We start from the raw sequence: 115,343 nt of genomic DNA on the forward strand, positions 1-115,343 counted from the left end.
TGCTGCCGGGCCGGCGGGACCAGCGCTCGGCCAGGCTGCTCCAGCGCGCGCCGTACTCGTCGGCGAGCCGCCGGGCGGTGTCAGCGCTCATAGCCACGGTTCGCCGCCATCTGCCGGGCGACCCGGGTCTCGTGGTCGGGTGCGGTGCGCCGGTCGACGATGCGGGCGGCCTTCCAGCTGACGAAGGCACCCGTGCTGACGATCGGGTCGAGGCCGTCGCTGAGCTCGGCCGTCACCGGCACGCCGAGGGCCTCGGCGGCCCGCTCGCGGACCTGTTCGGCGACCCCGGCCGGATCCTCGGCGAGGTCCTTGAGCAGTTCGAGGCGGACGGTGAGCCGGTCGCGCCCGTCGTCGTCCCGCTCGATGACGACCTGGTACCCGGCGGAGCCGGTCACGCCGCTCAGCACGGCCGTCTCGACCTGCCCCGCGGTGAACAGCCGGCCGCCCAGCTCCAGCCGGTCCAGGGTGCGGCCGACGATGCGTACGACGTCACCGGGCATCTCGCAGTCGCAGTCGGAGGGTTCGACGACGACGGCGTCACCGGTGCGGTAGCGCACCAGCGGCTTGACCCCGTCCACCAGCATGGTGACGGTCAGTTCGCCGCTGCCGTGCGGGCCGTGGGAGTCGCCGGTCTCGGGGTCCACGACCTCGACGAGGTAGTTCGTCTGGGACAGGTGCATCCGCTTGTTCCGGCAGGCCGTCGCGATGACGAACGCCTCCTGGGAGCCGTAGAGGATGTTGTAGACGTCGGCGCCCCACACGGACTCCAGGTTGCGGGCCAGCGCGGGCGTGCACATCTCGCCGGTCACGAAGAGCAGCTCGACCGCGAAGTCGCGGCGCAGGTCGTAGCCGTAGTGCTCGGCGGCCTTGGCCAGCGTCAGCGCCACCCCGGGCGTGCAGCAGACGACCTCCAGCTGGAGGTCCTTCATCAGCTGGAGGGCCTTGGGGAAGCCGATCACGGGGGAGTACGGCCATATCTTGGCGTTCATCGAGCCGGTGTTGCGGGCGACGTCGCCGAGGGTGTCGCCGAAGGAGTGGACCTCGGTGGGGCCCATCAGCCCGATGCGCGGCCGGTGGTCGCCGAAGTGGTGCCGGAAGATCGATGCCCAGGACTCGGTGACGTGGGCGTTGCTGGCGACGACCTCGCGGCCGTCGCGGGGGCAGGGGGTGGCGGGCCCGGTGGTGCCGGTGGTCTCGTAGAAGAAGACCGCGTCGGCCAGCGGGCGGCTGAGCATGTCGAGCATCTCGCTGCGCAGGTGCGCCTTGGTGGTGAACGGCAGGCGGGCCAGGGTCGCCGGGGTCACGGCGTCCAGGTCCACTCCGCTCAGGTGCCGGGCGTAGAAGGGCGATCCGGCACGGACCTGGTCCAGTACCGTGCGCAGCTGGCGGGAGCGCCAGTCGTCGAGTTCCTGCCGGGTGAGGGTGCGGGCGTAGAAGGCCTGGTGGAGGGCGAGGTAGCGAGTGGTGAACTCGGCTGCGGGGCCCTGAGTGGGCAGCCACATGGGCATGGGTCCTCTCTGTCGCTGTGCGCGCGTGCCGTGGAGGCGGGTGGCCGGGGCGGGTGCGGGGCCGCGCGACGGCGGCCCGTGGCCGCGTGCGTGCCCTGCTCCGTCGGAGGGCGTCCCGGCGGACGGCTCGACGCGATCGGTGGTGGCTCGGTGGGATGCCGGGCGCGGGCGCGCCGGACGGGTGGTGCGGGCGGTGCGGGTGGGCGCGAGGGCGTGAGGGCGCACGGAGCGCCGCGGTCGGGGACCGCGGGCCCTGCGCCGTGCGCTCAGCGGTGAGCGCTCAGCGCAGCCCGCCGTTGACGTCCAGGACGCTCGCGGTGATGTAGTCGGCGCCCGCTCCGGTCAGATAGCGGATCGCGGAGGCCACCTCGCCGGCCGCGCCGAATCTGCCCAGTGGGATGCGTTCGCGGTACTCCGCGGCGCGCCGCCCGGGGATGCGGGCGGCCATCGGGGTGTCGATCAGCCCGGGCGCCACGGCGTTGACGCGGATGCCGTGGGGCGCCAGCGACCGGCCGAGGCTCAGCGTCAGCGCGATCACGGCGCCCTTGGACGCTCCGTACGCGGTGTCGGGGCTGCCGGACTGGCCGCTGATGGAGGCGACGTTGACCACGCTGCCGGGACGGCCGGCCGCGATCAGCGCGCGGGCCAGCGCCTGCGTGGCGAAGAAGGCGGCGCCCACGTTGACGTCGAGGACGCGCCGGTAGTCCTGCGGCGTGTAGTCCAGGAAGTCCCTGGCCTCGTAGACACCGGCGTTGTTCACCAGCGTCCCGGGCAGGCCGTGCTCCTCCTCGATCCGCCGGAACAGCGCGGTGACCGCCCCGGGGTCACCGAGGTCGGCGACGAGCGCCGCATGGGCCGTCGGGTCGGCCCCGGCGGTCCGGTCCACGGACACCACCCGGTGACCCGCGTCGGCCAGCGCGGCCGTGACCGCGCGTCCTATCCCTCCCGCACCGCCGGTGACGACTGCCACCGACGGTGGTGTTCCTCTGGTCGCGCTCACTTTCGTGTCCCCCCGTGGATACTGCGGTGTGCCGTGCGGGCGGTCAGTGGACCGCCGTGGTGCGTGCCCCTTCCAGGAAGTTGGCGAAGAGCCGGAGCCCGTCCTCGGTCATCACGCTCTCGGGATGGAACTGCACCCCTTCGACCGGCAGGGTGCGGTGCCGCAGCCCCATGACGTAGCCGTCGTCGAGCGAGGTCGCCGAGACCCGCAGGTCGGCGGGCGGCGGGTCGGTGACGATCAGCGAGTGGTAGCGGGTCACGGTCAGCGGTGCCGCCACCCCGGTGAAGACCCCTTCCCCGTCGTGCGTCACTGGGCTGGTCTTGCCGTGCATCAGGTGCTGCGCGACGGCGATCCTCCCGCCGTAGGCCAGGCCGATCGCCTGGTGGCCCAGGCACACACCGAGCAGGGGCACCCGGCCCGCGAAGGCGTGCACCAGCTCCACGTGCCCGGAGTCGGCCGGATGGCCGGGGCCCGGGCCGAGCACCACGGCGTCGGGTCCGGCCGCCCGGAGCTCCTCGACCGAGCGGGTCCGTGAACGGACCACCTCGGTCCGCGCGCCGAGCATCAGCAGATACTGGTCGATGATGTGGCTGAAGCTGTCGTAGGCGTCGACGAGCAGGACTTTCACGGCAGCAGTTCCTCACCGGTCAACGCCCAGTAGGTGGCGCTCATCTTGGCCAGGGTCTCCCGCCACTCACCGGCGGGCGTGGAGTCGGCGACGACACCGGCCGACGCCTGGGTGGAGTAGCGCCGGCCGTCGTGCACGGCCGTACGGATGCACAGGGCGAGCATCGTGAAGCCGCGCACGTCGACGACGCCGAGCGCTCCGGCGTAGATGCCCCGGGAGTCGTCCTCGATCTCGTTGATGATCTCCATGGCGCGCAGCTTGGGCGCGCCGGTCATGGTGCCCGCGGGGAAGGTGGCGCAGACGGCCGACCAGACGTCCGTGGCACCGGTGATCCGCCCGGTCACGGTCGACACCAGGTGATGGACGTAGGCGAACGGCTCGACCTCCATCATCGAGGTGACGTCGAGCGTGCCGGGCACGCAGACCCGTCCGATGTCGTTGCGGCACAGGTCGACGAGCATGACGTGCTCGGCCTGCTCCTTGACGCTGGCGCGCAGTCCGGCGACACGCCGGGCGTCCTCGGCCGGGTCGGCGGCGCGCGGCGCCGTTCCCGCGATCGGGCGCATGGAGAGGGTGTCGTCCTCGATCCGGATGAACAGCTCGGGGCTCGCCCCGATCACGGTGCGGCCGGCCCACGGCACCAGGTACATGTACGGGGAGGGGTTGCGGTGGCGCAGCCGGCGGTAGACCTGGTCGGGTGTCAGCTCGGTCTCGACGTCGATGCGGTGACCGATCTGGATCTGGTAGCTGTCGCCGACCCGGATGTGACGCAGGCAGCGGTCGACCCGCTTGGCGAAGGTCTCCTCGTCCACGGAGTCGCGCACGGACCGCGGTGCCGGTGCCGCCGGTACGTCCGCGTCGTCGGCGGGGGCGGTCGCGGCCTCGGCGAGGACGTCCGCCAGGGGCCGGCCGGTGTCCTGCGGCCAGGCGGCGGCCCGCGCGGTGAGGTGCCGTACCGTGCCGGCGGGCACGTCGTACCAGAGGGTCTCCCGGAACAGGGCGAGGGTGCAGCGCGGCAGGCCGGCCTCGTCCTGGCTCTGCGGCAACCGCTCCATGGTCCACGCGGCCTCGTAGGACAGCGTGGTGAGGAAACCGAAGGCGAAGGTGTCGGCGGGTACGTCGGTGTCCACGTCGAAGGCGCCCTGCATCCGGCGCAGGAGCTGCCAGACCTCATCCGGTCCGGCCACGTCCCACACCCGGGCACCGGACCCGTCGGCCGCCGGGCGGCCCGGGCCGGCCGCCAGGGCGTCGGCGAGGGCGTCGGCGAGGTCCGGACCGGCGGTGAGCTCCACGCGGTCGGCGTGGACGCGCAGTTCGGCCAGCAGGCCCCAGCCGACGGCGGCCGAGAGCCGGTCCTGTGCCGGCCCGTCCAGGCTCTCCAGCAGGTACACGTCGCCCTGCGGGCGGGTGCGGGACAGTGCCTCGTAGACGCGCAGGGGGTTGCTGGGACCGTGGTCCGCCGACTCCACCCGGACCCGGAGGCGCCCGGCGCGCCGGGGTTCCCCCCGCCCGGTCGTACTCGGTACTGACAACAAGGACACCGAATGAGCCTTTCCCCCTGCGTCCGCCGTGACTGCGGCGGGCGACATTTCCTACGAGGGACTTCACCAAACCGGACACGTCACGGTCCATACCACTTGGGTGGCTGGGGAGGGGACCATTCTTGACATATGAGGATGAAGTAAAAGATCCGTAAAAAGCGGAGGGATCGCCGTAAGAGAGGCGTCAATAGTGGTCGATCTCGGTCACGGAGGTGTTCTCCTCGAACCCACCCGTTTCCACCGCACCGCGTCCCAGGAGCTCACGATGGCCGACCTGGCCTTCGTCGCACCGCGGTCCTCGCGGTGGTGGCTCTCGTCGCCGTCAGGGCCGGCCGGCCCGGCGCGACCGACGCCGAGGTGCGCCCGGCCGCCTGACCGGCGCGGGGCGATGGGAGCGCACCGCGGCTCCCGGCCGGCCGGTCCGTGCCGGAGTGGGTGGCGTGGCGCTGTCCGGCGGTGAGCGGCGGCGGATCCGGGTGGGCGCGACGGCACCCGCGGGCGCCGGGCCGTGCGCGCCGCCCCCGGGCCACCCCGGTGCGGCGCCGGGAGTGCCGCTCAGGCCCGACTCGGTGGTGCCGGCTCCTCCACCGGCTCCGCCAGCACCACCCGCGTACCGCGCTCGGTGAACGCCGCCACCTCGGCGTCCGTCGCCGAGGTGTCCGTGACCAGCGTCCAGCCGGGCGGCAGCGTCGCCCACGCGTGGAAGGGGGCCCGGCCCAGTTTCGCCGCGTGGGCCAGGACGTAGACGTGGGCGGCCCGGCGGGCCATCAGCTCCTTGAGGCGGGTCTGGCGCAGATCCGCCTCGCAGATCCCGCCGTCCGCCGTCACCCCGTCCGCGGACAGGAAGACCCGGTCGAACGTCATCCGTTCCAGCGCCGCCTCCGTCAGCGGGCCGACGAAGGCCTGGCTGAGCGGGCGCAACGTCCCGCCGAGGCACTCCACATGCACGGCTTCGACGTCCGCCAGCTCGTGCAGCGCGGTCAGCCCCGTCGTGGCGACCGTGAGGTCCTGCGCCGTGCGCAGCTCGTGCGCCAGCGCCCCGACCGTCGACCCGGCGTCCAGCAGCACGGTCTCGCCCGGCTGGACCTGCGCCGCCGCCCACCGGGCGATCGCCCGCTTGTGCGCGTACGCCTCCGTGGTGCGCTGACGCAGCGACGCCTCCGGGTGCGCGGTCAGCGCCATCGCCCCGCCGTAGGTGCGGGCGAGCCGGCCGTCGGCGGTGAGCCGGGCGAGGTCGCGGCGGATGGTGGAGGCTGTCACGCCGAAGTGCCGTGACAGCTCCTCGACACTGGCCAGGCCGGTGGTGGTGGCGAGTCTCAGGATCTCCTCGCGCCGAGCCTGGGATCCGTTGGGCGGCATCAAGTGTCCTTCGCGGTACGTCGGTTCAGCGGGCGGTGGACATCTCGGCGGCCTGCCGCAGCGCCTCGATCATGCTACCGGCCTCGGCCTTGCCGGTACCGGCGATGTCGAAAGCGGTGCCGTGGTCGACGGAGGTGCGGATCACGGGGAGGCCGACGGTGAGGTTGACGCCCGCCTCGATGCCGAGCACCTTGACGGGGCCGTGGCCCTGGTCGTGGTACATCGCCACGATGAGGTCGTAGTCGCCCCGGGAGGCCAGGAAGAAGGCCGTGTCGGCGGGGAGCGGGCCGCGGGCGTCGATGCCGTCGCGGCGCACCCTCTCCAGCGCCGGGACGATCTTCTCCTCCTCCTCGCCGTACCCGAACAGGCCGTTCTCGCCCGCGTGCGGGTTGATGCCGCAGACGCCGATGACCGGTTCGGCCACCCCCGCCCGGACCATGGCCTCGTGGCCGCGGCGCACGGTCCGCTCGACCAGGCCGGGCTCGATCCGGTTGACGGCGTCGATGAGACCGATGTGCGTGGTCACGTGGATGACCTTCACCTTCTCGGTGGACAGCATCATCGACACCTCCTCGACCCCGGTGAAGTGGGCGAGCAGTTCGGTGTGGCCGGGGAAGACATGTCCGGCGGCGTGCAGCGCCTCCTTGTTGAGGGGCGCGGTGCAGATGCCGTCGATCTCGCCGGCGAGGGCCAGTCGGGCGGCCAGCTTGATGTACTCGTAGGCGGCGTTGCCGGCTTCGGCGGACAGCACACCCCAGGGCAGGCCGTCGGGCAGCAGTCCGAGGTCGATGACGTTGATCCGGCCCGGTACGGACTCGGCCGCCGCCGGGGCCGGCACGGTCACGATCTCGCAGTCGGTCCCGAGGATCCGGGCCGCTTCCCGCAGCCGTGCGGCGTCACCGATCACCACCGGCCGGCAGCGGCCGAGGGTCGCGGCGTCCAGCATCGCGGGAACGATCACCTCGGGCCCGATACCGGCGCCGTCGCCCATGGTGACACCGATGAGGGGGAGGGGCTGCTGCGCGTTCACTGGGTGACTCCTTGCTGAGAGGGTGCCGTGGCGGCGGAGGCCGGCGGCAGGGGCGAGGACGATGACAGAAGGCGGGGGCGGAGTGCCGCCGCGATGCGAAGGAACGAGTCCGGGCCGCCGAAGCTCCCGGGGCGGGTGACGACCGACCGGCCGTCCGCGGTCCGGCTGTGGACGGCACCGTGGTGGATCTCGCCGACCGGCCACAGCGTGGTGACGCCGAGCGCGTCGAGCACCCGGCGGGCCGTCTCACCCCCGGTCAGGACGAGATCCGGACGCCCGGGGAGCGCCGCGACGGTGCGCGCCAGTCCCGCCACGATCCGGCGCGCGGAACCGGGCCGCACGCCGTCGGACCCGTCGACGGACAGCACGGTGACCGTGCCGGGGGCGAGCCCGGGCGGCACGACGGGGTCCGGCCCGGCCAACGGCCCGGGCGCCAACGGCACATGCCGAGCCCCGGCCGCCACCAACCGCGCCACCTGCTGTGCCACCCCGGGTTCCGCGCTCCCCGCCACGACGAGCAGCGGCGGCTCGGATCCCCCGGCCGCCGTCGTCCCGGCCGCCGTCGTCCCGGCTCCCGCCGGTGCCGACGACGCCTGCCGGGATCCCGGCGCGGGCAAGCCGAGCCGGCGGCCGAGGGCGGAGGCCAGACCGCCGCTGCCCAGCAGCCGGGTGCCCGGCCCGAGCAGGGCCGCGGCGGCGGTGATCACCGTCAGGTCGGCGTCGCTCTCGGCGTCGCACACGGGGTGCCGCCCGCGCGCCGCCACCTCCCGGAACAGGCCGGCGAGCGCGAGGGGACCCTGACGCACGGCCTCGACCGGTACGTCCGTGGTGGGCAGCGGTGCCAGGGCCTCGGCGACGGACCGGGGCGCGGCGCGCTCCTCGGCACGCCAGGCCGCGCACTCGTGCAGCGGCACCCCGTCGACCAGGACCACACCGCCGCGCACCACGCGCCGTGCGGCGGGCAGGGCGGTCGCGACCACGAGGAGCTCGGCCCCCTCCGCGAAGGCCGCGGCCTCCGCGCCCACCGGTCCGCGCAGCAGCGAGTCGCACTTCTTGTACCAGAGCGTCCGGCCGTGCATTGGCGGGAAGTTGACTGCGCGAAACGCGCGACTCCCGTCGTCGTACGGGCCGGAATGCGGACGTGCGGCCCCGGGCCGCCGCGGCCCGCCCGCCCGTGCGCCGGATCCGGTGTCGTCGCCGTCCGCGGTCGTCCCGGCCGCCGCGCCCGCCCCGGCCAGCGCGGCCCGTACGGCATCGGCCGCGGCGTCGTCGTCCAGGTACCGCGAATCCAGGTCGACCACCGCACACTCACCGGCGGCGACGGGTACGGCCAGGTCGGCGGGGTACAGCAGAAGACGTGAGGGCAGCCGGAGCAGCGCGGCCACTTCCGCGGCCCCCGACAGGTCATCGGCGAGCGCAACGACCGAGGTGTCGTCCCGACGGCACACGCGAACCTCCTCCACAGAACCCGGCACCGGTGTGCACGGGCCGCGCGGCATCCCCTGACCGGGGCGCCCGCAGTGCTCCGATGATGACATAGTTTGCGCGATTCGCGCGAGACGCTTGCGCGTAACGCGCAGTTCGTGCGAGCGTTCCTCCACCGCACCCGTACCGGAAGGAACCGCTCGTGAGCACCGGCACCCGCCCCGGCCCGCACGAAACCCCGCAGGGAAGCCCTCAGGGGATCGAGCTCCCGCTCGTCCCCGTACCGCTCTCCCGCCTGGTACTGGGCACCATGACGTTCGGCGACACCGTCGACCGCGCGGGCGCCGCCGCCATGCTGGACACCGCGCTGGACGCCGGGCTCACCGGCGTGGACACGGCCAACGGGTACGCGGGCGGCGAGAGCGAGCGGATCCTCGCCGGACTGCTGCCCGGGCGCCGGGACCGGATCGTGCTCGCCACCAAGGCCGGCATCCCGCACCCCGACCAGGGCGAGCACGCCCCGCTCTCCCCGGCCGGCCTGCGGGCCGCCCTCGACGGCAGCCTCAAGCGGCTCGGCACCGACCACGTGGACCTCTTCTACCTGCACCAGCCGGACCGGCGCACCCCGCTCGCCGAGACCCTCGCGGCCGTGGCGGAGTTTGTGGCGGAGGGGAAGATCCGCGCCCTCGGCGTGTCCAACTACGCCGCCTGGCAGATCGCCGAGCTGACCCGCATCGCCGACGAGGTCGGCGCCCCGCGCCCCGTCGTCGCGCAGCAGCTCCACAACCTGCTCGCCCGCCGGATCGAGGAGGAGTACGTCGAGTACGCGGCGGTCAGCGGTCTGCGCACCATGGTCTACAACCCCCTCGGCGGCGGCCTCCTCACCGGCCGGCACCGCTTCGAGGCCGACCCCGCCACCGGCCGCTTCGGCGACTCCAAGCTCGCCGCGATGTACCGGCAGCGCTACTGGAACGAAGACCTCTTCGCCGCCGTCGCCGAGCTCACCGCCATCGCCGACGGAGCGGGCCTGCCGCTCACCGAACTCGCCCTGCGCTGGCTGCTGGACCGCCCCTCCACCGACGCGCTCCTGCTCGGCGGCTCCCGGCCGGAACACCTGCGGGCCAACATCGCCGCCGCGCAGGCCGGCCCGCTGCCCGCGGACGTGACCGCCGCCTGCGACGCCGTCGGCACCGCGCTGCGCGGCCCGATGCCCGCCTACAACCGCTGACCCAGCCGACCCGGTCGACCCCGCCGACCCCAGCAGTCCGGAGACTCCCCATGACCACCGCCGCGCACTTCACCGCCGCACTGCGCGACCGCCAGCGCCTCATCGGCTACTGGTCCCTGCTCGACTCGCCCGTCGCCGCCGAACGCCTCGCCCGGCTCGGCTACGACTACCTGGCCTTCGACGCCCAGCACGGCCTCTTCGGCTACCAGGGCCTGCTGCACAACCTCATCGCCACCGACACCCGCGGCTCCACCGCCGCCGGCATGGTCCGCGTCGAGGCCAACGACCCGACGTACATCGGCCGCGCGCTCGACGCGGGCGCCGCCGCCGTCATCGTGCCCCTCGTCGACACCGCCCAGGACGCGGCCGACGCGGTCGCCGCCGTGCGGTACCCACCGCACGGCCGCCGCTCCTACGGTCCGATGCGGGCCCAGCTGCGCATCGGACCGAACCCGGCCGACACCCATGAGCAGACCGCGGTCCTCGCCATGATCGAGACCGCCGACGGCCTCGCGAACGTCGAGGAGATCTGCGCCACCCCGGGTCTCGACGGCATCTACGTCGGCCCGTCCGACCTGCGTCTGGCCATCGGCGGCAAGACCTCCACCGACCCGGACGTGGCCGACGACTTCGAGCGGGCGCTGACCCGGATCCGCGAGGCCGCCGAGGCCGCCGGCATCGCCGCCGGGATCCACAACGGCGACGGCGCGAGCGCCGCCCGCCGGCTCGCCGAGGGCTTCACCTTCGCGTCCGTCGCCGCCGACGTGGTCCACCTCCAGCAGGTCGCCGCCGCACACCTCGACGCCGCGCGCGAGGGAGGCCGTTCATGAGCACGCCGAGCCACAGCACCCTCATCACCACCCCCACCTTCGCCCGGCACTCGCCCGACCCCTGGACCCTGCTCGCCGACGGCGGGGCGGGACCGGTCCGCCCGTACGACGACCGCGCCCTGCCCCACGACGAACTGCTGGACCGCGTCACCGGCGCCGACGCGCTCATCGCCGGCATGGACCCGATCACCGCCGAGGTCATGGACGCCGCCCCGCGCCTGAAGGTCATCGCCAAGCACGGCGTCGGCACCGACACCATCGACGTCCCCGCCGCCCGCGACCGCGGCATCCCCGTCGTCTTCGCGCCCGGCTCCAACTCCCGGGCCGTCGCCGAGTTCACCTTCGGGCTCGTGCTCGACGCCGCCCGCCGGATCAGCGCCTCGCACACGGCCGTCACCGAAGGCGCCTGGCCCAAGCTCTTCGGTCCCGAGCTCCACGGCAGGACGATCGGCGTCGTCGGCTTCGGCCGGATCGGCCGGCTCGTCGCCGGCTACGCGCGGGCCTTCGGGATGCGGGTACTCGCCCACGACCCCTACGTCCCCGACGACGCGGTGACCGCGGCGGACGCCGAACCCGTCCCGCTGGACGCGCTCCTCGCCCGCGCCGACGTCGTCACCCTGCACCTCCCGCCCGCCGGGGAACCGCTGCTGGACGCCGCCCGGCTGGACGCCATGAAACCCGGCGCGATCCTCGTCAACGCCGCCCGCGGCGGCCTCGTCGACGACACCGCGCTCGCCGCCGCCCTGCACTCCGGGCACCTGGCCGCCGCCGCACTCGACGCCTTCGCCGTCGAACCCCTCCCCGACGGCCACGTCCTGCGCACGGCCCCCCGGCTGACCCTCACCTCGCACATGGCCGCCTGCACCCCCGAGGCCAACCGCGCGATGGGCCTGATGGTCGCCGAGGACGTCCTGCGCGTCCTCGCCGGCGAACCCCCGCACCACGCGGCCGGCTGACCCCGGCCCCCACCCACGTCACCCCCCATTGCCTTTCCCTGCCCGCATTGCCTTCCGCTCCGGCGACGGCGCCGGAACAAGCAAAGGAACACCGCCATGTCGACCACCGCCACCGCCCCAGCGGCGGAGCACGCGCAGGCCGATCCGTACGCCCTGCGCCCCGAGGACGCCCGCCCGGCACCCACGGTCTTCCGCGACCGGATCCGCCATCTCGGCCCGGGCTTCGTGCTGTCGGCCGCCGTCGTCGGCTCCGGAGAGCTGATCACCACCACCGCGCTCGGCGCCCAGGCCGGCTTCGCGCTGCTGTGGCTGGTGATCGTCTCCACCGCGGTCAAGGTCTGGGTCCAGATGGAACTGGCCCGGTGGACCATCCTCAACGGGCGCACCGCACTCGAGGGCTACCGCGAGGTCGGCCCCCGCATCGGCCGGCTGAGCTGGATCAACTGGCTCTGGATCGGCATGGACTTCGCCAAGATGTTCCAGCGCGGAGGCATCATCGGCGGTACGGCGGCGGCGTGTTCGGTGCTGTGGCCGGTCATCGGCGAACCCCTCGGCTGGGGCTCCCTGGCGCTGTGGGCCGTGGTGGTCACCCTCGCCGCGATCCTGCTGCTGCAGTCCGGCAAGTACAGCCTCGTGGAACGCGCCTGTCTGGTCTCCGTGGTCGTCTTCACCCTGGTCACCGTCAGCCTCGCGGTCGGCCTGCCCGGCACCGGGTTCGGCTACGGCGCGAGTGAACTGGGCAGCGGCTTCGGCTTCGAGATCCCGGCCGGCACCGTCGGTATCGCGCTGGCCGTCTTCGGCATCACCGGTGTCGGCGCCGACGAGATGACGACGTACACCTACTGGTGCCTGGAGAAGGGCTACGCCCGCTGGACCGGCCCCGACGACGGCACCGAGGAGCGGGCCCGCCGCGCCGAGGGCTGGATCAAGGTGATGCGCCTGGACGCCCTGACCGGCCTGGCCGTCTGCGTGCTGTGCACCCTGTCCTTCTACGTCATCGGCGCGGCCGTCCTCCACCCGCAGGGCCTGGTGCCCGAGGGCAACGAGATGATCACCACGCTGTCGCGGATCTACACGGACACCATGGGCCCCTGGGCCGAGTACCTGTTCCTCGTCGGTGCCTTCGCCGTCCTCTTCTCCACCCTCATCGGCTCCACGGCCTCCGTTCCCCGGCTGTGGACCAACACGCTCGGCCTGCTCGGCGTCATCGACTGGACCGACGTCCGCGCCCGCACCCGCACCATCCGCATCCTCACCTGGTGCCTGCCGCTGCTGTGGACCGCCTTCTTCCTCTGGATGCAGTCGCCCGTACTGATGGTGCAGATCGGCGGCATCGGCGGCGGCATCTTCCTGCTCGCCGTGGTCGTCGCCGTCTGGCGGCTGCGCTACACCGGAGTGCCGCGGCGCTTCCGCGCCAACCCGTGGCTGACCGGGGCGCTCGTCCTCAGCAGCGTCGCCATCCTGTGCGTCGGCGTGTACGGAGTGCTGAAGACGCTGGGCGCGGTGCCGGAGTAGCCGCGGGCCACCGGGAACGCCGACGGGGCGGCGTACGCCGACGCGATGTCGGAGTACGCCGCCCTGCACCGGCTCCCGGTTCCCCCTGGACCGGCTCCCGGCCCCTACTTCGGGTCGCGGTCGAACAGTGACCGGGACCAGACGTAGCCCAGGACCGCCAGCCCCACGCACCAGGCCACGGCCAGCCATCCGTTGTGGCCGATCTCGGTGCCGAGGAGCAGGCCGCGCAGGGTCTCGATGGCCGGGGTGAACGGCTGGTACTCGGCGATCGGCCGGAACCAGCCCGGCATCGCGTCGACCGGCACGAAGGCGCTGGAGAGGAGCGGCAGGACCATCAGCGGCATCGCGCTGTTACTTGCCGCCTCGGCGTTCGGGCTGGACAGGCCCATCCCGACCGCGATCCAGGTGAGCGCCAGGGAGACGAGTGTGAGCAGCCCGACCGCCAGGATCCACTCCAGGACGGTGGCATCGGTGGACCGGAACCCGATGGCCACGGCGACCGCGCCGACGAGCACCACGCTCATCACGCACTGCAGGACGCTGCCGACGACATGCCCGATGAGCACGGACCCGCGGTGGATCGCCATGGTGCGGAAGCGGGCGATGATGCCCTCGGTCATGTCGGTGGCGACGGACACCGCACTGCCGATCGTGGTGCCGCCGATGGTCAGCAGCAGGATGCCCGGAACGATATAGGCGAGGTACTCGGACCGGTCGGCAGCGCCGCCCCCGATACCGGCGCTCATGGTGTCGCCGAAGACGTAGACGAAGAGCAGCAGCAGCATGACCGGCGTGAGCAGCAGGTTCAGCGTCAGGGACGGGTAGCGCCGGGCGTGCAGCAGGTTGCGGCGCAGCATCGTGGACGAGTCGCGGACGGCGAGGGAGAGGGAGCTCATCGGACGGTCTCCTCGGGCTGGTTCGGCTGGTGGGGGATGTCGGTGCCGCCGGTGAGGGCGAAGAAGACGTCGTCGAGGTCGGGGGTGTGCACGGTCAGTTCGTCGGCCTCGATGCCGGCGGAGTCGAGCCGGTCGAGGACGGAGCGCAGTGCGCGCTGGCTGCCGTCGCTGGGGAGCTGGAGGGCGAGCGCGTCGTCGTCCCGGGTGGCCCCGTGCAGGGCGGAGGCGGCGGACCGGTAGGCGGCGGGGTCGGTGAAGCGGAGCCGGACGTGCCCGCCGGGGACGATCCGCTTGAGTTCTTCGGCGCTCCCCTCCGCGGCGATCCGGCCGTCGTGGAGTACGGCGATGCGGTCGGCGAGTTCGTCGGCCTCCTCCAGGTACTGGGTGGTGAGGAAGACGGTGACGCCGCCGGTGACCAGCTCCCGGATGATGCCCCACATGCTGTGCCGGGAGCGCGGGTCGAGACCGGTGGTCGGCTCGTCGAGGAAGATGATCCGCGGGCTGCCGACCAGCGTCATCGCGATGTCGAGGCGGCGCCTCATGCCGCCGGAGTAGGTGGCGGCGGGCTTCTTCGCGGCCTCGGTGAGGTCGAAGCGCTCCAGCAGTTCGGCGGCGACGCGCCGCCCCTCCCGCTTGGACAGGTGGTGCAGGTCCGCCATGAGGAGCATGTTCTCCTCGCCGGTGATCAGCCCGTCGACGGCGGAGAACTGTCCGGTGACGCCGATCGCGGCGCGCACGGCCTGTGCGTCGGCGGCGAGGTCGTGGCCCGCCACCTCGGCCCGGCCGCCGTCGGCGGTGATGAGGGTGGAGAGGATCTTGACGGCGGTGGTCTTGCCCGCGCCGTTCGGCCCGAGTAAGGCGAACACGGACCCGGCGGGGATGTTCAGGTCGATGCCGTCGAGGACGGTCTTGTCGCCGTAGGACTTGCGCAGACCGGTGGCGGCAAGGGCGGTGGGTGACTGCCGACCGTCCCCCAGTTTGGACATGGGCATGACAGAAGAAGGCATGGGGTCCTCCGTTGGAAGGCTGAAGTGGGTGGGTGGAGGGGCTGGCCGGGGATGCCCGCTCAGGCCTTGGCGCGGCGGATGTCGATGTTGCCGTGCCGCGTGCGGGCGCGGACCTCGACGGTGTCCTCGGTCTGCTCCGGGGTGTCGGACGCGGTGAGGGTGTTGCGCACCTGCCCCGAGCCCGAGGTGACGTCGAGCCAGGCGGCCGTGCCCTCACGGACGCCGACCTCGATGGCGCCGTGGTTGGTCTCCAGCTGGACGGTGCCGCGGGCCACTTCGCCCACACGCAGGGTGCCGTGGGCGGTGGTGGCGGTGACCGAGTCCTCGGCGCGCCGGATCTCGATGTCGCCGTTGGCGCCGCTCACCCGCAGCTCGCCGGTCGCGGCGTCGACGGTCGTGGTGCCGTGCGAGTTCTTCAGGACGGCGGGGCCGTCGACGAGGCCGACGCGCAGGCTGCCGGAGCTGGTGGTGATCTCGGCCGTGCCCTCGACCCGGTCCACGGTGATCGAGCCGTGCGAAGCGGTCAGCTTCAGCGGGCCCGTCGTGTCGAGGCGGACGTCGCCGGACGAGGTCTTCACACGCACCTCGCCGAGCCGGCCCTCGCCGAGCATCTGGGTCCAGGCGCCGGTCATGTCGACGCGCGAGCCCGTGGGCAGTTCGACCGTCACGTCGACGACACCGGTACGGCCGAACAGATTGGGCTTGGGCGTCCTGACGGTCAGTGCGCCGCCGGCGTACGTGACCTCGGTCTGGTCGGCCGTCCGCACGTCCAGATCCTTCTTCGGGTCGCGGGGCCGCACCTCGACGACGGTGTCGGGGCGGTCGCCCGCGGTGAACTGGAGGGAACCGGCCTCCACGTGCGCCGTGGCCGTGATCGGTTCGGGGGTGTCGAAAGAAGGCATGGCTGTCCCGTCCTCATGGGTCTTCCGGGCGTCCCCGCTGGTGGGACGTGGTGTGGGTGAGGTGGTGCGGGCGGAGGCGCGGTCAGCGCACCCAGCCCGTGAAGCTCTGTCCGACCGTCCGGGTCTTCTCCGTCGTCCGCGGCCGGGTGTCGCCGTCGACCGCGGCCGACACGGCGCGCACCAGCCACGCGTTGACCGACAGGCCCTCGCGGCCGGCGGCCTCCTCGGCCCGGGTCTTGAGATGGGCCGGCAGACGGAGGTTGACGCGGGCGGTGCCGCCTTCGTCGCCGTCGGCCGGGGCCCTGAACGGTTCGACGGGCGCGGCCGGCTGCGCGGTGACACCGCCGTCGGTGGGCGGCGGTGTCACCACGAAGTCGGGGTCGAGTCCGCGCAGCCGTACGTCGACCGAGCCGGGGGCGAGTTCGCGGGTGATCTCGTCCACCGCGGCGGAGAGCACGTGGAGCATGGTCAGCCGGGCCGCCGACTCCAGGGGAGCGGTGAGCCTCTCGGCCAGCTCACGGGCGTCGTCGCCGCCGGCCTCGGCGGCCACCGCGAGTTCGCGGCGGAGGGTGTCGACATACGGGGTGAGGTCCATGACGTCATCATGGCACCGTTATGGCACCACACGCAAGCCCGAGTGGTGCCTCGCGTGGCACGGGTGCGGGTGTGGCGTCTGTGACCTGCGGAAACAGGGAGCGACGGGCTCGGATCGATGTGGTGTCAGGTGTCCGCAGGGGCACCCGAAGGCGCGGAATGGTGCCAGGTGGTACCGCGATGGCACTGGGTGGCGCCACGTGGCACCAGCACCGTGCGGGGTGCGGGCTGGGGCGGCCCGGCGTACGAGCCGCCGAGCGGTCGCCTGGTCGTCGATCGAGCAGGTCCACGACCACAGGGGCGACGTCGGCCGGCGCTCCACCCCCTGCGCGGCGACGGCCCGCTGCCGCTCGCCCCGTGACGGCGTAACCGCGCCCGACCGGAGAAGGCCCCCGCACGGACGCCGTGTACGGGGGCTGCCGGCGTGACCGCGTGCCCGGTCCACGCCCGCTGCGGGCCACGCCCATGACACACCCCTCGCGCGTTCCCTCCGCCGGAGACGCCGGCCCGCGACGCGCCGGCGTCCTGACCCGCGGGCAGTCACGCTCTCCACGGGCCGTGGCGACCGCTCGGGCCTGTACGACGGTGCCACGGCGAACCGCGTGGAAGAGGGCTACCGCTCGGCCGGCCGAGGCAGGCGGAACACGGCCGGCGTCAGCTCCCCGAAGGGACGCCGGCCTCGCTCACCTGCTCCTTCCAGCTGATCCACCGCGCGCACACCGCCACCAGCACGGCGGACGCCGCGACCACCGCCATGCCGACCGTCAGGTCCGTGTAGCCGGCGACGAAGCCGATGAGCGCCGGGCCCGCGAGGAGGCCGGTGGTGCCCATGGCGGCGACCAGGGAGAGGGCGTTCGGGCCCTGAGCGGCGGCGGCGACATAGAGGCAGGGGGTCACCGTGGCCATGCCCAGGCCGACGCAGGCGAAGCCGATGAGCGCGGGCCAGGTGCCCCCCGTCAGCAGGGCGAGGGCGAGACCCGTACCGGCCACCGCGCTGCCCACCCGCACCATGCGCGCGTCGCCCCAGCGCCCCCGCCAGCCGTCGCCCACCAGGCGGGCCAGCACCATCATCACCGAGACGACGGCGATGCCCAGCGGCGCCAGCTGCCCCGAGGCACCCGTCTCCTCCGTCAGGTAGAGCGCCGACCAGTCGTTCATGGCGCCCTCGGTGACCGTGCCGAACACCATGGCGCAGCCCAGCACCAGAGCCGTGCGTGAGGCGCCGGTCAGGACCCCCGAGCGCTTCTTCCCCTCCGCGGCCTTCCGCTCCCCGGGCCCGGGAGCCGGGTCGTCGGCCGGCAGCCGGATCCGCGCACCGGCGAGCAGCAGCACCGACAGCACCGCCGCCACCGTGAAGTGCGCGGTCAGGGAGTGCGTCACCGCGTTCATCCCGGAGGCCAGCAGCGCGCCCCCGAGCGACCCACCGCTGAACGACGCGTGCAACTGGGCCATCGCGGCCCGCCCGTGGCGGGACTCCAGAGCGGCACCCTGCGCGTTCATGGCGACGTTCAGACAGCCGACGGCCACACCGTCGACGAAGATCACCAGCAGGACGAGCGGGTAACCGCCGGCCGCCGACAACGCCGGCAGCACGGCCACCAGGCCCAGGGCGGACCAGAGAGCCAGCCGCCGTGAGCCCAGCCGCCGCATCAGATGCGCGATCAGCGGGAAGGCCACCGCGGCCCCGACCCCGCAGATCATCAGCAGCAGACCCAGCTGTGTCTCATCCAGGTCGAAACGGGACTTGAGGGCGGGCAGCCGGGAGGCCCAGGTGGCGTACTGGAAGCCGAGGAAGAAGAACAGGGCGGCGGTCGCCAGTTGGTCACGGCGGAAGTCGCCGAGGGTGGGCAGCATGAGTGTCAGGACCCCTCTTCCGGGCCGCCGTGGCGGTGGTACTGGACCGGGCAGGACATGTAGACGGCGCCGTCGCCGTACCCCCCGGAGAGCTCGGCCCCCTGGTCGGGCCGGTAACCGTGCCCGGCCCAGAAGCTCTCCGTCCCGCCCACGGCGATCAGGGAGATCCGCTCGTAGGACGACCGTCCCGCGGTCACCGTGAGGTGCTCCAGGAGTCGGCTGCCCAGCCCCCGGCCGCGCAGATCGTCCGCGATCACCAGATCGTGCAGATGCAGATTGCGCGAGTAGAAGGCCCGCTCCTCCGGGCGGGTCAGGTCCGGGTAACGGAACCGCGGGTACGGCAGCGCCAGGACGTATCCGGCGATGCGGCCGCCGGTCTCCAGGACGAAGCAGGTCGACGGGGAGGCCCGCCCCCGGGAGCGCAGCGCCTCGACGCCCTCGGACAGCGAGGCCGGCGCGTACACCTCGGCCTCCAGGGCGGCGATGCGCGGCCAGTCGTCCTCGGTGACGGCGCGTATGCGTACGTCCGGGGCGTCACCGCGGACGCAGACGTGGGGGAGCGGGTCGAAGCCGTTGAACCCCTCGGTCGTATAGCTGGCGGCGTAGGCGCCGGCGGACAGCACCCAGACCGGGTCGCCCGACGCGACGCCCTTCGGCACCAGCACGCGGTGGTGCTCGTGGGCGTAGGCGTCGTCGCTGTCGCAGGTGGGGCCCGCGACGACGGCGGGGACCAGGTCGGCGCCGGCGGCGTCCGGGTGGGACGGGAAGACGAGCGGGTACTGCACCTCGTCCATCTCGTACAGGCCGTTGAACTTGCCGCAGCTCAGATACAGCCAGTGCTCGCGCTCCCCGTCCGGCTGGCGGCGTGACGTCAGCCGGGAGACGTGCGCCCTGACCGCGCCGTGGTCGGCGACCAGATGACGTCCCGGTTCCAGGAGGAAGTCCAGGGGCCGGGGGGAGAGGCCCGCCAGCCGCTCCATGCCCTCGCGCAGCACGGCGAAGGTCTTGTCCAGCGGGGGCTCCAGCCGCTTGCCCCGGCGGTCGACGTAGCCGAGCGCCGGCAACCCGCCCCCGAGGTTGACGTGGTCCGGCACGATCCCGCGGCCGTGCAGTGCCGTGAGGGCGGCGGCCAGGGTCGCGAAGGCCTGCTGCCATGCCTCGGTGGTCATCTGCTGCGATCCGACGTGCACCGACAGCCCCGCGGGGACCAGCCCCGCGTCCCGGGCGGCCTCCAGCACCCGTACGGCGTCGTCCACCGAGCACCCGAACTTACGGCTCAGTCCCCACAGCGCCCCCTCGCCGCTGGTCGCGAGGCGGCAGAACACCCGTGCCCCCGGGGCGTGTTCGGCGAGCGCGGCCACGTCCTCCACGCTGTCGGTGGCGAAGTCGCGGACGCCGAGCCGGTACGCGTGCGCGATGTTCCGGTCCGACTTGACGGTGTTGCCGTAGTGGATCCGCCGCGCGGGCACCCCCGTCGCCAGCGCCCGGGCGACCTCCCGGGGGCTCGCCGCGTCGAAGCCGGAGCCCCGGCCCGCCAGACAGGCCAGGACCTCCTGAACGGGACACGCCTTCATGGCGAACCGCACGTCGACGCCCGGCAGTTCCCCGGCCAGCGCGTCGTAGCGGTCGGCGATCCCGTCGAGGTCGTAGACGAGCGCGTCCTCGGCGGAGGCCGCGAGCGCGGCGCGCAGGGCCGCCCTCACCGGGAAGCGCTCCGCACCCCGGCGTCCCGGCTCGCGCGCACCAGGGCCTCCCAGGACTCGACCAGCAGCACGAAGTCCTCGATGTCGCGGCCGGCCTCGTCCAGCAGACGCTGCCGGTCCGCCGCCAACCCGCGTGCGAACTCGGCGTACTTCCCGCCCAGTCGCCCGTACGCCGCCTCGACCGTGTCCAGCCGGCGCTCGTTCTCCGTACGGTCCAGCCCCACGCTCTCGGCGAGGAACGCGGCGAACGGCGCCGGGTCCAGCCGCCCGCCTTCGTCCAGCAGACCGGCCCCCGCCTCGGCCATCCGGTCGTAGACGAAGTGGAAGTACAGCATCGACAGCAGGAACTTCACGAACCGCGTCTGGTACGCCAGGAAGCCGGCGTGGGTGCGGCGTTCCCCGGTGTAGTAGTTCTCGATGTGCCGGTTGTGCAGGACGCCGGGCAGCGCGGCGTCGTACACGGCGTGGATGAGGAAGTAGTCGCTGCCGATGGTCGCGGTGGCGGGCGGCAGCGGCAGCCGCTCGTACACGTCCCCGAGGAACGCGATGTTGCACATGTCGACGCGCATCGGGTCGACCAGCGCCAGCGTCGAGTGGTCGCCCGTGAAGGGCAGCATCCCGGCGCCCTTGAAGGACTCCTCGGCCAGGTTCCGCCTCTCCTGATCCGACCAGTGGGCGGGCGCCCACAGGCCGACGACCTCGTCGTAGACCTCCTTGTCGAGTTCCTGGATGCCGCCGATGTCGACGGAGAGCTCCCCGACGAAGGAGGCGCCCACCATCGACACGGGGCGATGGGCGATCGCGGGGTCGAGGGTCACCTCCGACACTCCGGCACCGGCGTCCGAGGCGCGCTTGCCCAGGGAGGTCAGCTCGTGGTGGATCGGGAAGACCGGTTCGCCGCCGAAGAGCTGGTACCGGCCGTCGGAGTCCCGGCGGTGCACCGAGCGGCAGCCCAGCGCCGCCGCGATCAGGAACGCGCGGTTGGTGCAGGCGCCGTACGAGACCGCGTCCGGGAGCATCAGGTCGAGCACCCGGTCCGGATCGGGGAGCGCGGCCCGTTCGATCGCGGCGCGCAGGAAGTCCCGCTGGGCGGGCTCGTCGAGGTGGTGCACCACGACGTGCGGCACCTCGGGCAGCGCGGCGACCGTCCGGGCGTGGGCCGTGCGGGTCGCCTCGTCGGAGGAGTCGAGGATCAGCAGGTGCACTTCGACGCCGAAGTGCCGGGCGGCATGGGCGGCTTCGGCGCCCACGGCCGTGATGGTCGCCGAGCACTCCCTGTTGGTGGGGAGCGTCAGGCATATCCGGTGCACGTCGGTACCCCGTCTCATCGTGTCCGCTCGTGCCCGCGCCAGGACTTAAGACCGAGCAGCCTGCGGCCCAGACCGTCGAGTTCGGCGGTGCCGTACCTCAGGGACTCGTGCCGGATCGCGTCGCCGAGCAGCGTCGCGTTCCACTGCGGGGTGCTGAGCGTGCGCCAGGACTCCACCCGGGACCGGCGCAGCTCCTCGTGCTCCTCCAGCGCGGGCATCATCGACAGGTACTGCACCGCCCGCACCCCGTCGGCCGAGGTGTTGGGGGCCACGCCGTGCGCCAGCATCCCGTTGAAGATCAGCAGGTCACCGGCCTTGAGCTGGGGCCGGACCACGGGGAACTCCGCACGGTCGGTCCCGGGCCGGATCGGGTCCCGGTCGGCGGGCTGCGCGACCTTCCACTCCTCGAACCGGCGGAACAGTTCCGGAGAGCACTGGAAGCCGCCCTGGTCCGGTTCCGTGTCGGTGAGCGCGATGATGCCCTGCACCCGCTGCGGCGGCACACTGGCCTTGGTGTCCACGTCCCAGTGCAGCTCGATGTCGAACCCCTCGTCCGTGGGGTCGATGATCGAGCGCGAGCGGTTCTTCACGTTGGGCGGATTGAGGTTGAGGCGGTCCAGGGTGACCCAGAGCTCCTCGCAGTCCCATACGTCCACGAAGGCGTCGTAGACCCGGCGGCTCTGCCGGCTGTCCCAGATCAGCTGGTGGTGGTACGCCTCGACGAAGCCGTAGACGAACAGGTCCCGGTCGAGGTCCGAGCGGAAGGTGCGCTCCGGGTACCAGGTGTCGGGGCGCTGCGGGTCGAGGCCCTGGAACTCCCAGGCGAACTCCAGCAGCAGCTTGGCCGCGTCGGGGGAGATCGCCTCGGGGACCACCACGTAGCCGTGGCTCTGCCAGGACGCGAACTGCTCCTCGGAGAGCACCCGCAGGGGCAGGTCCTTGCGCAGATGCCGCAGCTGCGTCTCGGCGAGGTAGGTCTCACCGTCGGCGCTGAAGTAGGGCCGCTCGGAGGCGGCGCGGTGTAAGAAGCGGTGGTGCGTCGTCATGCGGTACTCCGAAAGATCGGGATCACTCACGGCATGCGGACAGAAGGAAAGAGGAAGGAATCGGTGACGGGCCGGCGCTACGACGACCCGGTGCGGCCCACCAGGACCTCGGCCGCGGCGATGCCCGACACGCGCGTGGCGCCGTGCGTGGCCAGGTACACCGCCCCGGGGCGCGCACCCGCCGGGACGCCCATCTCGACGACGAGGGCGTCGGGACGCCGGCGGACCAGGCCGGCCAGCGCGCGGGTCATCCAGCCGTAGCGGGCGGCGTCCCGGACCACCACGACCAGGGGACGGCCCCGCGCCGGGCGGAGCGCCAGCCGGTCCAGCACCTCGTCGCCGTCCTGGAGCTGGCGTTCGCCGAGCCGGACGGACGTGGTGCCCGGGCGCAGCGTCTTCAGCGGTTCCGCCACGCCCCACGGGGTTCCGGGGTCGATGGCGATGGTGGTGGCCGGGGACAGTTCCACCACGTGGGGGGAGCCCACGAGCGGGAACTCGGTGCCACGGCCCGGCCCGTGATGGATGTGGACGGCCCGCCGGGCCGCCGATAGACCGATGCCCGGGGTGTCACGGGGCTCGGGCGCCGAGCGGCGCAGCGTGCCCGCCCACTCGGCGAACTCCCTGACCCGCCCGGCCGCTTCGGCGAGCCGCTGCTCCGGCAGCCGCCCGTCCAGTACGGCGCTCACCAGGGCGTCGGCCAGCCGGGCGGTGGTCGCCTCGTCGGCGTGCTGGCCGCCGACGCAGACCGCGTCCGCACCGGCGGCGACGGCCCGGACGGCGGCGCCCGTCACGCCGTAGCGGTCGGCCACGGCGCCCATCTCGACGGCGTCGGTCACGACCAGGCCGGTGAAGCCGAGTTCGCCGCGCAGCAGGTCGCCGACGACGGGGCGGCTCAGGGTCGCGGGCCACCTGCTGTCGTAGGCCGGGACCAGCAGGTGCGCGGTCATCACGGCCCGCACGCCCGCGTCCATCGCGGCGATGAACGGCGGCAGCGCGGTCAGCGCCAGGGTGCCGGCGTCCACCGAGACCTGCGGCAGCCCGTCGTGGGAGTCGACGACGGTGTCGCCGTGTCCCGGGAAGTGCTTGGCGCACGCGGCGACGCCCGCCGACTGCATGCCCCGCACCCACGCGGCGGCGTGCCGGGAGACGACGTCGGTGCGGGCGCCGAAGGAGCGCACGCCGATGACCGGGTTCAGCGGGTTGGTGTTGACGTCGGCGCTCGGCGCGTAGTTCAGGGTGATGCCGAGGCCGTGCAGTTCCCGTCCGACGTCCCGGGCGACCTGCTCGGTGATATCGATGTCGTCGAGGGCGCCGAGTGCCAGGTTGCCCGGGCGGGACGCCCCGGTGCGGGCCTCGAGACGGGTGACGTCGCCCGCCTCCTCGTCGATGGCGACGACGAGGCCGGGGTTCTCCGCGTACAGGGTGGTGGTGAGCCCCGCCACCTGTTCGGGACCGTGGAGGTTGCGGGAGAACAGGACGACGGAGGCGAGCCCGTCGGAGATCCGGCGGCGCACCCAGTCCGGCACCGTCGTCCCCTCGAAGCCCGGCTGGAGCACGGAGTGCGCCCACCGCAGAAGACGCGGGTGGCTGCTCTCGGCCATGCGGGACCTCCGTGCGGAATCGTGCACGCTGCGGGTGCGGGAAGAATGCGCCACGAGTGGTTCAGACCACTGGGATGTTGGACTGGACCAATGGGATCTGTCAAGGAACGTCCCTTTGAACACCCGTTGAAACGCCTCGCGTTGAACGCGAAGGGCCCGGTCAGGGCGTCGGACGCCGCAGGGTCGCCGTGAACTTGTAGCGCGAGCCGCGGTACACCGAGCGGACCCATTCGACCGGCGTTCCGGTCTCGTCCCGTGAATGGCGGGACAGCAGCAGCATCGGCAGGCCCACGTCCGTGCCGAGCAGCCCCGCCTCCCGCGGTGTCGCCGGGGAGGTCTCGATGGTCTCGTCGGCCTCCGCCGGCCGCACGCCGTACACCTCGGCGAGCGTGGTGTAGAGCGAGGTGTAGCGGGTCAGGTTGCGGCGCAGTGCGGGGAAGCGCCGGGCGGACAGATGGGTCGTCTCGATGGCCATGGGCTCGCCGCCGGCCAGTCGCAGCCGTTCGATGCGCAGCACCCTGCCTCCCGGCTCCATCTCGAGCAGGGCCGCCAGGTCCTCGTCGGCGGAAATGTAGCCGATGTCCAGCATCTGCGAGGCGGGGTTGAGCCCCTGGGCCCGCATGTCCTCGGTGTAGGAGGTCAGCTGGAGCGTCCGGAAGACCTTGGGCCGGGCGACGAACGTGCCCTTGCCCTGGATGCGGTCGAGGCGGCCCTCGCCGACGAGTTCTTGCAGGGCCTTGCGGATGGTGGTGCGGGAGGTGCGGAACTCGACGGCGAGCAGGCGCTCGGCCGGCATCGGCGAGCCCGGTGTGCGCTCGTCGGTCATCTGCAGTAACCGCTGCTTGATGCGGTAGTACTTCGGAACGCGACCGGTACGGCCCGGCGCCCCCGTGTCTGCCTGGGCGCTGCTGACGTCCGTGCTCATGACCTGCCTTCCGGCTGCGGTGTCCGGCGCGGACAGCAGGGGCCGGCCGCGGTGCACGTCGGCGGACGGCCGGGTTCGGCGCCGCACGCTCTGCTGTCCCGTTATAACGGTGCGTCCTCGTTCTGGTCTAGTCCAACCCTCGACCCGTCCCTGTTTATGCGCAGTTCTACGGCCTCGCCAGGGGCCTCGGAGGCGTTATGGGCCCGTGTTCACACGGCCCTTGACAGGGCCATAGGTCTAGGCCAAGCTCCCCTTGCTGGTCTAAACCATTTAGAGGAAGCCGGGTCCCAGCCCGCCGAGCTGTTGCGCCGTTGTGAGGGTCACCGCCGAGGGCGTGGGTGTGCAAGGCATTCCTGAGGAGGGGTGGCGCGTGAAGCGCAAGCTGATAGCCGCGATCGGGGTCGCGGGCATGTTGTTCTCCGTCGCGGCGTGCGGTGACGACGGCGGTGACAGCGGCAAGAGCGCGGGGCCGGACAGCTTCAAGGGGCAGACCCTCGTCGTCTGGACGATGGACGGCTCCGCGCCGGCCGACTGGACCAAGGACGTGCAGGCCGCCTTCGAGAAGAAGACCGGCGCCAAGGTCGAGTTCGAGACCCAGAAGTGGGACGGCATCCAGCAGAAGGTCACCACCGCCCTCTCCGAGACCAACCCGCCGGACGTCATCGAGATCGGCAACACCCAGACCCCGGCGTACGCGGCCACCGGCGGACTCGCCGAGCTGGAGGACCTGAAGAAGGAGATCGGCGCCGAGTGGACGGACTCGGTCAACCAGTCCTCCATCTTCGAGGGCAAGCAGTACGCCGCTCCCTGGTACTTCGCCAACCGCGTCGTCATCTACAACAAGAAGATCTGGGCCGAGGCCGGCATCAAGGGCACGCCCAAGACGCGCGACGAGTTCTTCGAGGCCCTCGAGACCATCGACAAGAAGACCGACGCCGAGCCGATCTACATGCCCGGCCAGAACTGGTACTTCTTCGACGGCCTGATCATCGGCCAGGGCGCCGACCTGGTGAAGAAGGACGGCGACACGTACGTCTCCAACCTCGCCGACCCCAAGGTCACCGCGGCCATGGAGATCTACCGGAAGTACGCCTCCTTCTCCACGGCCCCCAAGGACAAGGACGAGGCCACCCCGCAGCAGGCCGAGGTCTTCGCCAAGGGCAAGACCGGCGCGTTCATCGGCATGGGCTGGGAGGCGGCGACCGCCGTCGCGGCCAACAAGGCCATCGAGAAGGACCTCGGCTACTTCACCATCCCCGGTGAGACCGCCGACAAGCCCGAGGGCGTCTTCCTCGGCGGTTCCAACCTGGCCGTCGCCGCGGGCAGCGAGAAGCAGGAACTGGCCAAGGAGTTCCTGAAGATCACCCTGTCCGACGAGTTCGAGGGCGCCCTCGCCAAGGCCAACGGCGTCATCCCGAACAAGAAGTCCCTGGAGTCCAACCTGGCGGGCAACGCGGTCGCCGAGGCCGCCGCCCCGGCCGCCGCGGTGGGCGGCACCACCCCGCTGATCGCGCAGTGGGCCGCGGTGGAGAACACGCCCAACCCGATCAAGGCGTACATGACCGCCGTACTGAAGGGCAAGGCCCCGGCCGACGCCGCCAAGGACATCGAGTCCGAGATCAACGAGCGCCTCGCGCAGGAGAACTGACGACGCGTGCCGGGGGCTGCCGCGCGGCGCCCCCGGCCTCAGCTGTGTAGCTCGTACGGCCACGGAAGAGACGGCAAGTCATGCCAGTGCACACCCAAGGCACGGACACGGCCGGGGAGCCCGCTGTCCGCAAGGCCGAGGCCCCTTCGGGCCCGCGTGGGACGACACGCGCGGCCACGGCCTCACGCGGCCGGCGTGCCGCCGCTGCCCCCTATCTGCTCCTGCTGCCCGCACTCCTCGCCACGCTGATCCTGCTCGGCTGGCCCCTGGTGAAGAACGGCATGCTGTCGTTCCAGAACCTCAACGCGCGGCAGCTCATCCAGCACCTGACCGAATGGAACGGCGCCGAGAACTACCAGGAGGCACTGGGCAGTTCGGAGTTCTGGGCGGTCGTCCAGCGCACCGTCTACTTCACCGCGGCCAACGTGGTGCTGATCATGCTGCTGGGCACCCTCATCGGCCTGCTGCTCGCCCGGCTCGGCCGCAGGATGCGGCTGCTGCTCCTGCTGGGCCTGGTCCTCGCCTGGGCCATGCCCGTCATCGCCGCCACCACCGTCTACCAGTGGCTGTTCGCCCAGCGCTTCGGCGTCGTCAACTGGGTGCTGGACAAGGCCGGCTGGCACTCCATGGCGGACTACAACTGGCTCGGCACCCAGTTCTCCACGTTCTCCGTGGTCACTCTGCTGATCGTGTGGCAGTCGGTCCCGTTCGTGGCGATCAACCTCTACGCCGCCACCACCACCGTCCCCAAGGAGCTGTACGAGGCCGCGTCCCTGGACGGCGCCAACTCCTGGACGAGCTTCACCTCGGTGACCTTCCCCTTCCTGCGGCCCTTCCTGTACGCCACGACGTTCCTGGAGGTCATCTGGGTCTTCAAGGCGTTCCCGCAGATCTTCGCCATCAACGAGGGCGGCCCGGACCGGCTCACCGAGACCCTGCCGATCTACGCCTTCGTCGAGGGCGTGGGCAACCAGCACTACGGCATGGGCGCGGCCATCTCGTTCCTGACCATCCTGGTGCTGATCGTCATCACCTCGTACTACCTGCGCGCGGTGATCAAGCAAGAGGAGGACGAGCTGTGAAGCGCTCACCCTTCGGCCGTATCTGGCCCAACGCGACCGCGGTCCTGCTCTTCGTGGTGTTCGCCTTCCCGGTGTACTGGATGTTCGCCACGGCCTTCAAACCGCAGGGCGACATCATCTCCGAGGACCCGGTGTGGTTCCCGACGGACGTCACCCTCGCCCACTTCGACAAGGCCGTGCACGCGGACCACTTCTGGACGCTGGTCCGCAACTCCGTCACCGTCACCGTCGTCGCGGTGCTGCTGTCGCTGGTCATCGCCCTGCTCGCGTCGTTCGCCCTGGCCCGGATGCGTTTCAAGGGGCGGCGGGGCTTCATCGTGACCTTCATGCTGGCGCAGATGGCGCCCTGGGAGGTCATGGTCATCGCCATCTACATGCTCGTGCGCGACAGCGACATGCTCGACAGCCTGGTCCCGCTGACCGCCTTCTACATGATGATGGTGCTCCCCCTCACCCTTCTGACCCTGCGCGGCTATGTGGCCGCCGTACCGAAGGAACTCGAGGAGTCGGCGATGGTCGACGGCTGCACCCGTACCCAGGCCTTCGTCAAGGTCATCTTCCCGCTGCTGGCGCCCGGCCTCATGGCCACCTCGCTCTTCGGCTTCATCACCGCCTGGAACGAGTTCCCGCTGGTCCTCATCCTCAACAAGGGCATCGAGCACCAGACGCTCCCGCTGTGGCTGTCGCAGTTCCGCACCGCGTTCGGCGACGACTGGGGAGCCACGATGGCCGCTTCCTCCCTGTTCGCGCTCCCCATCCTGATCCTCTTCATCTTCCTGCAGCGCAAGGCCGTCAGCGGCCTCACCGACGGCGCCGTGAAGGGATGACGCTTCGATGACGACATTCACCACCGGCACCGACACCCTCACCCGGGACGCGCTCGCCGTACTGCAGCCGGGCTTCGCCGGCACCACCGTGCCCGACTGGGTGCGCCGCCGGCTCGGCGAGGGCCTCGCCTCCGTCGCCCTCTTCGGCCGCAACGTCACCACCGCCGAGCAGGTCACCGCCCTCACCGCGCAGTTGCGGGCCGAGCGGGACGACCTGCTGGTGGCCATCGACGAGGAGAGCGGCGACGTCACCCGGCTCGAGGTCCGCACCGGCTCCTCCTTCCCCGGCAACCACGCGCTCGGCGCCGTCGACGACCCCGACCTGACCCGGGGCGTCGCCCGCGAACTCGGCCGCCGGCTCGCCGAGTGCGGCGTCAACTTCAACTGGGCGCCGTCGGCCGACGTCAACGCCAACCCCGACAACCCGGTGATCGGCGTGCGCTCCTTCGGCGGGGACACCGCCCTGGTCGCCCGGCACACCGCCGCCTACGTCGAGGGCCTGCAGTCCACCGGCGTGGCCGCCTGCACCAAGCACTTCCCCGGGCACGGCGACACCGGCGTCGACTCGCACCACGCGATCCCGCACATCGACCTCGACGCCACGACCCTGCACGAGCGCGAACTGCAGCCGTTCCGGGCGGCGATCGCGGCCGGCACCCGCGCCGTGATGAGCGCCCACATCCGGGTGCCGGTCCTCGACCCGGACCACCCGGCCACGCTCTCCCGGCGCATCCTCACCGACCTGCTGCGCGGCGAACTCGGCTACCAGGGCCTGATCGTCACCGACGGCATGGAGATGCGCGCCATCTCCGGCGCCTACGGTCTCGAACACGGCGTCGTCCTCGCCATCGCCGCCGGCGCCGACGCCATCTGCGTGGGCGGCGGGCTGTGTGACGAGGGCACCGTGCAGAGCCTGCGGGACGCGCTGGTGGGCGCCGTCCGCTCCGGTGAACTGTCCGAGGAGCGGCTGGCCGACGCCGCCGCCCGGGTGCGCGCCCTCGCCGCGTGGACCGCCGACGTACGGCGCTCCACGGCCGCGACGGTCCGGCCCGAGCCGGAGATCGGCCTCACGGCGGCCCGCCGCGCGATGACCGTCACCCGCGCCCGGTCCTCCGCCCCGGTGACCGGACCGGTGTACGTGGCCACCTTCAACCCGGAGGCGAACATCGCCGTGGGCGACGAGACCCCGTGGGGCGTCGGCGCCGAACTGGAGCGACTGCTGCCGGGCACCTCCACCGGCTGCTTCACCGGCCCGGGCGCCGGTGACGAGGCACTGAAGGCGGCGGCCGGCCGGCGCGTCGTCGCCGTGGTCCGCGACGAGCACCGGCACGCGTGGATGCGCACGGCCCTGGACACCCTGCTCGCCGCCGACCAGGACACCGTGGTCGTGGAGATGGGCGTGCCCCAGTCCGCTCCGCGCGGCGCCCTGCACATCGCCACCTACGGCGCGGCCCGTGTCTGCGGCGTGGCCGCCGCGGAGGCGGTCGTGGCGGGCTGACCCGGCGACGCGGCTCCGGCGGCCCGTATCCGTCACGCCGCCAGTCCGTCAGGGGTAGATCTTCTCCCCCTCGGCGAGCATGGCGACGAACTTCTCGATACGGGCCGCCCGGGTCTGCGGCCGCTTGGCCTCCTCGACCCGGTGCAGGATCGCGTACCGGTTGCGGCTGTCGAGAGAGCCGAAGAAGTCACGGGCCGCGGGCGCCGCGTCCAGCGCGGCCCGCAGGTCGTCCGGGACGGTCGCCGTGCTCTGGCTCGCGTACGCGGCCTCCCAGCGGCCGTCCGCCCGCGCCCGCTCCACCTCCCGCAGACCGGACGGCCGCATACGCCCCTGCGCGATGAGGTCGAGCGCCTTCTGCCGGTTGACGGCCGACCACCTGCTGCGCGGCCGCCGCGGAGTGAAGCGCTGGAGCCAGTGCGTGTCGTCCAGCCCCTTCTTGTGCCCGTCGATCCAGCCGAAGCACAGGGCGGACTCCAGCGCGGTGGCGTAATCGACACCGGCGAGCCCCGAGCCCTTCCTCGGGATCCTCAGCCAGACCCCCGCGACATCCTCGTGGTGCTCCTCCAGCCACCTCTCCCAGGCGGCCCGCGTTTCGAAGCCGAGCACGGCATCATCCATTCCACCAGCCATGCGCCCATGAAATCCGTCCCTCCGCGGCCCGGTCAACAAGGGCACCCGGGGCACACGGTGGGGGTGCCCTGCGATGGCGGAGCGTGTCGTTATTGGGCCGAACGGGTGACCATGAGTAAGAATTGCCTGATGCAGACAGTCAGTGCGACAGGGGACGGAGCATGCCGGTGAGCAGCCACGATGTCACCGACGAACAGTGGGAGGGGCTCGCCCAGGTCGTTCCGCTGCGGGGCCGCGACGCCTGGCCGTCCGCGGTGGGCCACCGAGCCCTCCCCGAGGCGGAGACGGAAGCGCGACGTCGCTTCGTCGTCCTGCGCGTGAACGTGTTCGCGGACGCCCGCGACGTCGCCGAGACACTGATGTCCGGCATACCGGTGCTGCTGGACCTGACCGGCGCGGAGACCGAGGTCGCCAAACGCGTCCTGGACTTCAGCACGGGCGTCGTCTTCGGCCTGGCCAGCGGCATGCACCGGGTCGACCGCAACGTCTTCCTCCTGACCCCGGCCGGCACGGAGGTCACGGGGCTGATGGAGGGGGTCGGGACGTGAGCGGTCGCGGACGTCGCGTCGCCCGATCGTAGGAAGCCCGCCCAAGCGGAACGGTTCGCCCCGCAGCGAGCCCCTAGCGTCCCGCGTATGACCTCACCACCTCTTCCCCGCCCGGTCACGACCCCGACCCCCGCGGCAGCCCGGAGCGGGCGCCCCGGGCTGCCGCGGGTCACCGAGTTGCGGTTGTCCGCGTTCGCCGGGCACCGGGGGACCGGGCTTCCCCTCGGGGCGCTCACGCTGATCGCCGGGCCCAGCGGGAGCGGCAAGACCAGCGCGCTGCGGGCGTACGAGGCGCTCGCCCGGCTCGGTGGTGGGGCCGAGCTGGGGGAGGCCTTCCCGGAGCCCGGCGCCTGTGTGCCGGAGCGGGCCCGCGCCGACGCGCAGGCCCGCCGCGGCTTCCGTATCGGCTGTACGGCCGACGGCCCCGAGGGACCGGTCCGGCTGGAGGTCGCCGTCCAGGCCGAACCCGAGCTGCGCATCGTGGGGGAGCGGCTGACGGCGGACGGGCAGGTCCTCCTGGAGACCGCGCTGCGCGATCCCCGGCGCCGGGCCGTGCAGGCCGCCTGGCACACGGCCGGGGCCACCCCGGTGACCCGGGCCCCGCTGCCGGACGACCGGCTCGGCACCGCACTGCTCCCGCTGCGCGTCGCCGGCAAGACCCCGGGACAGCGCAAGGTGCTCGCCGCCGCCGAGCAGATGGTGGTCGCCCTGCGCTCCGTCTTCCCCTGCGACCCCCGCCCGGAGCGGATGCGGGAGCCCGTACCGACCGGCTCCGGCAGGCTGCTCGGCGGCTGCGACAACCTCGCCGACGTGCTGTGGCGCACCCGCTCCGAGTGCGGACGCCGGCACGCGCTCCTCGTGGACGCGGTGCGCGCCGGATGCGCCGGGCCGGTCACCGACCTGCTCGCCGAGCCGTACGCCACCGGACTGGTCCGCGCCGTGCTCGACCGGGGCGACGGCGCCCGCACCGAGCTGCGGCGCCTCGGCGACGGCGAACTGCGGTACGCCGCCCTCGCCCTGGTGCTGCTCACCGGCCCCGGCGTGCTGGAGACCGACGTGCCCGGCGAGGTCCCCGCCGCGCTGCGGACCCTCACGGTCCTCGCCGACGGCCTGGACCGCGCCCTTGACCCGGCACAGCGCACCCAGCTGCTGCGTCTGGCGGCGCGCATGTGCGAGCGCGGGCACATCCGCCTGGTCGGCGCGGTGAGCGACGCCTCCTGGGCCGCGGAAGTGACCGGAGTGACGGTGGTACACCTGAACCGTGACTGAGCCGTACGCCGACCCGGACCCGCGCGACCGCCTCGACCTGGCGGACCTCCAGCGCCGCCTCGCCGACTTCGCCGCCGCGCGGAACTGGCAGCCGTACCACACGCCGAAGAACCTCGTCGCCGCGCTCAGCGTGGAGGCCTCCGAACTCCTCGAGATCTTCCAGTGGGCGACGCCCGAGGAGTCCGTCCGCGTCATGGACGACCCGGACACCGCGCACCGGGTCACCGACGAGGTCGCCGACGTCCTCGCCTATCTCCTCCAGGTCTGCGAGGTCCTCGGCATCGATCCGCTGGCCGCCCTGGCCGCCAAGATCGACCGCAACGAACGCAGGTTCCCGGTCGAGGAGCCGCCCCACGGCTGAGGACTCACCGACTCCGATATCACTCTCCGTATCCAACGAGTGGGCCGTACTTGAATTGTTGTCCGCAGATTTCCGTCTTCCTCTGGCTTTTTGTCTCACACACCCTCACTCTGGGTAGTGGACAACGGAGTTCAACGGATGCGGACGCGTGGGCAGCGCGTCGGACGGACGGGGGCAGCGCATGGACGCTGTGCGGCTCATCGTGACGAGCAGGCGGGCCCTGGCCGCGAGCGGCGGCGGACCGGAGCTGCTGACCGAGGTGTGGCAGGCGCAGGCCCTGGCACAGGCGATAGGCAGCCGCCTCGCGGTCACCGGCCCACCCGAACTGCGCGGTGAGGCACTGGGGTTGACCGAGCTGGCGGGCCGCGGCTGCGGAGTCCTGGACACCCCGGAACTCGGGCCGGGAGAACTGCGCGCGGCCCAGCTCACCGAGCTGGGCGAGGCCCGCCAGTTCCTGATGTACCTCGGCGGTCTGCTGGGCGAGGTCGGTATCGCCCTGGTCGGCATCGCCTCCGCCGCGGACGACGAGGCGACGTACTGGCAGTGCATGGAGGCCATCGACGCGGCGGACGAGTCCCGGGACCGTGTCCTGGAGATGCTCCGCAAACTGGCCGACCGCGACGAGGACTTACCGGCGCGGGAGGCCGGATGAGCACCCGGCCTCCCGCGCCGACCGATCGCACCGCCGCCTCAGCGGCCCTCGCGCGCGTCCCCGGCGCCGACGGCCCCGACCTCGACGGTGCCGACCGCCGCGGCGGTCCCGGCCCCGACGGCCCCGACGCTCCCGGTGGCCCCGGCACCACCGTCCCGTCCCGGTCCCGCCGCCCGCAGATCCGCGTCCAGCGCCGACAGGTCCGCGTTCAGCGCGGCCATCAGCTCCTCCATCCGCTGCAACAGCCCCGTGGGCGGCCCGCCGGCCGCCCCGCCCCGCCGCGGCACGCTCTCTTCGGACATGACGGCCTCCTCGGCCCGTGGCCCCCGGGGAGGCCGACACGGTGACACCCCGGCGCACACCGGCCGGCGCGGGCGCCGGGCACTCCGGCTCCGCCGAGCCAACGATCATCGCCGGAACCGGTCACTGGCCCGTGCGCACCGCACCGCCGCTCACCGCCCGATTTCACCCGACCGTGGACCGGGGCGCGCCGCACGGCCGGGCGAAACCGCCCGCCCCGGAGCGTGCAGGATGGAGGCATGGATCTTCGCATCTTCACCGAGCCCCAGCAGGGGGCCACCTACGACACCTTGCTCGCCGTCGCCAAGGCCACCGAGGACCTGGGCTTCGACGCCTTCTTCCGCTCCGACCACTACCTCGCGATGGGCTCGGGGGACGGCCTGCCCGGCCCCACCGACGCCTGGATCACCCTCGCCGGCCTCGCCCGCGAGACCAAGCGCATCCGGCTCGGCACCCTGATGACCGCCGGCACCTTCCGCCTCCCCGGCGTGCTCGCCATCCAGGTCGCCCAGGTCGACCAGATGTCCGGCGGCCGGATCGAACTGGGCCTGGGCGCGGGCTGGTTCGAGGAGGAGCACAAGGCGTACGGCATCCCCTTCCCGAAGGAGAAGTTCGCCCGCCTCGAAGAGCAGCTGGAGATCGTCACCGGGCTGTGGGCCACCGAGCCCGGCAAGACCTTCGACCACCACGGCACCCACTACGACCTCACCAAGTCGCCCGCACTCCCCAAGCCGGCCCAGACCAAGGTGCCGGTGCTCATCGGCGGCCACGGAGCGATCCGCACCCCGCGCCTGGCGGCCCGGTTCGCCGACGAGTTCAACATGCCCTTCGCCTCCGTCGAGGACACCGCCCGGCAGTTCGGCCGGGTCCGCGCCGCCGCCCAGGAGGCCGGCCGCGACCCGGGCGACCTCGTCTACTCCAACGCCCTCGTCGTCTGCGTCGGCAAGGACGACCAGGAGGTCGCCCGCCGCGCCGCCGCCATCGGCCGCGAGGTGGCGGAACTCAAGGCCAACGGCCTGGCGGGCTCCCCGGCCGAGGTCGTCGACAAGATCGGCCGCTACGCCGAGACCGGCTCCCGGCGCCTCTACCTCCAGGTCCTCGACCTGCACGACCTCGACCACCTGGAGCTGATCTCCGCCCAGGTCCAGTCCCAGCTGCGGTAACGCGAACACCGCGCCCGGTGCGCACGCGCACGCCATGCGCACCCCCCGTGCGCCCGTGCGCACCCCGAGCGGGACCGTCTCCCACCAGGACGGTCCCGCTCGCTGCGCCGCCGCCCGATAATTCCGACAAACGTGCGACGCCTTCCCTGTACCTTGACCTGACGCACCGGAGTCCCGGTGTGTACCCGCAGTTCAGAAGGTGTTTCGAGGTGTAACCACCGTGTTCCTGACGATCAGTACCACCGGCTCCGCCGAACGCCCGGCGACCGACCTCGGTTTCCTGCTGCACAAGCATCCCGACAAGGCGCAGGCGTTCTCCACCTCCTACGGCACGGCACACGTCCTCTACCCCGAGGCGGACGCCGAGCGCTGCACGGCGGCGCTGCTGCTGGAGGTGGACGCGGTGGCACTGGTCCGGCGCGGCAAGGGCAAGGGCCGCGGCGGCGCCCCCGACGCGGCACTCGCGCAGTACGTCAACGACCGCCCGTACGCGGCGTCCTCCCTGCTCGCCGTCGCGCTCAGCGGTGTCTTCTCCAGCGCCATGCGCGGCCTGTGCAACGCCCGCCCGGAACTCCCGGCGCAGCCGCGCCCCTTGCGCATCGAGGTGCCCGCGCTGCCCGCCCGCGGCGGCCCCGAACTCGTCCGCGGGCTCTTCGAGCCGCTCGGCTGGACGGTCACCGCCGAGCCGGTGCCGCTCGACACCGAGTTCCCCCAGTGGGGTAACTCGCGGTACATACGCCTGGTCCTGGCCGCGGACACGCTCACCCTCGCCCAGGCCCTGCGCCACCTCTACGTGCTGCTCCCCGTCCTCGACGACGCGAAGCACTACTGGGTCGCCTCCGACGAGGTCGACAAACTGCTGCGCGCCGGTGAGGGATGGCTGCCCGGACACCCCGAGCAGAAGCTGATCACCAGCCGCTATCTGTCCCGCCGCTGGTCGCTGACCCGGCAGGCCATGGAGCGGCTGGAACTGGTCCGGCTGGCCGAGGCGGACGACAGCGACGTCGAGGACATCGACAACGCCGTGGAAGCGGAGACGGAGTCCGAGGCGAAGCCGACCCCGCTCGCCGTGCGGCGACGGGACGCGATCGTCACCGCGCTCCGCGCCTCCGGCGCCGCCCGGGTGCTCGACCTCGGCTGCGGCCAGGGGCAACTGGTACAGGAACTGCTCAAGGACCCGTCCTTCACCGAGATCGTCGGCGTCGACGTGTCGATGCGGGCGCTCACCATCGCCTCCCGGCGGCTGAAACTGGACCGCATGGGGGAGCGGCAGTCGGCGCGCGTGAAGCTCTTCCAGAGCTCGCTGGCGTACACCGACAAGCGGCTGAGGGGATACGACGCCGCCGTGCTCAGCGAGGTGATCGAACACCTCGACCTGCCCCGGCTGCCCGCCCTGGAGTACGCGGTGTTCGGCGCGGCCCGCCCCCGTACGGTCCTCGTGACCACCCCCAACGTCGAGTACAACGTGCGCTGGGAGAGCCTGCCGGCCGGCCATGTCCGGCACGGCGACCACCGCTTCGAGTGGACCCGCGAGGAGTTCCGCGCCTGGGCGCGTCACGTGGGCGAACGGCACGGCTACACCGTGGAGTTCGTACCTGTCGGACCGGACGACCCCGAGGTCGGGCCGCCCACCCAGATGGCCGTGTTCGTGACCGAGACCGTGAAGGAGGCGAAGGCCGCATGACCACCGGAACCCCGCACCGCACCCCGAAGCCGCAGGGCCGCACCCTGTCCGTCACCGACCTCTCCCTCGTGGTGCTCGTCGGCGCCTCCGGCTCGGGCAAGTCCACCTTCGCCCGCCGCCACTTCAAGCCCACCGAGGTCATCTCCTCGGACTTCTGCCGCGGCCTGGTCGCCGACGACGAGAACGACCAGAGCGCGAGCCGCGACGCCTTCGACGTGCTGCACTACATCGCCGGCAAGCGCCTGGCCGCCGGCCGCCGCACCGTCGTCGACGCCACCAGCGTCCAGCAGGACGCCCGACGCCAGCTGATCGACCTGGCCAGGCAGCACGACGTCCTGCCCATAGCCATCGTGCTCGACGTGCCCGAGGAGGTGTGCGCCGAGCGCAACGCCACCCGCACCGACCGCGCCGACATGCCCCGCCGGGTCATCCAGCGCCACACCCGCGAACTCCGCCGCTCCCTGCGCCACCTGGAGCGCGAGGGCTTCCGCAAGGTGCACGTCCTGCGCGGCGTCGAGGAGATCGAGCACGCCACCGTCGTCACCGAGAAGCGGTTCAACGACCTCACCCACCTCACCGGGCCCTTCGACATCATCGGCGACATCCACGGCTGCTCCGCCGAACTGGAATCCCTGCTCGGCAAGCTCGGCTACGTCGACGGCGCCCACCCCGAGGGCCGCACCGCCGTCTTCGTCGGCGACCTCGTCGACCGCGGCCCGGACAGCCCCGGCGTGCTGCGGCGCGTGATGACCATGGTGAAGTCCGGCGACGCGCTGTGCGTCCCCGGCAACCACGAGAACAAGTTCGGCCGGTACCTCAAGGGCCGCAACGTCCAGCACACCCACGGACTCGCCGAGACCATCGAGCAGATGGCCGGCGAGAGCGAGGAGTTCCGCGCCGAGGTACGGGAGTTCGTCGACGGCCTGGTCAGTCACTACGTCCTCGACGGCGGGAAGCTCGTGGTCTGCCACGCCGGTCTGCCCGAGAAGTACCACGGCCGCACCTCCGGCCGGGTCCGCAGCCACGCCCTGTACGGCGACACCACCGGCGAGACCGACGAGTTCGGCCTGCCCGTGCGCTACCCGTGGGCGGAGGACTACCGCGGCCGGGCGGCCGTCGTCTACGGCCACACTCCCGTGCCGGAGGCGACCTGGCTCAACAACACCATCTGCCTGGACACCGGCGCCGTCTTCGGCGGCAAGCTCACCGCGCTGCGCTGGCCGGAGCGCGAACTGATCGACGTACCGGCCGAGAGGGTCTGGTACGAGCCGGCCCGCCCGCTGCGCACCGAGGCCCCCGGCGGCCACGAGGGGCGCCCGCTGGACCTGGCCGACGTGCACGGACGCCGGGTCGTCGAGACGCGGCACGCCGGACGGGTCTCCGTCCGCGAGGAGAACGCGGCGGCGGCCCTGGAGGTCATGAGCCGCTTCGCGATCGACCCGCGCCTGCTGCCCTACCTCCCGCCGACCATGGCACCCACCGCCACCTCGCACCTCGACGGCTACCTGGAGCACCCGGTCGAGGCCTTCGCCCAGTACGCGCGGGACGGCGTCGCGCGGGTCGTGTGCGAGGAGAAGCACATGGGCTCCCGCGCGGTCGCCCTGGTCTGCCGCGACGCCGAGGCGGCCGCCGGGCGCTTCGGCGTCGAGGGCCCGACCGGCTCGCTCTACACCCGCACCGGCCGCCCCTTCTTCGACGACACCGCCGTCACCGAGGAGATCCTCGGCCGGCTGCGCGCGGCCGTCACCGAGGCCGGCCTCTGGGACGAACTCGGGACGGACTGGCTGCTGCTGGACGCCGAGCTGATGCCGTGGTCGCTGAAGGCGTCCGGACTGCTGCGCTCCCAGTACGCCGCGGTCGGCGCCGCCTCCGGCGCGGTCTTCCCGGGCGCCCTGGCCGCCCTGGAGGGCGCGGCGGCCCGCAGCGTCGAGGTGGGCGACCTGCTGGACCGCCAGCGCGAACGGGCCGACGCGGCCTCGGCGTTCACCCGGGCCTACCGCCGCTACTGCTGGACCACCGACGGCCTGGACGGTGTCCGCCTGGCCCCGTTCCAGATCCTCGCCGTTCAGGGCCGCAGCCTCGCCGCCCTGCCGCACGACGAGCAACTCGTCCTGCTCGACCGTCTCGTCGAGCACGACACCACCGGGCTGCTCCAGACCACCCGCCGCCTCTACGTCGACACCGCCGATCCCGAGTCCGTACGCGCCGGAGTCGACTGGTGGCTGGAGATGACCGGACGCGGCGGCGAGGGCATGGTCGTCAAGCCGGTCGGCGCCGTGGTCCGCGGCGACGACGGCCGCCTGGTCCAGCCCGGCATCAAGTGCCGCGGCCGTGAGTACCTGCGGATCATCTACGGGCCCGAGTACACCCGCCCGGAGAACCTGGCCCGGCTGCGCAACCGCTTCCTGAACCACAAGCGGTCCCTCGCGATCCGTGAGTACGCACTCGGCCTGGAGGCCCTGGACCGGCTGGCCGAGGGGGAGCCGCTGTGGCGGGTCCACGAGGCGGTGTTCGGCGTACTGGCGCTGGAGTCGGAGCCGGTGGATCCGCGGCTGTGACGGGCCGCTGCCGCAAGGGCGGCGAGCGCATCCGGCCGAGGACCACCCGTACGGAGGGCTCGGCCGGACTTCGCCCCTCCCGGACCTCACACGTCCCTGGCTAACCGTCAGTTGCCGTGCTAACTTCGCAGGTCGGTCAGGCAGGCGAACCGACTCATGGGGGATAAGTCGGTGGAGAAGGGCGAGGGTTTCGGCGGCTCCGGGAGCGGGGTATCGCGCGCGCAGGGTCTGGTACTGCTCCAACAGCTCACCGACGCCCTGTGCGAACTGAGCTGTATGGAGGACGCCCAGGGGCGTGTCCAGTTCGCGACCGTGCTCGGCGAGCAGCTGGCCCGCACGGTCGACGTACGCGGCATTCGGCTTCGTGAGGACGTGGTGGCCATGGTGCGCGCCGCGCTGAGCGCGGCGGGCGGGGAACGCGTACTGGTCGGGGTGGTCGAGCTCTTCGAAGGGGCCGCGCCGGCCGACGAGCTGGAGCGGCTGCTCGCCCCCGCCGCACCGCCGCCTGCCGCCGACTCCCTCCCCGGCCCGCTCTCCGGCCATGACACCGGCACCGCGTACGCCCTGCTGGCCGAGGCCAAGGGCGAGGTGTCCGCCGCCCGGCTGCGGGACAGGCTCGCCGAGGAACTCAACGGCCTCTATCTGCCCGCCGGGCTGTCTCCCGAACAGCTCTTCGCGCACATCCTGGAATGGAACGCGCAACCGGACGGATTACCGCCCGCGGTGCTCCTGGTCGACGTGGCCGCCAGCCTCGCCGCGTCTCCCGGTCACCGCGGGGCCCTGCTCAAGTGGACCGACGGCTGGGCCCAGCGCTCGGGGCTGACGGCGGCGGTGGGACGGCGCCGCGCCGCCCGCCTGGAGTCGGCGAGCGACCCGGACATCCCCTGCTGTCTGATCGTCGCCGTGGAGCCCGCCCGCGACGGCACCGGCGAGATCGTCGTACGCCCCTGGCTCAACACGGTTCCCGGCCACTGGGACCCGCAGCCCGGCGAACCGACCACCACTACTCTGGACGGTCTCGGCCCGGCCGTCGAACAGGCCCTCCAGCAGGGCGCCCGGCTCTGGTCCGCCCCCGCCGACCCGGACCCGACCGGACGTGAGCAGCCGACCTATGTCGAGTTCGTCCTGCCGTACGACCTCCTGAACCACGACGTGGCGGGGCTGCGGTTCAGAACCGGCCACGGCAGGCCGCTGCCGCTCGGACTCAAGTACGGGGTGCACCTGCGCAGTCTGGAGCGGATGCGCACCGACGACGTGCTGGTGCGGCGGCAGTGGCGGGAACGCTGGCGCAGCCTGCGGCAGCAGGGCGTCACGGTGCACGGCTGGACCGGCGCCGACGCCCAGCGGCTCGACGCCTGGCAGACCGCGCTCGCCGGGGAGTCCGGACGCACCGCCGTGGTGCTCGACGCCCCCGCCGACACGCCCGCGCTGGAGGCGCTGAAGGCCGCCATCGCGGAGGGCATCGCCCTGGCCATATGGGACCGCCGGGGCGCTTTCGCCGAGGAGCGGCGCGAGGTCGTCACCGCGGTGTTCGCCTCCGTACCGATCGCCGCGCAGATCCCCATGGCCATCCACCGGCTCCGCAGGAAAGCCGTCGACCCGGCACAGAGCCCGGATCTGCTCGGGCGTCATATCGCCTTTTTCTGGGACGATCCGACACGACTCGTGGACATTCACACCGACGACGGCGATCTCGCCGACGAGGAGGCATCGGCATGACCGCGCAGGAGGAGCAGGCGGCCCCGGACGGCTGGCGGATCTTTCACGCCACCGGTCAGGCGCCGACCGCCGCCGTGGAGCTGCCCGAACCTCCGCCCTGGCGCCGTTTCGGCGGCACCCCGCTCCAGCCCCCGCCGCCCGACGACCCGCAGGCCACGCTGCGCCGGCTGGGCCCCGGCGAGATCACCCCGCAGCTCGGCTCCGAGGAGATCGACACCGTCAACGCCGCGCTGGTGCTGCGCCGCCCGCTGCTGATCAGCGGACCGCCCGGCATCGGCAAGTCCACCCTGGCCTATGTGATCGCGCGCGAACTGGGGCTCGGCCGGGTACTGGAGTGGAACATCGTCAGCCGTACGACCCTGCGCGACGGCCTGTACAGCCATGACGCGATGGGACGCGCCCAGGCCATCGCCGCCTGGCAGGCGGGCCTGCGGGACGCGGCGGCGCGGGGCGCCGACGGGGCGGCGGACTCCGCGACTTCCTTGAATGATCGTCAACTTCCGCCACTCCTCGGTGATTTCCTCACGCTCGGGCCACTCGGGACCGCTCTGCTGCCCTACGATCGTCCCCGGGTGCTTCTTGTCGACGAGCTCGACAAGAGCGACATCGACCTGCCGAACGACCTGTTGCACGTCCTGGAGAACGGAAGCTATGACGTCCCGGAGCTGGTCCGTGACGCCGCCGACACCGCGAGCGTCCACACCAGCGACCCCGGCGTCCGTGCCGTACTGCGGCAAGGGCGGGTCGAGTGCCGGGAGTTCCCCGTCGTGGTGATCACCAGCAACGGAGAGCGGGAGTTCCCGGCCGCGTTCCGCAGACGCTGCCTGCCGCTGGAGCTCCGCATCCCCACCCGCGAACAGCTGCTCGCCATGGTGAAACGGCACCTCGGGGAGCGCCCACGAGGCACCGAGGACCTGGTGGACCTCTTCCTCCAGCGCGTCCAGGCCGGGGGCACGCACTCCCTGGACCAGTTACTCAACGCTGTCCAGATCACTACCATGGGTGGTTTCCAGGTCGACGGGAACGGGCGTACCCTCGTGGAAATGCTCCTCCGCGACCTCGCGAAGGGCCGCTGAATGGACAACGGCTTTCCCAGGGAGCGCGCATCCGGATCGGGCGACGGCGGACCTGTGTCGGGGTCGTCGCCTCCTTCGGCGTGCTCCGAGTCCGTCGAATACGCGAGTGAGGTCAAAGGCTCCGTCGTCGCTGCCCGGCTCCGGCCGGCCCATGACCAGCCGTTCCCGAGTCCGGACGGCGAGGCACTGGACCCACCGCGCTGGCAGGACGTCGCCGACGCGGTGTGGCTGGCCGCGTACTGGGATCACCACGGCGGTCCCTCCGGTGCCGGACCGGAAGCGGAGCCGTACCCGGACGCCACCCGTCCGGCCGCGGGCGCCGGGACAGTCGGCGCGACCCCCCGGACGCAGGACGAACCGGACGGTGAGACGCCCCCCGCGCATGCGGATCCAGCCGATCCCACGACCGGCCCCGGCCTTCCCGAACCCCTCGCGCAGCCCCTTTCCGACCGGGCCGGCACCCCGCGCCGCGCCGAACCGCCCCCATCCGCCGACCCGGGTGGCGTTCCCGGTCCCGCGCCCCGTCCGGTCCTCGCCGACGGCGGGCTCTTACCGCACCCCGAGGGAGCTGGCACCCTCCACGTCGGACGCCCCCTGCTGCCCGACGCCAACCTGCCGCAGCACGGACCCGGCCGCCGCACCGCCCTGCTCGCCCGCGCCCTGCACCAGCTCGCCCGCCGGGTGCCCTCCCGCGACACCGTGGAGCTCGACGAGGAGGCCACCGCCGAGCAAGGGGTCGCCGACGGCATGTGGATGCCGTTCCTCCGTCCCGCCCGCACCTCCGCGTTCGACCTGGTGCTGCTCGCCGACGACGCGCCCACCATGCGGATCTGGGAGGAGGCGGTGGCCGGCCTCGCCGAGGCGGCCGAACACAGCGGCGCCTTCCGCAGCGTCCGCACCCTCCGGGTCACCCTCCCCCGGACGGGCGCCGCCACCCTGCGCTGGACCAGCGGCGGCGCCGTCGCCGACCCCGCCGAACTCCTCGACGGGCGCGGCGGTCGCGTGTTCCTCGCCGTCACCGACGGCCTCGCCCACGGCTGGGCCGCCTCCGCCGCCGACACCCTGCTGAGCCGGCTCGCCCGCTCCGGCCCCACCGCACTGATCCATCTGCTCCCGCCCCACCTGCGCCACCGCACCTCGCTCTACCCCCACCCGGCGGTCCTGGAGGCCGGCGGCTTCGGCATGCCCAACGACTGCCTCGGACACTGGGCGCCACCCGGCGGACCCGACCCGCTGCGCCCGCTGCCCGAAGCAGCCGACGACTCCCTGCCCGTTCCGGTGCTCTCCCTCAAACCCGGCTCCGTCGCCGCCTGGGCCGACCTGGTCACGGGCGAGCGCGGGGTACGCCGCTCCCTGCCCGTCGTCCTCGCCGGCACCCTCACCAAAGGCGCGCCCGCGCCCGGCCTGCGCGCCCCCCGTCTCCCGCGCGCCGCGGCCGCCGCCGTACGCCGCTTCTTCACCCTCGCCACCCCCGCGGCGCGCCGCCTCGCCACCCAGCTGGCCGCCATCCCGTTCGAATTCGACCTCGTGGAACAACTGCGGCGCCGGGTCATGCCGGAGACCGGCCCCGACCACCTCGCCGAGATCCTCATGGGCGGGCTGATCGACTGGGACAGCGGAGGCGAGGGACGCCCCGAGTTCGCCGACGGTGTCCGCGAGGCGCTGCTCGCCACCACCACCCGGTCCCAACTCGCCCGCACCGTCAGCGTGGTGGGCGATCTACCGGCGGCCGGCGAGCGGGGCGTCGCGCTGCGCGCCGCGCTGCGCGACCCGGTCGGCACCACGTTGCCCGACCCGGCCGAGCCCGGCTGGGTGCGCAGCGAACTCGCCGTGATGCGGGCCTTGTCGGGGCCCTACTCCGAACGGGCGAACCGCATCGAACCCGACCTGTCCAGGCTCCTGCCCGACTCGGCTGAACGGGTCGTCGCGGAGCCATCCGGAAGCGTGAAACACCCGGACGGCGGCGAGTTCCCCGACGATCAGGACGGGAGGCATCCAGCACCGGACGTTCGCGTCCCAGCCGGATACCGCTCACCGAGCCTGGTGACCGAGAACCCACACGAAGCCCCGGAGGCTGACCCGCTCATGCAGAGCACCACGACCGCAACGCCGGCCCTCATGGTGAACGTTCCGCTCAGGAACAGCTCGTTCGTCGGCCGTCAGGCGCTGCTGAGGGCCGTGGAGGAGCAGCTCGGCGCCCAGGACACCGCGGCAGTGCTCCCGCATGCGCTGCACGGCCTCGGCGGCGTCGGCAAGTCCCAGCTGGCCCTGGAGTACATCTACACCCACCAGCACGATTACAAGGTGATCTGCTGGATCCCCGCAGAGCGGCAGAGTCTCATCTTGGCTACGCTGGCCGGCCTGGCGGTACGGCTGGGCGTCACCCCGCCAGGTCAGGACGTGGGTGCCTCCACCGCGAACACGGCCGTCCCCGCCGTTCTCGAAGCGCTGCGCATCGGCAAGCCGTACGACAACTGGTTGCTCATCTTCGACAACGCCGAGGACGTCGAGGTTGTACGCCAGTATTTCCCGACCAACGGGCCCGGGAAGGTCATCGTCACTTCCCGGAACCGGGCCTGGGAGCGGGTGGCCACCCCACTACCGGTGAACGTCTTTCACCGGGAGGAGTCCATCGAACTGCTCCAGAAGCGCTCGCCCGACCTCACGGCCGAGGACGCCGACCGGCTCGCCGCGGCCCTCGGTGACCTGCCGCTCGCCGTGGAGCAGGCGGGCGCCTGGCGAGCGGTCACCGGCATGCTCGTCGACGACTACCTCCAACTGCTGGCCGAGCGCAGCCCGGAGGTCCTCGAACTGGATCCGGCTCCCGACTATCCGGTCTCCGTTGCCGCCGCCTGGGACATCTCACTGGAACGGATCAAGGAGAACAATCCTGGCGCCCGGCAGCTCCTCGACATCTGCGCCAGCATGGCGCCCGAGCCCATTCCGCGGGCCATGCTCCGCGGCAGCCGGGGTATCAACATCACGCCGGAGATCAACCCCCTGCTGCGAGAGTCGATCAAGCTCAATCGCGCCGTGCGCGACCTCAGCCAGTTCTCCCTGGTGAAGGTGGACCCGCGGACCGACACTTTGCAGATGCACCGCCTGCTCCAAACGGTGCTCCTCGCCAAGCTGTCCCGCGAGGAGCGGGCACGCATGCGGGACGCCGCGCATCAGCTGCTGTCCGCCGCCAAGCCGGGCCCTTACGGCTCGTCAGCGGAATGGCCCGCCTATCAGGCGCTGCTGCCGCACATCCTCTCCTCCGACGCGGTGACCAGCACGGACACCTATGTGCGCGAACTGGTCTACGACACCGTCTTGTTCCTCTATTACTGGGGTGACCACGAGGGCGCCGCCAGACTCGGCCGACAGGCGTGGAACGCTTGGCTGGCGGCCTCGGGGGAAGAGGACCCGGACGTCATCCGCTTGGCGAAAAGCTTCGCGTTCACCCTGCGCCAGATCGGACAGATTTCGGAGTCCATTCCTCTCACCGAGAAGGCTCTGGAGGTTTCACGGCGCCTCCAGGTCGACTCCGAAGAACTCATCGACTCCCTGTGCGATCTGGCCGACGCCCGCCGCTACCAGGGGCGCTTCACGGAGGCCCGGGACCTCGGGCAGGAGGCCACCGAGCAGGCCAGGTCCCTGTTCGGGCCGGACGACCCGACCACTCTGCGCGCTACCCACAGCTGGGGCGTCGACCTGCGGTTGTGCGGGCAGTTCAGGGAGGCCCTGTCCCTGGACCAGGAGAATGCCCGACAGCGTGAAATGATGTTCGGGCCGGCCAGCTTCTTCACCCTCAACAGTCTGAACGGTCTCGCCATCGACATGCGGGAGAGCGGCGACTACCCGGGTGCCCGGGAGTTCCAGGAGGACGTGTACCGGCGGGCGCGCACCGCGATGGGTGAGGAACACCCGCTTACCCTGCGAGTGGCGCGAAACCTTGCGGTCTGCCGGCGCCGGGACGGAGAACTCGGTGAGGCGGCCAAGCTCTCGGAGGAGACGCTGCGGCGCTTCGTGGCCCGGTACGGGGTCCAGCACGCCGACTCGCTCGCGACGGCGATCAACCTCGCCGTCGATCAGCGACTGGCCGGGGACCTCGAGCAGTCCCGCGAGCTGAGTGAGGAGACTGTCGGCCGCTATGCGTCGCTCCTGGGAGAGGACCATGCCTACACCCTGCTGACGAAGGCGAATCTGGCCGCCACGCTGCGCGCCCTCGGCCGGTTGGACCAGGCGCGCGAGGTCGAGGACCACGCGGCGAGTCGGCTGGCCGCCACCGTGGGTGAGCACCATGTGATCACCCTGACGACAGCCATCGGCCAGGCCAACACGGCTTACGCGCAATTGGACTTCGAGCGGGCGCTCGCGATCGACGAGGCCAACCTTCCGCTGCTCGCCGAGGTCGCAGGTGCGGAACACCCGCTCACCCTCGCCTGCACCGCCAACCTCTCCCTCGACCTGCGCGGCCTGGGCCGATTGGCGGAGGCGGACGAGGCGCAGCGCAAGGCGGTGGACGGTTTCGCCCGTGTGGTGCGCACGGGGCATCCCTGGCTCGCAGCCGCTCAGCACAAACGCCGTATCGAGACCGACCTCGCGCCGATGCCGCTGTAGCCCGGCGCGACGTTACGGCGATGGAAGTGTGACGCGGCGGTCAGCCCGCATCCGCCACCCGGGCCGGCGGTGTGTCCCCCTGGTCTCCTGCCGGGGGGAACGGGGTGCGGGCAGCCCGGCGGGCCCTGCGCGGCTCCTGCTCGGCCCGGCGGCGGACCAGCGCGAGAAGCGGTTGGGTCAGCAGGGTGGTGGCCAGAGCCATGAACACCAGGACGGTGTAGAGCGGAACGCTCAGTAGGCCCGCTCGCAGGCCCGCGTCCAGGGCGATCAGTTCGGTGAGGCCGCGGGCGCTCAGCAGGACGCCCACGGTGCGCGCCTCATGCCGGTCCAGACCGCCGAGCCGGGCCGTCACCGCACCGCTGCCGATCTTGGTGACCACAGCGAGGACTGTCACCACCAGCACGGCCACCCATCCCATGGCGTCCATGCCGGTCACAGAGACGGAGCGGCCCGAGACCACGAAGAAGAACGGCAGTAGCAGCGCACCGACCTCGTGCAGCGGCCGTACAAGATCGGCGTCGAGTGTGCCTCCGGGCTCCCGGGGCGTCACCACACCCGCCAGCAGCGCGCCGAAGATGACATGGAGCCCCAGGGAGTGCGTCACCCAGGCCGACCCGAGGGCCAGGCCGATCAGCATCGCCAGGCGCAGCGAGGAGTCCACGTGCGTGCCCCAGAGCAGTCGGCGCAGCAGGGGACGGGCGGTGACCAGCATGAGGGCGACGAAGCCGACCGCCAGTGCGGCGCGCCACGGCCACTCGAGCGTGTGACCTTCCCCGTCCTCCATCATCGTGCCCGCCAGCACCGTCCAGCAGATGACGTCGAGCAGCCCGGCCGCCGTGACCGCCACCACCCCGGGCACCGTGGGGGCCAGCCCGTTCTCGCGCACGATGGCCGACAGGACGGGCACCGCCGTTATCGACAGTGCGATTCCGGCGAACACCACCATGGACGGGGAGAGCTCACGCGGCATGCCGAGTGAGTGGAGCTGGTCCCGGAGCAGCAGCGCACCGCCACTGCCCACCGCCATCGGTACGACGAAGGAAGCCAGCGCAACGGCAACCGTCGTCCGGGCCCGGCCGCCGAGCAGGCGTACATCCAGCTCGTAGCCCACCGAGAAAAGGAAGACCACGAGGGCCAACTGGGCGATCCCGGTGAGCGCGGTGCCGATACCGTCGGGGAACAGCTCATCGTACGCGCCGGGCGCCGCACTACCGAGGAGCGAGGGACCGAGTGCTATGCCGGCCGCCAGCTGGCCCACGATGTAGGGCTGTCCGAGTCGTCGAGCCACCCAGCCCGCCGCGTGTGCGGCCACGAGGATGACGGCCGAGGCCGCTACGAAGTGCGCGATCAGCGCGTCAGGGCTCACGCGTCCCCCTCTGGTCCGATCGTCCGGGGTCCGGCCCGGCGTGGCCGTGGACGGGCATCGCACAGGTGCGCGATGCCAACTTTCCAAGCGTATCCACGATGTGACGGGTCGTCGGGTGCCCGTGCACCTGGATGGGCGGAGCGCTTTGCGTCACCGGGACCGCGATCGAGGCGGGCTTCGGAGGCATCGGCGCGGTGCGCGCCCTCGTCGTGTCGTACCTCGCCCACCCATGTCACCACCGTGCGCCGCCTGTGCGTCGGCGCGCGGGTGGTGCGCCCGGGCTCTTCGGCGCCGTCACACGTACGTGCTGCGGCCGCTGATCCGGAGGGATGCTTTCTGGCCGTCCGGGTGCGTCTCGCGGCCCTCACAGAAGCGCGCCCTGCTCTGCAGTTCCTCGATTCGGCCGCATCACCCCGAGGGCGCGGGGAATGACACCGCCCACCGGGCGACGTCGCTGCCCGCCGCCTTCCCAGTCTGTGGCCCACCGGCCGGTGCACCCGCTGATCGGGCGCCCGGCGACCGGTGGGTGCCGGTCGCCGGGCTGTCCCTCCTGCACCGTGAGCCCGTTCCGTCACACCGGGTCGGAACGGCGGGCATCAGCTCACTCATCAGTCATGTCCGGCACCGCTCCGCACCCGGGCGGAAACTGCCCGGCGTCGAGCGTGAGCCGGCGCGGAAGGCGATTACCGAACGGAACTCGACGATGCCGCGAGGGAGTTCAGGGGTAGTACAGGCCATCCGCATGACGAACGATGATCAGATGGCGTGATCGTACGGTTTTCGGCAGGGGTATGAATGGCCATGATGGTTCATGACACGGGGCATCGCGTGCCACCGTGCGAGAAGGGGGACGCATCTTGCATCAGACGCCCGCTCAGCGCAACGCCGAAGCAGCCGCCCGTGCGCCGGCCCTCGCGGCGGGAGTTCCCGTGCGGGAGTCGGACCTGTTGGATCTCGCGGCGTTGCCGTTGACCGCCGTGGACGGGCTGGCGCCCCTTCGCCCCGGCACTCGCCTTCTCGCCGAGGTCCTGCGGTCCCGCGGTGGTATCCGGGGCGGTGGCGAGGACAAGGGCGGCGCCCGAGCCGAATAGGCCCGCACACCCGAGGGGAGCGCCCGCCGGGCTTCCGCATGCCTGCCCACCGACCAGAGGACCCCGGAAATGACCAGCGAGCAGCGCACCGCCCATTTCCGCATGCCCGAACACCTTTTCGCGGAACTGGCTGCCGGTGGCGGCTCCGCGCAGGCCGTCGCCTTCCTCGAACGGGGGGAACGGGCCCGCCGGTTGCTGCTCCTGCGCACCCTGCTGGACCACCTCGTCGCCCTGCCCACACCGCTGACTCCGGCCGCCGAGGCCTGGAGGGTGCTGAAGGAGGCCGCCCAGCGGACGCCGGAGCGGGTCGAGGCGCTGCTGCTGGCCCCGACGACCGGGGCCTGGATCGCGCACATGCTGCGCAGGGTGCACGGCACGGCGAACGGGCCCCCGCTGTGGGCGGAGGCAGGCCGACTGAACGCCCTCGCGACTGTCGCCTCGCTGCACGCGGGAACGGAAACGCTTCTGCGTGTTGCCCTCACCGACGGCGCCCTCCCGCTTCCCGGCCTCGGCACGGCCCGGCTGCCCGACGGAGCAGACGGCTTGACGACCGGCCGGGCGAGTACTCGCGCGGGGGAACTCACCCTCACCGGACCTGACCGAACGGGTCGCCCGGTGTATTTGACCTGCCGCCCGGCGGCGGAGCCGATCGGCACCACCGAGAGCGCCGGGGACTCCTGCTGGTCCCCGCTGCGCACCCTCACTCACACCACCCCGTCCGGCCCGGTCGCGATACCTCTGGAGGACCTGGACCCCTACCGCGATCTCGACGACCCCCTACCGCCCGCCCGGCTGGACGCCGACGAGGCCCTGGCCTGGCAGCGGTTGTTCACCGAGGCCACCGAAATCCTCGCGACGACGGGCGGCACAGAGCGGCCCGGGCGGCTCGATCCCGCGGTGATCCGGTCCGTCGTACCGTGGGCCCGGACCAGCCTGCTGCCCCCGCCGCCACCCGACGTAAGGGTGTCCGCGTCAAGCGGTGACTCCTACGGTGCGATGCTCATCAGTCGCCCCTCTTGTCCGCTCGCCCTTGCCGAGACGCTGGTTCACGAGTTCCAGCACAGCAAGCTCGCCGCCCTGATCCACCTCTTTCCGCTCGTCGACGACGACCGCGCGGAGCGCTATTACGCTCCCTGGCGTCCCGATCCCCGCCACCTCACCGGCCTGTTGCACGGCGCGTACGCCTTCACCGGCGTCGCCGGTTTCTGGCGGGACCGGCTCGATCACCCGGAACACGGGCTGACGGCTTCCTACCACTTCGCCCTGCGCCGGACGCAAAGTCGGCTCGTGGTGCGCACCCTGCTCACTAGTGGGCGGCTCACCGGGGCCGGTCACAGTCTGGTCTCCGGCCTCGCCCGGACGCTGGACGGATGGCTGCGCGAGCCCGTGGATCCGGCTGCTCTGGCCCGCGCTCGCCTCGCAGCCGCCCTGCACCGCACCGAGTGGCGGCTGCGCAACATCGCTCCGCCGGAGCACCCGGAGGGCGGCGATCCCACGCGCTTCCTGCCCGACCGCGCCCCCTGGCCCGACGTCCGCACCCACGCCTTCGCGGTCCGGCCCGCCGACCCCCGTACCCCGGACGAACACCTCGCCGCGGGTGATCCGGCCGCCGCGCTCGACGGGTACGCCGAGGGGCTGGCCCGGGAGCCCGGGGACCCGCATCTGCTCGCCGGGTGGATCGTCGCCCGGGGCGCGCTGGAGCGGGGCCCGGAGACGCGGAGGCTGCTGGCCCGGCCCGAGTTGCTCCCGTAGGACGCCGAGGGTGCTCCCGTGGGGCATGGAGTTGCTCCCGTGGGACGCCGAGGGTGCTCCCGCGGGGCATGGAGTTGCTCCCATGGACACCGAGGGTGCTCCCGTGGGACGCCGGGGATGTTCCCCTGGGACACCGGGGGTGTTCCCGCAGGACACCGTGAGTGACGGAAGCGGGTTTCCGAAACCCGTGGACAGGGGTGAACACGCGCCCGGGTGGTCAGGATGGAGGCATGACCTACCACGTCGACTCCGAGGCCGGACGGCTCCGCCGTGTCATCCTGCACCGGCCCGATCTCGAGCTCAAGAGGCTCACCCCCAGCAACAAGGACGCCCTGCTCTTCGACGACGTGCTCTGGGTGCGCCGGGCCCGCGCCGAGCACGACGGGTTCGCCGACGTCCTGCGCGACCGCGGGGTCACCGTCCACCTCTTCGGTGACCTGCTCGCCGAGACGCTGGGGATCCCGGCGGCCCGCGCCCTCGTCCTGGACCGTGTCTTCGACGAGAAGGAGTACGGCCCGCTGGCCACCGACCACCTCCGCGCCGCGTTCGAGACCCTGCCGACGTCCGGACTCGCCGAGGTGCTGGTGGGCGGGATGACCAAGCGGGAGTTCCTGGAAGCCCACCCGGAGCCGACCTCCGTGCGGTTCCACGCCATGGAGCTCGACGACTTCCTCCTCGGTCCGCTGCCCAACCACCTCTTCACCCGCGACACCTCAGCGTGGATATACGACGGTGTCTCCATCAACGCGATGCGGTGGCCTGCCCGGCAGCGCGAGACCGTGCACTTCGAGGCGATCTACCGGCACCACCCCCTCTTCCGCGAGGAGTCCTTCCACGTCTGGTCCGAGGGGCAGGCCGACTACCCGTCCACCATCGAGGGCGGGGACGTGCTGGTCATCGGCAACGGGGCGGTGCTGATCGGCATGAGCGAGCGGACCACCCCGCAGGCCGTGGAGATGCTCGCCCACAAGCTGTTCGCGGCCGGCTCCGCCGAAACCATCGTCGCCCTCGACATGCCGAAGAGACGCGCCTTCATGCACCTCGACACCGTGATGACGATGGTCGACGGCGACACCTTCACCCAGTACGCGGGCCTCGGCATGCTCCGCTCCTACACCATCGAACCGGGCGCGGGGGACAAGGAGCTGAAGGTCACCGACCATCCGCCGGAGCACATGCACCGTGCGATCGCCGCCGCCCTCGGACTCAACGAGATCCGGGTGCTGACCGCCACCCAGGACGTGCACGCGGCCGAGCGCGAGCAGTGGGACGACGGCTGCAACGTCCTGGCCGTGGAGCCGGGCGTCGTCGTCGCCTACGAGCGGAACTCCACCACCAACACACACCTGCGCAAACAGGGCATCGAGGTGATAGAGATCCCGGGCAGCGAGCTGGGGCGGGGCAGGGGAGGACCGCGCTGTATGAGCTGTCCCGTCCAGCGAGACGCCGTATAGAAATACAATTCATCGTATAGACTTCCAAGGGTTCGTGTCCCCCCATTCCTGGAGCGCCCCATGGCGACTGTTCCGACCGCCCTCGCCGGCCGCCACTTCCTCAAGGAGCTGGACTTCACCGCGCAGGAGTTCCTCGGCCTGCTGGAGCTGGCCGCCGAGCTGAAGGCCGCCAAGCGGGCCGGCGACGAGGTCCCGTACCTGCGGGGCAGGAACATCGCGCTGATCTTCGAGAAGACCTCGACGCGTACGCGCTGTGCGTTCGAGGTCGCGGCCGCCGACCAGGGCGCCTCCACGACGTACCTCGACCCGTCCGGCTCGCAGATGGGGCACAAGGAGTCGGTGAAGGACACCGCCCGGGTGCTGGGCCGGATGTACGACGGGATCGAGTACCGGGGGGACAGCCAGGCCAAGGTCGAGGAGCTCGCGGCGTACGCGGGGGTGCCGGTCTACAACGGTCTCACCGACGACTGGCACCCCACCCAGATGCTCGCCGACGTGCTCACCATGACCGAGCACAGCGCCAAGCCGCTCACGGACATCGCCCTCGCCTACCTCGGCGACGCCCGCTTCAACATGGGCAACTCCTACCTGGTGACCGCGGCCCTGCTGGGCATGGACGTACGCGTCGTCGCCCCGAAGTCCTACTGGCCCGCCCAGGAGATCGTCGACCGGGCCCGGGAGCTCGCCGCCTCCAGCGGCGCCCGCGTCACGCTCACCGAGGACGTCGCCGAGGGTGTCGCGGGCGCCGACTTCGTCGCCACGGACGTCTGGGTCTCCATGGGGGAGCCCAAGGAGGTCTGGGGCGAGCGGATCGAGGCCCTCGCTCCGTACGCGGTGACCATGGACGTCCTGCGCGCCACCGGAAACCCGGACGTCCGGTTCCTGCACTGTCTGCCCGCCTTCCACGACCTGGGCACCAAGGTCGGCCAGGAGATCTTCGAGACGCACGGCCTGACCTCGCTGGAGGTGACCGACGAGGTGTTCGAGTCGGAGTACTCGGTCGTCTTCGACGAGGCGGAGAACCGTATGCACACCATCAAGGCGGTCCTGGTGGCGACCCTCGCCTGAACCGGCGCGCCGGTACGGCCCCCGAAGGGTCAGGCCGGGCGCCGCTGACCCGGCAGCCGGAACCACACCGCCTTGCCGGACGCGGTGGCACGGTGACCGCAGGACGAGCTCAGGGCGCGGATCAGCAGCAGCCCGCGCCCGTGCTCCTGCCAGGGGTCCGGCGCTTCGAGGACCGGACGGGTGAGGTCACGGGGCGGCGCCGGGTCGGCGTCGTGCACCTCGACGTGGAAGCCGGTCGGCAGCAGCCGCACCACCAGCTCTATCGGGGTGCCCCCCGAGGTGTGCTCGACGGCGTTGGCCACCAGCTCCGCCGTCAGCAGCTCCGCGGTGTCGCTGTCGGCGGAGTGCTCCCGCTCGGCCAGTGCCGTACGCACCAGTGCCCGGGCCACGGGCACGGCCGCGGAGGTGTGCGGCAGCGCGACGCGCCAGGAGGTGGAGGCGGCGGGAGGTTCGTGCACAGCGGGTCCGTTCATGGAGCGGGTGCTCCTGCTTTCGACCGTCAAGGGTACGGCGCACCCGGTGCGCCCCTTCACCGGGGGCGGCACCGGCGGCCCGGGCCGGGCGCCGTCCGGGACGTTCCGCCCCGGCAACGGGCGGCTTACCCGGGCCCACGCCCCGCCTCCCGCGCCCGGACCCCTCGTTACCGGTATGTCGACGAATCGTGACGGATGTGACGGCGCCGGGGCCGGGAGCCCGCCTCGCGGCAGTGCGCCCCAACGGAGTATCGCGCAACCGTGACGGCAGTCATGGATGAGTGATAACTTCACCGGGTAGAGCTCAGTGAGCAGCGCAGTGCCCGCCCGAGGAGGCCGCCCTCATGAGTCCCTTCACCGGCTCCGCCGCCCGCACCGCCCGCTGGGAGCATCTGCGCGTCGATCTCGCCGACGGCGTCGCCACCGTCACCCTCGCCCGCCCCGACAGGCTCAACGCGCTCACCTTCGGCGCCTACGCCGACCTGCGCGATCTCCTCGCCGAGCTGGCCCGGGAGCGGGCCATACGGGCCCTGGTGCTGGCCGGTGAGGGGCGCGGTTTCTGCTCCGGCGGCGACGTCGACGAGATCATCGGCGCGACCCTCTCCCTCGACACCGCCCAGCTCCTCGACTTCAACCGGATGACCGGCCAGGTGGTGCGGGCCGTACGGGAGTGCCCGTTCCCGGTGATCGCCGCGGTGCACGGAGTGGCGGCGGGCGCCGGCGCGGTCCTCGCCCTGGCCGCCGACTTCCGGGTCGCCGACCCCAGCGCCCGCTTCGCCTTCCTCTTCACCCGGGTCGGCCTGTCCGGTGGCGACATGGGGGCCGCCTATCTGCTGCCGAGGGTCGTCGGCCTGGGGCACGCGACGCGGCTGCTGATGCTGGGCGAACCGGTACGCGCCCCGGAGGCCGAGCGGATCGGCCTGATCAGCGAGCTGACGGACGAGGGGCACGCCGACGAGGCCGCCCGGGCGCTCGCCCGCCGGCTGGCCGACGGCCCGGCCCTGGCGTACGCCCAGACCAAGGCACTGCTCACCGCCGAGCTGGACATGCCGCTCGCGGCAGCGGTGGAACTGGACGCCTCGACCCAGGCCCTCTTGATGAACGGCGAGGACTACGCCGAGTTCCACGCGGCCTTCACGGAGAAGCGCCCCCCGAAGTGGCGAGGTCGGTGACCGATGTCCTCGACCAACGGCACCGCACCACCCCCAGGGGCGCGGGGAACAGCGCGCCGGGCCACCGCGGACCCGCGGCCGGCCGGGGGGACCACCCGCCCCCTCCGCGTGGCGGTCATCGGCGGAGGTCCCGGAGGCCTCTACGCCGCCGCGCTGCTCAAGCGCCTCGATCCCGCCCGGGAGATCACCGTCTGGGAACGCAACTCCCCCGACGACACCTTCGGCTTCGGTGTCGTCCTCTCGGACGAGACCCTCGGCGGCATCGAGCACGCCGACCCCGTGGTCTACGCGGCCCTGCGGCGGGACTTCGTGCGCTGGGACGACATCGACATCGTGCACCGGGGTGTGCGCCACACCTCCGGTGGTCACGGCTTCGCCGCCCTCGGCCGGCGCCGGCTGCTGCAGATCCTGCACGAGCGCTGCCGCTCACTCGGCGTGGAACTGCGCTTCCGGGCCGAGGCACCCGACCCGGCCCGGCTGGCGCGGACGTACGACCTGGTGGTGGCCGCCGACGGGGTGCACAGCACCACACGTGAGGCGTTCGCGGACGTGTTCCGACCGCGGATCACCGCTCATCGCTGCCGGTACGTCTGGCTGGCCGCCGACTTCGCCTTCGACGCCTTCCGCTTCGAGATCGCCGAGACCGAGCACGGCGTGATGCAGCTGCACGGCTACCCCTACTCCCGCCCGTCGCCCGACCACGACCCCTCGGCGAGGCCCCCCGGGCCGGGGGACCCCTGCGCCTCCACCGTGATCGTCGAGATGCGCGAGGAGGTGTGGCGCGCCGCCGGATTCGACGAGATGCCAGAGAGCGAGTCGGTCGAGCGCTGCGCCAAGATCTTCGCCGACGCGCTCGGCGGACGCCCGCTGAAGTCCAACAACTCGGCGTGGACCACCTTCCGCACGGTGGTCAACGAGCGCTGGTCGCACGGCAACGTCGTGCTCCTCGGCGACGCCGCCCACACCGCTCACTTCTCCATCGGCTCCGGCACCAAACTCGCCGTCGAGGACGCGCTGGCGCTGGCCGCGTGCCTGCGCGAACACGCGTCGCTGGAGGAGGCGTTGACCGCGTACGAGACGGAACGGCGGCCCGTCGTCGCCTCCACCCAGCGCGCCGCCCGGGCCAGCCTGGAGTGGTTCGAGAACCTGGACCTGTACGTCGGCCAACCGCCCCGCCGGTTCGCCTTCAACCTGCTCACCCGCAGCCGCCGCGTCACCCACGACAACCTGCGGCTGCGCGACACCCGCTTCACCGAGGCGGCGGAGCGCGAGTTCGGCTGCCCGCCCGGTACGCCCCCGATGTTCACCCCGTTCCGGCTGCGCGGTCTGACCCTGCGCAACCGGGTCGTCGTGTCCCCGATGGACATGTACTCGGCGGTCGACGGCGTCCCCGGCGACTTCCATCTCGTCCACCTCGGCGCCCGCGCGCTGGGCGGCGCCGGACTGGTGATGACCGAGATGGTGTGCGTCAGCCCGGAGGGCCGCATCACGCCGGGCTGCGCCGGCCTCTACACCGGGCGGCAGGCCGAGGCCTGGCGGCGGATCACCGACTTCGTGCACGCGCAGGCACCCGGCACCGCGATCGGCGTGCAACTCGGTCACAGCGGACGCAAGGGCTCGACCAAGCCGATGTGGGAGGGCATGGACGAACCGCTCGACGACGGCAACTGGCCCCTCGTCGCCGCCTCGCCGCTGCCGTACAAGCGGGGCAGCCAGGTGCCCCGCGCACTGTCCCGTGCGCAGCTCACCGACATAAGGGAGCAGTTCGCCGCCGCCGCCGTGCGGGCCGCGCGGGCCGGGTTCGATCTGCTCGAACTGCACTGCGCCCACGGCTATCTGCTCTCCGGTTTCCTCTCCCCGCTGACCAACCACCGCACCGACGCCTACGGCGGTTCACCGCAGAAACGGCTCCGCTTCCCGCTGGAGGTCTTCGACGCGGTGCGCGAGGCCTGGCCAGGGGACCGGCCGATGACCGTCCGCATCTCCGCCACCGACTGGGCGGAGGGCGGCACCACGGCCGAGGACGCGGTCACCATCGCCCGCGCCTTCGCCGCGCACGGTGCCGACGCGATCGACGTGTCGACCGGGCAGGTCGTGGCCGACGAGACACCGGAGTTCGGCCGCTCGTACCAGACCCCGTTCGCCGACCGGGTACGGCACGAGGCGGGCGTCCCGGTCATCGCGGTCGGGGCGATCTCCTCCTGGGACGACGTCAACTCCCTGATCCTCGCCGGACGTACGGACCTGTGCGCACTGGCCCGCCCGCACCTGTACGACCCGCACTGGACGCTGCACGCGGCGGCCGAACAGGGCTACGAGGGCCCGGGCGTCGCCTGGCCGGCCCCCTACCGGGCGGGCAGCCGGCGCCCGCGCACCGGCCGCACGGACGCTCCCAGACCCCGTCTCGCGCTGGGTGACTGACCCCGGCCGCGCACGTCGGCGGAAGGGGAACGGTCACCCCTCCACGAACGCCGCGCCCGCGTCCCGCAGCCGTTCGTGCAGTGCGCGGAAGACGGTCGCCGAGCGGGCGCCCGGCCAGGCGGCGGGGAGCAGGGCGGCGGGCAGGCCCGGGTCGGCGTAGGGGAGGTGGCGCCAGGAGTCCAGGGCGAGGAGATAGTCGCGGTAGGCCTCCTCGGGCGGGGTGTCCGCGCGCTGCTCCCAGGCGTGCAGCACCCGCGCGTGCCGGTCCAGGAACGCCTCGTGCTGCTCGGCGATCCCGGCCAGGTCCCACCAGCGGGCCACCGCCTCGGCGGTGGGCGCGAAGCCGAGGTGCTCACCGCGGAAGAAGTCGACGTAGGTGTCGAGGCGCAGGCGCTCCAGGGTGTGCCGCGTCTCCTCGTACAGGCGCGCCGGTGCGATCCACACACCGGGTGCCGCCGTTCCGAAGCCGAGGCCGGACAGGCGGGAGCGCAGGACGTGCCGCTTCTGCCGCTCGGACTCCGGCACGGAGAACACGGCGAGCACCCAGCCCTCGTCCGCAGGCGGTGCGGTGGCGTAGACGCGCCGGTCCCCGTCCTCCAACAACTGGCGTGCGTCGGGGGACAGTTCGTACCCGGCCGCGCCCCGCGCGGTACGCGCCGGGACGAGCAGCCCGCGCCGCTTGAGCCGGGACACCGAGGACCGGACGGACGGGGCGTCGACGCCGACCGCGGCCAGCAGCCGGATCAGCTCGGCGACGGGCACCGGGCCCGGCACGAAGCGGCCGTACGCGCCGTAGAGCGTGACGATGAGAGACCTCGGGGCGTGCTGGGCTTGCTGGTCGGACACGTTGATCATCTTAGGTCGTGCGGATCCGTGCGGTGGCCCGGCATCACCCCAGGTCATCTCCCGTCCCCGCGGGAGCGCGCAGCCGGAACCGCTGCAGCTTCCCGGTGGCGGTGCGCGGCAGCGCGTCCATGAGGACGATCTCGCGGGGGCACTTGTACGGCGCGATCTCGGACTTCACGAAGGCGCGCAGTGCCTCGGTGTCGCGTTCGGCCCCCTCCTTGAGGACCGTGTACGCCACCACGACCTGGCCGCGTGCCTCGTCGGGCCGCCCGACCACCGCCGCCTCCACGACGTCCGGGTGGCGCAGCAGGGCGTCCTCGACCTCGGGGCCCGCGATGTTGTACCCGGCCGAGATGATCATGTCGTCGGCGCGGGCGACGTACCGGAAGTAGCCGTCGGGGTCGCGGACGTAGGTGTCACCGGTGATGTTCCAGCCGTCGCGCACGTACTCCCGCTGGCGCGGGTCGGCGAGATAGCGGCAGCCGACCGGGCCGCGCACCGCGAGCAGCCCCGGCTCCCCGTCGGGAACGGGCGTGCCGGCGGCGTCCTGCACGCGCGCCTGCCACCCGGGTACCGGGACTCCGGTCGTGCCCGGCCTGATCCGCTCGTCGGCGGCGGAGACGAAGATGTGCAGCAGTTCGGTCGCGCCGATGCCGTTGATGACGCGCAGCCCGGTGCGCTCGTGCCAGGCCTTCCAGGTCGCGGCCGGAAGGTTCTCGCCCGCCGAGACGCAGCGCCGCAGCGAGGAGACGTCGTGGGAGTCCAGCGCGCCGAGCATCGCGCGGTAGGCGGTGGGCGCCGTGAACAGTACCGACACCCGGTGCGCCGCGATCGCGGACAGGAGCTGCTCGGGGTGCGCCTGTTCGAGCAGCAGCGCGCTCGCCCCGGCGCGCAGCGGGAACACCACGAGACCGCCGAGGCCGAAGGTGAAGCCGAGCGGGGGACTGCCGGCGAACACGTCGTCCGCGACCGGCTTCAGGACGTGCCGGGAGAAGGTGTCCGCGATCGCCAGCACGTCCCGGTGGAAGTGCAGACAGCCCTTGGGGCGTCCGGTGGTGCCGGAGGTGAAGGCGATCAGCGCCACGTCGTCCGCCGCGGTGGGCACGGCCGCGTACGGTGTCCCGGGTGCCGGGCGGTTCAGCAGGTCGTCGGGGGAGTCGCCGCCGTACGTGGCGGTCCTCAGGTCCGGGATCTCGGCCTTGGCGAGGTCGTCGACGGCCCGGACGTCGCACAGGGCGTGGCGGACCTCGGCGATCCGGCAGATGGTGGCCAGTTCGTGCGGGCGCTGCTGGGCCAGCACGGTGACGGCGATCGCGCCCGCCTTCAGCACCGCCAGCCAGCAGGCCGCCAGCCAGGGCGTGGTGGGGCCGCGCAGCAGCACCCGGTTGCCGGGGACGACCCCGAGGTCGCCCGTGAGGAGGTGCGCGAGCCGGTCCACCCGGGCGCGCAGCTCGCCGTACGTCCAGGTCGTGCCGTCGGGTGTGTGGAACACCGGGCGGTCGTCGGGCGGGCCGTGCAGCAGTTCGGCCGCGCAGTTCAGCCGCTCGGGGTAGTGCAGCTCCGGCAGGTCGAAGCGGAGCTCGGGCCACTCGTCGGGCGGCGGGAGATGTTCGCGGGCGAAGGTGTCGACGTGCGCGGTGGCCCGTGGATTCATGCCGATTCGCCCCCTTGGCGTGGTGGGCTCGCATCAGGAGCGTATCGCGTTGGTGACGGCAGTCAACGGTCCGCGATAACCTCGGGAGTGGCCCAGTGGCGAGGGAAGGGACCGGCGATGACCGCATTCTCGCTCGAACCGGCACAACTCGCCCGGTGCGCCGAGCTGCGCACGCTGGCGGCGGAACGCCTGCGACCACTGGCCGAGAAGGGTGAACCGGGGCACGTCAACCGTGCCCTGGTCGCCGAACTCGGCACCCTCGGCCTGCTCTCGCGCCTGTTCACCTCCGGCGCGCTCGAGCTGTGCCTGATGCGGGAGTCCCTCGCGCAGGCCTGTACCGAGGCGGAGACCGCCCTCGCCCTCCAGGGTCTGGGCGCCCACCCCGTACACGCCCACGGGACCGCCGCCCAGCGCGCGCGCTGGATCCCCCGGGTGAGTGAGGGCAGCGCGGTCGCGGCGTTCGCGCTCAGCGAGCCGGGCGCGGGCTCGGACGCGGCGGCGCTGTCGCTCGCCGCTCACCCCGACGGCCCCTCCGGCTGGCGGCTCACCGGGGAGAAGCGGTGGATCTCCAACGCCCCCGAGGCCGACTTCTACACCGTCTTCGCCCGCACCACCCCCGGCGCCGGTGCCCGCGGCGTCACCGCCTTCCTGGTCCCCGCCGACCGCCCGGGCCTCACCGGCACCGGACTCGACATGCTCTCCCCGCACCCCATCGGCGCCCTCGCCCTCGACGCCGTACCGGTGAGTGCCGATGACGTCCTCGGCGACCCGGGCGGCGGTTTCCGGGTCGCCATGGACACCCTCAACCTGTTCCGCCCCAGCGTCGGCGCCTTCGCGGTCGGGATGGCCCAGGCCGCCCTGGACGCGACCCTCGACCACACCGCCCGGCGGGACGCCTTCGGCGGCAAGCTCAAGGACCTGCAGTCCGTCGCCCACCAGGTCGCCGAGATGGCCCTGCGCACGGAGGCGGCCCGCCTGCTGGTGTACGCGGCGGCGACGGCGTACGACGAGGGCGCCGCCGACGTCCCCCGGCGCGCCGCGATGGCGAAGCTGCTGGCCACCGAGACGGCGCAGTACGTCGTCGACCGGGCCGTCCAACTGCACGGCGCGCGGGCCCTGCAGCGCGGGCACCTGCTCGAACACCTCTACCGCGAGGTCCGCGCACCGCGGATCTACGAGGGGGCGAGCGAGGTGCAACGGGGCATCATCGCCAAGGAGTTGTACAAGAACCTGGAGGACCGGTGACCGCCGAGCGCGTCAACCCGCCCGGCCTCTCCCCGCCGGCCGGCTTCTCGCACGCCGTCGTGGCGACCGGCTCCCGGATGGTGTTCCTGGCCGGCCAGACCGCCCTCGACCCCGACGGCGAGGTGGTCGGCGACACCCTGCCCGAACAGTTCACGCGCGCCCTCACCAACCTCCTCACCGCCCTGGGCGCCGCCGGCGGCACCCCGGCCGACCTGGCCCGCGTCACCGTCTACGCCACCGACGTCGCCGCGTACCGCTTCCACGCCCGCGCACTCGGCCGGATCTGGCGCGAGCTGGCCGGCCGCGACTACCCGGCGATGGCGGTCGTCGAGGTGGTCCGCCTCTGGGACGAACAGGCCATGGTGGAACTCGACGGCTTCGCCCTGCTGCCCTGAGTGGCGGCACGCCCTGGCCGGGCGTCACGGCCGGGATCGAGAGCGCTCGGACGCTGATCGCCGGGGAACGGCCGCCCCGGCTCGCCCCCGTCCGCGAGGGTTCATCGCCGAGAACCGTCCGCGAGGGTTCATCGCCGGGATCCGCGCCGCAGGTGCCGATGGCTCAGGCGGCGACCACGAGCCAGCCGGCGGGGACGCGGTGCGGGGAGATGACCCGGCCGTCGGGAAGCAGCTCGCCGGTGTCGTCGAAGACGATCACGCCGTCGCACAGCAGGCTCCAGCCCTGCTCGGGGTGGGCGGCCACCACATGCGGGGTGAGGGACTCGGACCTGGGGCAGGAAGGCCGGTGGGCACACATGGCGCACCTCCACGTCGGTGGAACGACCCGAACGGGTCGTATGGAACGACCATGCGCCCACCGCGACCTCACCGGAACGGCCCGCCGGGAAGCGTGACCAATCCCGGACAATGCCGGAACGGTTCCCCGACGGCCGGAGCGGGGCCGGCCGCCGAAGGGGTGACGACAGGTGGCCGCGCACCCGCACACCGGGTACTGGTGGAAAGCCCCATTCCACTCATTCCCGGAGGCTTCCCCATGCCTGTACGTCCCCTCCCCGGCGCCGTGGCCGGTGCGGCCCTGCTGCTGCTCGGCTCCGTCGCGGCAGCCCCCTCGGTGGCGGCGTCGACCGCCCCCTCCGCCCCCTCGGAGTCCGTGACGGTGGACGCGCAGGGGCGGATCTCCGACGGGAGAGTCACCCTCTCCGGCACCTACCGCTGCCTCGGCGGCACCGGACGGATCTTCGTCAGCTCCACGGTGCACCAGTCCTCGTCCTCGGTCGGCTACGGCATCGGCGGCACCCACGCGGTGTGCGACGGCAAGGAACACCGCTGGGAGAACCAGGGAAGCGTGCCCGCCGGGGCACTGGAGGCCGGCCCCGCCCACGTCGAGGCCACCCTCATGGAGCTGCGCCCCAGCGGCATCCTCCTGCTGCCCGTCCCGCACGCCGTCCAGCACCACGACATCACCCTGGTCGACGGCTGACCGGTACCGGCCGGCGGCTCACCGCTCGCCGGCCGGCCAGTCCAGCAGACGCGCACCGATCACCGCCGTCTGGAGCATGTAGCGGTGGGACGGGTCCGACGGGTCGGCACCGGTGAGTTTGTGGATGCGCTCCAGGCGGTACGTCAGCGCACGCACGCTCAGCGAGAGCCGCCGGGCCGCCTCCGCGGCGACACAGCCGGCGTCGAAGTAGGCGCCGAGCGTGTCGAGGAGCGGCTGGGCACCGCCTCGGGCCGTGGTCAGCGGCCCCAGGGTGTTGTGGACCAGGTCGGCCATCGCCTGGCGGTCGCGGGCCAGAACGGGATAGACCAGCAGGTCGGCGGCGCGCAGCACCGGGTCGTCGAGCCCCAGCCGCTCGGCGAACTCCAGGGTGCTCAGCGCCTCCTCGTAGGACTGGACGACACCGCCGGCCCCGGACTGCGCGCGGCCGATGGCGACCTGGCCGCCGTCGGTGGCGGCGTGCGCCTGTTTGGCGAAGTGGGTGAGCACCTCACCCTGGTGCCCGGGCGCGATGCACAGCAGCCGCCCGTCCTTGGTGGTGAGCAGGATGCTGCGGTCACCGAACCGGGAGATGAGGGCGCGCTCCACCTGCCGCGGCACCGGGTCGCCGTCGTCGTAGGCGATCGGCCCCCGGGCGACGGCGACCGCGTGAGCGTGGGAGAGCCGCAGGCCGAAGCGCTCCGCGCGTTCGGCGAGCCGGCCCAGATCGCTGCGTCCGTAGAGCAGGTCGTCGATGAACTCCCGCCGTGCCGCCTCCTCCTGACGCACCGCCATCCGCTGCGCCCGCTCGTATCCCTCGGCGAACGCGTCCACGACCTGCTGTACGGCGGCGAGCGCGCCGTCGGCCGAGTCCGCGGCCCGCGGCCACGCCTCGCGGGCGGCGGACAGATGCGCGCCGACGAGGGAGCGCAGACCGAAGCCCGCCTCCGCGGCCCGTTCCCCCAGGGTCCGCCGGGAGACGATCTCGTCCCGGGTGAGGCGTCGGCCGGTGGCCGCCACCTCCTTCAGGATGTGGGCATAGCCGTCCAGATACTGCTCCAGAACCTCACGTTCCGTCACGTAGTCCCCCCATGTCTTGACGCGCCCCTTACGCCTTCACGGTGTCCCACCGGCACCCAGACCCTATTGAACACTGCCGGAATCCGGCAATGCGTCATGGTGCGCCCGCCCGGCACCATGGTCCGCGGGGAGCACCGCGGAAGGTTCCGGTGCCGGGCACCGGCAGGTGCCGGCACCGGAACCGGAGGGGAGCAGTGCTACCCGCCGACGTGAGTGGTGAACGGGAGGGGGTGGAGATGCGCATGGTCGTGGAGTCCGCCACGGGTCCGCCCACCCTCCCGTTCGCCGCCGCCCTCGTCGTCGTGGTCTGCTTCCGGCTGCTGGTGGCCCTCCGCGTCACCACGGCCCGCGGTTGCGACTCCGGCGCGGACCTCGGCTCCCTCGCGCTGTTCGCCGTCCGGCGGCTCACCCGCCGGCTGGTACGGCCGCTGCACCGCCTCTTCCCGGACGAACCCGGGCCGTCACGGTCGCCGCACCGGCCCGGCGCGGACCGTGACGGAGCGTCGCGCGCGGTGCGCCGGGAAGCCGACGGCATCCGTCCGCGCCTGCCGCAGAACCGCGGCACCGGCTGAGCCGTCTCCTCCTCCACCGGACGTCCACTGCCTCGCCAACGAGGCGCCGATCCACCCGACTTCTGCCCGTCTCTCAGCCCAGAAGGACGTGTCCCATGGATGCCGCCACCGTGGGCATCGCCGTACTCGTCGGCGTCGCCCTGCTGTTCGTGCTCATCGGCCTGCTCGTCGTCTCCAAGCTGTTCCGCAAGGTGGAGCAGGGCAAGGCCCTGATCGTCTCCAAGACCCGCAGGGTCGACGTGACGTTCACCGGGTCGGTCGTGCTGCCGGTGCTGCACAAGGCCGAGGTGATGGACATCTCGGTGAAGACCATCGAGATCACCCGGGCCGGCAAGGAAGGCCTGATCTGCCGCGACAACATCCGCGCGGACATCCGCATCACGTTCTTCGTCAAGGTCAACAAGACCGTGGACGACGTCATCAAGGTCGCCCAGGCCGTCGGTACCGCGCGGGCCAGCGACCGCAACACGCTCCAGGAGCTGTTCCACGCCAAGTTCTCCGAGGCGCTGAAGACCGTCGGCAAGCAGCTGGACTTCACCGACCTGTACACCAAGCGCGAGGAACTGCGGTACCGGATCATCGAGGTCATCGGTGTCGACCTGAACGGCTACCACCTCGAGGACGCCGCGATCGACTACCTGGAGCAGACGCCGCTGACCCAGCTCGACCCGGGCAACGTCCTCGACGCCCAGGGCATCCGCAAGATCACCGAGCTGACGGCCGTGGAGCACGTCCGGACCAACGAGGCCCAGCGCAACGAGCAGAAGGAGATCACCCGGCAGGACGTCGACGCGCGCGAGGCGATCCTGGAACTGGAGCGCCGGCAGGCCGACGCCGAGATCAAGCAGCGCCGGGAGATCGAGACCGTACGGGCCCGCGAGGAGGCCGAGACCGCGCGGGTGGTGGAGGAGGAGAGGCTGCGCGCGCAGAGCGCCTTCCTGCGCACCGAGGAGCAGCTCGGCGTGCAGCGCGAGAACCAGGCCCGCGAGGTCGCCGTCGCCGCCAAGAACCGCGAACGGGTCATCGCCGTCGAGAGCGAGCGCATCGAGAAGGACCGCCTGCTGGAGGTCATCGCCCGGGACCGGGAGACCGAACTGACCCGGATCGCCGCCGAGAAGGAGGTCGAGGCGGAGAAGCGGGAGATCGCCGAGGTCATCCGCGAGCGGGTCGCGGTGGACCGTACGGTCGCCGAGCAGGAGGAGTCGATCCTGAGGCTGCGGGCGGTCGAGGAGGCCGAGCGGCAGCGCCAGTCCGTGATCATCGCGGCGGAGGCCGAGGCGCAGGAGAAGCTCGTCAAGGACATCAAGGCCGCCGAGGCCGCCGAGCAGGCCGCCACGCACCGTGCCGCCGAGGAGCTCACCCTCGCCGAGGCCCGGTTGAAGACGGCCGACCTGGACGCGCGGGCCAAGCTGCGGCTGGCCGAGGGCGTCCAGGCGGAGGTGGCGGCCGAGGGGCTGGCCGCCGCGCAGGTCCGCGACAGGGAGGCCGAGGTCGTGGAGAAGGCGGGCCGTGCCGAGGCCGGGGCCACCGAGGCCCGGCTGCGCGCGGAGGCCGAGGGAGCGCGGGCCAAGGCCCTCGCCGACGCGGAGGCCATCAGCGGGAAGCTCAGGGCGGAGGCGGCCGGCCTCACCGAGAAGGCGGCGGCGATGGCCGCCCTCGACGAGGCGTCCCGAGGCCACGAGGAGTACCGGCTGCGGCTGGAGGCCGAGAAGGACGTCCGGCTCGCCGGACTGGAGGTGCAGCGGCAGGTCGCCGAGGCGCAGGCCACGGTCCTCGCGACCGGGCTGGAGAACGCGGACATCAACATCGTCGGCGGGGAGTCCGTGTTCTTCGACCGGCTCGTGTCCTCGATCGCGCTCGGCAAGGGCGTGGACGGCTTCGTCCGGAACTCCGAGACCGTGCAGGCCCTCGCCGGGCCCTGGCTGGACGGCTCGGCGAGCTTCACCGACGACCTGAGCCGGGTGCTGGGCTCCGTCTCGACGGCCGACGTGCAGAACCTCACGGTGTCCGCCCTGCTGATGCGGCTGATGCAGGAGGGCGGCGAGAACTCCGGCCGGCTCCGGCAACTGATCGACAAGGCGGGGGAGCTGGGCCTGTCGGACACACCGCTGGCCGCGCTCAACGGCCACACCAGGGCCTGACCACCCCCGGTCGGGAGCCGCCGCACAGGGGACGGCGGCTCCCGGCCACCCCCTTCCCGGCCACTCCCTCCATGACCGGGCCCCGACGACCCCCGGTCCCGCGAGGCACCGGTCACCACCGGGGCCGACAAGCACCGATGACCCCGGTCCCGCGAGGCACCGGTCACTACCGGGGCCGACAAGCACCGATGACCCCCGGTCCCGCGAGGCACCGGTCACTACCGGGGCCGACAAGCACCGGTCACCACCGGCCCGCGAGACGCCCATGACCACCGGTCCCGAGAGGCAGCCATGACCACCGGCACCCACGAGCCCGCCGACACGGACCCGCGCGAGACGCCCGGCACCGGCGACGAGACGGTGGACGCCGGCGCCTACCAGGTGCTGCGCGACCGCCTCTCCGCCCAGGCCACCGAACTCGCGCGCCGGGCCGAGGCGTTGAACCGGCTGCGGGCCGCGCAGTTCGGCGCCCCCGAACTGCGCCTGACCGGCACCGAGCGGCTGCGCACCGACCGCACCGCCGTGCCCCGCGACATCGTCGCCGTGGGCGACGTCCTCCTCTTCGGCTACCAGGTCCGGCCCCGGCCGGACGCGGACACCGGGGTCGGCGACGTCCTCGCGGCGCACGACCGCGACCTGAACCGGCTGCCCGACCACGCCGTACCCGGACTGCTCGACGACCCCGCCTTCGTACGGGAGTTCGCCGCCCTGCACCGCTACTACCGCCAGGCACGCCTGCTGCGGCTGCGCCGCGTCGACGGCAAGCTGCTCGCCGTGTTCCAGACCGGCGAGAAGGCCGGCGACATCCGCGTCCTGCGCTGGTCGGTGTCCGAGGACGGCCGGGCCGCCTTCCTGGACGCCCGCGGCGACCGCGACCACGCGATCGCCCCGCCCGACGACATCGACTGGACGCACACCACCCGCGAGGACCACGTCCTCGGCCGCCACCCGCACGTCTCCGTCCGGGGCGAGGTCTTCGTCGACACCCTCGGCGGCACCCTCACCGTCAGGACCGACAACGACACCGGCACCCCCGACGGCATCCACACCGAACCGGTCGACGAGCCCCTGCAGTCCCTCGCCGACGCCGAGATCGCCCACGCCCGCGTCGGCCCCCTGATCCTCCTGCGCATCCTCCCCTACAAGGAGACCGCGCACCGCTACCTGGTCTTCCACACCGTCACCCGGGCCGTCGTCCGCCTCGACGGCATCGGACAGGGCTGCCGCCGGCTGCCCGAGGACCAGGGCATCATCTTCCCCGGCGGCTACTGCCTCGCCACCGGCAGCCACAAGACGTACGAACTCGACACCACCGGCATGGAGTTCGCCCGCGAGGTGCGCTCGCCGCACGGCGAGGACGTGCTGTACGCCTTCCACGCGCCCGGGCGCGGACGCGGGCTGCTGCTGTCGTACAACCAGATCCACGAGACGGTCGCCACCCCGCTGACCTGCCACGGCTGGGCACTGTTCGACGACGGACTGCTCGCCCTGCTGCGCCCCGACGCCGACGAACCCGCCCGCGTCCACCCGCTCCAGCTCTGGCACTCGCCCTACGTCTCCGACACCCACGCCGCCGCCACGCCCGCCGGCGAGGGCCGGCTGGCCCGGATCGGCAACGCCGACCTGGTGCGGGGCATCTCCGACTGCCTCTCCCTGGCCCGCTCGGCCGCCGAGACCACCGCGACGGCCGAGAGGTACCGGACCCTGACGGCCGCCTGCGTCCGCGCCCTGGACACCCACCACTGGCTGGGGGAGGCCGAACTCGGTGACCTGCGCGCCCCCTTGGCACGGATGCGCGCCACCGCCGAACAGGTGCTGGCCGAGTTCGAGACCGTACGGGACCTCACCCGCCGGGCCGCCCAGGCGCTCGACGAGACGGCGGACCGGATCGCCTCGGTGGTGCGCCGGCTGCGCGGCGAGCAGCCCCGCGAGGCCGCCGCCTGGGTCACCGGCCTGACCGAACTGCGCCACGCCCAGGGCCATCTGCTGACCCTGAAGGACCTGCGGTACGCCGATCACGCCCGCATCGACGCGCTGGCCGCGGAGGCGGGGACGGACCTCGCCTCCTTCGGGCAGCGCGCGGTCGCCTTCCTGGCCCGCGAGGACGCCTTCGCCGCCCATCACGCGGACGTCGAACGGCTCGTCGCCGACGCCGAGTCGATCACCACCACTGCCGAGGCCGCCCCGGTCGCCGCCCGGCTGGACGAACTCGCCGACGGACTGCGCACGGTGACCGAAGTGGCCGGCGGGCTCGACATCGCCGACGCAACGGTCCGCACGACCGTCCTGGAGCGCATCGCCGAGGCCCTCGGCGGCGTCAACCGCGCCCGCGCCGTCCTCGACACCCGCCGCCGCGGCCTCCTCGACCGGGAGGCGCGCGCCGGGTTCGCCGCCGAGCTCGCCCTGCTCGGCCAGACCGTCACCGGCGCCCTCGCAGCGGCGGGCGACCCCGAGGCCTGCGACGACCAACTGAGTCGCGCACTGGCGCAGTTGGAGACCCTGGAATCCCGTTTCGCGGAGTTCGACGACGTCCTCGGCGAGCTCGCCGCCCAACGCACGCGGATCTACGAGGCGTTCGCCGCCCGCAAACAGAGCCTCACCGACGCCCGCGCCCGCCGCGCCGAACAACTCGCCCTGTCCGCCGTGCGCGTGCTGGAGACGATCGCCCGGCGCTCCGCCGCGCTCGCCGACGCCGACGCGGTGAGCACCTACTTCGCCTCCGACCCGCTGGTCGCCAAGGTCCGCCGCACCGCCGACGAACTGCGCGGACTCGGCGACCGGGTGCGGGCGGAGGAACTCGACGGACGGCTGCGCTCAGCCCGGCAGGAGGCCGACCGCGCCCTGCGCGACCGCGGCGACCTCTACGCGGACGGCGGACGCACCCTGCGCCTCGGCGGCCACCGGTTCGCCGTCACCACCCAGCCCTTCGACCTCACCGTCGTCCCGCACGGCGACGGACTCGCCGTCGCCCTCACCGGCACCGACTACCGCGCCCCCGTCACCGACCCCGGCCTGCTGGCCGACCGCCCGCTGTGGAGCCGGCACCTGCCGTCCGAGTCGCCCGAGGTCTACCGCGCCGAACACCTCGCCGCCCGCCTGCTGCACGAGCCCGGCCCCGACGCGCTGACCGGCGCCGGCGACCTCGCCGCGCTGGTCCGCCGGGCCGCCGAGGAGGCGTACGACGAGGGGTACGAGCGAGGCGTCCACGACCACGACGCCACCGCGGTCCTCACCGCCGTCCTGCCCCTGTACGACGGCGCCGGACCGCTGCGCCACGCGTCCGCCGCCCGCGCCCACGCGCTGCTGTACTGGGCGCACGGCACCACGGCGGAGGAGCGCGCGGACCTCACCCGCCGTGCCCGCTCCCTGGCCCGGGTCCGTGACGCCTTCGGCCCGCCGCCCGCGCTGGACGCCCTGCGCACGGAACTCGCCCGGGCCGTGCGCGACTGGGACGAGGACGCCACCGTCCGCCCGGAAGCCTGCGCCGCGTACCTCTTCGACGAGCTGACCACCGGCCCCGAGGGCTTCGTGATCAGCGCCCGGGCCCGCACCCTGCTCGACACGTTCCGCCGCACGGTCGCGACCGAGACCTACGACGACGACCTCCCCGCCCTCGGCGATCTCACCGCACGCCGCCAGCTGGTCGAGGCCTGGCTGACCGCGTACACCACCGCCACCGGCGACCCGGCGAGCGCCGGTGACCTCGCCGAGGCCGTCGCCGCCGAGCTCTGCCCGAACGTGCCCCGCCACGCGTCGGACGCACCCCTGACCGCCACGGTGGAGGGGCTGCTCGGCACCCACCCCCGGATCACCGACCGCCGCCTCACCCTCCGCCTGGACGAGTTCCTCGCCCGCACCGAGGAGTTCAGGGAGCGCGACGTACCCGCCTTCCGCGCCTTCCAGCGCCGCCGCGCCGCCCTGGTGACCGCCGAGCGCACCCGGCTGCGCCTGGACGACCACCGGCCGCGCGTGATGGCGTCGTTCGTCCGCAACCGCCTGGTCGACGAGGTCTACCTCCCCCTGGTCGGGGACAGCCTCGCCAAACAGCTCGGCACCACGGGCGAGTCCGGCCGCACCGGCACCGGCGGCCTGCTGCTGCTCGTCTCCCCGCCCGGCTACGGCAAGACGACCCTCATGGAGTACGTGGCCCACCGGCTCGGCCTGGTCCTGGTGCGGATCAGCGGTCCGGCGCTCGGCCACGCGGTCACCTCACTCGACCCCGCCGAGGCGCCGAACGCCACCGCCCGCCAGGAGGTCGAGAAGATCAACTTCGCGCTGGCCGCCGGCAGCAACACCCTCCTGTACCTCGACGACATCCAGCACACCTCGCCCGAACTCCTGCAGAAGTTCATCCCGCTGTGCGACGCCACGCGCCGGATGGAGGGGGTGTGGGAGGGTGAGCCGCGCACCTACGACCTGCGCGGCAAGCGCTTCGCCGTCTGCATGGCCGGCAACCCCTACACCGAGTCCGGCGAGGTCTTCCGGGTGCCCGACATGCTGGCCAACCGCGCGGACGTGTGGAACCTCGGCGACGTCCTCACCGGCAAGGAGGACGTCTTCGCGCTGAGCTTCGTGGAGAACGCGCTCACCGCGAACCCGGTGCTCGCCCCGCTCGCCGGACGCGACCGCGCCGACCTGGAGCTGCTGATCCGCCTCGCCGGCGACGACCCCACGGCCCGCCCCGACCGGCTCACCCACCCCTACGCCCCCACCGAACTGGACCGCGTCCTGGCCGTACTGCGCCATCTGCTCACCGCCCGCCGCACGGTCCTCGCCGTCAACGCGGCCTACATCGCCTCCGCCGCCCAGTCCGACGACGCCCGCACCGAGCCGCCGTTCAGGCTCCAGGGCTCCTACCGCACCATGAACAAGATCGCCCAGCGGATCCAGCCCGTCATGAACGACGCCGAGCTGACCGCCGTCGTCGACGACCACTACACGGCCGAGGCCCAGACCCTCACCAGCGGCGCCGAGGCGAGCCTGCTGAAGCTGGGCGAACTGCGCGGCACGCTCACCGCCGCCCAGGCGGCCCGCTGGAGCGACCTGAAGTCCGCCCACGTCCGCACCCTCACCCCGGGCGGACCGGACCAGGACGCCCTGACCCGCGCGGTGGCCGCCCTGGCTCTCCTCGGCGACCGCATCGCCGCCGTCGAATCCGCCATCAGCCGCGCCTCCGGCCCCCGCCGGCCGGTGACCGATCCGGGGGACAGCACCTGAGCCGTCCCGCCCGGTCCGTCACGGCACGCGCAGCGCCGCCAGCTCCTCCGCCGTCCGCGGACCGGCGGTGTCGCCCGCCAGCCACCCGCGTTCCCGCAGCAGCCGGGCCACCGCCACGCCCCACGGCAGCCGCAGTCCGGCCGCCGCGAGGAGATCCGTACGGGCCAGCATGTCGGCCGCCGGCCCGGTGTGCGCGCCCGACGGGGTGAGCAGGGCCGCGTCGTCGGCCCAGCGCAGGGCCAGGTCCACGTCGTGGGTGGCCATGACGACCGTCGTGCCGTTGTCGCGCAGGCCGTCCAGCGTCGCCAGCAGGCGTTCCTGGCCGTCGGGGTCCAGGCCCGCCGTCGGCTCGTCCAGGATCAGCACGCGGGGCCGCATCGCGACCGCGCCCGCGATCGCCGTCCGCTTGCGCTGCCCGTAGGACAGCAGATGCGTGGGCCGGTCGGCGAGCGCGGTGATGTCCAGCGCGGCCAGTGCCTCCGTCACCCGGGCGCGCACCTCGGTGTCGGACAGGCCGAGGTTCAGCGGCCCGAACGACACGTCCTGCCCGACGGACGCGGCGAACAACTGGTCGTCCGGGTCCTGCACCACCAGCTGCACCGTGGTCCGCAGCGCCGTCAGCCCCTTGCGGTCGTAGCGCACCGCCCGCCCCTCGACGGTCAACTCACCGCCGTCGGGACGCAGTCCGCCGCTCAGCAGCCGCATCAGCGTCGTCTTGCCGCTGCCGTTGCGCCCGAGCAGGGCCAGCGCCCGTCCCTCGCGCACCGCGAAGTCGAGGCCGGTGAGCACGGGCGGGCCGTCCTCGTAGGCGAAGGACACGCCCCGCAGGGCGACCGGCACGGGCTCGTTCACGACAGTGGCCTTTCCAGTACGACGGTGAGGGCGACCAGCGCCGCCAGGAGTGCCAGGCTCCCGGCCGTGAAGCGGACGGAGACACGGGCCTCGGGCACCAGGACGCGCAGGGTGCCGTCGTAGCCCCGTCCGGCGAGCCCGGTCTGCAGCCGCGCCGCCCGGTCGAAGGACCGGACGAACGCGGTCGCGCCGAGCCCGCCGAGCGAACGCCACGTCGCCGCCCGGGTGGTGTGCCCGAGCCGGGCCGCCTGCGCCTCCCGGATCCGGCGCACCGAGTCGAGCAGCAGAAAGCTCATGCGGTACGTCACCAGGGCCACGTCCACGAGCGGGGCGGGCACCCCGGCGCGGACCAGGCGGGGCAGCAGATCGGACATCGGGGTGGTGAACGCGAACAGCAGCACGCCGAGGGAGGCCGCCGAGGTGCGCAGCAGCAACTCCCCGGCGCGCAGCGGCCCGTCGGCGGCCGGGGACACGAAGCCGTCCGGCCCGCCCACCTGCACCAGCAGCGGGAGCGCCCCGGTGACGCAGAAGCCCAGCGGCACCCGGTAGGCGCGCCACAGCCGCCGCCCCGGCACCCCCGCCGGGCCGAGCAGCACCGCGAGCGCGGTCACCAGCACCAGGGCCGCGCCCGGCCAGGGCGGCAGTGAGATCGCGAGCACGGTGAGACCGAGCCCCAGCACGGCCTTGTCCACGGGGTGACGGCGGCGCCAGCGACTGCTGTGCGCCGCCGCGTCGATCGGCAGCACGGGCCGGTCAGTCCCGCCGCCGGGACGCGGCCTCGCCGCTCCCACCGGCGTCGGCGTCGGCACCGGCCCGCACTCCGGCCGCGGTGCCGTCGCCGGCCCGTGAGGTCGCGGGGCCGCCGTCGCCGTCGCGTGCGGCGGCCGGTTCGCCGACAGCGTCCCGCCCCGCCGTGCCGCCCGCCCCGCCGTCGGAACCGCCATCAGCGGCAGCGGCACCGGCACCGGCACCAGCGGCACCGGCACCGGCATCAGCGGCAGCGGCACCGGCACCGTCGCCCGGACCCGGGTCGGCCTCCGACCGCACCCGCACCCGCGTCAGCGCCCGTGCCTCGCCCTGCCGCCGTCCGCGCCGCAGCCCGAAGTAGTACGCGAGGACGCCCGCGCCGATCGCCGCCTGGAGGGCGAACAGCGCCGACTCGATCTCGCCGGACGGCGGTTCGTACAGCGGCGAGAACCACGGCTCGTAGTCCGGGTCGATCTCGGTGATCGCGGTCTCCGCCTCGGCGTCCGCGCCGGCGAACGGCTCCTCCTTGTGGTCGCCGAGCCCGAGCGCGAGCGGCAGCACCGCGAGCGCGGCCACGAGCACCAGCAGCAGGGTGTTGATCCTGGCGTTACGGCTCATCGGGCCACCGCCCCGGCCGAGTCGCCCGTCTTCCGCCCGGCCGCCGAGGTCACCAGCACCCCGAGCCGGGTCAGCTCCCCCTTGCTCGACTGCACCAGCATGCGCATCACCAGCACGGTCAGCAGCCCCTCGCTCACCGCGAGCGGGATCTGCGTGACGGCGAAGATGGACCCGAACTTGCCGAGCGCGCCCGGGAAGCCGCTGACCGGGTCGGGGAAGGCGAGCGCCAGCTGCACGCTCGTCACGCAGTAGGTCGCCAGGTCGGCGACGAACGCGCCGAAGAACACCGCGACCATCAGCGGCACGTCGTACCGGCGCAGCAGCCGGTAGACGCCGTACCCGGCCCACGGACCGGCGATCGCCATCGAGAAGACGTTGGCGCCCAGTGTGGTCAGCCCGCCGTGGGCGAGCAGCAGGGCCTGGAACAGCAGGGTGATGGTGCCCAGCACCGCCATGACGGGCGGCCGGAACAGGATGGCGCCCAGACCGGTGCCGGTGGGGTGGGAGCAACTCCCGGTGACCGACGGCAGTTTCAGTGCGGACAGCACGAACGTGAACGCTCCCGAGGCGCCGAGCAGCAGCGTGCTCTCGGGATGTTCCCTGACTTCACGGATGAGCGACCGGGCTCCGTGGACGACGAACGGCGCCGACGCGACGCCCCAGGCGACCGCGTGCGCCGGTGGCAGAAAACCCTCGGCAATGTGCATGGCTCAGCAGACCCTCTCCAGCACCTCGTGGATGGTTGACGCGCCTTGGCCGGTCTCCTGGCTGACGGGTACCACCGCCCGTGCTCCGCCTTCCCGGGTCCCGGGGGGACCCAGTGGCTGTCCGTGAGGACTGGAGCCGGACTTCCCGATCACAGTGGCGAGGGCCGCACCGGTATCGCACCGATTTCCCGTCACCAAGGCGTGGCGACAGTAGTGCCCGTTCCGGTCCGGTGACAAGCGGCCACAGGGGGCGCGCGGACGGCGCCCGGCGGCTCGCACGCCGGCGCAGACCTGCGCACTTGACACGGACGGCGCCTCGCGTCGACGCGGTGGACTGAGGGGTGGCCGTCTTGGGTAGAGCCTTGCTGCATTTAATATGCAACAACGATTACAAGGCAACAGGGGTGTGAGGTTCGATGACGACCCGACGCATACGGGGTGCCGCCGCCGCGGTGGCCATGGCCGGCGCCGTCGCCGCCTGCTCGGCGCCGGGCGGCGGTGGCGGGGACGGCGGCGCGTCCGCCGATTCCGTGGTGATCGGGGTCCCTGCCGAACCGGACACCCTCAGCCCGCTGCTCGGCTACGGCAAGGACGGCAACTCCAAGATCTTCGACGGCCTCCTCGCCCGGGACGCCCGTCTGCGGCTGAAGCCCGCGCTGGCGAAGGAGCTCCCCGAGGTCACCGACGGCGGCCGCACCTACACGTACACCCTGCGCGAGGGCGTGACGTTCAGCGACGGCGAGCCGCTCACCGCCGGCGACGTGGTCTTCACGTACCGCACCGTGCTGGACGAGGGGACGAACAACACCGCCAGGAGCGAACTGGAGGTCATCAAGGAGGTGCGGGCGGACGGCGACGACAAGGTCGTCTTCACCCTCGACCACCCCTACGCGGCCTTCGCCGCCCGCACGGTCCTGCCCGTCGTCCCCGAGCACATCGCCGGTGAGCAGGACCCCAACACCGGCTCCTTCAACACCGAGCCGATCGGCACCGGACCGTACGTCCTCACCGACTGGAGCAAGGGCGAGAAACTCACCTTCAAGGCCAATCCGGACTACTGGGGCGGCGCGCCGAAGGTGAAAAAGCTCACCATGGCGATCATCGCCGACGACGACGTCCGCGCCACCCGGCTGCGCTCCGGAGACCTCGACGGAGCGACCCTCCCGCCCAACCTCGCCGCCACCTTCGCGAGCGACGACGGCAAGAAGACCTACGAGGCGACCTCCTACGACTTCCGCGCCGTCACCCTGCCCACCGCGAACCCGGTCACCGGCGACACCGCGATCCGACGCGCCCTGGACCTCGCCGTGGACCGCGAGGCCATGGTCGACAGGATCCTCGACGGAGCCGGCCGCCCCGCCTACGGCCCGCTGCCCCTCGACGACCCCTGGTTCGCGAAGGACGTCGAACGCCCCCAGGACCTCACCGAGGCCAAGAGCATCCTCGACGAGGCCGGCTGGAAGCCCGGCGAGGACGGCATCCGCGCCAAGGACGGCCGGCCCGCCCGGTTCACCCTGTACTACCCCTCGGGCGACAAGGTCCGCCAGGACCACGCCCTCGCCTACGCCTCCGACGCCAAGAAGGCCGGCATCGACGTCAGGGTGGAGAGCGCCACCTGGGAGGTCATCGAACCCCGGATGAAGCACGACGCCGTGCTCGCCGGGTTCGGCAGCACCGGCGACCCCGACTTCGGCCTCTACACCCTGCTGCACTCCTCCCTGGCCGGGGACGGCTTCAACAACATGGCCCGCTACGACAACCCGGCCGTCGACAAGGCGCTCGACGCCGGCCGGCGGAACCCGGACACCAAGGCCCGCAAGGCCGCCTACGACGCCCTCCAGCGCGAACTCGTCGAGGACCCCGGCTACACCTTCCTCACCCACATCGACCACGTCTACGTCCTCGCCGACCGCTGGAACGGGCTGACCACCCAGACGGAACCGCACGAGCACGGCTTCGCCAGCGGCCCCTGGTGGAACGTCGAGGACTGGCAGCCCGGCGCATGACCCCCCTGCCCTGGGGAGCGATGGCACGACTGACGGCACGGCGGGCCCTGTTCGCCGTGCCCGTCCTCCTCGTCGTCACCTTCGGCGTGTTCGCCGTCGCCGCCGCCTCCCCCTTCGACCCCGTCAAGGCCTACGCCGGCACCGCCGCGCTCGGCGCCGACCAGGAGACCCTGGACCGGCTGCGCGACAACCTCGGCGTGGACCGGCCGTTCGCCGTCCGCTGGTGGGACTGGCTGACCTCCGCGCTCGGCGGCGACTTCGGCCGGTCCACCGTCATGCGCCAGCCGGTCGCGGAGGTCATCGGCGAACGCCTGGTGTGGTCGGCGCTGCTGTGCGCCGTCGCGTTCGCCGTCGCCGTCCTGCTCGGCACGGTGCTCGGCGTGCTCGCGGCCCGCCGTCCCGGCTCGCTCCTCGACCGCACGGTCACCTCCCTCGCGTACTCGCTGGAGGCGGCGCCGGTCTTCTGGATCGCCCTGCTCGCCATCTGGCTGTTCGCCCTGAACCTCGACGTCCTCCCGGCCGGCGGCCTCACCGACACCGGCAGCGAACACGTCACCGCCGGACAGGTCGCGAGTCATCTGGTCCTGCCCGCCGGCGTCCTCGCCGTCTCCCAACTGCCCTGGTTCACCCTCTACGTCCGTCAGGGCGTGGGCGACGCCCTCGCCGAGGACCCGGTGCGCGGGGCCAGGTCCCGCGGTCTGAGCGAACGCACCGTCCTGCTCGGCCACGCCCTGCGCTCCGGACTGCTGCCCGTCCTCACCCTGATCGGCTCCCGCGTCCCCGAACTCATCACCGGCGCCCTGCTGGTGGAGAGCGTCTTCAGCTGGCCGGGCATCGCCGCGGCCACCGTGGAGGCGGCCACCGCCGTCGACTTCCCGCTGCTGGCCGCGCTGACCACCCTCGCCACCGCCGCCGTACTCGCCGGAAACCTGCTCGCCGACCTGCTCTACGGACTGATCGACCCGAGGGTGAAGCTGAATGAGATGTGACTTTCATGGCTGACGGCACCGTCGAGAAGGCGAACCCGGCCGAGCCCGCGGCGGCCCCGACGGCGTGGCGCTCGCACGGCACCGCCCGCCGCTCCACCCACACCCTCCGGCTGCGCGTCAGTGCCGCCCTGGTCGCGGTGACCGTCCTCGCGGTCCTCCTCGTCCCCCCGCTGGTCCAGCTCGACCAGCAGGCCGTCGACCTGGCCGCCAAGCTCGAACCGCCCGGTTGGGCCCACCCCTTCGGCACCGACGACGTGGGCCGCGACCTGCTGCTGCGCTGCGTCTACGGCCTGCGGGTCTCCCTGCTCGTCGGCGTGGTGGCCGCGCTCACCGCCACCGTGATCGGCACCGCCGTCGGCGCCACCGCCGGCGCGCTCGGCGGCTGGGCCGACCGTGCGGTCATGCGCCTCGTCGACACCCTCGCCTCCGTCCCGCATCTGCTGCTCGGCGTCTTCATCGTCGCCATGTTCCGGCCGGGCGTATGGCCGGTGGTGGTCTCCGTCGGCCTCACCCACTGGCTGTCCACCGCCCGGATCGTCCGCGCCGAGGTGCTCTCGCTGCGCTCCCGCCCCCACATCGACGCGGCCGTCTCCGGCGGCGCCTCCCGGTGGCGGGTGACGGTACGGCACCTGCTGCCCGGCGTACTGCCCCAGGCCGGTCTCGCCGCCGTGCTGATGGTGCCGCACGCCATGTGGCACGAGTCGGCGCTGTCCTTCCTCGGCCTCGGCCTGCCCGCCCACACGGCCAGCCTGGGCACCCTCATCCAGAGCGCCCGCGGCTCCCTGCTCGCCGGACAGTGGTGGCCGACGCTCTTCCCCGGCCTCTTCCTGATCATCCCCACCCTCGCCCTCGCCGGTCTCGCCGGTGTCTGGCGGGAACGGATCAGTCCCCGCCGCCGATCGGAGCTCATGCTGTGACCGAGCGACCCCCCGTCCTGTCGGTACGCGGCCTGTCGGTGCGGTTCCTGCTGCCCGGCGGGCGCCGGATCGCCGCCGTCACCGACGCGCACTTCGACGTGGCGCCCGGCGAGTGCCTCGCCCTGATCGGCGAGAGCGGTTGCGGCAAGTCCGTCCTCGCCTCCGCCCTGCTCGGCCTGCTCCCGGCCAACGCCCAGACCGCCGGACGTGCCCTGCTCGGCGACCTCGACCTGCTCACCGCAGACGAACGCACCCTCGCCCGCACCGTACGGGGCCGCAGGATCGGCCTCGTCCCGCAGAGCCCCGCCGCCCACCTCACCCCCGTACGCACCATCCGCTCCCAACTGGAGGAGACGGTCGCCGAACTGAGGGGCGTACGGGGCCGGGCGGCCCTGCGCGAGGCCGCCGAACAGGCCGCCGAACGCGCCGCGTTCCCGCCGGACCACCTCGACCGCCACCCGCACGAACTCTCCGGCGGCCTCGCCCAGCGCGCCGCCACCGCCCTCGCCCTGGTCGGCGGGGCACCCCTGCTGCTCGCCGACGAACCCACCACCGGCCTGGACCGCGACCTGGTGGACCGCACCGTCGACGAACTGCGCCGCCACGTCGACGCCGACGGCGACCGGGCGCTGCTGATGATCACCCACGACCTTGCGGCGGCCGAACGCGTCGCCGACCGGGTGGCGGTCATGTACGCGGGCCGGATCGTCGAACTCGCCGACGCACAGGCCTTCTTCGGCGCCCAGGGCCCCCGCCACCCCTACAGCCGTGGCCTGCTGGAGGCACTTCCCGACCGGGCCTTCACCCCCATTCCGGGACTGCCCCCCGAACTCGGCGACCTCCCCGACGGCTGTGCCTTCGCCCCCCGCTGCGAGCGGACCACCGGGGCGTGCACGACGCTCCCGCTCCTCACCGGGTCGGTCGCCTGCCACCACCCGGTCCCGGCCGTCACCTCGGAGGACATCCGTGCTTGAACTGCGCGCCATCACCGCCGGCTACGACCGGCGCGCCCCCGCCGTACGCGACGCCTCCCTCACCGTCGCCCCCGGCGAGGCCGTCGGCCTGCTCGGCCCCAGCGGCTGCGGCAAGTCCACCCTCGCGAGGGTCGCCGCCCTCCTGCACCGCCCCGACGCCGGAACCCTCCTCCTCGACGGCACCCCCGTACGCCGCTGGCGCCACCGCGCCCCGCGCGAGAAGCGCACCGCCTTCGGCGTCGTCTTCCAGCAGCCCCGCCTCTCCGCCGACCCACGGCTGCGTCTCACCGACCTGATCGCCGAACCCCTGCGCGCGACGGGCCGGCGCGAGGCCGTGCCGGAACGCGTGGCCGAGCTGGCCGGAACCGTCGGCCTGACCCCCGACCTGCTCACCCGCCGCCCCCACGAGGTCAGCGACGGCCAGCTCCAGCGCGCCTGCCTCGCCCGCGCGCTGGTGCTGCGCCCCCGCTGGCTGATCTGCGACGAGATGACCGCCATGCTGGACGCCTCCACCACGGCCGCGCTGGTCGCGGTCGTCGAGGACTATCGCGCGTCGACGGGCGCGGGCCTGCTGGCCGTGGGCCACGACCAGACCCTGCTGCACCGCTGGTGCGACCGCACGGTCCACTGGGACACGGTGACGTCCGCGCCGACGGGGGCGGCTCGTCCTCAGCCGAAGCGGATGTCGCGCCCCTGAATGACGGTGGAGTTGTCCCCGGCCGTCGCCGTCGACACCGTGCCGGGGCCCGACGGACCGTTGCGGTGCGGCAGCAACGGAGCCAGCTCCTGGTCCGGCGCGCGTCGCAGCTCCCGTGCCGGCTCCGGCTGGTCGCGGACCAGCCGCTGGAGCTTGCGCTGCCAGTCCTGGGCGAGCCCGTACTCGGCATCGCGTCGTCGGCCTCGCGCGCCGTCAGCACCTCCTCGCGCACCTCGGCCGGTTCCGCCTCGACGGCCGGGACCCGCTCGGGGTGCACACGCCGCCCCAACTCGACCGCCGAGGTACGCGCCTGCTGCCACGCATCGGTCGCCATCGCGCCCACCAGGGCGGTACCGGCGGCCAGCACCAGTGGATCCGCATCGCCTCCATGTGTCAGCGGGCGGCCGGACCGGCGGCCACCGGTACCTCGTCCTCGGCCTCGGCACGGGACGGGCCGCCGACCTCGATGTGCCGGCCGCCCGACGGACGCCGGCCGCCCGACGGACGCCGGCCGCCCGACGGACGCCGGGCGTCAGACCTGCGGAGCCTGCGAAGATGTCTCGTCCAGGAACGCCTCGTCCGGTGCGCCGCCGAGGAAGCCCTCCAGGAGTTCGTCGATGCGCACCTCGGTGGCTCCCGCCGGAGCCGTGGCCTTCTCGCCCTTGCCCATGCGCAGCACCAGCGCGAACTTCTTGACCTTCGCGTTCTCCGCGAGCTTGGCAAGGTCCAGGGACACCTCGGTCAGCTCGCCGTTCTTCAGCGTGAAGTCGGCCGTGACCTTCTCGTTCGGTGCGTCCTTGAAGTCCTTGGCCGTCGGCAGCTCGGCTCCCGTCGGCAGTTCGTCCGCCAGCGGGCGGAGCTCGTCGAACAGCTCGGTCAGCAGCGTGCGGAAGGGAGCCGTGGCCTTGATGTGCTCGGTGCCGTCGGACCCGCCGGAGGTCGCGAAGTCGACCTCCTGGGCGATGACCTGCCGAAGCGCCTTGGTGATCTTCTTCTGCGTCTTGGCGTCGAGCGTGGGCTCCGCGGCGGGCTCCTCCTCCCCGGCCGCAGGCGCCCCAGCCGGCCCCCCGCCGGCCTCCTTCAGCTCCTTCGTCGAGACCTTGATCCATTCGCCGCCGAGAAGCTTCTTGAACGCCCCGGCGCTGTCGGGCAGTTCGTCGGCGGACGGCATGGGGGCGCCCGCCACCTGCCCGATCGCGTCCACGTCGGCGCGGACGTAGGTGTAGTCGCCGACCAGCCGGTACTCGATCAGATCACCGTCGGGGCCGCTGACCTTCATCGCCATGGCGCTGAAGTCCTTCTCGCCCGACTTCTCGAGCGGCTTCTCGGACTGCACGGAGAAGGAGATCCGGGTGCCGCTGAGCAGCTCGGCGATCTCGTCGGACATCTTCTCGTCGGACTCCGCCTGGGCGTCCATGGCCTTCAGCGTCGCGGCGTCGGTGTCCAGGTCCAGCTCGAAGGAGAGCGAGTTCTCCTTCCCGAGCTGGTCGAAGGCCCGGTCGAGCTTCTGGCCGGCGGACAGGTTCTCCACGGTGCCGCAGGCGGCGGAGCCTGCCAGGACCGCGGTGGCGATGGCGGTGGCGGTGAGGGTCTTGCGTATGGCGGGAATGACGGTCTCCTCGTAAATGCGACCAGAGCGGTCGCTGAAGAGACCCATCAACACGCCAAACGGTTGTACGCCGCACCAGGACCGGTCGGAGCACCCGGCCCCGCATGACCTACCCCCCGCCCCGAGGCTGAGCCGAGCAACAGCGCACCGGACACGGCTGTCGCGGCGGCGAGGAGCGGCGCGCGGCCCGGCCGGCGGCGAGGACGGCCGGCGACGCCATCGGCGCGGTGGCGGCGGTGGAGTACTTCCGGGCCGTGGCCCGAACGCCTTCGCTCGCTCACCAGCTGGGCTTCGCGACGTTGCCGTACGCCCAGCTGGAGCCCTTCGACATCTCGAAGTGCAGATGCGGCCCGGTGGAGTTGCCCGTGGTGCCGACCTTGCCGAGCTGCTGTCCGGCGGTGACCCGCTGGCCCGTCCTGACCTGGCGCTCCGAGAGGTGGCAGTAGGTGTAGACGTGGCCGTTGTCCGCGGCCAGCCCGATCCACTGGCCGTACGCGCCGCCCTTGCCGTTCGACCATGCGATCTTTCCGCCGCGTACGGCGACCACGGGGTCACCGGAGCCGGCGGCGAAGTCCTGACCGGTGTGCCGGCCGACACCGTCAGGCCGCCACGCGTAATTGCCGCGCTGGAAGAACCCGAACGTGACCTTGTGGCCGGGCACGGGCGACGGCACACGTCCCTTGCCGGGGCGCGGAGCGGGGGCGTGCCCGACCGCGCCCTTGCAGTCCACCGTGAAGCCGGAGAGGCGGCCGAGGGTGGTCAGGGAGGTGCAGCCGGGGACGCCGTCGGCATCGGATCCCTTGAATCCCTGGGCGAGTTGCTCGGCGCGGTAGGCGGCGCGGGTCTGCGCACCGAAGTGGCCGGTGGCGCCGTCGGGGATCTTGCGGCCCCGCTTGATGAGGGCCTTCTGGACGATGCGTACGTCCTCGTTCCGCTTTCCGAACCGCACGTTGGACAGAGCGACCATGGCGGTCCTCCCTACTGTGCTGTCCCGGGGCGCTTCCGGGCTGCCCGAACCGACCGGGGCGATCCGTCACCCGCCTTCGACGGTACGGGAGCGGTGTCAGCGCGGCGTCACTCCGGCGTCATCGCGGGGCGCGCGTGCCACGGCCGGGGTGCCCGGCGTGACCAAGGGGCTGAAAATGGTGCCAGAACGTCTCGTCGGGAGGATCGCGGCGTCCGGCGGGAGCCGCACCGGAAGTCCGAGTACCCGCGCCGTCGATGGGGGGCGAGAGCCCACGTGTTTCCGGCCCGGCACCGGCGCCACCGACCTCGGCGGTCCCCACACCCGCCTCAGCACACGGTGTGCGGGTTGAGGAGGTCGCGCAGGAACGACTCCGGGTTGGGAATCAGGTCCGCGACTGTGCCGAGGTCCATGCCCGGCACCAGCGCGACGGGCAGGGACAGCGGGCCGAGCACGAGCGGAGCCAGGAGCTGCCAGTTCTCCATGTGCTGGACGCTGCGCAGCAGTTCCCGCAGCGTCTCGCGCCAGTCCACGGCGGGAACCTGCGCGGGCACGGGGAAGTTGACCAGATGGCCTCGCTTGCCGCCTGCGGTGGGCATACGAGCGAGACCCGCCAGTGTGGACACGGCCGGTGGGGTGATCGAGTGGCCGCAGGCCGAAGTGGCGAGTGCCGACATACCTGACTAGGCTGATGAATTGCAGCAAACGTACATATCCGGACCTGCGCTGCGGTGGCGGAATCGAGACGCGCGCGGTGTTCGCCGACGCCGATCCGTCGATTCCCGCACGCGGCGAACACCGGCAGTACATGCGCGGTGACCTCGAAGTGAACGGGCAGCCCGCGCGCTTCCTCACCGTGGAGAACGGGGTCGCGACGCCCCGTCAGATGCGATCCCGGCCGGCCCGGGCTCCGCCGGCGACCATCATCGAGTACGGCCGGGCCGCGTCCGACCCGGCCAACCGGTTCCACGCCGACCTGGTCACGGGCAGCGCGACGTCCCCGTCGGAATCGGCCACCTCAGCCGATCGACGTGCGCGACGGCGGAATTCTCCTGTCACCCGTGAACGGACCGTCGAGCCACAGCAGAAGGAGCACCGGTCATGAGCGAGCCCGGTACCGTGGTACTGCCCCTCCAACGGGAGGGCTCGGTCCAGGCGGTCGCCTTCAGCCCCGACAACAAGCGCTTCGCCAGCGGCGGCAGCGACACCCGTCTCAGGGTGCGCCCGGTGGGCATCGGGGCGCCGCCGCTGGAAGTGACGGTCGACGGGTCCGTGACCGGCATCGCCTTCAGCCCGGACGGCAGCGAGATCGCCGTCGCCGACTTCGAGCAGGTGTTCCTGCGGGACAGCACCACCGGCACGGCCGTCTGGCAAGGGCCGCTCGCCCCGGGCAACTCGGTGAACAGCGTGCGGTTCGCCCCGGACGGGCGGGTCGTCGCGGCCACCGACACCCTGATCGCCGTACTCGATCGGACCTCCGGGGAGACCAAGCGGCGGATCACCGTCGACCCGCCGCTGATCGCCGACGTGGACCTGAGCCGGGACGGCACCCGGATCGCGGTGGCCGTCGACGAACGGCACGGCGGGAACCACCGGCACGCCGGATCCGCCCGGGTGTACGAGCTGGCCGCCGGCACCGAGATCGGACGGCTCACCCCGGACGACGCCGTCTTCGCCGTCGCGTTCAGCCCCGACGGGAGCCAGGTGGTGTGCTGTGCCGCGGACGACACCACCCGGATGTTCGAGGCGCAGGGCGGGCAACAGGTGTGGCCCACTCCGGAAGACGTCGATGACCAGGTCACCGCCCCGAACTGCCTGGCGTTCGACCCCAAGGGCAACTGGACCGTGGTCGGCGGCTCCGACGGGTTCGCCCGAGTCCTGGACGCCGACATCGGCCTCGAGAAGGGCCGGGCACCCAAACTGAAGCCCGGCGACCCGGCTGACGCGAGCTTCGGAGCCGTCACGCAGGTCGCGTTCCACCCCAACGGCAAGCTCGCGGCCAGCGCCTCCATCGACAACGTCGTACGGCTGTTCAACGTCACCGGCGGCGAGCTGTACACCGTGCCCACCGACGAGGTGCTGGCGCTGCGGTTCAGCCCGAACGGCCGCTGGCTGGGCGTCGGCACCATGAACGGCCCCATGGTGATCGACAACGGCGAAGCCAACCAGGGGTGAGCCCTCATGGACCCGCATCAGCTTCTCCAGCAGGTCGCCGGTCAACTGCGGGCGCTGGCCCGGGACGCGGTGGACGGCCTGGCCCGCGCCCTGCCCGAGGTCGGCGAGGACCCCTCGGCCGCGGGCACCGTGCTCGCCGGGCGACTGCTCGCCGTGCACGACCGGCTGCCCGCCGGGAACTCCCTGGTGGAACTCGTACGGGAGACACTCGGCGACCTGGACGCCGCGTCGCCCGTCCGGCTGCACGGCTGGCGGCGGGCGCCCGGCGCGCCGCTCGGCGTCGCCCTGGTGCTGAACGACCCCGCCGGACCGGCGACCGGGCGCGCCGTCCTCGGAGTGACCGCGGACGGACCGGTGTTCGACGTGGTGGTTACCCCGGGAGCGGCCCTGACGCTGCCCCGAACGGCCCGGGGGCCGTGGAGCGCCGAGGCGACCGTCACCTCCGGACAGGGCTGGGACGCCGCCTTCGGGCCGGGCCTGCCGCCCGCGCCGCCCGGCGGAACCGCGACGATCCGGCTGCGCCGCACCGGCCGGCTCGCCGCCGGGATGACCGACGGGCCGGGGATCGGCGTCGACGGCATTACGCTCGGCGTGACCTCGGAACCCGGCACACCCGCCGCCGCCGAACTGGAGTTGCAGGGCTTCACCGCCGCCGTCCTGCCCGCCGCACTGGCCAGGCTCCTCGGCGTCGGCGGGGCGAGCCCCATGTCGGGTCCGCCCCCTCCGGTCGTCCTGCGCGCCGACCGGACCGGTGGCCTGCGCTTCGCCGGCACCGGCGGCCTGCAGGCCCCCCTGCCGCTCCGGCTGAGCGGTCCGGCCGTGTCCAGCCGGGGTGCCGCCCTGGAGCTGACCTCCGACGGGGGCGAGCCACGGCTGGCCCTGTCCGTGTCGGCCAGCGCCGGGCTGCCCGGCCTGCCGCTCCGCGTCCACCTGGACCGCGCCGGCATCGAACTGCCCGTCACGTTCTCCCCGGCGACCCGCCCAGGACTCGACCCGAGCCGACTGCGCGAGCTGTTCCCGGACGGCATCGGAACCGAGCTCCAAGTGCCGCCCGTCTCCGGCGGCGGCCTGGTCCGGCGCACCCCCGACCAGGGCTACGGCGGCCTGATCTCGGTCGACCTGGGCGTGCTGCGCGTCCAGGCGGTCGCCCTGTTCCGGCCGCCCGACGGCAAGGCACCCACCAGCTTCCTGGTGCTGCTCGCCGCCCAGTTCCCGCCTCCCGGTATCCAACTCGGCCTGGGATTCGCGCTGGACGCGGTCGGCGGGCTGGTCGGGGTGAACCGACGCGCCGACGTCCCCGTGCTGCAACAACTCGTCTGCGACGGCAACGCCGACCATGTGCTGTTCCCCGACCGGGCCGTGGAACGCGCCCAGGAGATCATCGGGTCCCTCGGCTCGGCGTTCCCGGTGGCCGCCGGGCGCATCCTGGTCGGGCCCATGATCCGCATCACCTGGGGCGACCGGATGGTGTCGCTGTCCGGGGCGGTGATCCTCGAACTGCCCGCACCGGCGCGCGCGATCCTGCTGGGACGGCTGCTGGTCGGGCTGCCCGACCCGGTCCTGCCGCTCATCCGCCTCCAGGCCAGTGTGTTCGGCCGTATCGAACCAGCCGTCCCCCTGGTCGAACTGCTGGTGTCGCTGTCCGGCTCGTGGATCGTGGGACTGGCCGTGCGCGGCGAGATCTACCTGCTCGTACGCGGCGGGGCGCAGCCGGAGTTCGTGCTGTCCGCCGGCGGCTTCCACCCTCGCTACACCCGTCCCGCCCGGGTGCCCGCGCTCGACCGGCTCCAGGTGGACCTGGCCCCGGGCAACGGCTTCGGACTGCGCATGGAGGCCTACTTCGCCGTCACCTCCAACGCGGTGATGTTCGGCGGACAGGTGCAGTTGGACGCCACGATCGCCGGCTGCGGTGTGCAGGGCTGGCTGGGACTGGACGCGCTGTTCGTCTTCGACCCGGTCTTCGCCTTCTCCGTACGGGTACGGGCCGGAGTGGCGGTGCGCGCCTTCGGCCGCCGACTGGCCGGGATCGCCCTGGACTTCACGCTGGAGGGCCCCGCCCCCTGGCACGCGTTCGGCACCGGCAGCATCTCGGTGCTGTTCTGGGACGTCGAGCTGGACTTCGACGTCCGCTGGGGCTCGCCGCCGGCCGTCCAGCAGAAGGGCGGACGCAATCCGCTCGAGGCACTGACCCCCGAACTGGCGCAGACGAAGGCCTGGGCCGCGGAACGGCCGGCCGCCGAACGCACCGCGCTGGTCTTCACCCCCGCCGCGAACGAGAAACTGAACCAGGGAAGCCTGGTGCACCCCGACGCCACCCTGCGCGTCACCCAGCGGGTGGTCCCGCTGGGCGTGCCGATCTCCCGGTTCGAGCGGCGTCCGGTACCGCTGCAGACCTGGACGATCAAGGACATCACCCTCGGCAGGTCACAGCCCGCCGCCGGACTCCCCTCGCTGTCCGAGCGGTTCGTGCCCGGCGAGTTCTTCGACCTCACCGAGGACGCGCAGTTCACCGAGCCCGCGTTCGTCAGCCGCGCGGGCGGACTGCGGGCGGGCCCCGACGGCGTCCGGACCGGCACCGGCCACCGCGTCGACGACGGCTACGAGACCGGCTACGAACCCCCGCTGCCCGAACGGCAGTTCTCCGTCTGGCCGGGTCTCTTCCGCCGCGAGGCCGTCTACGCCGTCAGCGCCGCCGAACGGCTCGAACGGTGGCACACCCCCGAAGCGGCCGTCCAGGTGCGCCCTGCCCGGCTGAGCGTGGCCGCCGCCGACACCCTCACGCCGCTGCTCGACGACGTCAGCCTGGTCGACGCCACCTCCGACGCCTGGCAGGCGGTGAGCGGACAGCTCGCGCGACCGCGGAAGACGCTGCGGCTCGTGGAGAGCTGGGAGGTGCGCCGATGACCGCGCCGGGCGGGCGGCCCCTGTCACGCGATCCGTTCGGGAGCGGCGTATGAGCACACGGTGGTTCTTCTCCTCGGCGCGGATCGGCGCCGCCGCCGCGTCGGACGGCCAGGCACTGTCGACGGCCGTGCGGTTCAGCCGGGACATCGAAGGCCGCCGCGAGGAGCCGGAGGTGAGGGGACCGACCCTGTCCCTGGTGGGACCGGGCGACGTGCTCGGCTTCGACCGTGCGATGGTGCTGCGGCAGGAGCCGCCGCCCGGCACGGCGGACGCCGCGGAGAACGTGCTGGCGAGCGTCGAGCTGGCGCACGCCGACCTGCCCTGGCTGCTGTCTCCCGGCACGGTGGCCACACCGGGCGGGCCCACCCCGCAGCCCTGGATCGTGCTGGTCGTGCTGGCCGAGGACGAGGCGGCCCCGCCGCGCGCCGTGCACCCGCTCCCCGTGCTCACCGCCCCGGTCGCCGCCCTGCCCCCGCTGGCCGAGCGGTGGGCCTGGACCCATGTGGAGGCGCGGCTGCCCGACGACGTCACCGACGTCGAGAGCGCACGGCGGCTCACCGAACAGGGAATGCGCGACCACTCGGCCGGTGTCGTCGGCCGCCTGCTGTGCCCGCGCCGACTGGCCCCTAACCGCGGATGGATCGCCGCGGTGGTGCCCACCACCGCCGCCGGGCGGGACGCGGGCCTGAACGCGGCACCCGGGGCGGCGGCCACCGCGGACGCCTGGCCGGTCCCCGGCCGGGACACCGTCGACCTGCCCGTCTACCACTGGTGGACCTTCCGCACGGGACAAGCGGGCACCTTCGAGGAACTCGCCCGCAGGCTGCGCTTCCGGCCCGCCGCCGAGGCCGGACTCGGCACCCGGATCATCGACGTCCGCCGCCCCTGGCCCGCCGAGGAGTCCGCCGGGCCGGCCACCGTCGCCATGGACGGCGCGCTGCGGGCGCCCGGCACGGCGACGCCCGAGACCTGGTCCGACCTCGCGGCCCAGGACCGGTTCCGCGCGCTGATCCGCGAACGCGTGGACGCACCGGCCCTGCGCCGGGACGAGATCGTGGCAGCGGGCGACGAGGAACCCGTCGAGGACGCGGACGTCGTCGCCGTGGCCCCGCCGCTCTACGGCGGCCACCACACCGGCGAGCAGACCGTGCCCGCCGAGCCGGACCACTGGATGAGCACCCTCAACCTGGAGGTCCGCCGGCGGGTGGCCGCCGCGCTCGGCGCCCGCTATGCGCAGCTGGAGCAGGAGTTCCTGATGGCCCGCGCCTGGGAGCAGGTCGGCGCGATCCGGCAGGCCAACCGGCTGCTGGCGGCGGGTGAGCTGGCCGCCGTCGCCGCCGAGCGGGCCCAGCACAAGCACGTCGCCCCGCTGGGAGCGGCCGACCTGGTCACCGTCATGGCACCGGTGAGCGGACGGGTGCCCGTGTCCGCGGCCGAGCCCGGCGCGGAGGGGACCACTTTGGCCACCATGCTCGTCGCGGCCCCGGAGCAGCTGCCGATCGGGACGGCCAGTACCTCGTTCGTCCGGCTGACCCGCTCCAACGGCGCAGCGGCCCGCCGGGCCCGGCGTGGCACGAACGGCGGTGCCGGCGACGGCCAGGCGGCCGAGCCGTACCTCGCGCAGAAGCTGGCACAGTTGGGCATGATGGGCGACGGCGAGCCGGAGGCCGGTCTTCCGGGCGAGCTGCGCCGCAGGCTCGATCCCCTGCCGCTGCAAGTGCTCCGGATGGCCGACCGCATCCCCGCCGGCTCCTGGACGCAACGTGCCGAGAGCGACCGTCCGTTGCGGCCGATCATGGCCCACCCGAAGTTCACCGTGCCGATCGCCGAGGAACTGCTGGCCCGCTGGCCGGAGTGGGCCCTGCCGGGCATCGGCGCCCTGCCGCCGGACTCGGTGACCCTGCTGGAGACCAACCCGGAGTTCATCGCCGCGCTGCTGGTCGGGCTCAACCACGAGTTCAACCGAGAGCTGCTGTGGCGGGAGTTCCCCACCGACCAGCGCGGCACCCCCTTCGCCCGCTTCTGGCCGGGCGACAGCGCGGACGTCGAGGAGATAGCGCTGTGGCCGCCCGAGGCCCCGCTGGGCGGTCGGCTGCGCACCGGCGGCGAGGGCGATCTGGCGATGCTCGTGCGCGGCGACCTGCTGCGCCGCTTCCCCGGCACCGCCCTGCTCGCCGTACGCGCGGTGGACGGCAAACTGCCGCCCGCGTTCGACGGAGTGCCGGCCACGCCGCTGGTCCTGGACGATTCCACCGTGCTGTACCTGTTCGCCGACCTCGACGAGGAGCGGGCCCGCTCCGAGGACTGGTTCTTCGTGTTCCGCGAACCGATGCGCGGCACCCAGTTCGGGTTCGACTCCGGCGAACAGCCGGCCGCCATGGGGACCTGGGCCGACCTCACCTGGAACGGCGTCGGCGTGGACGCCGCCCGGTGCGTACGGCTCGGCCAGGCCCCCACCACGCCGACCCGGCTGACCCAGCCCGATCCACCGGTCTGGGCCCGGGACGCGGCCGACATGGCCCGCATCGCCTTCCAGCAGCCCTTCCAGCTGGCCTTCCGGGCCACCACGTTGCTGGGCGGCTGAACACCCGCCCGAGGACAGGAGCAGTGGGGACATGACCGACGCGTTCGCCGCACGCGCGCAGCTGGACCGGGCACGCACCGAAGCCGACACCGCGCAGGCCCGCGCGGATGAGCAGGAGGCCGTGGTGCGACGCCTCCGGGCGCACATCCAGGCCGGCCTCCCGGAGCCCCCCTTCCCACCGAGCAGTGCCGACGCGCTCGCCGCGGCCGAGGCGGCCCTGCCGGAGCTTCAGCGCGCCGCCGAGGAGTCGAACGGCCTGGCCGCCTCGGCCCAGGAGGAGCTGACCCGCGCTCTGGGAGAGGGCGAGTCGCTGTTCCCCGACGACAACACCGCCCCGATCGCGCTGCTGCCGGTCCGCGTGGAGACCATCTGGTGGGAGCCGCGCACCCTGCGGGTGCGGATCTACCCGGACGACCTCCTGCTCTCCCGGTTCGAACCCGAGCTGACCCCCGCCGAGACGGCCGCGGGCACCGCGTACTGGCAGAACCCCGGCCCGGAAGCCTGGCAGAAGGTGCTCACCGAGCTGCGCCCGGCCCGCGCGTCCTGGGCGGTCCGTGCCTGCCGTCCCGGCGCTCCCCAGCCCGCGGTACGTCCCGAGGATCCGGGCGCGCACCGTACGCGCGCGGTGTCGATGCCGAAGCAGTGGCGCTTCCTCGGGCTGTTCGACGGTCAGGTGGTGGTCGACAAACTGGGCCGCCGGGTACCCGACCCGCTGCCGATCGGCCTGCTGCGCGCCGAGGAGGAGGGCTGGGAGACCGACTGGTTCGAAGCGGTCAAGGCCGGCATGGGCATCGAGCTGGTCCTCCCGCCCGAGAACACCGAGAACCTGGACCAGCTGCTGGTCGTCGGCGTACGCGACGACGGGCCGGCGGACGGCGCGGCCCGGCTCCGCGACCTGCTGCACGGCCACCGGTTCGGCGGCGGGCTCGGCCTGCTGCCCTCCGGCACCGCCACCAACAACACCCCACGCGCCCGCTCGGGCTGGTCCTCGGCCCCCGCCTACCCGGGCCCGGACCCCGACCCGGAAGCGGGGGAGCGGCCGGTCGCCGACGCGCTCGCGGCCGCCCTCGGCCTGCCGGACGCCGGATTCCTGCGCGGCTGCCCCGGCGCCGCGGACACCGAACCGTCGGCCGTCGCCGCGCTGACCCTGCTCACCTGGCCCACGCTCGGCAAGGGTTTCGCCGAGGCCGCGCTCAAGACGATCGACCTGGGCACCCAACAGGTGAACCGGGTCGCTCCCGCCGGGCCGTGGCGCGCGATCCGCGACCACCTCGCCGACCATGTCCGCGGCCGCGGGCCGCTGCCGATGCTGCGCGCCGGCCGCCAGCCGTACGGCGTCCTGCCCGCCACCGCGCTCGACGACTGGCGCGCCGAACACGTCGACGACGTGGACGGCCTGATCGCGCCCTGGCTGCTGCGGCTGCGGGAACGCTCGCGGGCGGCGCTGAACAACCCGGAGGCCATCGACCCCGTCCCCCGGGTCGAGCAGGGCCGACCGGTCGACCAGGTCGCCGTGGAGGCGTTGCAGCGGCTGCCGGTGGCCACCGGCCTGGCCATGATCCGCATGAACAGGCCGGGGCGCGCCGTGTCGCGCACACCACTCGACGAACCCCCCGCGACACTCGGCCTGCCCGGTCTGTCCCCTGACGGCATGCTGCGCTGGACCACGAGGAGCGACGGCTGGACCTCGCTCGGCTGGGGCCTGGACCAGGAGACCGGCGTCCCGGAGTTCGCCACCAGGCTGTGCCCGGACCCGGAGGCCTTTCCGGCGCGGGCCACCGCCACGGCCGACTATCTGGACGCCGTACGGGCCTTCCTGGCGGGCGAGCTGGACGCCGAGGCGTTCGACCTCCAGTGGCCGGTGGAGCTGTCCACGGGACGGGACACCCCGCCCCGGCGCAGTACGTTCTTCGATCTTCCGATGCCGGCCGACGAACCGGACGGCGAGGAGGAGCAGCCGGGCGAGGGGGAGGTTCCGCCGGAGGGGGAGGGGCCGGTCGGCGGGGACGGCGGGGTCCCGCCCGAGGACGACGAAGCACCTCCACAACCCCCGGAGGAGCCCGAACCGGACATGAGCGGTGTGCTCGACGCGCTGCTGTTCCTGCCCAACTGGTCCACCTTCCTGGACGACTTCGACCCCACCGACGACCCTCTGCGCCAGGCACTGGCCGTCCTCGGCGATGTGGACCAGCTGGTGGCCGACGTACTGGAGGGCCTGGACGAGCGCGAGCGCGATGAACGCGTCGCGGCCGCGCACCGGGCCGCGGGCGCGCTGCCCAGGCTCGAACAGGCACTGCGGACCCTGGCCGCCGTACCGGTGACCCGGCTGCCCGAACTGCTGGCGGAGGTCGTCGACGTCCACGCGCACCGACTGGACGCCTGGATCACCTCACTGGCGTCGAAGCGTCTGGCCGAGCTGCGGGCATCCGGGGCCGAGGGCGTCCGGTTCGGCTGCTACGGCTGGGTGGAGGACCTGCGCCCGCCGGAGCCGAGAGAACAGCTCGACATCGAGCTGGACGACGTGACGACCACCGTCGAGGTGTCCGCGAAGGACGGCTACATCCACGCGCCCTCGCTGCACCACGCCGCAACGGCCGCCGTCCTGCGTTCGGGCTTCCTCGGCAACCCCGACGAACAGAGCTACGCGGTCAACCTCACCTCCCGCCGCACCCGTATCGCCCGCTGGCTGCTCGGCGGCGTACGCCAGGGCCAGAACCTGGGCTCGCTGCTGGGCTACCGGTTCGAACGGGCCCTGCACGACGCCGAGCTGGACCACCTGATCGAGCGGTTCCGCCGCCAGTTCCCCGTCCCGGTCGTGCCCGAGACGCCGGCGCAGGAGCCCGACGCGGACCTCTGGGCGCGCAGCGCCGAGGCGATCTCGGCGCGCAACGTCGTCGACGGCATGGCCCTCGCGCGGGCCGGGGCGGGCGCGCCCGACCAGGCCAGCGTCATCGACCAGGCGCCGGTGGTCGGGTCGGACACCGACCGGGCGGCCGTGACACCGCTGCTGGACGACCTCGCCGACGCGCTCGACGCGGTCGGCGACCTGGTGCTGGCCGAGAGCGTCCATCAACTGGTGGGAGGCAACCCGATCCGCGCGGGCCTGACCGCCGACACCCTGGGCCGCGGCGAGGACGTGCCGGACACCTTCCGCGTGCTGAGCACCCCGCACCGAGCCCGAGCCCTGACCCACCGGACGGCCGCCCTGTTCCCGGCCGAACCGGCCACGCCGACGGGCTGGCCCGCCGATCCGCTCGCCGCGCTGCAACCCGCGCTGGAGAGCTGGGTCGCCCATCTCCTCGGCCCCGCCGAGGGCTGGACACTCGCCGGACGACTGGGCGGCGGGCAGGACGACGCCCGGCCGTTCGAACTCACCGCCGACCGGCTCGGATCGGGCGCGCTGAGCACCGTACTGGACGCGGCCGCCGTGGAACCGGCCGGGCTGCGCAGGGCCGTCCAGAACGCGATGGGCGTCACGCCGGACACACCGGTCACCTGGGACGGACCCGGCTGGAGCGCCCTGCACGGCCGGGCGGCCCGGATCCGTTCCCTGCTGTCCACCGCGCAGCCGCTGCTGCCGTCGCACCTGCCCGAGGACCCGGGCGGCCGCTCGGTCGACACGGCGGGGCTGCGCACCCGCCTCGCCGCCTTCGCCGCCGGCCCCCTGGTCGCCGGACACCCCGCCGGGGCCGGGCTGCGCGACCTGGCCGCGGAGCAGGTCGCGCCCGAGTCGGCCGACTCCTGGCTCTCACAGGCCAGGACGGCCCTGTCCGAGGTGCTCGGCGCGGACATCCCGCTGCTGCCCGAGCTCACCGCCCCGACACCGCCTCCCGAGGGCCGCGGCGAACTGCCCGGCGCCGCCGTCGAGGACTGGCTGCGGCGCAACGCCGCCGTACGGCCGCCGGCGCGCACCCTGCACGAGACGCTGCTGCTGGCCGGGAACCGGGCCGGGCGGGTCGAACGCCTGCGGGCCGCCCAGCACCCGACGAGTGACGGTGACGCCTGGATCGGCGGCACCTTCCCCGCCGGACAGCGACCGCCCGCCACCACTCACCTGGTCTGGCACGCACCGGCCGACATCCCGCCCGGCGCGGCCGTCACCGGCGTCGTACTCGACGAATGGATCGAACTCCTCCCCGGTTCGGATCAGCTTCCGCCCGGACCCGATCCCGCCCCGCAGACCGAACTGACCGGGGTCGCCTTCCACTACGACCGCCCGGACGCCAAGGCCCCGCACAACCTCCTCATCGCGGTACCCCCGGACCTGAGCCGCGGCTGGACCTCCGACGGCCTGGTGCAGGTGGTGAGGGAGACGCTGGAGCTGGCCAAGCTGCGCGCCGTCGACAGCGACGACCTGCCCGCGCTGGGCGCGCTCCTCCCCGCCGTCCGCATCGCCCACGAGGGCGCGACCGGCCGGGCACTGGGCAGGATCGAGACGAAGAGGGACGACAGCGACCAGGAGGGCCCCTTCCAGCTACAGGTCCGGCACCGGACCTCCGACGTCGAGGCGGGGCTGGCCGCACGGGTGCACGACCCGCTGTGGCTGCTCACCCGGCAGTGGCAGTTCGGGGAGTTCACCGCCCAGGACGCCGGTTCCCCGGCGGTGGTCCGGATGACCGGCAGCAGCGCGCCCATCGACGCGTGGCGCCCCGACGGGGCCGCCGACTGGGTGCCCTATCGACTGGCCCACGGCCCGCTGGACACCCAGATCGAGGACGAACCCGTCCGGGTCGACGAGCGGCTGCGCGCCGAGGGCGGCGCCGCGCTGCTGCGCATGTGCGACGAAGCCGGACTGCTCACCGCCGCCCTGACGGCCCTGGCCCCGCACCGACTTCCGGCCGGCGAGCCCGACACGGGCCTCGTCGGCCTGCTCGACGGCCGGATGCCGGACGCGCAGTCGGTGGCGGCCGCGCTGGACGCGGGCACCTTCGACACCGGTCCGGACCCGCGACTCGGTGACGTCGCCGCACGGTGGCGGAGCTGGTGGGCCGGACAACTGGCGGAGCACGGCCCGGACTGCTTCGACCCGCACCGCTGCGAGTACGCCGCCGAACTGTCCACCGGCGGTACGGTGCTGCGAGCCGAGGAGTACCAGGGCGACGGCCTGGACTGGTACAGCCTCGACGTCCACCCCGACCCCGAGGCCGGGGCGGCACCGCAGGGCCCGAGCCACGCGTTCACGGAGGAAGGCCTGCCGTCGACGGTGCGCTACGGCGGGCTGCCGGCCGACCGGTACTGGGAGACGGAGGACGCCCTGGTCGACCTCGGGGCCACGGATGTGTCCACCCTGGACACCGGCCGCCTGCTCCTGATCTCGTTCGCCACGGTCTTCGGCAACGACTGGTTCCTGGTCCCGCTGGAGGTGCCGACCGCCTCACTGACCGTCCTTGACCAGCTGCTGGTGCGCGACGTCTTCGGCCGCCAGCACCTGGTGCGGCGCGCCGGCCGGGAGGACCCGTCCTGGTCGATGTTCACCCTGGACAGCCCCGACCCGGACCATCCCGCGGCGTCCGGGCTGCTGATCCTGCCCACCGAACGCGGCCAGACGGGACAGCCGCTCGAACACGTGGTCCTGGCCCGCGACGATCTGGCCAACTTGGCATGGGCCGTTCAGCACCACTACACCGACGGCCGTGGGGAACCGGTCGACCGCCGGGACCGCTGGGCGCGCGGCGACGCATCGGTCCCGGACACCGTCGGCGAACTGCCCGCGTACGCCGTGCAGAGCATCGTGCCGGACTACTGGTTCCCGCTGGTCCCCGAGCCGGTACGGGCCGGTCGGATCCGGTTCCGGCTGGCCGCACTCACCGGCCCCGGGCTCGATTCGCGTCCCGAGGGCCGACTGATCACCCCCGGACTGTGGCTGCACGAGGAGGAAGTGCCGCGCGAGGGGATCCGCGTGGTCCGCCGCCCGGTGCTGGCCCGCTGGTCGGACGGCTCCTGGCACAGCTGGGTGCGCAGGGAGAAGACGCCCGGTACCGGCGAGAGCTCCAGCGGCCTCGCCTTCGACACGGTGCGCCCCACGGAGCCGTGGCCGTGACGGCTTCTTGCGGGGCCTGCCGGGTCCGATCCTCGTGCGCCCCACGGAGCCGTGGCCGTGACGGCCTGTCCGCTTCGGGGCCGCCGGTGACCGCCTCCCCTGAACGGGGGAGCGGGCGGCCGGATACCTGCCGCGCGGAACGATCCGGCGAGAGTGTAAGGACCGTCACATCGTGTGAGTAATGGTGGGGTGGCTCTGGCGAGCGGTGAACAATCAGCGGGGAACGCACAAGAGGAAAGAGGGGGCCATGAGCAAGCACTTTGCCGTCGTCGTCCTGGGGGCCGGCCCGGGGGGCTACACGGCAGCGGTCCGATGTGCGCAACTCGGCCTGAGCGTCGCGGTGGTGGAGGAAAAGTACTGGGGCGGTGTCTGCCTCAACGTGGGCTGCATCCCGTCCAAGGCACTGCTGCGCAACGCGGAACTGGCGCACATCGTGACGACCCAGGCGAGCACGTTCGGCATCCGGGCCGAGGGAACCGTCACCTTCGACTACGGCGCCGCGTACAAGCGCAGCCGCAAGGTGGCCGACGGGCGCGTATCCGGCGTCCACTACCTGATGCGCAAGAACGGCATCGCCGAGTACGACGGGCGGGGCACCTTCACCGACGCGCACACCCTGCGCGTCGCCCTCGGTGACGGCCGCACCGAGACGCTCACCTTCGACCACTGCGTGATCGCCACCGGCGCCACCACCCGGCTGCTGCCCGGTACGGCGCTGAGCGACCGCGTCGTGACGTACGAGGAGCAGATCCTCGCGGAGGAACTGCCGGAGAGCATCGTCATCGCGGGCGCCGGCGCCATCGGCGTCGAATTCGCCTACATACTGCACAACTACGGCGTCAAGGTGACCCTCGTGGAGTTCGCCGACCGGATCGTCCCCCTGGAGGACGCCGACGTCTCCAAGGAACTCGCCAAGAACTACCGCAAGCTCGGCATCGAGGTGCTCACCTCCACCCGGGTGGAAGCCATCGACGACACCGACCCGGCGTCCCCCGTGCGCGTGAGCGTCACCCAGGACGGCACCCGGCGGACGATCGAGGCGGCCAGGGTCATGCAGGCCGTCGGTTTCACCCCGCGCGTCACCGGCTACGGTCTGGAGGCCACCGGTGTACGGCTCACCGACCGCGGCGCCATCGACGTCGACGGGCGAGGCCGCACCAGCGTTCCCCACATCTACGCCATCGGTGACGTGACGGCCAAGCTGATGCTCGCGCACGCCGCCGAAGCCATGGGCATGGTCGCCGCCGAGACCATCGGCGGAGCCGAGACGATGGAAATCGACTTCCGCATGGTGCCCCGCGCCACCTACTGCCAGCCGCAGATCGCCGGCTTCGGCTACACCGAGGAGCAGGCCCGTCAGGCCGGCTTCGACGTCGACGTGGCCAAGTTCCCGTTCACGGCCAACGGCAAGGCGCACGGCCTGGCCGAGCCCGGCGGCTTCGTCAAGGTAATCAGCGACAAACGGCACGGCGAGATCCTCGGCGCCCACCTCATCGGCCCCGAGGTCACCGAGCTGCTGCCCGAGCTGACCCTGGCCCAGCAGTGGGACCTCACCATCCACGAGGTCGCCCGTAACATCCACGCCCACCCGACCCTGGGTGAAGCGGTCAAGGAAGCGGTGCACGGCCTGGCCGGTCACATGATCAACATGTGACAAAAGTCCACGGCGACGGGCGCCTCGGTCAGTCCGGCTGCTTCTCCATGTGGTCCAGGACACGCTCGGAGATCCGGGCGAGTGTGCTGAGCTGGTTCGGGGTCAGGGCATCGATGAACAGGCGGCGGACGTGCTCGACGTGCTGGGGTGCGGCCTCTTCGATCGCCTTGTAGCCGGCCGGGGTGGCGACGATGAATGCTCCGCGTCCGTCGTCGGGGCATTCCTCCCTGGCCACGAGCCCGCGCTTCGCCATCCGCGTGATCTGGTGGGACATTCGGCTCTTCTCCCACTCCACGAGTTTGGCCAGATCCAGGAAGCGTATCCGTCCACCGCCCCGTTCGGTGAGGCTGACAAGCACGATGTAGTCGGACGCGGACATTCCGGAGTCGGCCTGGACGCGGCGGGACAGCCGTCCGATGAGCTTCTCCTGCATGCGGATGAAGCTGTCCCAGGCGGCCTTCTCTTCCAGGTTGAGCCAGCGGGGCGGTGCGTCCATGGGGGCAGTCTAACGAAATCGTTGACAGCTCATCTACTCACAGTGGCGATGACGCGACCCTCGACGAAGCCGTGTCTGTCGTGCCCATGAGGCCTCGGTTTCAGGCCCCGGCCCGGTGCACGAGCCGGAAGGCGCCGGGACCGCTCCGCTCTCGCTGCGCGATGAAGGGGGCCAACCGTGGCCATGTCGCGACGTGGCGCCGCGCGCAGCTCACCCGCACACGGTCAGCTGCCCGGTGGAACCGCGGGTGATCGTGGTGGGCCGGTCGGGGTCTTTGCCCCGCCGTCCACGAGTTCGTACTGCAGCGCACCCGAGGGGCAGCGCCGCACCACTTCGGCCAGGCGCTCGGCCGTGGCGTTGTCCGGCTGGATCCACGGGCGCTTCGCCGTGTCGAACACCTCGGGCAGGCCCTGGACGCATTCGGCTGCGTGCAGGCAGCGCCTGGCCTCGAAGGTCACCGTGATCGACTGCGCCCGGTACGTCTTCCGCTCGGATCCACCGCTCATACCTGCCTCCGTCACTGCCGTGCTCGGCTCTTCAGTCACTGACCTTGCTGCGGGACTGGTACAGCAGGTCCTGGTACTCGGGGTGCCGGTTGATCCAACCCGCGAAGAAGGGGCAGGTGGCCAGCACCCGCAGGTTCGCGGCGCGTGCCTCGTCAAGGGCGGTGCGGACCAGCGCGGACCCGACTCCCCTGCCCTCGTACTCCGCCTCGACCTCGGTGTGCACGAACGCGACGAGTTCCGTCGTACGGATGTATTCCGCGACGCCCGCCACCTCGGACTCTCCATCGACGCGGGCCTCGTAGCGCTTCGCCTCGGGCACGTCGCTCACTTCGACCGTCATACGTCCTCCTGGTGGGCCTGGCCCCGCTCGACTCGACGGAATTCCGCCAGCCAGGACATCACCCTACCCCATCAAGTTGATGCGTCAACTTACCCTGGGGAGCTCGTACCGCGGAGCGAGCACGCGGACACGCCGCAAGGCCCGCGCGCCGGGGCCAGAGGCATGCTGTGCGGCTGTGGGCGGAGCCGTCTCCAGCCGTACTGGCGGCTGCGCTGGAAGTGAGCCGGACCGGGCACCCGGGCGGCAAGCTCGTAGCGCTCCCGGCGTAAGGTCACGGCCTTCCGCGACGAACGGCGGGCGTCACCACCCGCGGGGACCGGATTCAGCGGCCTTCTTCTCAGGGGCTGGACGTCGATGGCCTTGACGAGGCGGCGGCCGGTCGGGCTGTCGGGTGACGCCGCGGGCGAGGCCGTCGGCGCCTTCGCCGCCGCCCGCGCCCCAGTCCTCGGAAAGCTGCGCGTCGGGAGCTTCTCTCCCAGCCTTCTGGAACGTCGGCCCCGCATCGACCAGACCCTCCATGCGGTCATCGTGGAGGCGTATGTCCACGGCGTCCCGCCCTCCGCCGACCGCCTCGTCAAAGCCCGCGTCGACCACCGCATAGATCTGACCGCGTTTTGCGGACCTGCTCCATCAGTGCCGGGAGGGCAACGGGAGCGAGGGTGCCTCGACTTGTGAGTACGGCCGTCCACGTGGGCTCGGGTGCGGACGATGGGTCGGCATTTAGTTGACACGTCAAGTGTCGCTGCTAATGTAGGTGACGTGTCATCAACTTGATCGGACGGGGGGCCGTCACTGATGCCGTGAACCGTCTCGATGCGGAGACGTGCCGGTCCGTGACGTGCTATCAGCCGATTCAGCGTGGTGCTTGGCCGACCCGGCCTCAGGAGCGTATGCGCGGACGCGTACGGCCGTATTACGGCGTCGAGATCGACGGCGTCCGTCCGAGCACTCTGAGCACTCTGAGCACGCAGATACCAACACCCGGAGAGGGACCCATGAGCAACGAAGCGAAGTCCGGACTGCAGGCACTGCTGACGCCCGAGGAGAGCGTCGTCGTCCTGATCGACCACCAGCCGTTCCAGTTCGCCAACCTGAACAGCCACGAACCCACGATGGTCGTGAACAACGTCGTCGCCCTCGCCAAGGCCGCCAAGGTGTTCGACGTACCGACCATCCTGACGAGCGTGCTGGAGGAGCGCGGCGGCTACCTCATCAAGGGGCTGCAGGATGTGTTCCCGGAGCAGAAGCCGATCAACCGCACGCTCATCAACACCTGGGAGGACGAGCGCGTCGTCGACGCCGTCAAGGCGACCGGCCGCAAGAAGCTGATCATCGCCGGTCTCTGGACGGAGATCTGTGTCGCGATGCCGGCGATACAGGCGGCGGGTGAGGGCTTCGAGGTCTTCGTTGTCACCGACGCCTCGGGCGGTGCCTCGAAGGAAGCCCATGACATGGCCGTGCAGCGCATGGTCCAGGCGGGCGTGGTGCCCATCACCTGGATGGCCGTGGCGAGTGAGTGGCAGCGCGACTGGGCCCGCGAGAAGACCATCCCGGCCATGACCGAGGTTCAGCTTCAGCACGGGGGCGCCACCGGCGTCGCCTTCAGCTGGGAGACGCAGCTGCTCGCCGCAGGACGTGCTGGAAACGACGTCTGACATGGCCGCGGAACAGGCGCCCGTCCGCATCGGGTACTGCCTGTAGCTGACCGGTCCCCTCGCGGACAACGGCCGGTCGGCCCGTGTCGCCCATGAGATCCGGCGCGAGGGCGTCAGCGCTCGCGGTGGACTGCTCGGCCGTCCGGTCGAGTTCGTCCTCTACGACGACCAAGGGGACGCCTCCCCCGTTCCTGGGATCCTTGGATCCGCGGGCACCCGGGGTGACCACCCTGGCACTGCACGGCCCGGCGGATTTCAGCGCGCAAGCCCCGCGGTCTCACCACGAGCCCTCATCCGGAAGTGATCAGTCGATGTGCGGATCATCGGACTCTTCGAGGAGGCGAGCCGCGAGGTCGTCGGCCCACTCCAGGGCCCCAGCGTGAAGCGCGGTGATGGTGGCGTCATCGAGGCCGTAGGCGGCGAAGGCTTCGGCGTCGGTCCACTCGGCGCCCGTGACGGGCAATCCGCCCCTCAGCCCCGAGACCGGCAGTCCCGGCTCGGCCCAAAAGTGGCCGAGAAGTCCCACAGACGAAGCCGAGTCCCCTCCTGGCTCGCATACGTGCAGGTCAGGAGGAGGTTCGCGGGAGCTTTTCTTAGAGCTTTCAGATGTCCCGGAACTCCTCTACAGTCTCTCTGACCTGCCTAAACGAGCCTTCTGAAGATCATCTTGCACGAATGCTGCACAAGTCGACCAGTGCGGGTGTCAGGCGGCCCTCGTGTAGGCGCTCCGGACCGCGATGCGGATCTTGGAACCGGCTCCCACGATCCGGTGCACGTACTTACGGAGAGTGAACGCGGGATCGGCGTGCCCGAGCCGGTCCGCGAGCGTGTACACGTCTACCCCGCCGTTGATCATCATCGACGCGTACAGGTGTCGCAGGGCATGCATCATCATGTCGCGGGACTTCTCCCAGCGCCGCCCCTTCGCGTCGGGGTCAAGGGGCTTGATGAGGCCGGCTGCTGCCAGGGCGGGCTTCCAGCGGTAGGAGTTGAACCAGTTCGACTGAATGGCGGTCTTCTCCCGCGTGTAGAAGATCAGCTGCACTGTGACCGGGTCGCCGCCCTTGTGGCCCCACGGTCGGGTCACCTCGACGGGTGGGTATTTCTCCATGTGTTCGCGCAGGGGGATGGCCACGTCCTCGGTCAGCTCGACCCACCGGTCCTTCGGGTCCTCGGCGTCTCCGCCCTTGGGGAGGGCGTATACCAGGAACGAGCCGTCGTGGACTACTTGTCGTTGTACATGCACCATCGGGCCGTCCGGATGCGTCCAGTCGATGTCTTCCGGCGACAGGCCGAATATTTCTCCTTGGCGAAGGCCCAGGCCGCGACCGCAGTCGACGAGTGCCTTGTAACGGTCGGGAAGTTCGGCACGGATCTTCTCGGTGTCTTCCCATGACAGGGTCAGCTCTGCCCGGCCGCCGTCTCCTCGCTTCGGCTTGGCATCCTGTACTGATTTGGCCAGGCAGGGATTCTTGGCTATCAGGCTGTCGTCCACCGCCAGGTCGAATATGGCCCGAAGGTTGTCGAAGACCAGGCGCAGCGTGGAGCTTCCGAGCAGTCGCCGGCGATCGTGCAGCCAGTTCAGCAGTGACGACGGCTTCACGTCCTTCACCCGCATCTTCCCGACGGCGGTAGGGATGATGTGCAGCTGAACCCGCTCCTTGTGGCGGCGGTACGTGCGCGGATTCTTGTGCTCGTGCCCCTTGAGCCAGGTGAGGGCGAGTTCAGAGACCCTGATCTCTCCTGCGCGGGGGTTGACGTACGACCCGTCGTCCACCCCGGACCGCATCTTGGTCTCGTGCCTGCGGGCTTCGGCCTCGGTGCGGAACAACTCTGTCTGTTGGACTCCTTCCCGGTTGCGCCAACGGGCCTGCCACCGCTTGCCGACCCCGTGATCCGCCGTCGGAACCTTGCCGTGCTCCCGGCAGGCCGACTCTCCGGCTTTCGGACGCGACTTGTGCCAGCGGTCGTACGGCATGGACTCAACTCCTGTTTTCCGGCGGGCCTTGAAGTCTCTTTGTGGCTTCCCGTCTCAGGGGGCGTCATCGACGGTGAGATCGCGTGCCCGTTCATCGCCTCCCGAGTTAATGGGATCCTGATCCAGGTGATCCGAAAATGTCAAACGTATTCTTGGGGTCTTTGCGGAAAAGGGTGTGGAGTGGTGGGGAAGATCTCACTCGGAGAATCCTCGCTCACGCGTCTGCGAGGATTCGACGAGCCCTCGTCGAGGATTCGCTGGAATCTTCCGAGAGTTCGAGGGAGGGGAGGTATTTCGCCGAAAGTTCTTCTATTTGGTTCGGCTGGAATTCCGTGTCACTGTTCCGTCTGCCACCCCAGCGGACTATCGCTCACGTGGTTCTTTCCTGCCCGCTCCGAGCCGTTTTGGAGTACTCATGCGTCGAACCACCGCCCGTGCGGCAGAAGCCGAGAGTGGCGCGGGGGGTCGTTGTCCGTTGATGAGTGCTAGGGAACTGGCCGACTTCCTGGGCGTGCCACTGAACACGGTCTACATATGGAATCACCGACACCAGGGTCCGCGAGCCCACAAGGTAGGCCGCTATTTGCGCTACCGCTGGCCGGAGGTGGAGGCGTGGCTGGAAGCTCGGGCGGTGGATCGAGGCTGAAGCACCCCGGGTCAGAGGATTCCCGGCCACGGCCACGGCCGCGGGCCGGATCGACCGCGGAGACAGTCGATCCGATACTGCGCCTGGCTCCTCCACTCCGCGTTGCTGGCTGCGTGCTGAGCCGCGTACGTCACCATGCGCAGCTCACGGGCGCACGCGAGGACGGGATAGCCCTCCCATGCCGTGACGTCGTACCCGTACACCGCACAGAAGCGGTCGTACTTGCGTGCGCTGACGACGCCCGTGGTCTTCGCGCGCACGGCAGTGGACACGAGATCCCACTCCGGGGGGCCGACAGAGAAGCGCTCCAGGTCCATCATCAGGACCCCGTCGGTCGTGCGGACGATGTTGCCGGGCCAGGCGTCACCGTGCACGGCCCGATCGGGGAGACCGGCCGGCCGCTCGGCCCAGGCCGCTACGAGGTCGCGGTGAAGGGCGTGCAGCCACTGCTTGTCGTCGTCGCGGATCGTGGTGGCCGCGTGCAGCCGTTCGTCGACCCGGACGAAGGGATCGAGGTACCCCAGCTCGATCGCCGGCGTGGGCAGGGAGTGGAGCCTCGCGAGGAGTTCAGCGACATCCTCAACCGAGCCGTGCTGCTGCGGCGGCAGTTCCGCCCAGAAGGTCACGGGTCTGCCGTCCGCCTCTACCGGCTGCTCCACGTCGACCAGGCGAACGGCCGGGACGCTCTCCTGGGCGAGCCAGCGTGCGACGCGCACCTCGCGGGCCGCCGCAGCGCTCTGTCCCTCTCGGGCGATCCGTACGATCACCCGCTGACGAGGCAGCCGCCATATCTGGTTCTCGGCCAGACGGAGAGGCTCCGCTCCGTCGGAGTCCAATCCCACCGCCGAACAGGCCTGCTTCAGGACGTGACGTGCAGGTTCGGATGCCGAAGGAGTCATGCGGAAACCGTAGCGGCGATCCGATCTCGCAGTGCTGAAGCCTCCTGGACAGTCCGATGCTTCGAGGCGAAGCGGCCGAGCTGCCGCAGATCGTCGGCAGCTCGCCGGGAGGTGAGTCGGCCTACCTCGTTCAAGGCGTCGTGGCCGAGCGCCGCCGCCTGGCGAGGGTCTCCCTTGGCCATGAGCAAGGAGGCCAGCTTCGTCCGCGAGATCGCACGAGACCGTTTGTAGGCGTCCGCGTGTCCGTTCACCGCTGTGTTGAATCGGCGCGCTGCCCGGCCCGGGTCCTGTCCGGCGAGGATCGCGAGATCGAACAGGGCATGAGCCGTGTCCCCGTTGTGCTGCGCCTCGTCGTAGTAGGCCATCCACGGCGAGTCTTCGGAGGGCCGGGCCCGAGTGAACGCCTCGTCTGCGGCGCCGACGGCCGCCATGGTGTCCCGGACGTTGCCCATCTTCCCGAAGGCCCTGGCCCTTGCCGTGTGAAGCATCGCCTGCTCGGTCGCCGTCAGGCGGTCGGAGCGCACAAGCCCCTTCTCGGCGTACGTGAGGCCGTCATCGGGCGCCCCGATCCATACGGCTTGCCGTGCGAGGAACGAGTACGTCTTGGCCCGCAGATGCCAGTCGCCGGCCTCTTCGGCGCAGTCCGCTGCGAACCGGAAGGTCTTGGTGGCTTCGTCGTGGTGGTAGGCGTCGAAGGCAGAGGCGCCGACCACGATGCCAAGCCGTGACACGGCGGCGAACAGGTCGGTTCGCATGTGCTCGGGGAACTGGGTTTGCAGCAGGCCGGCTGACCACTGCATCGCTCGGGCGGCTACGTCTCGCACTACGCCCCCGCCGCCCAGCTCGTTGTCCATGCCGCTGATAGCGGTGGCGGCGGCCAGGACCTGGTCGACGTGGCTCGGGTTGACGTTTGCCGGAAGGGACAGTTCGGCGGGCGCGAAGACGTCGGTGAGGTTGAGAGGGGCTATGGCGGCGAGGCCGCCGATCTGGAGGAACGAGCGTCGAATCACGGGCTCATGGCTCCCAGGGCGAAGAGTTGGTTCGTCTCTGCCCAGGATGCGGCCTGTCGGCGCCTGAGCGGGTCCCTCCCCTCGGCGCGGGGAGGCCTTATCGGCATCAGCCCGCCTTTTGTCGGCATCACGGTTGCCGAAGACCATCGGCCACGCCCGGTCGAGGAGTCCTCCCGTGCCGAGGAGGTCATCGAGCCGCTGAGCCACATCGCGGCGACAGCTCGGGTACTTACCCTTCTCGATAGACAGGATCATGTCGTCGCTGACCTGCACTAACCGCCCAAGCTCCTTGGCCGACAGCCCTTGCCCAAGGCGCAGTCTGCGCAGCTCGTTCCCGAACCACTCCTGGGGGGACGCCCCGGGATCGAGCTGCTTCATTGGCTGCGGCATGTTCTGCCCCCGAAGTCGTTGATGCCGAACTCTTCACCTCTCGGCATCAGGCTCTGCACGTTCTCGGTGCGCTCTGCCTAAATGGTTGCTGATCGGTTCCAGTCCAGTACACACCGCAACCCACCCCTGCTGAAGGGGTTCCGGCAGAACGGAGGAAGCAGCGATGAAACTACTCGTCGACACCTGCGAGCGGGATGCTTCTGTTCGAGCCACGTCCAAGAGCGTGGACGGTCAACTCGACATGAGTTTCGACGTCCGGGCCGAAGACCTGGGAACCGTGCGGGACATCGTCGCAGCGCACCTTCGCTGGTGGCGCGTCGACAACGGCACCGCGTTCCGCACGCTGACCGTTGTCAACGAACTGCTCACCAACGTCTTGCAGCACACCCCTGGGGACGCCGACGGGTGCCGGATGGCCAGCCTGCTCCTCCAGAAGGTTCCGGACGGCGTCACCGCCATCGTTCGCGACCATGACCGCTGTCCGCCGGTGTACTCGTCGCCGGCCCTCCTGGCCGAGGAGGGGCGCGGGCTGATGCTGCTGAGTGCTCTGGCCGACGACACGTCCGTGTCCGTAACCCCAGCGGGCAAGGACGTGTGGGTCTTCATAGCGACCCTGAATTCGACCGAGAACCTGTAGCCCTCCGCGGCCGGTACTTGGCCCTCCCCAGGAGTCCCGATGTCCCTCACCGTTCTGGTTCCGGAGAACGACGTGGTTCCTCCGTCAGCCGACGAGCCCTGCACCCCGCAGTGGACCCCTCCACTCGATGCCGAGGGTTTGCGGTCCGTCCTGGAACGGATCAAGAACTGGAAGCCACTCGACGTGGAGGAGGTCTTTGACGACCTCGACACGGCCATCGGCGAGCAGACGCCGCCTGTCGCGGTGACCGACACCCTGGTCGACCGTCTCCGGGGCCATCTGAAGCAGCTCAGCGACATCGCCGTCGCGGACGAGCAGTACCCGCCCACCGCGGAGATGCTCCAGCTCGTTGCACGCGGGGTCCCCCTGAGGGAGGAGCGTGAGCCGGCCGACTACCGGCAGGCCGTCGGCCTTGCTCGTCGTCTGGCCTTCGTTATCTCCGACCTGGTTGAAGAGCTGATCGAGGCCCGCTACATCAAGGAGGCGGAGTGACCCACGACCCCAGCTCCGTTCGGCACCCGGCCGTGACCGCCACGGCGATAGCCCTCCCGCACGACGCGTACGACTTCGAGTACTACGAGCGGAGGATCTCCGACACCTGGCTCCTGGAGAAGAGCCTCGCCGTACGCACCATGCGCATGCCGTTCCTCGCAGTTCCCGTCGGGGGCACGAGGCGCGGCGGGGACTACCCGGTGTCGTGTCCGTGCTTCGGGCTCAAGGTCCGTGACCTCCTCCTTGGACGGCCGGGCTTCCCCGACCTCCGCGTGCAGTGGTCGCCCTACCCGGACACCTGCTTCGTTGTCGAGTGGGGAGAAAGGCTGCCGAAGCTCTGGGGCGACCGTGACGCCACCACCCTGCGGCGCTTCTACGGCTACAGCGAAGCAGCGATAGCCGCCTTCACAGGGCGGCCGTGCCACGAGACTCCCTCTTCGGCCGCGCCCGAACCGTGTTCCCCCACGGCACCGTAGCCGGCCGAAGAGGGCCCAACTTCCCACCCGAGAGGACGAGCATCATGTGTGCGCACAACCCGCCGTGCCCCACGGCCGAGGCTCCCGACAGGGAAGCCGCGCGGCTTTGCGCGCATCGGCCTGAGCAGGGCTGGAGCCTGCTGTGCAACGGCGTGCTCCTCTTCGAGGACACCGGCGAACTCCTCCCCGACGGCCGGATCGTCCCCCCGCTCCGGTCGCTCGACCTGGCGAGGGCAGCCGCGTGAAACGGGCCAGTGCTGCGCCCCGGCTCGTCCCGTACATCACCCAGCGAGAGGGGGAGTACGGCGGGCTGGAGTCGGAACTCACGCTGAGTATGGACACTTTCGGTGCCGTACGTCTCGCCTACCAGGAGGAGACCCCCGCTGACCGCGGGCCGCGCGGCGAGCTGTGGGCGCGGTGCTCCCAGTCGCTGAACGCTGCCGGGAAGCCGACGGGCAAGCCGCAGTGGCGCTTGGTCAACTCCACCCGGCAGCGCAAGGCGATGGAGCAGCTTCGATGCCAGATCGGCTTCTGCCCGGCTGAGACCGAACGGGGGTACGTCTTCCTCACCGGGACCGCGGAAGACGCGTCCCACCGTGCTGGTGAGCCGGTGAGGACAGCCCAGCCGCCGGTGTGTCTGAAGCACCTGCGGCCAGCCACAGAACTGTGCCCACACCTGCGGAAGGGGCACGTCGCCTTCTGCGCGCGGGCCACCTCGCCGTGGGGCGTCATCGGCACCCGGTACCGCCTCACTGCCACCGGGCTGGCGCCGCTCCCTGTCGAGGACGACGACGCGCCAGTGACGTATGGGCACCCCCAGTTGGGCTGGTTGCTGGCGAGCCAACTCATACGCGAACTACGGGACTACGAGGTCGTCAATCTGGACGATCTCGTGCCCGCTGCCCAGACGGCCGCCCAGCGGTCCTGAGTGACACGGACAGGACCGCCGGGCGGCTCACCACCGGTGTGCCAGAGCCCGCGTGTGCCGGTCAGCACGAAACCGCCAGCCCTCGGCGGTCCGGCCCAGAACGGAGAGCGGTCGCCGATAACCTCCCGGCCCACCGGCACGCGATGCCGGCTTACCTCCCCCGAACACGAACGACCGAAGGAAGTCCATGACGAACACGACCGTCGAGCCCGACGAGGCGACCCGCCTGCGGAACAAGGTGGTGGACGAGCTGTGCGCGGACGGCAACATCTCCTCCTCGGAGATCGAAGCGGTGATGCGAAAGGTGCCCCGGCACGACTTCACACCCACGGACACGCCGCTGGACAAGGCGTACGACACGTACGCCGCCGTGATCACCAAGACGGACGAGCACGGTGTGCAGCTCAGCTCCGTCTCCGCACCGCAGATCCAGGCCATGATGCTCGAACAGGCCCAGGTGAAGCCCGGGATGCGGGTCCTGGAGATCGGCTCGGGCGGGCTGAACGCGGCCTACCTCGCCGAGCTCGTCGGTGAGGACGGTGAAGTCGTCACCGTCGACATCGACCCCGTCGTCACCGACCGCGCGCGGCACCTCCTCGACGAGCACGGCTACGGCCGGGTGCACGTCGTCACCGCCGACGCTGCCGAGCCCATCCCGGACCTCGGCGAGGTCGACATCGTGATGGTGACCGCTGGGGCCTGGGACATCTCCCCGGTCTGGACCGCGCAGCTCAAGCAGGGCGGCCGGCTGGTCGTCCCGCTGCGGATGCGCGGGCTGACCCGGTCGGTCTCCTTCATCCAGGTCAACGGCGAGCACGGCCCCTACCTGGAGAGCGAGTCGGCGAAGATCTGCGGCTTCGTCCCGATGCAGGGTTCGACCGCCCACAGGGAAGAACTCCTCCTCGTCAACGGCACTCCGGAGATCGGGCTGAAGTTCGACGACGGTCTGCCGGCCGACCCGCACCGACTCGACAACGCCGTCACGACACCGCGCCACGAGCTGTGGACCGGGGTCACCGTTCGTATCCAGGAACTCATCGACACCCTCCAGATGGCGATGGCGATCAGCCTGCCGGGCTTCTGCACGATGGCCGTCGACGAGGACCTGGACACGGGGCTGGTCGCCCCTGTGAACAAGCGGTTCTCCCTCGCAGCCGTCGAGGACGGCACCTTCGCCTACCTCGTCACCCGCCGCACCGAGGACGGCAAGCACATCGAGTACGGCGTGCACGCCCTCGGCCCGAACGCCGAGCAGTTCGCCGACAAGGTCGCCGACGTGCTGCGCGACTGGGAGGCCAACCGGCGCGGTGGCCCCAGCCCGGTCATCCGGGTCTATCCGGCCGACACCCCTGACGACCAGATCCCGGCCGACCGGGTCATCGACAAGGTGCACAGCCGGGTCTCGCTCTCCTGGCCCTCGGCGTGACGCCGGGAGCCAGGTCGTTCCGCACCATCCGAACACCAAGAGGAAGGGCACCATCATGACGAGCGCCACCCTGGCCCCGCCCGCCCCGCCGACGGGCTTGGACGACGACTTCGCGCCCCTGGACGTGAAGGTCGTCATCGCCGAGCACGCGTACGGCAAGCTCATGTGCTCCACGGGCGACGGCTGCGGCACCACCTGCGCGACCGGCGCCTCCGCCTGCGGTTCCTTCACGGAGGACCCGGCCTGATCCAGGCCGCTCCCCGCCGGTGGGCCGCGCGAAGCACTTCGCCCGGCCCACCGGCCCCTGTCCCCTTCTCCGCGCAGCCTGACGGAAGGGCCTCATGGCTTCCCGAGCAGTCGTCGGCTACCAGTGGCAGGGCGTCGCGATGCTGCGCGCCACCACCAGCCCCGGGCCGGCAGACATCCCCCGCACCCTCGACCTGGACGACGTGACCGTCACCCGCGGATGGCTGAACCGCATCTGGCAGCGCGAGGACTTCCGCAGCGCGCTGGAACTGGCCACCCCGGTCCTGTCCGACGCCGTCGGGGCAGTCGTCCGAGGCCGGCAGACCGAGCCCCGGCATGTCCGCCGCACCGCGTTGTCGACTGTTTCCTATCTCCTGCGGTGGCAGCACCGGCCGACCCCGCTGGGCCTGTTCGCCGGTACCGCCCCGGTGACTGTCGGGCCCCGGGCTGACGCACGGTGGCGCGACAAGCACCGTACGCTGATCCGGCCGGACGCCGAGTGGGTCACCGACCTGGTTCTACGGCTCCAGCGCACCCCCGCGTTACTGAAGCGGCTACCGCTGGTCGCCAACAACGCCGCGCACACGCGCGGAGACCGGCTCGTGGCGCCGGGCGCGCCCTCCGACGGTCACGCCGTCCTCCTGGCTCCCGTGGAGGTGTCCGTCCGTAACGCCCGGCCGGTGGCCGCCGCCATGGACGCGGCCCGCACTCCCATCTCCTACGGCGACCTTCACGGCCACCTGCGCGACAGCTTCCCGCAGGCCACGCCGGAGAAGATCGACGCCCTTCTCACCAGCCTGGTCGAGCAGCAGTTCCTCATCACCAGCCTGTGGGCGCCCATGACCACGGTGGACGCCTTCCAGCACCTGTGCCACGAACTGGACCGGCACGGCGCTGACAGTGTTCCCGAGGTACGGGACCTGGTCCATGAGCTGTTCGCGTTACGTGACGACGTGTCCACCCACCAGCCGACGCTGTCCGACAGCAGTGTGAGCGCCATCGCCGCGCGGATGCGCGGTCTCACCCCCGTCACCCCGACACCGCTGCTCGTCGACACCGCCCTCGACTGCGAGACCCAGCTCCCGCACGCCGTGATCGCGGAAGTGCAGGCAGCCGTGTCGGCCTTGTACCGGACCACCCCACAGCCCTACGGCTACCAACACTGGCGCGACTACCACCGCCGGTTCCGGGCCCGGTACGGCGTCGGCGCCCTGGTGCCGGTGACGGACCTGGTCTCCGACAGCGGCCTGGGCCTGCCCGCCGGATACATCGGCTCCGAACGCGGCGCCACCCCGAAACCGCGAACCGACCGCGACGAACTACTGCTCGCTCTGATGCAGCAGGTCCTCCTCGACGGCCGCGACGAACTCCGGCTGACAGACGACATGATCGACGCCTTGGAGAAGGCCGCCGGAACGGACGAGCGACTGTTCGTGTCCAGGGTGGAGGCCGCCTTCGAGATCCACTCGCCCAGCACCACGGCTCTGTCCGGCGGCACCTTCGACGTCCTGCTCACTGCGGCCCCCCGCCCCGGCAGCAGCATGGCGGGCAGGTTCGCCCACGTCCTGCCGCCCGAGCATCAGGACGCGCTCGCCGCCACATACCGCGGGGCGCCGGACGGGCTCACGGCGCAGCTCGTGTTTCCGCCGCGCCGACACCGCAACGAGAACGTCACCCGCACACCGCGGATGCTGCCGCACATCATCGAACTGTCCGGCCACCAGGAGACGGACGAGACGACCATCCGGCTCTCCGACATCGCCGTCACCGCCGACCCGCGCAGCTTCCACCTCGTGCAGCGCTCCACCGGCCGGCGCATCGACGTGCGGGTCCTGCACGCCCTGGAAGGCGGGACCCAGACCCCGCCACTGGCCCGGTTCCTCGCCGAAGTGGCCAACGGGCGGTACGCCGCCTACAAGCCGTTCGACTTCGGCGTCGGCTCCCGGCTCCCGTTCCTCCCGCGAGTGCGCTACCGCCGCACCATCCTCACGCAGGCCCGATGGCTGCTGACGGCCGACGACCTGCCCGGCCGCAAAGCACCGAGGCAGGAGTGGGAGAACGCCTTCACCACCTGGCGGGACCGACTGCGGGTTCCGAAGCAGGTCGCCGTCATCGAGTACGACCAGCGCCTCCCCCTCGACCTGTCCCACCCCGTCCACCTCCGGGTCCTGCGCGCACACCTCGACAACACCCGACGCGCGGAGCTGCGCGAGGTCCCGGACGGAGACGCCCACGGGTGGATCGGACGGGCACACGAGATCTGGCTCTCCCTGGGCCGGTCCGAGCCGGACACCGCCCATGCGCCCCGGCCGCGCCCCGTCACGTCGCCGAGGGCCGGACGACACCTCCCGGGCTCCGGCGGTGTCCTCCATGCGCAACTCCACGCTCATCCGCGCCGCTACGACGAGATCCTGAGCCACCACCTCCCCCACCTGCTCGCCGCGTTCCGGGAGAAGCCGCCGGCCTGGTGGTTCACCCGGCACCGGGAGACGGCTCGCCCGGAGGCCGACCAGCACCTCGATGTCACGCTGCACCTGCCGCACGGCGCCTACGCGGTCGCCGCACAGCACGTCGGCGCCTGGGCGGACAGCCTGCACAGGATGGGATTGGTGTCCGGGCTCGTCCTGGCTCCCTACCAGCCGCAGACCGGGCGCTTCGGCGGCGAGGCGGCCATGGACGCCGCGCACCAGGTGTTCGCAGCGGACTCCGCCGCCGCCCTCGCGCAGATCCAGCTCACCGAGCGCACCGAGACCATCGCCCCGCAGGCCCTTACTGCGGCCAGCGCGCTGAACCTCGTCGCCCACCTCGCGCCGAGCACCGCCGAGGCCGAACAGTGGCTGGTCCACAACCTCCCCCAGGGCACCGGACGCCTGGACCGGACCCTGCGCAGCCAGACCCTCGGACTCGCCGGACCTGACGCCGTCACGGTTCTCGGTCCTCTCCCCGGCGGCCCCCAGGTCGCCGCAGCCTGGCAGGCCCGCGCCGCCGCGATGGCCGCCTACCGGAACACCGTGGCCGGTGAGCGTGACCCGCTCACCGTCGCCCGATCCCTGCTCCACCAGCATCACGTACGGGCCCTGGGCGTCAGCCCGACCGCCGAGGCCACCACGCTGCGACTCGTCCGCACCGTGGCTCTCCAGCACCGGAAGGCGAACCGATGACCGCCCCGGCCACCACGGTGCCGGCCATCCTCGACCAGTACACCGTCCGCCTGGCAGAACCCGACCCGCCGCCGGAGAACGAGCCCTGGGCGGTGCAGTCCCTCGCCGAGGGTGCCGCCGGAATCGCTCTCCTGCACACCGAGACCGTCAGCCGGTACGGCGGCTCCTGGCGTTCCGCCCACCGATGGATCACGAGCGCGGCCTCCGGGCCCATCAGCGCGGCCGATCAGACGGGCCTCTTCCTCGGCGCCCCGGCCGTCGGCTTCCTCCTCACCACCGTCCCCCCGGCCTACCAGCATCTGTACGCCTCGGCGCGCACGACACTCCACCGGCACATCGCCGACCTCACGAACCGCCGCGTGGACGCCGCGCTCGCCCGCATCGACAGGGGAGACCTGCCGACCTTCGCGGAGTACGACCTCTTCCACGGCCTCACGGGGATCGGCGCCTACCTCCTGCGGACAGAGCCCGAGGGCGCAGGCCTGGAGAGGATCCTGCACTACCTCGTCGCCCTGACGCGGCCGCTCGCCCCCGCCGGCCGCGGGCTCCCCGGCTGGTGGGTCCGCCACGACCCCGCCCGCGGCGAGTCCCCCTACTTCCCCGGCGGACACGGCAACTTCGGCGCCGCACACGGCATCACCGGCCCGCTCCTCCTCCTGGCCCAGGCCCTTCGCCACGGCATCACCGTCAACGGTCACCAGGACGCGATGTTCACGATCTGCGCCCACCTCGACGCCTGGTGCCAGCACGGTGACTCCGGCCCGTGGTGGCCCGAGCACGTCTCGCGTCGCGACCTCGACCGCGGACGCCCCCACCACACCGCACCCACCCGTCCGAGCTGGTGCTACGGCACGACGGGCATCGCACGGGCCGGCCAACTCGCGGGAATCGCCCTGCGCTCTCCCGCACTCCAGAAGTTCTACGAGGACGCCATGTACCGGGCCTTGACCGATCCTGCGCAAATCGCACAGGTCGTCGACAGCGGCCTCTGTCACGGATGGGCGGGCATCTACCAGACCGCTCACCGCGCCGCCGCGGACGCGCTCGACCCGCGGCTGCGCACCCTCCCGGAACGTCTTGGTGACGCCCTCACCGCGCAGGACAAGCCCGACGCCCTGTCGACTCCCGGCCTGATCAACGGCGCCGCCGGTACCGCGCTCGCCCTCACCACCTTCGCCTCGCAGCAGGCGCCGAGCACTGGATGGGACGCATGTCTCCTGATCAACTGACTCAGGCAACCGAGGCGAGCCCGACGCAGCACGCCGTCCTCGCCGTCCTCACCGGCCTGTCGATCGCCGACGCAGCGCAGCAGTACCGGATGGACCCCGTGGTCCTCTCCGACGCGGTCGCGGTCTACGACCAGGCCGGCCGGGAAGCGCTGGCCCGTCACGCGGCCACCACCGACTGGTGGCAGGCGTACCTCCACTTCACCGACTGGTCGAACGCCGACACCACCTTCACCGCACACGTCCTGCCCGTACTGCGCGAGGCGGAGTCCGTCGGCGCGATCGACGGCTGGTGGTACACCCGAAAGCACCCCTGCTGGCGTCTGCGCCTCCGCGTCCAGCCCGCGGGCGGCGCCAAGCCGACCATCGGGGACGGCTTCGACCGCCTCGTCTCCGAAGGTCACCTTCGACGCTGGTGGCCCGGCATCTACGAGCCGGAGGCTCCGGCGTTCGGCGGGAAGACCAGCATGACGGCCGCACACACCTTGTTCGTCACCGACAGCCGCGAGGCCCAGCAGTTGCGCCGGCGCGGCGACCTCGCCGTAGGGCCGAGGGAGCTGTCCGTCCTCCTGTGCACGATCATGATGCGCGCCGCGGGACTGGAGTGGTACGAGCAGGGGGATGTCTGGGACCGCGTCATCACGGCGGAGCACCGCTCGGCCGTCAGCGACGTTCCGGTGGAACGGCTCAACGCCCGAGCCCGGGAGATCCGCCCCCTGCTTCTCGCCGACAGCAACGTCCTGCTGCGCTCCGGTGGCCCGCTGGAGCCTGTCGCAGAGTGGGCCGCCGCCTTCCGCAGCACCGGCCGAGCACTCGCCGAAGGCGTCCAGGACGGAACTCTCGACCGTGGGTTGCGGCAGGTGCTCAGCTACCACGTGATCTTCCACTGGAACCGGCTCGGGCTGTCCATGCGAGGGCAGAGCATCCTGG

The 115,343-nt window shown here is 72.3% G+C and carries 94 protein-coding genes, 2 pseudogenes and 1 riboswitch (2 of these 97 only partly in view); of the genes and pseudogenes, 55 read left to right on the forward strand and 41 right to left on the reverse strand.

The features are described 5' to 3' along the window. The 8 genes from IE178_RS14700 to IE178_RS14735 form a co-directional block, all read right to left on the reverse strand. On the reverse strand, nt 1-91 hold the 5' end (the start) of the coding sequence (locus IE178_RS14700; protein WP_184761628.1) for a prephenate dehydratase. It extends 542 nt beyond the left edge of the window; the window shows 91 of its 633 coding nt (coding positions 1-91); the start codon lies at nt 89-91; its stop codon lies beyond the left edge, outside the window. Then, a complete protein-coding gene (locus tag IE178_RS14705) occupies nt 81-1,502 on the reverse strand; it encodes a phenylacetate--CoA ligase family protein (RefSeq protein ID WP_193512563.1) in 1,422 nt (473 codons plus the stop codon). Before IE178_RS14705 ends, IE178_RS14700 begins: the two co-directional genes overlap by 11 nt. A 286-nt stretch (nt 1,503-1,788) precedes the next feature. After that, nucleotides 1,789-2,478, reverse strand: a complete 690-nt coding sequence (locus IE178_RS14710) for an SDR family NAD(P)-dependent oxidoreductase (protein ID WP_318280053.1) — start codon at nt 2,476-2,478, stop codon at nt 1,789-1,791. A gap of 73 nt (nt 2,479-2,551) precedes the next feature. Then, nucleotides 2,552-3,136, reverse strand: a complete 585-nt coding sequence (locus tag IE178_RS14715) for an anthranilate synthase component II (RefSeq protein ID WP_193512565.1) — start codon at nt 3,134-3,136, stop codon at nt 2,552-2,554. Beyond that, the gene (locus IE178_RS14720) at nt 3,133-4,677 is read right to left on the reverse strand and encodes an anthranilate synthase component I family protein (protein ID WP_438874378.1); all 1,545 of its coding nucleotides are present in this window, start codon (nt 4,675-4,677) and stop codon (nt 3,133-3,135) included. Before IE178_RS14720 ends, IE178_RS14715 begins: the two co-directional genes overlap by 4 nt. Nucleotides 4,678-5,232: 555 nt before the next feature. Next, nucleotides 5,233-6,036: a DeoR/GlpR family DNA-binding transcription regulator gene (locus tag IE178_RS14725; RefSeq protein WP_184761623.1), complete on the reverse strand. Its 804-nt coding sequence runs from the start codon at nt 6,034-6,036 to the stop codon at nt 5,233-5,235. Nucleotides 6,037-6,061: 25 nt separating this feature from the next. Then, on the reverse strand, nt 6,062-7,066 hold the full coding sequence (gene pdxA / locus IE178_RS14730; RefSeq protein ID WP_318280055.1) for a 4-hydroxythreonine-4-phosphate dehydrogenase PdxA: 1,005 nt from the start codon (nt 7,064-7,066) through the stop codon (nt 6,062-6,064). Next, nucleotides 7,063-8,514 (reverse strand): four-carbon acid sugar kinase family protein, encoded by a 1,452-nt coding sequence (locus IE178_RS14735; RefSeq protein WP_318280056.1) that lies wholly within the window; start codon nt 8,512-8,514, stop codon nt 7,063-7,065. Before IE178_RS14735 ends, pdxA begins: the two co-directional genes overlap by 4 nt. Before the next feature lie 179 nt (nt 8,515-8,693). Between IE178_RS14735 and IE178_RS14740 the strand changes: the two genes are divergently transcribed. The 4 genes from IE178_RS14740 (at nt 8,694) to IE178_RS14755 (ending at nt 13,020) form a co-directional block, all read left to right on the forward strand. Further along, nucleotides 8,694-9,719: an aldo/keto reductase gene (locus tag IE178_RS14740; protein ID WP_193512567.1), complete on the forward strand. Its 1,026-nt coding sequence runs from the start codon at nt 8,694-8,696 to the stop codon at nt 9,717-9,719. 50 nt (nt 9,720-9,769) lie between these two features. Then, entirely contained in the window at nt 9,770-10,549 is a 780-nt protein-coding gene (locus tag IE178_RS14745; protein WP_193512568.1) for an HpcH/HpaI aldolase family protein, read from the forward strand. Beyond that, nucleotides 10,546-11,505, forward strand: coding sequence for a phosphoglycerate dehydrogenase (locus tag IE178_RS14750; RefSeq protein WP_184761620.1), 960 nt, complete (start codon nt 10,546-10,548; stop codon nt 11,503-11,505). Before IE178_RS14745 ends, IE178_RS14750 begins: the two co-directional genes overlap by 4 nt. 96 nt (nt 11,506-11,601) lie before the next feature. Further along, a complete protein-coding gene (locus IE178_RS14755; RefSeq protein WP_184761619.1) occupies nt 11,602-13,020 on the forward strand; it encodes an Nramp family divalent metal transporter in 1,419 nt (472 codons plus the stop codon). A gap of 104 nt (nt 13,021-13,124) precedes the next feature. On the opposite strand, the gene IE178_RS14760 is transcribed toward IE178_RS14755, so the two are convergent. From IE178_RS14760 to IE178_RS14800, 11 genes and pseudogenes are all read right to left on the reverse strand, one after another. After that, a complete protein-coding gene (locus IE178_RS14760; RefSeq protein ID WP_184761618.1) occupies nt 13,125-13,916 on the reverse strand; it encodes an ABC transporter permease in 792 nt (263 codons plus the stop codon). After that, nucleotides 13,913-14,908: an ATP-binding cassette domain-containing protein gene (locus IE178_RS14765; protein ID WP_193512672.1), complete on the reverse strand. Its 996-nt coding sequence runs from the start codon at nt 14,906-14,908 to the stop codon at nt 13,913-13,915. Before IE178_RS14765 ends, IE178_RS14760 begins: the two co-directional genes overlap by 4 nt. A 74-nt stretch (nt 14,909-14,982) precedes the next feature. Then, nucleotides 14,983-15,825 (reverse strand): DUF4097 family beta strand repeat-containing protein, encoded by an 843-nt coding sequence (locus IE178_RS14770; RefSeq protein ID WP_184761617.1) that lies wholly within the window; start codon nt 15,823-15,825, stop codon nt 14,983-14,985. Nucleotides 15,826-15,907: 82 nt separating this feature from the next. Beyond that, a complete protein-coding gene (locus IE178_RS14775; RefSeq protein ID WP_193512569.1) occupies nt 15,908-16,420 on the reverse strand; it encodes a hypothetical protein in 513 nt (170 codons plus the stop codon). A gap of 653 nt (nt 16,421-17,073) precedes the next feature. Beyond that, nucleotides 17,074-18,273: an MFS transporter gene (locus IE178_RS14780; RefSeq protein WP_193512570.1), complete on the reverse strand. Its 1,200-nt coding sequence runs from the start codon at nt 18,271-18,273 to the stop codon at nt 17,074-17,076. Between the two features lie 5 nt (nt 18,274-18,278). Next, a complete protein-coding gene (locus tag IE178_RS35945; protein ID WP_318280070.1) occupies nt 18,279-18,737 on the reverse strand; it encodes a GNAT family N-acetyltransferase in 459 nt (152 codons plus the stop codon). Nucleotides 18,738-18,812: 75 nt separating this feature from the next. Next, nucleotides 18,813-19,976 (reverse strand): annotated as a pseudogene (locus tag IE178_RS35950) (type III PLP-dependent enzyme); the annotation flags it as partial. Continuing rightward, a complete protein-coding gene (locus tag IE178_RS35955; protein ID WP_318280057.1) occupies nt 19,973-21,304 on the reverse strand; it encodes a DUF6271 family protein in 1,332 nt (443 codons plus the stop codon). The gene IE178_RS35955 and the pseudogene IE178_RS35950, both read right to left, overlap by 4 nt. Continuing rightward, nucleotides 21,301-22,332 carry a phytanoyl-CoA dioxygenase family protein gene (locus IE178_RS14790; RefSeq protein WP_184761614.1) on the reverse strand — a complete coding sequence of 344 codons (1,032 nt, stop codon included), beginning with the start codon at nt 22,330-22,332 and terminating at the stop codon, nt 21,301-21,303. The genes IE178_RS35955 and IE178_RS14790 overlap by 4 nt, the downstream gene beginning before the upstream one ends. A gap of 77 nt (nt 22,333-22,409) precedes the next feature. Further along, on the reverse strand, nt 22,410-23,933 hold the full coding sequence (locus IE178_RS14795; protein WP_184761613.1) for a glycoside hydrolase family 3 protein: 1,524 nt from the start codon (nt 23,931-23,933) through the stop codon (nt 22,410-22,412). A gap of 160 nt (nt 23,934-24,093) precedes the next feature. Continuing rightward, entirely contained in the window at nt 24,094-24,858 is a 765-nt protein-coding gene (locus tag IE178_RS14800) for a GntR family transcriptional regulator (protein ID WP_193512571.1), read from the reverse strand. 370 nt (nt 24,859-25,228) lie between these two features. Here IE178_RS14800 and IE178_RS14805 point away from each other — a divergent pair, with 370 nt between their 5' ends. The 4 genes from IE178_RS14805 (at nt 25,229) to IE178_RS14820 (ending at nt 29,913) form a co-directional block, all read left to right on the forward strand. After that, complete coding sequence (locus IE178_RS14805; RefSeq protein ID WP_193512572.1) at nt 25,229-26,506, forward strand: extracellular solute-binding protein; 1,278 nt, start codon at nt 25,229-25,231, stop codon at nt 26,504-26,506. A gap of 80 nt (nt 26,507-26,586) precedes the next feature. Next, nucleotides 26,587-27,588: a carbohydrate ABC transporter permease gene (locus tag IE178_RS14810; protein WP_184761610.1), complete on the forward strand. Its 1,002-nt coding sequence runs from the start codon at nt 26,587-26,589 to the stop codon at nt 27,586-27,588. Beyond that, on the forward strand, nt 27,585-28,415 hold the full coding sequence (locus IE178_RS14815) for a carbohydrate ABC transporter permease (RefSeq protein ID WP_184761609.1): 831 nt from the start codon (nt 27,585-27,587) through the stop codon (nt 28,413-28,415). The genes IE178_RS14810 and IE178_RS14815 overlap by 4 nt, the downstream gene beginning before the upstream one ends. Before the next feature lie 7 nt (nt 28,416-28,422). Beyond that, nucleotides 28,423-29,913: a glycoside hydrolase family 3 protein gene (locus IE178_RS14820; protein ID WP_184761608.1), complete on the forward strand. Its 1,491-nt coding sequence runs from the start codon at nt 28,423-28,425 to the stop codon at nt 29,911-29,913. A 48-nt stretch (nt 29,914-29,961) separates the two neighbouring features. On the opposite strand, the gene IE178_RS14825 is transcribed toward IE178_RS14820, so the two are convergent. Continuing rightward, the gene (locus IE178_RS14825; protein ID WP_193512573.1) at nt 29,962-30,543 is read right to left on the reverse strand and encodes a YdeI/OmpD-associated family protein; all 582 of its coding nucleotides are present in this window, start codon (nt 30,541-30,543) and stop codon (nt 29,962-29,964) included. 161 nt (nt 30,544-30,704) lie between these two features. On the opposite strand from IE178_RS14825, the gene IE178_RS14830 reads away from it, so the two are divergent. The 4 genes from IE178_RS14830 (at nt 30,705) to IE178_RS14845 (ending at nt 33,373) form a co-directional block, all read left to right on the forward strand. Next, nucleotides 30,705-31,091 (forward strand): cell division protein SepF, encoded by a 387-nt coding sequence (locus IE178_RS14830; RefSeq protein ID WP_184761606.1) that lies wholly within the window; start codon nt 30,705-30,707, stop codon nt 31,089-31,091. Between the two features lie 87 nt (nt 31,092-31,178). Then, on the forward strand, nt 31,179-32,360 hold the full coding sequence (locus IE178_RS14835) for an ATP-binding protein (protein WP_193512574.1): 1,182 nt from the start codon (nt 31,179-31,181) through the stop codon (nt 32,358-32,360). After that, the gene (locus IE178_RS14840) at nt 32,353-32,721 is read left to right on the forward strand and encodes a nucleotide pyrophosphohydrolase (protein ID WP_193512575.1); all 369 of its coding nucleotides are present in this window, start codon (nt 32,353-32,355) and stop codon (nt 32,719-32,721) included. Before IE178_RS14835 ends, IE178_RS14840 begins: the two co-directional genes overlap by 8 nt. Nucleotides 32,722-32,902: 181 nt before the next feature. Further along, nucleotides 32,903-33,373 (forward strand): DUF6099 family protein, encoded by a 471-nt coding sequence (locus IE178_RS14845; RefSeq protein WP_193512576.1) that lies wholly within the window; start codon nt 32,903-32,905, stop codon nt 33,371-33,373. A 38-nt stretch (nt 33,374-33,411) separates the two neighbouring features. Here the strand turns inward: IE178_RS14845 and IE178_RS14850 are convergent, their stop codons facing one another. Continuing rightward, nucleotides 33,412-33,675 carry a hypothetical protein gene (locus IE178_RS14850; RefSeq protein ID WP_193512678.1) on the reverse strand — a complete coding sequence of 88 codons (264 nt, stop codon included), beginning with the start codon at nt 33,673-33,675 and terminating at the stop codon, nt 33,412-33,414. A 237-nt stretch (nt 33,676-33,912) separates the two neighbouring features. Between IE178_RS14850 and IE178_RS14855 the strand changes: the two genes are divergently transcribed. The 6 genes from IE178_RS14855 (at nt 33,913) to fxsT (ending at nt 46,478) form a co-directional block, all read left to right on the forward strand. Continuing rightward, nucleotides 33,913-34,836 (forward strand): LLM class F420-dependent oxidoreductase, encoded by a 924-nt coding sequence (locus IE178_RS14855; protein WP_193512577.1) that lies wholly within the window; start codon nt 33,913-33,915, stop codon nt 34,834-34,836. A gap of 220 nt (nt 34,837-35,056) precedes the next feature. Next, on the forward strand, nt 35,057-36,520 hold the full coding sequence (locus IE178_RS14860; protein ID WP_193512578.1) for a 3' terminal RNA ribose 2'-O-methyltransferase Hen1: 1,464 nt from the start codon (nt 35,057-35,059) through the stop codon (nt 36,518-36,520). Beyond that, the gene (locus tag IE178_RS14865; RefSeq protein WP_193512579.1) at nt 36,517-39,078 is read left to right on the forward strand and encodes a polynucleotide kinase-phosphatase; all 2,562 of its coding nucleotides are present in this window, start codon (nt 36,517-36,519) and stop codon (nt 39,076-39,078) included. Before IE178_RS14860 ends, IE178_RS14865 begins: the two co-directional genes overlap by 4 nt. 156 nt (nt 39,079-39,234) lie before the next feature. Next, the gene (locus IE178_RS14870) at nt 39,235-40,797 is read left to right on the forward strand and encodes a VMAP-C domain-containing protein (protein WP_318280058.1); all 1,563 of its coding nucleotides are present in this window, start codon (nt 39,235-39,237) and stop codon (nt 40,795-40,797) included. Next, nucleotides 40,794-41,873 (forward strand): AAA family ATPase, encoded by a 1,080-nt coding sequence (locus tag IE178_RS14875; protein WP_184761600.1) that lies wholly within the window; start codon nt 40,794-40,796, stop codon nt 41,871-41,873. The genes IE178_RS14870 and IE178_RS14875 overlap by 4 nt, the downstream gene beginning before the upstream one ends. A 54-nt stretch (nt 41,874-41,927) precedes the next feature. After that, the gene (fxsT, locus tag IE178_RS14880; RefSeq protein WP_318280059.1) at nt 41,928-46,478 is read left to right on the forward strand and encodes an FxSxx-COOH system tetratricopeptide repeat protein; all 4,551 of its coding nucleotides are present in this window, start codon (nt 41,928-41,930) and stop codon (nt 46,476-46,478) included. Nucleotides 46,479-46,518: 40 nt separating this feature from the next. On the opposite strand, the gene IE178_RS14885 is transcribed toward fxsT, so the two are convergent. After that, nucleotides 46,519-47,844: a cation:proton antiporter gene (locus tag IE178_RS14885; RefSeq protein ID WP_318280060.1), complete on the reverse strand. Its 1,326-nt coding sequence runs from the start codon at nt 47,842-47,844 to the stop codon at nt 46,519-46,521. Between the two features lie 857 nt (nt 47,845-48,701). Here IE178_RS14885 and IE178_RS14890 point away from each other — a divergent pair. The 4 genes from IE178_RS14890 (at nt 48,702) to argF (ending at nt 53,209) form a co-directional block, all read left to right on the forward strand. Further along, nucleotides 48,702-48,935 carry a hypothetical protein gene (locus IE178_RS14890; RefSeq protein WP_184761597.1) on the forward strand — a complete coding sequence of 78 codons (234 nt, stop codon included), beginning with the start codon at nt 48,702-48,704 and terminating at the stop codon, nt 48,933-48,935. 69 nt (nt 48,936-49,004) lie between these two features. Beyond that, nucleotides 49,005-50,687, forward strand: coding sequence for an HEXXH motif domain-containing protein (locus tag IE178_RS14895; RefSeq protein ID WP_184761596.1), 1,683 nt, complete (start codon nt 49,005-49,007; stop codon nt 50,685-50,687). 230 nt (nt 50,688-50,917) lie between these two features. Beyond that, nucleotides 50,918-52,141: an arginine deiminase gene (locus IE178_RS14900; protein WP_193512581.1), complete on the forward strand. Its 1,224-nt coding sequence runs from the start codon at nt 50,918-50,920 to the stop codon at nt 52,139-52,141. A gap of 60 nt (nt 52,142-52,201) precedes the next feature. Continuing rightward, nucleotides 52,202-53,209, forward strand: coding sequence for an ornithine carbamoyltransferase (argF, locus tag IE178_RS14905; protein WP_193512582.1), 1,008 nt, complete (start codon nt 52,202-52,204; stop codon nt 53,207-53,209). Between the two features lie 29 nt (nt 53,210-53,238). Here the strand turns inward: argF and IE178_RS14910 are convergent, their stop codons facing one another. Further along, on the reverse strand, nt 53,239-53,682 hold the full coding sequence (locus IE178_RS14910; protein WP_193512583.1) for an ATP-binding protein: 444 nt from the start codon (nt 53,680-53,682) through the stop codon (nt 53,239-53,241). 344 nt (nt 53,683-54,026) lie between these two features. Here IE178_RS14910 and IE178_RS14915 point away from each other — a divergent pair, with 344 nt between their 5' ends. Both IE178_RS14915 and IE178_RS14920 read left to right on the forward strand, forming a co-directional pair. After that, nucleotides 54,027-54,854 carry an enoyl-CoA hydratase family protein gene (locus tag IE178_RS14915; RefSeq protein WP_193512584.1) on the forward strand — a complete coding sequence of 276 codons (828 nt, stop codon included), beginning with the start codon at nt 54,027-54,029 and terminating at the stop codon, nt 54,852-54,854. Between the two features lie 3 nt (nt 54,855-54,857). Continuing rightward, nucleotides 54,858-57,275, forward strand: coding sequence for a bifunctional salicylyl-CoA 5-hydroxylase/oxidoreductase (locus IE178_RS14920; protein WP_193512585.1), 2,418 nt, complete (start codon nt 54,858-54,860; stop codon nt 57,273-57,275). A 33-nt stretch (nt 57,276-57,308) separates the two neighbouring features. On the opposite strand, the gene IE178_RS14925 is transcribed toward IE178_RS14920, so the two are convergent. After that, a complete protein-coding gene (locus IE178_RS14925) occupies nt 57,309-58,130 on the reverse strand; it encodes a PaaX family transcriptional regulator (protein WP_184761590.1) in 822 nt (273 codons plus the stop codon). A 34-nt stretch (nt 58,131-58,164) separates the two neighbouring features. After that, the gene (locus IE178_RS14930; protein WP_193512586.1) at nt 58,165-59,775 is read right to left on the reverse strand and encodes an AMP-binding protein; all 1,611 of its coding nucleotides are present in this window, start codon (nt 59,773-59,775) and stop codon (nt 58,165-58,167) included. 117 nt (nt 59,776-59,892) lie between these two features. Between IE178_RS14930 and IE178_RS14935 the strand changes: the two genes are divergently transcribed. Together IE178_RS14935 and IE178_RS14940 are read left to right on the forward strand one after the other, a co-directional pair. Further along, nucleotides 59,893-61,020, forward strand: coding sequence for an acyl-CoA dehydrogenase family protein (locus IE178_RS14935; RefSeq protein ID WP_193512587.1), 1,128 nt, complete (start codon nt 59,893-59,895; stop codon nt 61,018-61,020). After that, on the forward strand, nt 61,017-61,415 hold the full coding sequence (locus IE178_RS14940) for a RidA family protein (RefSeq protein ID WP_193512588.1): 399 nt from the start codon (nt 61,017-61,019) through the stop codon (nt 61,413-61,415). The genes IE178_RS14935 and IE178_RS14940 overlap by 4 nt, the downstream gene beginning before the upstream one ends. Before the next feature lie 163 nt (nt 61,416-61,578). Here the strand turns inward: IE178_RS14940 and IE178_RS14945 are convergent, their stop codons facing one another. Further along, on the reverse strand, nt 61,579-61,773 hold the full coding sequence (locus IE178_RS14945; protein ID WP_193512589.1) for a DUF5999 family protein: 195 nt from the start codon (nt 61,771-61,773) through the stop codon (nt 61,579-61,581). Nucleotides 61,774-62,010: 237 nt separating this feature from the next. On the opposite strand from IE178_RS14945, the gene IE178_RS14950 reads away from it, so the two are divergent. Next, entirely contained in the window at nt 62,011-62,457 is a 447-nt protein-coding gene (locus IE178_RS14950; protein ID WP_193512590.1) for a DUF6299 family protein, read from the forward strand. Nucleotides 62,458-62,475: 18 nt separating this feature from the next. Here IE178_RS14950 and IE178_RS14955 read toward each other — a convergent pair whose 3' ends face one another. Beyond that, nucleotides 62,476-63,534: a PucR family transcriptional regulator gene (locus IE178_RS14955; RefSeq protein WP_193512591.1), complete on the reverse strand. Its 1,059-nt coding sequence runs from the start codon at nt 63,532-63,534 to the stop codon at nt 62,476-62,478. Nucleotides 63,535-63,776: 242 nt separating this feature from the next. Between IE178_RS14955 and IE178_RS14960 the strand changes: the two genes are divergently transcribed. From IE178_RS14960 to IE178_RS14970, 3 genes are all read left to right on the forward strand, one after another. Then, complete coding sequence (locus tag IE178_RS14960) at nt 63,777-64,106, forward strand: hypothetical protein (protein ID WP_318280061.1); 330 nt, start codon at nt 63,777-63,779, stop codon at nt 64,104-64,106. A 95-nt stretch (nt 64,107-64,201) separates the two neighbouring features. Beyond that, complete coding sequence (locus IE178_RS14965; protein ID WP_184761583.1) at nt 64,202-66,247, forward strand: flotillin family protein; 2,046 nt, start codon at nt 64,202-64,204, stop codon at nt 66,245-66,247. Between the two features lie 291 nt (nt 66,248-66,538). Beyond that, nucleotides 66,539-71,464, forward strand: coding sequence for a DNA repair ATPase (locus IE178_RS14970; RefSeq protein WP_193512593.1), 4,926 nt, complete (start codon nt 66,539-66,541; stop codon nt 71,462-71,464). Nucleotides 71,465-71,482: 18 nt separating this feature from the next. Here the strand turns inward: IE178_RS14970 and IE178_RS14975 are convergent, their stop codons facing one another. The 4 genes from IE178_RS14975 to IE178_RS14990 are packed head-to-tail and all read right to left on the reverse strand — an operon-like array spanning nt 71,483 to nt 74,388. Further along, a complete protein-coding gene (locus IE178_RS14975; RefSeq protein ID WP_193512594.1) occupies nt 71,483-72,316 on the reverse strand; it encodes an energy-coupling factor ABC transporter ATP-binding protein in 834 nt (277 codons plus the stop codon). After that, nucleotides 72,313-73,062, reverse strand: coding sequence for a cobalt ECF transporter T component CbiQ (cbiQ, locus tag IE178_RS14980; RefSeq protein WP_193512595.1), 750 nt, complete (start codon nt 73,060-73,062; stop codon nt 72,313-72,315). The genes IE178_RS14975 and cbiQ overlap by 4 nt, the downstream gene beginning before the upstream one ends. A gap of 7 nt (nt 73,063-73,069) precedes the next feature. Then, the gene (locus tag IE178_RS35960) at nt 73,070-73,681 is read right to left on the reverse strand and encodes an energy-coupling factor ABC transporter substrate-binding protein (protein ID WP_318280062.1); all 612 of its coding nucleotides are present in this window, start codon (nt 73,679-73,681) and stop codon (nt 73,070-73,072) included. Further along, entirely contained in the window at nt 73,678-74,388 is a 711-nt protein-coding gene (locus IE178_RS14990) for an energy-coupling factor ABC transporter permease (protein WP_184761579.1), read from the reverse strand. The genes IE178_RS35960 and IE178_RS14990 overlap by 4 nt, the downstream gene beginning before the upstream one ends. Nucleotides 74,389-74,418: 30 nt before the next feature. After that, a riboswitch (cobalamin riboswitch) is annotated at nt 74,419-74,602 on the reverse strand. A 202-nt stretch (nt 74,603-74,804) separates the two neighbouring features. Between IE178_RS14990 and IE178_RS14995 the strand changes: the two genes are divergently transcribed. From IE178_RS14995 to IE178_RS15015, 5 genes are read left to right on the forward strand one after another with little or no spacing between them, the layout of a single operon-like run. Continuing rightward, entirely contained in the window at nt 74,805-76,394 is a 1,590-nt protein-coding gene (locus IE178_RS14995) for an ABC transporter substrate-binding protein (RefSeq protein WP_193512596.1), read from the forward strand. Nucleotides 76,395-76,414: 20 nt separating this feature from the next. Beyond that, entirely contained in the window at nt 76,415-77,383 is a 969-nt protein-coding gene (locus IE178_RS15000; protein WP_184761577.1) for an ABC transporter permease, read from the forward strand. 5 nt (nt 77,384-77,388) lie between these two features. After that, a complete protein-coding gene (locus tag IE178_RS15005; protein ID WP_193512597.1) occupies nt 77,389-78,300 on the forward strand; it encodes an ABC transporter permease in 912 nt (303 codons plus the stop codon). Continuing rightward, nucleotides 78,297-79,274, forward strand: a complete 978-nt coding sequence (locus tag IE178_RS15010) for an ABC transporter ATP-binding protein (protein WP_193512598.1) — start codon at nt 78,297-78,299, stop codon at nt 79,272-79,274. The genes IE178_RS15005 and IE178_RS15010 overlap by 4 nt, the downstream gene beginning before the upstream one ends. Then, nucleotides 79,267-79,971 (forward strand): ABC transporter ATP-binding protein, encoded by a 705-nt coding sequence (locus IE178_RS15015; protein ID WP_184761574.1) that lies wholly within the window; start codon nt 79,267-79,269, stop codon nt 79,969-79,971. The genes IE178_RS15010 and IE178_RS15015 overlap by 8 nt, the downstream gene beginning before the upstream one ends. A gap of 532 nt (nt 79,972-80,503) precedes the next feature. Here the strand turns inward: IE178_RS15015 and IE178_RS15020 are convergent. The 3 genes from IE178_RS15020 to IE178_RS15030 form a co-directional block, all read right to left on the reverse strand. Beyond that, a complete protein-coding gene (locus tag IE178_RS15020; protein ID WP_318280063.1) occupies nt 80,504-81,628 on the reverse strand; it encodes a hypothetical protein in 1,125 nt (374 codons plus the stop codon). A gap of 229 nt (nt 81,629-81,857) precedes the next feature. Next, nucleotides 81,858-82,547, reverse strand: coding sequence for a peptidoglycan DD-metalloendopeptidase family protein (locus IE178_RS15025; RefSeq protein WP_193512599.1), 690 nt, complete (start codon nt 82,545-82,547; stop codon nt 81,858-81,860). Between the two features lie 326 nt (nt 82,548-82,873). Continuing rightward, the gene (locus IE178_RS15030; RefSeq protein WP_193512600.1) at nt 82,874-83,170 is read right to left on the reverse strand and encodes a hypothetical protein; all 297 of its coding nucleotides are present in this window, start codon (nt 83,168-83,170) and stop codon (nt 82,874-82,876) included. Nucleotides 83,171-83,235: 65 nt separating this feature from the next. On the opposite strand from IE178_RS15030, the gene IE178_RS15035 reads away from it, so the two are divergent. The 6 genes from IE178_RS15035 to lpdA all read left to right on the forward strand — a co-directional run bounded on the left by IE178_RS15035 (nt 83,236) and on the right by lpdA (nt 97,901). Beyond that, nucleotides 83,236-83,649 carry a hypothetical protein gene (locus IE178_RS15035; protein ID WP_193512601.1) on the forward strand — a complete coding sequence of 138 codons (414 nt, stop codon included), beginning with the start codon at nt 83,236-83,238 and terminating at the stop codon, nt 83,647-83,649. After that, nucleotides 83,646-84,719, forward strand: coding sequence for a WD40 repeat domain-containing protein (locus tag IE178_RS15040; protein ID WP_193512602.1), 1,074 nt, complete (start codon nt 83,646-83,648; stop codon nt 84,717-84,719). Before IE178_RS15035 ends, IE178_RS15040 begins: the two co-directional genes overlap by 4 nt. A 6-nt stretch (nt 84,720-84,725) precedes the next feature. Further along, nucleotides 84,726-87,623, forward strand: a complete 2,898-nt coding sequence (locus IE178_RS15045; protein ID WP_193512603.1) for a DUF6603 domain-containing protein — start codon at nt 84,726-84,728, stop codon at nt 87,621-87,623. Between the two features lie 49 nt (nt 87,624-87,672). Further along, nucleotides 87,673-90,207: a hypothetical protein gene (locus IE178_RS15050; protein WP_193512604.1), complete on the forward strand. Its 2,535-nt coding sequence runs from the start codon at nt 87,673-87,675 to the stop codon at nt 90,205-90,207. 31 nt (nt 90,208-90,238) lie between these two features. Then, nucleotides 90,239-96,247, forward strand: a complete 6,009-nt coding sequence (locus tag IE178_RS15055) for a hypothetical protein (RefSeq protein WP_193512605.1) — start codon at nt 90,239-90,241, stop codon at nt 96,245-96,247. 247 nt (nt 96,248-96,494) lie between these two features. Beyond that, complete coding sequence (gene lpdA, locus IE178_RS15060; RefSeq protein WP_193512606.1) at nt 96,495-97,901, forward strand: dihydrolipoyl dehydrogenase; 1,407 nt, start codon at nt 96,495-96,497, stop codon at nt 97,899-97,901. 28 nt (nt 97,902-97,929) lie between these two features. Here lpdA and IE178_RS15065 read toward each other — a convergent pair whose 3' ends face one another. From IE178_RS15065 to IE178_RS15075, 3 genes are all read right to left on the reverse strand, one after another. Beyond that, nucleotides 97,930-98,397 (reverse strand): MarR family winged helix-turn-helix transcriptional regulator, encoded by a 468-nt coding sequence (locus IE178_RS15065; RefSeq protein ID WP_193512607.1) that lies wholly within the window; start codon nt 98,395-98,397, stop codon nt 97,930-97,932. A 224-nt stretch (nt 98,398-98,621) separates the two neighbouring features. Further along, on the reverse strand, nt 98,622-98,903 hold the full coding sequence (locus tag IE178_RS15070) for a (4Fe-4S)-binding protein (RefSeq protein ID WP_184761565.1): 282 nt from the start codon (nt 98,901-98,903) through the stop codon (nt 98,622-98,624). Between the two features lie 31 nt (nt 98,904-98,934). Beyond that, complete coding sequence (locus tag IE178_RS15075) at nt 98,935-99,243, reverse strand: GNAT family N-acetyltransferase (RefSeq protein WP_184761564.1); 309 nt, start codon at nt 99,241-99,243, stop codon at nt 98,935-98,937. A gap of 450 nt (nt 99,244-99,693) precedes the next feature. On the opposite strand from IE178_RS15075, the pseudogene IE178_RS15080 reads away from it, so the two are divergent. From IE178_RS15080 to IE178_RS37070, 3 genes and pseudogenes are all read left to right on the forward strand, one after another. Then, nucleotides 99,694-99,799, forward strand: a pseudogene (locus IE178_RS15080) (transposase); the annotation flags it as partial. 439 nt (nt 99,800-100,238) lie between these two features. Further along, on the forward strand, nt 100,239-100,898 hold the full coding sequence (locus IE178_RS15085; RefSeq protein WP_184761563.1) for a hydrolase: 660 nt from the start codon (nt 100,239-100,241) through the stop codon (nt 100,896-100,898). Between the two features lie 46 nt (nt 100,899-100,944). Then, nucleotides 100,945-101,202: an ABC transporter substrate-binding protein gene (locus tag IE178_RS37070; RefSeq protein ID WP_369075345.1), complete on the forward strand. Its 258-nt coding sequence runs from the start codon at nt 100,945-100,947 to the stop codon at nt 101,200-101,202. Here the strand turns inward: IE178_RS37070 and IE178_RS15090 are convergent, their stop codons facing one another. Together IE178_RS15090 and IE178_RS15095 are read right to left on the reverse strand one after the other, a co-directional pair. Further along, on the reverse strand, nt 101,203-101,424 hold the full coding sequence (locus tag IE178_RS15090) for a hypothetical protein (protein ID WP_193512679.1): 222 nt from the start codon (nt 101,422-101,424) through the stop codon (nt 101,203-101,205). A gap of 177 nt (nt 101,425-101,601) precedes the next feature. Next, nucleotides 101,602-102,876: a tyrosine-type recombinase/integrase gene (locus tag IE178_RS15095; protein ID WP_193512608.1), complete on the reverse strand. Its 1,275-nt coding sequence runs from the start codon at nt 102,874-102,876 to the stop codon at nt 101,602-101,604. A gap of 478 nt (nt 102,877-103,354) precedes the next feature. Between IE178_RS15095 and IE178_RS15100 the strand changes: the two genes are divergently transcribed. Then, on the forward strand, nt 103,355-103,522 hold the full coding sequence (locus IE178_RS15100; RefSeq protein ID WP_308293361.1) for a helix-turn-helix transcriptional regulator: 168 nt from the start codon (nt 103,355-103,357) through the stop codon (nt 103,520-103,522). An 11-nt stretch (nt 103,523-103,533) separates the two neighbouring features. Here IE178_RS15100 and IE178_RS15105 read toward each other — a convergent pair whose 3' ends face one another. Both IE178_RS15105 and IE178_RS15110 read right to left on the reverse strand, forming a co-directional pair. After that, entirely contained in the window at nt 103,534-104,421 is an 888-nt protein-coding gene (locus tag IE178_RS15105) for a phosphotransferase family protein (protein ID WP_193512610.1), read from the reverse strand. After that, entirely contained in the window at nt 104,418-105,809 is a 1,392-nt protein-coding gene (locus IE178_RS15110; RefSeq protein WP_318280064.1) for a helix-turn-helix domain-containing protein, read from the reverse strand. Before IE178_RS15110 ends, IE178_RS15105 begins: the two co-directional genes overlap by 4 nt. A gap of 175 nt (nt 105,810-105,984) precedes the next feature. Here IE178_RS15110 and IE178_RS15115 point away from each other — a divergent pair, with 175 nt between their 5' ends. From IE178_RS15115 to IE178_RS15160, 10 genes are all read left to right on the forward strand, one after another. After that, nucleotides 105,985-106,458 (forward strand): ATP-binding protein, encoded by a 474-nt coding sequence (locus IE178_RS15115; protein ID WP_193512612.1) that lies wholly within the window; start codon nt 105,985-105,987, stop codon nt 106,456-106,458. Between the two features lie 39 nt (nt 106,459-106,497). Next, entirely contained in the window at nt 106,498-106,950 is a 453-nt protein-coding gene (locus tag IE178_RS15120) for a DUF6415 family natural product biosynthesis protein (RefSeq protein WP_193512613.1), read from the forward strand. Beyond that, nucleotides 106,947-107,426, forward strand: a complete 480-nt coding sequence (locus IE178_RS15125) for a DUF6302 family protein (RefSeq protein WP_318280065.1) — start codon at nt 106,947-106,949, stop codon at nt 107,424-107,426. Before IE178_RS15120 ends, IE178_RS15125 begins: the two co-directional genes overlap by 4 nt. A gap of 44 nt (nt 107,427-107,470) precedes the next feature. Further along, nucleotides 107,471-107,671 carry a DUF5999 family protein gene (locus tag IE178_RS15130; RefSeq protein ID WP_193512614.1) on the forward strand — a complete coding sequence of 67 codons (201 nt, stop codon included), beginning with the start codon at nt 107,471-107,473 and terminating at the stop codon, nt 107,669-107,671. Then, nucleotides 107,668-108,354, forward strand: coding sequence for a hypothetical protein (locus IE178_RS15135; protein WP_318280066.1), 687 nt, complete (start codon nt 107,668-107,670; stop codon nt 108,352-108,354). Before IE178_RS15130 ends, IE178_RS15135 begins: the two co-directional genes overlap by 4 nt. Before the next feature lie 187 nt (nt 108,355-108,541). Then, complete coding sequence (gene fxlM, locus IE178_RS15140; protein WP_193512615.1) at nt 108,542-109,780, forward strand: methyltransferase, FxLD system; 1,239 nt, start codon at nt 108,542-108,544, stop codon at nt 109,778-109,780. A 55-nt stretch (nt 109,781-109,835) separates the two neighbouring features. Continuing rightward, nucleotides 109,836-110,027, forward strand: a complete 192-nt coding sequence (locus tag IE178_RS15145) for an FxLD family lanthipeptide (protein WP_193512616.1) — start codon at nt 109,836-109,838, stop codon at nt 110,025-110,027. Between the two features lie 94 nt (nt 110,028-110,121). Then, nucleotides 110,122-113,187 (forward strand): lantibiotic dehydratase, encoded by a 3,066-nt coding sequence (locus tag IE178_RS15150; protein WP_193512617.1) that lies wholly within the window; start codon nt 110,122-110,124, stop codon nt 113,185-113,187. Then, a complete protein-coding gene (locus tag IE178_RS15155; protein WP_193512618.1) occupies nt 113,184-114,416 on the forward strand; it encodes a lanthionine synthetase C family protein in 1,233 nt (410 codons plus the stop codon). Before IE178_RS15150 ends, IE178_RS15155 begins: the two co-directional genes overlap by 4 nt. Next, a protein-coding gene (locus IE178_RS15160; protein WP_193512619.1) for a thiopeptide-type bacteriocin biosynthesis protein crosses the window boundary here: on the forward strand, nt 114,398-115,343 show its 5' portion. Its footprint extends 53 nt past the window's final position; only the first 946 of its 999 coding nucleotides appear in the window; it begins with the start codon at nt 114,398-114,400; its stop codon lies beyond the right edge, outside the window. The genes IE178_RS15155 and IE178_RS15160 overlap by 19 nt, the downstream gene beginning before the upstream one ends.

Source organism: Streptomyces griseoloalbus (genome assembly GCA_014650015.1).
Classification (GTDB): Bacteria; Actinomycetota; Actinomycetes; order Streptomycetales; family Streptomycetaceae; genus Streptomyces; species Streptomyces griseoloalbus.

Bases quoted from the DNA above. Each gene is read 5' to 3' on its own strand.
- IE178_RS15065 (WP_193512607.1), bottom strand. From the start codon at position 98,397: ATGGACGCACCGCCCCGCTGGCTCAACCTGGAAGAGAAGGCCGCCTGG.
- IE178_RS15095 (WP_193512608.1), bottom strand. From the start codon at position 102,876: ATGCCGTACGACCGCTGGCACAAGTCGCGTCCGAAAGCCGGAGAGTCG.
- IE178_RS15130 (WP_193512614.1), top strand. From the start codon at position 107,471: ATGTGTGCGCACAACCCGCCGTGCCCCACGGCCGAGGCTCCCGACAGG.
- IE178_RS14920 (WP_193512585.1), top strand. From the start codon at position 54,858: ATGTCCTCGACCAACGGCACCGCACCACCCCCAGGGGCGCGGGGAACA.
- IE178_RS15070 (WP_184761565.1), bottom strand. From the start codon at position 98,903: ATGAGCGGTGGATCCGAGCGGAAGACGTACCGGGCGCAGTCGATCACG.
- IE178_RS15085 (WP_184761563.1), top strand. From the start codon at position 100,239: ATGAGCAACGAAGCGAAGTCCGGACTGCAGGCACTGCTGACGCCCGAG.
- lpdA (WP_193512606.1), top strand. From the start codon at position 96,495: ATGAGCAAGCACTTTGCCGTCGTCGTCCTGGGGGCCGGCCCGGGGGGC.
- IE178_RS15105 (WP_193512610.1), bottom strand. From the start codon at position 104,421: ATGACTCCTTCGGCATCCGAACCTGCACGTCACGTCCTGAAGCAGGCC.
- IE178_RS14750 (WP_184761620.1), top strand. From the start codon at position 10,546: ATGAGCACGCCGAGCCACAGCACCCTCATCACCACCCCCACCTTCGCC.
- IE178_RS14830 (WP_184761606.1), top strand. From the start codon at position 30,705: ATGCCGGTGAGCAGCCACGATGTCACCGACGAACAGTGGGAGGGGCTC.
- IE178_RS15155 (WP_193512618.1), top strand. From the start codon at position 113,184: ATGACCGCCCCGGCCACCACGGTGCCGGCCATCCTCGACCAGTACACC.
- IE178_RS15055 (WP_193512605.1), top strand. From the start codon at position 90,239: ATGACCGACGCGTTCGCCGCACGCGCGCAGCTGGACCGGGCACGCACC.
- IE178_RS14910 (WP_193512583.1), bottom strand. From the start codon at position 53,682: ATGAACGGACCCGCTGTGCACGAACCTCCCGCCGCCTCCACCTCCTGG.
- IE178_RS14945 (WP_193512589.1), bottom strand. From the start codon at position 61,773: ATGTGTGCCCACCGGCCTTCCTGCCCCAGGTCCGAGTCCCTCACCCCG.
- IE178_RS15005 (WP_193512597.1), top strand. From the start codon at position 77,389: ATGGCTGACGGCACCGTCGAGAAGGCGAACCCGGCCGAGCCCGCGGCG.
- IE178_RS14895 (WP_184761596.1), top strand. From the start codon at position 49,005: ATGACCAGCGAGCAGCGCACCGCCCATTTCCGCATGCCCGAACACCTT.
- IE178_RS15115 (WP_193512612.1), top strand. From the start codon at position 105,985: ATGAAACTACTCGTCGACACCTGCGAGCGGGATGCTTCTGTTCGAGCC.
- IE178_RS14960 (WP_318280061.1), top strand. From the start codon at position 63,777: ATGGTCGTGGAGTCCGCCACGGGTCCGCCCACCCTCCCGTTCGCCGCC.
- IE178_RS14725 (WP_184761623.1), bottom strand. From the start codon at position 6,036: ATGCCGCCCAACGGATCCCAGGCTCGGCGCGAGGAGATCCTGAGACTC.
- IE178_RS15120 (WP_193512613.1), top strand. From the start codon at position 106,498: ATGTCCCTCACCGTTCTGGTTCCGGAGAACGACGTGGTTCCTCCGTCA.
- IE178_RS15035 (WP_193512601.1), top strand. From the start codon at position 83,236: ATGAATTGCAGCAAACGTACATATCCGGACCTGCGCTGCGGTGGCGGA.
- IE178_RS14825 (WP_193512573.1), bottom strand. From the start codon at position 30,543: ATGGCTGGTGGAATGGATGATGCCGTGCTCGGCTTCGAAACGCGGGCC.
- IE178_RS15045 (WP_193512603.1), top strand. From the start codon at position 84,726: ATGGACCCGCATCAGCTTCTCCAGCAGGTCGCCGGTCAACTGCGGGCG.
- IE178_RS14775 (WP_193512569.1), bottom strand. From the start codon at position 16,420: ATGGACCTCACCCCGTATGTCGACACCCTCCGCCGCGAACTCGCGGTG.
- IE178_RS14845 (WP_193512576.1), top strand. From the start codon at position 32,903: ATGGACGCTGTGCGGCTCATCGTGACGAGCAGGCGGGCCCTGGCCGCG.
- IE178_RS14970 (WP_193512593.1), top strand. From the start codon at position 66,539: ATGACCACCGGCACCCACGAGCCCGCCGACACGGACCCGCGCGAGACG.
- IE178_RS14745 (WP_193512568.1), top strand. From the start codon at position 9,770: ATGACCACCGCCGCGCACTTCACCGCCGCACTGCGCGACCGCCAGCGC.
- IE178_RS14835 (WP_193512574.1), top strand. From the start codon at position 31,179: ATGACCTCACCACCTCTTCCCCGCCCGGTCACGACCCCGACCCCCGCG.
- IE178_RS14850 (WP_193512678.1), bottom strand. From the start codon at position 33,675: ATGTCCGAAGAGAGCGTGCCGCGGCGGGGCGGGGCGGCCGGCGGGCCG.
- IE178_RS14865 (WP_193512579.1), top strand. From the start codon at position 36,517: ATGACCACCGGAACCCCGCACCGCACCCCGAAGCCGCAGGGCCGCACC.
- IE178_RS14900 (WP_193512581.1), top strand. From the start codon at position 50,918: ATGACCTACCACGTCGACTCCGAGGCCGGACGGCTCCGCCGTGTCATC.
- IE178_RS15000 (WP_184761577.1), top strand. From the start codon at position 76,415: ATGGCACGACTGACGGCACGGCGGGCCCTGTTCGCCGTGCCCGTCCTC.
- IE178_RS14790 (WP_184761614.1), bottom strand. From the start codon at position 22,332: ATGACGACGCACCACCGCTTCTTACACCGCGCCGCCTCCGAGCGGCCC.
- IE178_RS14800 (WP_193512571.1), bottom strand. From the start codon at position 24,858: ATGAGCACGGACGTCAGCAGCGCCCAGGCAGACACGGGGGCGCCGGGC.
- IE178_RS14770 (WP_184761617.1), bottom strand. From the start codon at position 15,825: ATGCCTTCTTTCGACACCCCCGAACCGATCACGGCCACGGCGCACGTG.
- IE178_RS14795 (WP_184761613.1), bottom strand. From the start codon at position 23,933: ATGGCCGAGAGCAGCCACCCGCGTCTTCTGCGGTGGGCGCACTCCGTG.
- IE178_RS15075 (WP_184761564.1), bottom strand. From the start codon at position 99,243: ATGACGGTCGAAGTGAGCGACGTGCCCGAGGCGAAGCGCTACGAGGCC.
- IE178_RS15040 (WP_193512602.1), top strand. From the start codon at position 83,646: ATGAGCGAGCCCGGTACCGTGGTACTGCCCCTCCAACGGGAGGGCTCG.
- IE178_RS15100 (WP_308293361.1), top strand. From the start codon at position 103,355: ATGAGTGCTAGGGAACTGGCCGACTTCCTGGGCGTGCCACTGAACACG.
- IE178_RS35960 (WP_318280062.1), bottom strand. From the start codon at position 73,681: ATGAGCCGTAACGCCAGGATCAACACCCTGCTGCTGGTGCTCGTGGCC.
- IE178_RS14950 (WP_193512590.1), top strand. From the start codon at position 62,011: ATGCCTGTACGTCCCCTCCCCGGCGCCGTGGCCGGTGCGGCCCTGCTG.
- IE178_RS14820 (WP_184761608.1), top strand. From the start codon at position 28,423: ATGACGACATTCACCACCGGCACCGACACCCTCACCCGGGACGCGCTC.
- IE178_RS15150 (WP_193512617.1), top strand. From the start codon at position 110,122: ATGGCTTCCCGAGCAGTCGTCGGCTACCAGTGGCAGGGCGTCGCGATG.
- IE178_RS14760 (WP_184761618.1), bottom strand. From the start codon at position 13,916: ATGAGCTCCCTCTCCCTCGCCGTCCGCGACTCGTCCACGATGCTGCGC.
- IE178_RS15025 (WP_193512599.1), bottom strand. From the start codon at position 82,547: ATGGTCGCTCTGTCCAACGTGCGGTTCGGAAAGCGGAACGAGGACGTA.
- IE178_RS14915 (WP_193512584.1), top strand. From the start codon at position 54,027: ATGAGTCCCTTCACCGGCTCCGCCGCCCGCACCGCCCGCTGGGAGCAT.
- IE178_RS14935 (WP_193512587.1), top strand. From the start codon at position 59,893: ATGACCGCATTCTCGCTCGAACCGGCACAACTCGCCCGGTGCGCCGAG.
- IE178_RS15145 (WP_193512616.1), top strand. From the start codon at position 109,836: ATGACGAGCGCCACCCTGGCCCCGCCCGCCCCGCCGACGGGCTTGGAC.
- IE178_RS14810 (WP_184761610.1), top strand. From the start codon at position 26,587: ATGCCAGTGCACACCCAAGGCACGGACACGGCCGGGGAGCCCGCTGTC.
- IE178_RS14765 (WP_193512672.1), bottom strand. From the start codon at position 14,908: ATGCCCATGTCCAAACTGGGGGACGGTCGGCAGTCACCCACCGCCCTT.
- IE178_RS14755 (WP_184761619.1), top strand. From the start codon at position 11,602: ATGTCGACCACCGCCACCGCCCCAGCGGCGGAGCACGCGCAGGCCGAT.
- IE178_RS14780 (WP_193512570.1), bottom strand. From the start codon at position 18,273: ATGCTGCCCACCCTCGGCGACTTCCGCCGTGACCAACTGGCGACCGCC.
- IE178_RS15020 (WP_318280063.1), bottom strand. From the start codon at position 81,628: ATGGGTCTCTTCAGCGACCGCTCTGGTCGCATTTACGAGGAGACCGTC.
- IE178_RS14995 (WP_193512596.1), top strand. From the start codon at position 74,805: ATGACGACCCGACGCATACGGGGTGCCGCCGCCGCGGTGGCCATGGCC.
- IE178_RS14705 (WP_193512563.1), bottom strand. From the start codon at position 1,502: ATGTGGCTGCCCACTCAGGGCCCCGCAGCCGAGTTCACCACTCGCTAC.
- IE178_RS14875 (WP_184761600.1), top strand. From the start codon at position 40,794: ATGACCGCGCAGGAGGAGCAGGCGGCCCCGGACGGCTGGCGGATCTTT.
- IE178_RS14990 (WP_184761579.1), bottom strand. From the start codon at position 74,388: ATGCACATTGCCGAGGGTTTTCTGCCACCGGCGCACGCGGTCGCCTGG.
- IE178_RS15110 (WP_318280064.1), bottom strand. From the start codon at position 105,809: ATGAAGCAGCTCGATCCCGGGGCGTCCCCCCAGGAGTGGTTCGGGAAC.
- IE178_RS14925 (WP_184761590.1), bottom strand. From the start codon at position 58,130: ATGATCAACGTGTCCGACCAGCAAGCCCAGCACGCCCCGAGGTCTCTC.
- IE178_RS14965 (WP_184761583.1), top strand. From the start codon at position 64,202: ATGGATGCCGCCACCGTGGGCATCGCCGTACTCGTCGGCGTCGCCCTG.
- IE178_RS14855 (WP_193512577.1), top strand. From the start codon at position 33,913: ATGGATCTTCGCATCTTCACCGAGCCCCAGCAGGGGGCCACCTACGAC.
- IE178_RS14870 (WP_318280058.1), top strand. From the start codon at position 39,235: ATGGGGGATAAGTCGGTGGAGAAGGGCGAGGGTTTCGGCGGCTCCGGG.
- IE178_RS15050 (WP_193512604.1), top strand. From the start codon at position 87,673: ATGAGCACACGGTGGTTCTTCTCCTCGGCGCGGATCGGCGCCGCCGCC.
- argF (WP_193512582.1), top strand. From the start codon at position 52,202: ATGGCGACTGTTCCGACCGCCCTCGCCGGCCGCCACTTCCTCAAGGAG.
- IE178_RS35955 (WP_318280057.1), bottom strand. From the start codon at position 21,304: ATGAGACGGGGTACCGACGTGCACCGGATATGCCTGACGCTCCCCACC.
- IE178_RS14930 (WP_193512586.1), bottom strand. From the start codon at position 59,775: ATGAATCCACGGGCCACCGCGCACGTCGACACCTTCGCCCGCGAACAT.
- fxlM (WP_193512615.1), top strand. From the start codon at position 108,542: ATGACGAACACGACCGTCGAGCCCGACGAGGCGACCCGCCTGCGGAAC.